The sequence below is a fragment of the Parafrankia discariae genome (genome assembly GCF_000373365.1).
Lineage (GTDB): Bacteria > Actinomycetota > Actinomycetes > Frankiales > Frankiaceae > Parafrankia > Parafrankia discariae.
Genome location: NZ_KB891102.1, coordinates 185476 through 300818 on the forward strand (window position 1 = coordinate 185476; position 115343 = coordinate 300818).

Annotated in this window: 98 protein-coding genes, 1 tRNA gene, 1 other RNA gene and 2 pseudogenes (2 of these 102 only partly in view); 28 read left to right on the forward strand and 74 right to left on the reverse strand. The window is 74.3% G+C overall.

Annotated features, from left to right (window positions below; translation table 11 throughout):
• Positions 1-352, forward strand: the 3' portion of a protein-coding gene (locus tag B056_RS0100720) for a response regulator (protein ID WP_026239179.1). The gene continues 344 nt to the left of window position 1, outside the view; the window shows 352 of its 696 coding nt (coding positions 345-696); its start codon lies beyond the left edge, outside the window; its stop codon occupies positions 350-352.
• A 55-nt stretch (positions 353-407) separates the two neighbouring features.
• On the opposite strand, the gene B056_RS0100725 is transcribed toward B056_RS0100720, so the two are convergent.
• The gene (locus B056_RS0100725; protein WP_018499982.1) at positions 408-2315 is read right to left on the reverse strand and encodes a GAF domain-containing sensor histidine kinase; all 1908 of its coding nucleotides are present in this window, start codon (positions 2313-2315) and stop codon (positions 408-410) included.
• A 653-nt stretch (positions 2316-2968) separates the two neighbouring features.
• Here B056_RS0100725 and B056_RS0100735 point away from each other — a divergent pair.
• From B056_RS0100735 to B056_RS0100750, 4 genes are all read left to right on the forward strand, one after another.
• Complete coding sequence (locus B056_RS0100735) at positions 2969-3700, forward strand: cysteine dioxygenase (RefSeq protein ID WP_154676763.1); 732 nt, start codon at positions 2969-2971, stop codon at positions 3698-3700.
• On the forward strand, positions 3697-4080 hold the full coding sequence (locus tag B056_RS0100740; protein WP_018499984.1) for a rhodanese-like domain-containing protein: 384 nt from the start codon (positions 3697-3699) through the stop codon (positions 4078-4080). Before B056_RS0100735 ends, B056_RS0100740 begins: the two co-directional genes overlap by 4 nt.
• Before the next feature lie 753 nt (positions 4081-4833).
• On the forward strand, positions 4834-5202 hold the full coding sequence (locus B056_RS0100745) for a WhiB family transcriptional regulator (RefSeq protein WP_018499985.1): 369 nt from the start codon (positions 4834-4836) through the stop codon (positions 5200-5202).
• A 353-nt stretch (positions 5203-5555) separates the two neighbouring features.
• Positions 5556-6107, forward strand: coding sequence for a SixA phosphatase family protein (locus B056_RS0100750; RefSeq protein ID WP_018499986.1), 552 nt, complete (start codon positions 5556-5558; stop codon positions 6105-6107).
• 81 nt (positions 6108-6188) lie between these two features.
• On the opposite strand, the gene B056_RS0100755 is transcribed toward B056_RS0100750, so the two are convergent.
• From B056_RS0100755 to B056_RS0100785, 6 genes are all read right to left on the reverse strand, one after another.
• A complete protein-coding gene (locus B056_RS0100755) occupies positions 6189-7295 on the reverse strand; it encodes an ATP-grasp domain-containing protein (RefSeq protein WP_018499987.1) in 1107 nt (368 codons plus the stop codon).
• Positions 7296-7387: 92 nt separating this feature from the next.
• Positions 7388-7612 (reverse strand): hypothetical protein, encoded by a 225-nt coding sequence (locus B056_RS0100760; RefSeq protein WP_051105491.1) that lies wholly within the window; start codon positions 7610-7612, stop codon positions 7388-7390.
• 38 nt (positions 7613-7650) lie between these two features.
• Positions 7651-9171, reverse strand: a complete 1521-nt coding sequence (locus tag B056_RS0100765) for an alpha,alpha-trehalose-phosphate synthase (UDP-forming) (RefSeq protein ID WP_018499989.1) — start codon at positions 9169-9171, stop codon at positions 7651-7653.
• A gap of 394 nt (positions 9172-9565) precedes the next feature.
• Positions 9566-9829 carry a hypothetical protein gene (locus B056_RS0100775; protein ID WP_018499991.1) on the reverse strand — a complete coding sequence of 88 codons (264 nt, stop codon included), beginning with the start codon at positions 9827-9829 and terminating at the stop codon, positions 9566-9568.
• A 114-nt stretch (positions 9830-9943) separates the two neighbouring features.
• Positions 9944-11125: a hypothetical protein gene (locus B056_RS0100780; RefSeq protein ID WP_018499992.1), complete on the reverse strand. Its 1182-nt coding sequence runs from the start codon at positions 11123-11125 to the stop codon at positions 9944-9946.
• 56 nt (positions 11126-11181) lie between these two features.
• Entirely contained in the window at positions 11182-14091 is a 2910-nt protein-coding gene (locus B056_RS0100785; RefSeq protein ID WP_018499993.1) for an FtsK/SpoIIIE domain-containing protein, read from the reverse strand.
• 369 nt (positions 14092-14460) lie between these two features.
• Between B056_RS0100785 and B056_RS0100790 the strand changes: the two genes are divergently transcribed.
• Positions 14461-15018, forward strand: a complete 558-nt coding sequence (locus tag B056_RS0100790) for a phosphatase domain-containing protein (RefSeq protein WP_018499994.1) — start codon at positions 14461-14463, stop codon at positions 15016-15018.
• A gap of 63 nt (positions 15019-15081) precedes the next feature.
• Here the strand turns inward: B056_RS0100790 and B056_RS0100795 are convergent, their stop codons facing one another.
• From B056_RS0100795 to B056_RS0100865, 14 genes are all read right to left on the reverse strand, one after another.
• Positions 15082-15894 carry an ABC transporter permease gene (locus B056_RS0100795; protein ID WP_018499995.1) on the reverse strand — a complete coding sequence of 271 codons (813 nt, stop codon included), beginning with the start codon at positions 15892-15894 and terminating at the stop codon, positions 15082-15084.
• Positions 15891-16928 carry a daunorubicin resistance protein DrrA family ABC transporter ATP-binding protein gene (locus B056_RS0100800; RefSeq protein ID WP_018499996.1) on the reverse strand — a complete coding sequence of 346 codons (1038 nt, stop codon included), beginning with the start codon at positions 16926-16928 and terminating at the stop codon, positions 15891-15893. Before B056_RS0100800 ends, B056_RS0100795 begins: the two co-directional genes overlap by 4 nt.
• Positions 16929-16988: 60 nt before the next feature.
• Positions 16989-17615, reverse strand: a complete 627-nt coding sequence (locus tag B056_RS0100805) for a MerR family transcriptional regulator (protein WP_154676765.1) — start codon at positions 17613-17615, stop codon at positions 16989-16991.
• A gap of 357 nt (positions 17616-17972) precedes the next feature.
• Positions 17973-18458, reverse strand: a complete 486-nt coding sequence (locus B056_RS0100810) for a bifunctional nuclease family protein (RefSeq protein WP_018499998.1) — start codon at positions 18456-18458, stop codon at positions 17973-17975.
• Between the two features lie 159 nt (positions 18459-18617).
• Complete coding sequence (ftsR, locus tag B056_RS0100815; RefSeq protein WP_018499999.1) at positions 18618-19433, reverse strand: transcriptional regulator FtsR; 816 nt, start codon at positions 19431-19433, stop codon at positions 18618-18620.
• A gap of 16 nt (positions 19434-19449) precedes the next feature.
• The gene (locus tag B056_RS0100820; RefSeq protein WP_020572244.1) at positions 19450-19995 is read right to left on the reverse strand and encodes an FHA domain-containing protein; all 546 of its coding nucleotides are present in this window, start codon (positions 19993-19995) and stop codon (positions 19450-19452) included.
• A 407-nt stretch (positions 19996-20402) separates the two neighbouring features.
• Positions 20403-20783, reverse strand: coding sequence for a glycine cleavage system protein GcvH (gene gcvH, locus B056_RS0100825; protein WP_018500001.1), 381 nt, complete (start codon positions 20781-20783; stop codon positions 20403-20405).
• A gap of 114 nt (positions 20784-20897) precedes the next feature.
• A complete protein-coding gene (locus tag B056_RS0100830; RefSeq protein WP_230202772.1) occupies positions 20898-21533 on the reverse strand; it encodes a DUF881 domain-containing protein in 636 nt (211 codons plus the stop codon).
• A gap of 197 nt (positions 21534-21730) precedes the next feature.
• Complete coding sequence (locus tag B056_RS0100835; protein ID WP_018500003.1) at positions 21731-22081, reverse strand: small basic family protein; 351 nt, start codon at positions 22079-22081, stop codon at positions 21731-21733.
• On the reverse strand, positions 22078-22992 hold the full coding sequence (locus B056_RS0100840) for a DUF881 domain-containing protein (RefSeq protein ID WP_018500004.1): 915 nt from the start codon (positions 22990-22992) through the stop codon (positions 22078-22080). The genes B056_RS0100835 and B056_RS0100840 overlap by 4 nt, the downstream gene beginning before the upstream one ends.
• Before the next feature lie 67 nt (positions 22993-23059).
• Complete coding sequence (locus B056_RS0100845) at positions 23060-25576, reverse strand: sugar phosphate nucleotidyltransferase (protein WP_018500005.1); 2517 nt, start codon at positions 25574-25576, stop codon at positions 23060-23062.
• 26 nt (positions 25577-25602) lie between these two features.
• Complete coding sequence (locus B056_RS0100850) at positions 25603-26205, reverse strand: CDP-alcohol phosphatidyltransferase family protein (protein WP_020572245.1); 603 nt, start codon at positions 26203-26205, stop codon at positions 25603-25605.
• A gap of 203 nt (positions 26206-26408) precedes the next feature.
• Positions 26409-27452 (reverse strand): C40 family peptidase, encoded by a 1044-nt coding sequence (locus tag B056_RS0100860; RefSeq protein ID WP_018500008.1) that lies wholly within the window; start codon positions 27450-27452, stop codon positions 26409-26411.
• Between the two features lie 751 nt (positions 27453-28203).
• Entirely contained in the window at positions 28204-29076 is an 873-nt protein-coding gene (locus B056_RS0100865) for a class F sortase (RefSeq protein ID WP_018500009.1), read from the reverse strand.
• A gap of 375 nt (positions 29077-29451) precedes the next feature.
• On the opposite strand from B056_RS0100865, the gene B056_RS0100870 reads away from it, so the two are divergent.
• Positions 29452-29967 carry a hypothetical protein gene (locus B056_RS0100870; protein WP_026239184.1) on the forward strand — a complete coding sequence of 172 codons (516 nt, stop codon included), beginning with the start codon at positions 29452-29454 and terminating at the stop codon, positions 29965-29967.
• Between the two features lie 143 nt (positions 29968-30110).
• Positions 30111-30184, forward strand: a tRNA-Pro gene (locus B056_RS0100875).
• Between the two features lie 234 nt (positions 30185-30418).
• On the opposite strand, the gene der is transcribed toward B056_RS0100875, so the two are convergent.
• From der to B056_RS0100920, 9 genes are all read right to left on the reverse strand, one after another.
• Positions 30419-31822: a ribosome biogenesis GTPase Der gene (der, locus tag B056_RS0100880; RefSeq protein WP_018500011.1), complete on the reverse strand. Its 1404-nt coding sequence runs from the start codon at positions 31820-31822 to the stop codon at positions 30419-30421.
• Between the two features lie 112 nt (positions 31823-31934).
• A complete protein-coding gene (locus B056_RS0100885; protein ID WP_018500012.1) occupies positions 31935-32903 on the reverse strand; it encodes a lysophospholipid acyltransferase family protein in 969 nt (322 codons plus the stop codon).
• Positions 32900-33631, reverse strand: coding sequence for a (d)CMP kinase (cmk, locus tag B056_RS0100890; protein WP_020572247.1), 732 nt, complete (start codon positions 33629-33631; stop codon positions 32900-32902). The genes B056_RS0100885 and cmk overlap by 4 nt, the downstream gene beginning before the upstream one ends.
• 303 nt (positions 33632-33934) lie before the next feature.
• Positions 33935-35134, reverse strand: coding sequence for a prephenate dehydrogenase (locus tag B056_RS0100895; protein ID WP_018500014.1), 1200 nt, complete (start codon positions 35132-35134; stop codon positions 33935-33937).
• Positions 35131-35910 (reverse strand): pseudouridine synthase, encoded by a 780-nt coding sequence (locus tag B056_RS0100900; RefSeq protein WP_018500015.1) that lies wholly within the window; start codon positions 35908-35910, stop codon positions 35131-35133. The genes B056_RS0100895 and B056_RS0100900 overlap by 4 nt, the downstream gene beginning before the upstream one ends.
• Complete coding sequence (gene scpB, locus B056_RS0100905) at positions 35907-36614, reverse strand: SMC-Scp complex subunit ScpB (protein ID WP_018500016.1); 708 nt, start codon at positions 36612-36614, stop codon at positions 35907-35909. Before scpB ends, B056_RS0100900 begins: the two co-directional genes overlap by 4 nt.
• The gene (locus B056_RS0100910; protein WP_018500017.1) at positions 36611-37702 is read right to left on the reverse strand and encodes a segregation and condensation protein A; all 1092 of its coding nucleotides are present in this window, start codon (positions 37700-37702) and stop codon (positions 36611-36613) included. Before B056_RS0100910 ends, scpB begins: the two co-directional genes overlap by 4 nt.
• A gap of 69 nt (positions 37703-37771) precedes the next feature.
• Positions 37772-38461 (reverse strand): M50 family metallopeptidase, encoded by a 690-nt coding sequence (locus tag B056_RS0100915; RefSeq protein WP_018500018.1) that lies wholly within the window; start codon positions 38459-38461, stop codon positions 37772-37774.
• 129 nt (positions 38462-38590) lie between these two features.
• The gene (locus B056_RS0100920; RefSeq protein ID WP_018500019.1) at positions 38591-39580 is read right to left on the reverse strand and encodes a ParA family protein; all 990 of its coding nucleotides are present in this window, start codon (positions 39578-39580) and stop codon (positions 38591-38593) included.
• Between the two features lie 572 nt (positions 39581-40152).
• On the opposite strand from B056_RS0100920, the gene B056_RS0100925 reads away from it, so the two are divergent.
• Positions 40153-41253 carry an S-(hydroxymethyl)mycothiol dehydrogenase gene (locus B056_RS0100925; protein WP_026239185.1) on the forward strand — a complete coding sequence of 367 codons (1101 nt, stop codon included), beginning with the start codon at positions 40153-40155 and terminating at the stop codon, positions 41251-41253.
• Between the two features lie 161 nt (positions 41254-41414).
• Positions 41415-42062, forward strand: coding sequence for an MBL fold metallo-hydrolase (locus B056_RS0100930; protein WP_018500021.1), 648 nt, complete (start codon positions 41415-41417; stop codon positions 42060-42062).
• Between the two features lie 327 nt (positions 42063-42389).
• Here B056_RS0100930 and B056_RS0100935 read toward each other — a convergent pair whose 3' ends face one another.
• Positions 42390-42884 (reverse strand): lipopolysaccharide assembly protein LapA domain-containing protein, encoded by a 495-nt coding sequence (locus tag B056_RS0100935; RefSeq protein ID WP_026239186.1) that lies wholly within the window; start codon positions 42882-42884, stop codon positions 42390-42392.
• Positions 42885-43004: 120 nt separating this feature from the next.
• Here B056_RS0100935 and rnpB point away from each other — a divergent pair.
• Positions 43005-43420: RNase P RNA component class A (gene rnpB, locus B056_RS39190), an RNA gene on the forward strand.
• 29 nt (positions 43421-43449) lie between these two features.
• On the opposite strand, the gene B056_RS45885 is transcribed toward rnpB, so the two are convergent.
• The 9 genes from B056_RS45885 to B056_RS0100980 form a co-directional block, all read right to left on the reverse strand.
• Positions 43450-43644: a site-specific integrase gene (locus tag B056_RS45885; RefSeq protein WP_018500023.1), complete on the reverse strand. Its 195-nt coding sequence runs from the start codon at positions 43642-43644 to the stop codon at positions 43450-43452.
• A 169-nt stretch (positions 43645-43813) separates the two neighbouring features.
• Positions 43814-44116, reverse strand: a complete 303-nt coding sequence (locus B056_RS43835) for a DUF6444 domain-containing protein (RefSeq protein ID WP_326828209.1) — start codon at positions 44114-44116, stop codon at positions 43814-43816.
• Positions 44117-44306: 190 nt separating this feature from the next.
• Positions 44307-45044 carry a class I SAM-dependent methyltransferase gene (locus B056_RS40135; protein WP_230202754.1) on the reverse strand — a complete coding sequence of 246 codons (738 nt, stop codon included), beginning with the start codon at positions 45042-45044 and terminating at the stop codon, positions 44307-44309.
• A gap of 162 nt (positions 45045-45206) precedes the next feature.
• Positions 45207-45731, reverse strand: a complete 525-nt coding sequence (locus B056_RS0100955; RefSeq protein ID WP_018500026.1) for a GNAT family N-acetyltransferase — start codon at positions 45729-45731, stop codon at positions 45207-45209.
• Positions 45732-46162: 431 nt separating this feature from the next.
• Positions 46163-47332, reverse strand: a complete 1170-nt coding sequence (locus B056_RS0100960; protein ID WP_018500027.1) for an ABC transporter substrate-binding protein — start codon at positions 47330-47332, stop codon at positions 46163-46165.
• A 208-nt stretch (positions 47333-47540) separates the two neighbouring features.
• On the reverse strand, positions 47541-48548 hold the full coding sequence (locus B056_RS0100965; RefSeq protein WP_018500028.1) for a hypothetical protein: 1008 nt from the start codon (positions 48546-48548) through the stop codon (positions 47541-47543).
• Positions 48549-48923: 375 nt separating this feature from the next.
• Positions 48924-50060 (reverse strand): bifunctional RNase H/acid phosphatase, encoded by a 1137-nt coding sequence (locus tag B056_RS0100970; protein ID WP_018500029.1) that lies wholly within the window; start codon positions 50058-50060, stop codon positions 48924-48926.
• A gap of 226 nt (positions 50061-50286) precedes the next feature.
• On the reverse strand, positions 50287-51030 hold the full coding sequence (locus tag B056_RS0100975) for a zinc ribbon domain-containing protein (protein ID WP_018500030.1): 744 nt from the start codon (positions 51028-51030) through the stop codon (positions 50287-50289).
• An 11-nt stretch (positions 51031-51041) separates the two neighbouring features.
• Entirely contained in the window at positions 51042-51998 is a 957-nt protein-coding gene (locus B056_RS0100980) for a Nif3-like dinuclear metal center hexameric protein (protein WP_018500031.1), read from the reverse strand.
• Between the two features lie 174 nt (positions 51999-52172).
• On the opposite strand from B056_RS0100980, the gene B056_RS0100985 reads away from it, so the two are divergent.
• Together B056_RS0100985 and B056_RS0100990 are read left to right on the forward strand one after the other, a co-directional pair.
• On the forward strand, positions 52173-52394 hold the full coding sequence (locus B056_RS0100985; RefSeq protein WP_018500032.1) for a hypothetical protein: 222 nt from the start codon (positions 52173-52175) through the stop codon (positions 52392-52394).
• A gap of 206 nt (positions 52395-52600) precedes the next feature.
• Positions 52601-54871: a zinc metalloprotease gene (locus B056_RS0100990; protein WP_020572248.1), complete on the forward strand. Its 2271-nt coding sequence runs from the start codon at positions 52601-52603 to the stop codon at positions 54869-54871.
• 73 nt (positions 54872-54944) lie between these two features.
• Here the strand turns inward: B056_RS0100990 and B056_RS0100995 are convergent, their stop codons facing one another.
• Positions 54945-55313, reverse strand: a complete 369-nt coding sequence (locus tag B056_RS0100995; protein ID WP_018500035.1) for a hypothetical protein — start codon at positions 55311-55313, stop codon at positions 54945-54947.
• 178 nt (positions 55314-55491) lie between these two features.
• On the opposite strand from B056_RS0100995, the gene B056_RS0101000 reads away from it, so the two are divergent.
• The gene (locus tag B056_RS0101000; RefSeq protein WP_018500036.1) at positions 55492-56166 is read left to right on the forward strand and encodes an LON peptidase substrate-binding domain-containing protein; all 675 of its coding nucleotides are present in this window, start codon (positions 55492-55494) and stop codon (positions 56164-56166) included.
• Positions 56167-56185: 19 nt separating this feature from the next.
• Here the strand turns inward: B056_RS0101000 and B056_RS34660 are convergent, their stop codons facing one another.
• From B056_RS34660 to lspA, 7 genes are all read right to left on the reverse strand, one after another.
• Positions 56186-56878 carry a hypothetical protein gene (locus tag B056_RS34660; protein ID WP_018500037.1) on the reverse strand — a complete coding sequence of 231 codons (693 nt, stop codon included), beginning with the start codon at positions 56876-56878 and terminating at the stop codon, positions 56186-56188.
• 408 nt (positions 56879-57286) lie between these two features.
• Positions 57287-58285 carry an ABC transporter permease gene (locus B056_RS0101010; protein ID WP_018500038.1) on the reverse strand — a complete coding sequence of 333 codons (999 nt, stop codon included), beginning with the start codon at positions 58283-58285 and terminating at the stop codon, positions 57287-57289.
• On the reverse strand, positions 58282-59244 hold the full coding sequence (locus B056_RS0101015) for an ABC transporter ATP-binding protein (protein ID WP_018500039.1): 963 nt from the start codon (positions 59242-59244) through the stop codon (positions 58282-58284). The genes B056_RS0101010 and B056_RS0101015 overlap by 4 nt, the downstream gene beginning before the upstream one ends.
• A 145-nt stretch (positions 59245-59389) precedes the next feature.
• Positions 59390-60034 (reverse strand): DUF6308 family protein, encoded by a 645-nt coding sequence (locus B056_RS0101020; protein WP_026239189.1) that lies wholly within the window; start codon positions 60032-60034, stop codon positions 59390-59392.
• 292 nt (positions 60035-60326) lie between these two features.
• A complete protein-coding gene (locus B056_RS0101025; protein WP_230202755.1) occupies positions 60327-61265 on the reverse strand; it encodes a hypothetical protein in 939 nt (312 codons plus the stop codon).
• 395 nt (positions 61266-61660) lie between these two features.
• Positions 61661-62602 carry an RluA family pseudouridine synthase gene (locus B056_RS0101030; protein WP_018500042.1) on the reverse strand — a complete coding sequence of 314 codons (942 nt, stop codon included), beginning with the start codon at positions 62600-62602 and terminating at the stop codon, positions 61661-61663.
• The gene (gene lspA / locus B056_RS0101035) at positions 62599-63366 is read right to left on the reverse strand and encodes a signal peptidase II (RefSeq protein ID WP_018500043.1); all 768 of its coding nucleotides are present in this window, start codon (positions 63364-63366) and stop codon (positions 62599-62601) included. The genes B056_RS0101030 and lspA overlap by 4 nt, the downstream gene beginning before the upstream one ends.
• 406 nt (positions 63367-63772) lie before the next feature.
• Between lspA and ileS the strand changes: the two genes are divergently transcribed.
• Complete coding sequence (gene ileS / locus B056_RS0101040; protein ID WP_018500044.1) at positions 63773-67045, forward strand: isoleucine--tRNA ligase; 3273 nt, start codon at positions 63773-63775, stop codon at positions 67043-67045.
• 103 nt (positions 67046-67148) lie between these two features.
• Here the strand turns inward: ileS and B056_RS43405 are convergent, their stop codons facing one another.
• From B056_RS43405 to ftsZ, 7 genes are all read right to left on the reverse strand, one after another.
• Entirely contained in the window at positions 67149-67304 is a 156-nt protein-coding gene (locus tag B056_RS43405; protein ID WP_018500045.1) for a hypothetical protein, read from the reverse strand.
• 6 nt (positions 67305-67310) lie between these two features.
• Positions 67311-68366 carry a DivIVA domain-containing protein gene (locus B056_RS0101050; protein ID WP_018500046.1) on the reverse strand — a complete coding sequence of 352 codons (1056 nt, stop codon included), beginning with the start codon at positions 68364-68366 and terminating at the stop codon, positions 67311-67313.
• Between the two features lie 94 nt (positions 68367-68460).
• Positions 68461-68715, reverse strand: a complete 255-nt coding sequence (locus B056_RS0101055; protein WP_018500047.1) for a YggT family protein — start codon at positions 68713-68715, stop codon at positions 68461-68463.
• A 106-nt stretch (positions 68716-68821) separates the two neighbouring features.
• Positions 68822-69379: a cell division protein SepF gene (locus B056_RS0101060; RefSeq protein ID WP_018500048.1), complete on the reverse strand. Its 558-nt coding sequence runs from the start codon at positions 69377-69379 to the stop codon at positions 68822-68824.
• 10 nt (positions 69380-69389) lie between these two features.
• Positions 69390-70361 (reverse strand): YggS family pyridoxal phosphate enzyme, encoded by a 972-nt coding sequence (locus B056_RS0101065; protein WP_018500049.1) that lies wholly within the window; start codon positions 70359-70361, stop codon positions 69390-69392.
• The gene (gene pgeF, locus B056_RS0101070) at positions 70358-71032 is read right to left on the reverse strand and encodes a peptidoglycan editing factor PgeF (RefSeq protein WP_018500050.1); all 675 of its coding nucleotides are present in this window, start codon (positions 71030-71032) and stop codon (positions 70358-70360) included. Before pgeF ends, B056_RS0101065 begins: the two co-directional genes overlap by 4 nt.
• A gap of 6 nt (positions 71033-71038) precedes the next feature.
• Entirely contained in the window at positions 71039-72667 is a 1629-nt protein-coding gene (gene ftsZ, locus B056_RS0101075; protein WP_018500051.1) for a cell division protein FtsZ, read from the reverse strand.
• A 306-nt stretch (positions 72668-72973) separates the two neighbouring features.
• Here ftsZ and murC (B056_RS0101080) point away from each other — a divergent pair, with 306 nt between their 5' ends.
• Together murC (B056_RS0101080) and B056_RS0101085 are read left to right on the forward strand one after the other, a co-directional pair.
• Positions 72974-74650 carry a UDP-N-acetylmuramate--L-alanine ligase gene (gene murC / locus B056_RS0101080; RefSeq protein ID WP_018500052.1) on the forward strand — a complete coding sequence of 559 codons (1677 nt, stop codon included), beginning with the start codon at positions 72974-72976 and terminating at the stop codon, positions 74648-74650.
• A gap of 116 nt (positions 74651-74766) precedes the next feature.
• Positions 74767-75255 (forward strand): nitroreductase/quinone reductase family protein, encoded by a 489-nt coding sequence (locus B056_RS0101085; RefSeq protein ID WP_018500053.1) that lies wholly within the window; start codon positions 74767-74769, stop codon positions 75253-75255.
• A 178-nt stretch (positions 75256-75433) separates the two neighbouring features.
• Here the strand turns inward: B056_RS0101085 and murC (B056_RS34665) are convergent, their stop codons facing one another.
• The 11 genes from murC (B056_RS34665) to mraZ all read right to left on the reverse strand — a co-directional run bounded on the left by murC (B056_RS34665) (position 75434) and on the right by mraZ (position 90995).
• Complete coding sequence (murC, locus tag B056_RS34665) at positions 75434-76798, reverse strand: UDP-N-acetylmuramate--L-alanine ligase (protein ID WP_018500054.1); 1365 nt, start codon at positions 76796-76798, stop codon at positions 75434-75436.
• Between the two features lie 13 nt (positions 76799-76811).
• Positions 76812-77942: an undecaprenyldiphospho-muramoylpentapeptide beta-N-acetylglucosaminyltransferase gene (gene murG, locus B056_RS0101095; protein ID WP_026239191.1), complete on the reverse strand. Its 1131-nt coding sequence runs from the start codon at positions 77940-77942 to the stop codon at positions 76812-76814.
• Between the two features lie 78 nt (positions 77943-78020).
• Entirely contained in the window at positions 78021-79490 is a 1470-nt protein-coding gene (gene ftsW, locus B056_RS0101100; protein ID WP_018500056.1) for a putative lipid II flippase FtsW, read from the reverse strand.
• A gap of 56 nt (positions 79491-79546) precedes the next feature.
• The gene (gene murD, locus B056_RS0101105) at positions 79547-81061 is read right to left on the reverse strand and encodes a UDP-N-acetylmuramoyl-L-alanine--D-glutamate ligase (protein ID WP_018500057.1); all 1515 of its coding nucleotides are present in this window, start codon (positions 81059-81061) and stop codon (positions 79547-79549) included.
• A 2-nt stretch (positions 81062-81063) separates the two neighbouring features.
• Positions 81064-82131, reverse strand: coding sequence for a phospho-N-acetylmuramoyl-pentapeptide-transferase (gene mraY / locus B056_RS0101110; protein WP_018500058.1), 1068 nt, complete (start codon positions 82129-82131; stop codon positions 81064-81066).
• A gap of 7 nt (positions 82132-82138) precedes the next feature.
• A complete protein-coding gene (locus B056_RS0101115) occupies positions 82139-83620 on the reverse strand; it encodes a UDP-N-acetylmuramoyl-tripeptide--D-alanyl-D-alanine ligase (RefSeq protein WP_018500059.1) in 1482 nt (493 codons plus the stop codon).
• Entirely contained in the window at positions 83617-85158 is a 1542-nt protein-coding gene (locus B056_RS0101120) for a UDP-N-acetylmuramoyl-L-alanyl-D-glutamate--2,6-diaminopimelate ligase (RefSeq protein WP_018500060.1), read from the reverse strand. The genes B056_RS0101115 and B056_RS0101120 overlap by 4 nt, the downstream gene beginning before the upstream one ends.
• Before the next feature lie 192 nt (positions 85159-85350).
• Positions 85351-87915 carry a peptidoglycan D,D-transpeptidase FtsI family protein gene (locus B056_RS0101125; RefSeq protein ID WP_018500061.1) on the reverse strand — a complete coding sequence of 855 codons (2565 nt, stop codon included), beginning with the start codon at positions 87913-87915 and terminating at the stop codon, positions 85351-85353.
• Complete coding sequence (locus B056_RS0101130; RefSeq protein WP_018500062.1) at positions 87912-89336, reverse strand: hypothetical protein; 1425 nt, start codon at positions 89334-89336, stop codon at positions 87912-87914. Before B056_RS0101130 ends, B056_RS0101125 begins: the two co-directional genes overlap by 4 nt.
• Positions 89333-90316: a 16S rRNA (cytosine(1402)-N(4))-methyltransferase RsmH gene (gene rsmH, locus B056_RS0101135; protein WP_018500063.1), complete on the reverse strand. Its 984-nt coding sequence runs from the start codon at positions 90314-90316 to the stop codon at positions 89333-89335. The genes B056_RS0101130 and rsmH overlap by 4 nt, the downstream gene beginning before the upstream one ends.
• A 247-nt stretch (positions 90317-90563) precedes the next feature.
• On the reverse strand, positions 90564-90995 hold the full coding sequence (mraZ, locus tag B056_RS0101140; RefSeq protein WP_026239192.1) for a division/cell wall cluster transcriptional repressor MraZ: 432 nt from the start codon (positions 90993-90995) through the stop codon (positions 90564-90566).
• A 525-nt stretch (positions 90996-91520) separates the two neighbouring features.
• Here mraZ and B056_RS0101145 point away from each other — a divergent pair.
• From B056_RS0101145 to B056_RS45260, 3 genes are read left to right on the forward strand one after another with little or no spacing between them, the layout of a single operon-like run.
• The gene (locus B056_RS0101145; RefSeq protein WP_026239193.1) at positions 91521-92549 is read left to right on the forward strand and encodes an AAA family ATPase; all 1029 of its coding nucleotides are present in this window, start codon (positions 91521-91523) and stop codon (positions 92547-92549) included.
• 6 nt (positions 92550-92555) lie between these two features.
• Positions 92556-94043, forward strand: coding sequence for a DUF58 domain-containing protein (locus B056_RS0101150; RefSeq protein ID WP_018500066.1), 1488 nt, complete (start codon positions 92556-92558; stop codon positions 94041-94043).
• Positions 94037-96520 carry a DUF3488 and transglutaminase-like domain-containing protein gene (locus B056_RS45260; protein WP_018500067.1) on the forward strand — a complete coding sequence of 828 codons (2484 nt, stop codon included), beginning with the start codon at positions 94037-94039 and terminating at the stop codon, positions 96518-96520. The genes B056_RS0101150 and B056_RS45260 overlap by 7 nt, the downstream gene beginning before the upstream one ends.
• A 130-nt stretch (positions 96521-96650) precedes the next feature.
• Here the strand turns inward: B056_RS45260 and B056_RS0101160 are convergent, their stop codons facing one another.
• The 6 genes and pseudogenes from B056_RS0101160 to B056_RS0101185 all read right to left on the reverse strand — a co-directional run bounded on the left by B056_RS0101160 (position 96651) and on the right by B056_RS0101185 (position 101559).
• Positions 96651-97073, reverse strand: a complete 423-nt coding sequence (locus B056_RS0101160; protein ID WP_018500068.1) for a DUF3040 domain-containing protein — start codon at positions 97071-97073, stop codon at positions 96651-96653.
• A 258-nt stretch (positions 97074-97331) separates the two neighbouring features.
• Positions 97332-98576 (reverse strand): DNA polymerase IV, encoded by a 1245-nt coding sequence (dinB, locus tag B056_RS0101165; RefSeq protein ID WP_018500069.1) that lies wholly within the window; start codon positions 98574-98576, stop codon positions 97332-97334.
• A gap of 21 nt (positions 98577-98597) precedes the next feature.
• A complete protein-coding gene (locus B056_RS42290; RefSeq protein WP_018500070.1) occupies positions 98598-98753 on the reverse strand; it encodes a hypothetical protein in 156 nt (51 codons plus the stop codon).
• Positions 98754-98859: 106 nt separating this feature from the next.
• Positions 98860-100038: pseudogene (locus tag B056_RS0101175) on the reverse strand (hypothetical protein); the annotation flags it as partial.
• A gap of 117 nt (positions 100039-100155) precedes the next feature.
• Entirely contained in the window at positions 100156-100596 is a 441-nt protein-coding gene (locus B056_RS0101180) for an SAV_6107 family HEPN domain-containing protein (protein WP_018500072.1), read from the reverse strand.
• A gap of 216 nt (positions 100597-100812) precedes the next feature.
• Positions 100813-101559, reverse strand: coding sequence for a hypothetical protein (locus B056_RS0101185; RefSeq protein ID WP_035749821.1), 747 nt, complete (start codon positions 101557-101559; stop codon positions 100813-100815).
• Between the two features lie 319 nt (positions 101560-101878).
• Here B056_RS0101185 and B056_RS0101190 point away from each other — a divergent pair, with 319 nt between their 5' ends.
• From B056_RS0101190 to B056_RS0101220, 7 genes and pseudogenes are all read left to right on the forward strand, one after another.
• Entirely contained in the window at positions 101879-105838 is a 3960-nt protein-coding gene (locus tag B056_RS0101190; RefSeq protein ID WP_018500074.1) for a BTAD domain-containing putative transcriptional regulator, read from the forward strand.
• Between the two features lies 1 nt (position 105839).
• The gene (locus tag B056_RS0101195; protein WP_018500075.1) at positions 105840-106643 is read left to right on the forward strand and encodes a spheroidene monooxygenase; all 804 of its coding nucleotides are present in this window, start codon (positions 105840-105842) and stop codon (positions 106641-106643) included.
• Between the two features lie 322 nt (positions 106644-106965).
• Complete coding sequence (locus tag B056_RS0101200) at positions 106966-109395, forward strand: FAD-binding oxidoreductase (protein ID WP_020572249.1); 2430 nt, start codon at positions 106966-106968, stop codon at positions 109393-109395.
• A 91-nt stretch (positions 109396-109486) separates the two neighbouring features.
• The gene (locus tag B056_RS0101205) at positions 109487-110098 is read left to right on the forward strand and encodes a GNAT family N-acetyltransferase (protein WP_020572250.1); all 612 of its coding nucleotides are present in this window, start codon (positions 109487-109489) and stop codon (positions 110096-110098) included.
• An 89-nt stretch (positions 110099-110187) separates the two neighbouring features.
• On the forward strand, positions 110188-111099 hold the full coding sequence (locus B056_RS0101210) for a carotenoid biosynthesis protein (RefSeq protein WP_018500078.1): 912 nt from the start codon (positions 110188-110190) through the stop codon (positions 111097-111099).
• A gap of 179 nt (positions 111100-111278) precedes the next feature.
• Positions 111279-111788: pseudogene (locus B056_RS43845) on the forward strand (glycosyltransferase family 2 protein); the annotation flags it as partial.
• A gap of 497 nt (positions 111789-112285) precedes the next feature.
• Complete coding sequence (locus B056_RS0101220; protein WP_018500080.1) at positions 112286-113857, forward strand: phytoene desaturase family protein; 1572 nt, start codon at positions 112286-112288, stop codon at positions 113855-113857.
• On the opposite strand, the gene B056_RS0101225 is transcribed toward B056_RS0101220, so the two are convergent.
• The gene (locus B056_RS0101225) at positions 113841-114608 is read right to left on the reverse strand and encodes a CDP-alcohol phosphatidyltransferase family protein (RefSeq protein WP_018500081.1); all 768 of its coding nucleotides are present in this window, start codon (positions 114606-114608) and stop codon (positions 113841-113843) included. The genes B056_RS0101220 and B056_RS0101225 overlap by 17 nt on opposite strands.
• Between B056_RS0101225 and B056_RS0101230 the strand changes: the two genes are divergently transcribed.
• A complete protein-coding gene (locus tag B056_RS0101230) occupies positions 114571-114822 on the forward strand; it encodes a hypothetical protein (protein WP_018500082.1) in 252 nt (83 codons plus the stop codon). The two genes, B056_RS0101225 and B056_RS0101230, sit on opposite strands and share 38 nt — an antisense overlap.
• 46 nt (positions 114823-114868) lie before the next feature.
• Here B056_RS0101230 and metF read toward each other — a convergent pair whose 3' ends face one another.
• Positions 114869-115343, reverse strand: the 3' portion of a protein-coding gene (gene metF / locus B056_RS0101235; protein ID WP_035749742.1) for a methylenetetrahydrofolate reductase [NAD(P)H]. It continues 428 nt past the right edge of the window; 475 of the gene's 903 nt are visible here — the last part of the coding sequence; the start codon falls outside the window, past its right edge; it ends in the stop codon at positions 114869-114871.

The window sequence follows — 115343 nt, forward strand, 5'->3', positions numbered from 1 at the left end:
GATCATGGCCGGGGCCGCGGGCTACGTCCTGAAGCAGATCCGCGGTACCGCGCTGGTCGACGCGGTGCGCCAGGTGGCGGCCGGTCAGTCCCTGCTCGACCCGGCGGTCACCTCCCGGGTGCTGTTCCGGCTGCGCGAGGGGCCGGTGGAGGACGAGCGGCTCGCCGGCCTCACCGACCAGGAGCGGCGGATCCTCGCGCTGATCGCCGAGGGGCTGACGAACCGGCAGATCGCCGCCCGTATGTTCCTGGCGGAGAAGACGGTCAAGAACTACGTGTCGAGCATGCTGTCCAAGCTCGGGATGGAGAGTCGCACGCAGGCGGCGGTGTTCGCCACCAAACTGTCGTCCTGACGGCCGGCTCGCGGGCCGAAGCGGCGGAGCCGCCGCGCGGTCGGAGCGGCCCTGGCTACCGGCCGCCGGGTGGGGTCGGCCCGCCGGCCGGCGGCAGCGCGTGTGGTGGCGGGATCGGCTGCACCAGCGGCACGTGCCAGGTGACCGTCGTGCCGATGCCGTCCTCGCCGGGGCCGAACTCCATCCGGCCGCCGAGGTCGAGCGCCCGGCGGCGCAGGTTCGTCAGGCCGCTGCTGCGCGACGCGCCACCCGGGCCGCAGCCGTCGTCGCGCACCTGCACCGAGACATCGGTGTTGGTGACCCGGACCAGCACCTCGATGCGGGTCGCCCGGGCATGCCGCGCGATGTTCGACAGCGCCTCGCGGATGGCGGCCAGCAGGTGCGGATGGATCACCTCCGGGATGCCGCGGTCGACCGGGCCGTCGATGCGGGCCGTGGGCCGGATACCCAGCGCCTGCTCGGCCTGCGCCACGATCGCGGCGATCTCGGCCCGCAGGTCGACGGCGCCGGCGGACGCCGTCAACGAGAAGATCGTCTGACGGATGTCGGCGATCGTCTGATCCAGCTCGCGGACCGCGTCGTTCAGCCGAACCGCGGCGGGCTCGTCGATCACCCGGGCCAGGCCCTGCATCTGCAGGCCGGTGGCGAACAGGCGTTGGATGACGACGTCGTGCAGGTCCCGGGCGATGCGGTCACGTTCCTCGAACACCGCGAGGCGTTCCCTGTCCCGCTGGACGCGGGCGAGTTCCAGGGCGAGCGCGGCCTGGCCGGAGAACGCCGCCGCCATCTCCAGGTCCAGCGGACCGAACGGGACCGCGCCCGGGGCCGTGGTGAGCATGAGCACCCCCAGCGGCCGCCCGGCGGCCAGCAGCGGGACGACCATCACGGTGCCGATCACCAGGCCGTCGACGGCCTCGCCCAGCAGGCTGTGCGCGGCGGGATCCGCCCGTTCGGCGGGGACGAGCATGGCCCGGCCCGCCTTCATGATCGCGAAGAGCCCGACCTGTTCGGGCAGCACCCGCCCGCGCAGCCGCTCGGCGCGGGGACCGTCGACGACGGCCACCTCCAGCGACCTCTCGGGCACGCCGGATCGCACGGTGGGCCGGCCAGCCGGAACGCCGAAGCCGCCGGACGGAACGCCCTGCCGACCCGGCGGAACGCCGGGGCGGCCGGGCCCGGCCGGCTCCGCGTTGTGCACCGGGAGCACGATCGCGGCGAGCAGGGCGGAGGTGATCTGCCTGGCACGCCGGGCGACCAGCCGTAACGCGTCGGCGGGCTCGGCCACCGACAGCAGCGCGGTGGTGATCTCCGCACTCGCGGTGAGCCAGGCCTGGCGCCGCCGGGTGGCCTCGTAGAGGCGGGCGTTCTCGATGGCGAAGCCGACGGCCGCGGCGAGCGCCTCGACCAGGTCCTCGTCCTCCTGGGTGAACTCGGGGCCGCGCTTGCCCACCAGGTACAGATTGCCGAACGCCTCTCCACGGACGGCGATCGGCACGTTGAGGAAGGTGGTGAAACGGGGCCGACCGGGCGGGAAGCCGAGCGTCCCCGGCGCGATGAGGACGGGGCCCACCCGCGTGGCGTGCCCGCCCGGGTGCGGGCCGCCCCCGGGCTCGCCGATCAGGCCGCGGCCGGGCGGCAGCCGGGCGATGTCGCGGGGAACCTCCTCCCCCGGGCCGACCGCGATCAGCTCGGTGACGGCGCCGTCCTGGCCGAGGACCCCCAGCGCGCCGAGCTCGCAGTTCACCAGGGAGCGGGCCGCCTGCGCGATCCGGCGTAGCGTCACGGGCAGGCTCAGCTCGCGCGCGACGTCGACCACGGCGTCGAGCAGGCCGCGCATCCGGCTCTGCACCGCGTAGACCTCCGACCTCGGCCCGGACTCGAGGCGGTGGCCGGCGGCACCGAGCGTCCACGGCTCGGCACCGCCGGCCACCGGCGCATCCGGGCCGGCGCCGGTCTGGACCATCCCGCGCCTCCCCTCCGATCGCCTCCCGTGACGATAACGAGCGGGTGACCCCGCCGGGGGACTCCCCGGCGTATCCGGCGAACTCCTCCCTGCCACGAGCGGGGCGCCGCGATGGCGTAGAGTCCCTGCCATGGCCGTACTGGGCTTCCTGCTGCACAGCGACCGCGTGACCGACCTGAGCAGGGTCGCCACCGCGGCCTGTACGACCCGGGTCTGACCGCCGGCGGGCCGTCCGCCCGCCGCCCGCCAGGCCCGTCCCGCCCGCCCCGCACGGCGTCACGCCGCGGGGCGTCTCGAAGAGGCAACGTCGAGGCCACCAGCCCGCCCCCGAGGGGCTGAGCCCAGCCGCCGCACCCGATGCCCCGGGCCGGGCGCCGGCCGCGGCCCGCCGACGCGGGCGCACCGGCCCGCCGGACGCGTCGCACCGCCGGAGCACCGACGGCCGGCCGGGGAGCCGCCCCGGGCCGCGCCCCACCCCACAGCGTGGGTCGCCGGCGCGGGCAGGCAGCCTCTTCGCCCCGATCACCGATGCATTTGGCTCACCGCCGCGTTCGACCCACCGATGCGTTCGACGTGTCCGCGATGGCGTGGCCCGCGTGACGTTCGCCCGCCAGCACTCGCGTCGCGCGTGGCACTCGTGCAAGGAGGCACCGATGCCGCTGATCCACCCCGCGCTCCTCCGTCCGGCTGTGACGGCCGAGCATGAGACCACGCCGGACGGCGCCGCGCCGTCCGAGGTGCCGCCGTCCCCGGTGTCGCGGGCCGGAGTGGTGCCGCAGGCCGGAGGAGCACCGGCGGACGGAGCGCCGGCGGACGGCGGGGCGCTGCTCGTGCCGGAGCGCTTCCTCGTCGACGAGCCGATGACTCTCGGCCTCGCGGACCTGCGGGAGCTGGTCTCCCGGCTGGCCGGCGCGGACCTCGCGTGGCGGCCGCTCGTCCGGCACGACCCGCACAGCCGCTGGTACACCCGCCTGCTGCTGTCCGGCGCCGTCGAGGTCTGGCTCATCGGGTGGTATCCGGGGCAGCGGACGGAGATCCACGATCACGGCGGCGCGCTGGGGGCGCTGGCCGTCGCCGAGGGGGCCGTGGAGGAGGACGAGTGCGGGCCGGACTGGCGGATCGCCCGGACCCGTCGGCACGGAACGGGGGCGCTGGCCACCTTCCGCCCGGATCACGTCCACCGCATCGTCAACCGTGGGAACGGCCTGGCCACCACGATCCACGCCTATTCGCCGCCCGAGCTGCCGCTGCGGTACGCCCCGGAGCTCGGCCGCCGGGCGGAGCCGGGCACGGCCGCGCGGGCCATGGCGGAGGCGGCGCCGACACCCCGCGAGGCGCCGGCGCTGGAGTCCCGGGGCGTCGCCGCGGCGGCGGTCCCGGCATGAGCGAGAGCAGGGTCGACGCGATGCTCGGCGCGGCCCGGGCCCGGCTGCGCCGGCTCACCCCCGAGCAGGCCGCGGCGGCGCTGACCGACGGCGCGGTCCTGATCGACATCCGGCCGGCGGCCCAGCGGGCCGCGGAGGGCTCGATCCCGGCCGCCGTGGTGATCGAACGCAATGTGCTCGAATGGCGGCTCGACCCGACCTGTGACTCCCGGGCCCCCTTCGCGACCGGCGACGACGTCGTGCCGATCGTGATCTGCTCCGAGGGCTACACCTCCAGCCTGGCCGCCGCCTCGCTGCAGGATCTCGGCCTGCCCGCGGCCACCGACGTGATCGGCGGTTTTCACGCCTGGGCCGCGGCGGGCCTGCCGACCACCGGCTGACCACCGACGGCCGACCACCGGCTGATCACCGCCCGACCGCCGGTCTCCGGCCGACCGCTCGACCGTCGGGACGATTGATACGTTTCAGGTCGGCCGTACCCCCGTGTGGTCCTGAGCACATTTCGGGGCCGATAGCCGGCGGCACCAGAAATCCGGCGGCACTTTGTACCTTTTTTACCTGCCGGCAACCCGACCCGGAGATGGTGCCCGACCGGCCCTCCCGGCACCGACATCTCAATGGCACGGCGCTGTCACACCGATCTTGCTACCTCCACAGAATGCCTGCACAGCAACCGCTTGTATGCCTGGGAGACCTAGCGCACAGCGCGCGCGGAAACGGTGACGTAACCACCGTGGACCTGGGAGGGTGAGGTCCGCCGCCCCGGGAGCACCACCAATCGGGGGGCCCGGAGAGATCCGGACGTCGGCGTTCCGGAACCCTTGCTATCCGGTCGAGAGAAGTCTACGTTCCTCGGTTAACGAGACGAGACGGGATCGTTTCCGAGCGGGGCTCCGAGTACACGCCGGACGCACTGTTGGGAAGCGCCTGGGGGCTTCTCGACTCGTGCTGGTAGGCCCGCCTGTCCGGTGTATGGCGCTACGCCGGACGTGCGTCACCGCAGCGCACCTGTCCGCCTTTGCAACGTCAGCAGGAGACGGTATGCCCAGTCAGCCCGGCATGCTACCGGTCGGTAGCCCCGCCGCACCCATGTCCCTGTCGCCGTCCGAATCCGTCCGCGAGGGAGGCAACCGATGAGTGCCGGCGTACCCGTACTTCCCGGTCGCGACCTCCCGCCGCAGCCGTTCGGCGAGGGCTGGCCCGTCTACTGGCGCCAGGACGCCGCGTGCCGCGACGGCGACCCCGACGCCTTCTTCCCGCCGGACGGTCGTAACACCAAGGCACGCGCCGCTGCGGAGACCCGGGCCCGCAAGATCTGTTCCGACTGCCCGGTGCAGCGGGCCTGCCTGGCCACCGCGATCTTCCGCCAGGAGGAGCACGGGGTCTGGGGCGGGCTGACCTCGGACCAGCGCTCCACCCTCGTCCCGCGAGGCCGGCTCGGCGCGGACGACGCGCTCGCCGCCGCGGACCGCCTCCTGCTCTCCATCGCCGTCGCCAGCTGACCCGGCCACCGGCCGGACGTCCCGCGGCCCGGTCATCGTCCTCCCCCGGCGATGACCGGGCCGTCCGCGTCGGACGGCACAGCGTCGGACGGCGACCCGCCGGGACCAGCCGTCACCCGTGATCCTCGCGCACCGGGCCTCCCCCACGCCGCCACCATGCCTCACACCACCACATCGAGACCACAGACCGGTGAGCGGCGTAACGAAGGCATTGACGGAGACCTCCGGCGATGGGCAGTCTGCGAGTCGTCACGGCGCCTGCGCCGGCGCGTTCGACGGGCGTTCGACAGGCGACAGACGGGGAGGACCATGGTGTCCGGTGGCGACGGGTTCGCGTGGGCCGAGGCCGCGCGGTGAGGCCCACCTCGCGACTGCTGCTGCTGCGGCACGCCAAGTCCGACTGGACGTCCGACCCGGAGGTCCGGGACCAGGACCGTCCGCTCTCCCCGAAGGGGCGCCGCGGCATCGCGCTGGTCGCCGACCACCTGGCGGCGTCCGGTCTCGAGCCCGACCTCGTGCTCTGCTCGTCCGCCGTGCGCACCCGCGAGACGGTGGAGCATCTGGCCAACGCGCTGCCCGGTGACGTCCCCGTGCTGGTGGAGGACCGCCTCTACCTGGCCGAGGCGAACGACCTGCTGGCCCGGCTGCGGGAGATCGACGACGGGGTCCCGACCGTGCTGATGGTCGGCCACAATCCGGGCCTCCACACGCTCACGGTGGGGCTGCTCGCCCCGTCCGAGCGGCACCGCGTGCCCACGTTCCCGACAGCGGCGCTGGCCGTGCACGAACCCTCGGTGCCACGCTGGGCCGAGCTCGGCCCGGCGACGACGCGGCTGCTCGACTTCGTCACCCCACGCTCCCTGCGGGCGGCCGCCGGCACCCCCGGCGAGCCGGGGGACGGCTGAGCCACCGACACTGAGCCACCGGCGGCGGGCCGGGATGCCGGGCGACCCGGACGGTCGGGCCGTCAGACAGGTCGGGCCTCGTCAGGCGGGTCGGGCCCGGTCCGGGTCGGCGCTGCGGCGGTGCACCCGGCCGGCGGCCGAGCCCAGCCGCCGGGCGGCGTCCCGGGCCATGCCGTGACCGCGCGGGCGCGGCGAGAGCCGGTCGAGCGGGCGCATGACCATCGCCTCGTTGTAGGCGATGAGCGTCTGTGGGAGGTCCGGCGAGCCCACTTCGACCGGCTCCCCGAGCAGGAGCGCCAGCGCGAACCAGGGCAGGTTCAGCCCGGTCGCCGCCGACTGGTAGGTGCCGGAGGCGGCCCGCGTGTTGACCTCGAGGAGCACCGGCGTGGCCCCGCGGTAGCGGATCTGGACGTTGTTGAGGTACGCCAGCCCGAACGCCTCGACTACGCGGGTGGCGAGCTCGGTCACGGCCGCGTCCGCCCGCAGGTTGCGGGTCCAGGGCAGGCCGTCCTTGCCCCGCGGCACCGCCGCCAGGACACTGCCGGGCACCGCCACCGGGCCGGCCGCGGCACCTGTCTCGGGAGCCGCGGCGCCTGTTCCGGGAGCGGGGCGGGAGAGCACGTCGACGCTGAACTCCGGCCCGCCGAGGTACTCGCCCACGACCAGGGCGGGGAAGCTGCCGGCCCGGCCGAGGATGCGTTCCAGCGTGGCGGGGCTCACCCGCACCGACGGCGGCTCGAACAGCGCGGTCAGGCGCTCGGCGTCCCCGTCGATGATCCGGAAGCCCTGGCCGCCGTGGTCGACGTCCGGCTTGACGCAGACCGTGCCGCCCGCGGCGGACAGCTCCGCGCAGGCGGCCTCGAACTGCGCGAAGGTGGTGACCGTCCGGGTGCGGGGCACCGGCAGGCCACGGGCCGCCATCGCCGCGTACTGCCCGGACTTGGTGGTGAAGATCCGCGCCGAGGCGGCCGGGGAGCACATGACCCGCACGCCGGCGGCTTCGAACTCGCCGACCCGGGCGGCGACGTCCAGCATGTTGCGGCCGGGGACGAACACGTCGACCCCGTGCCGGCGGCACGCCGCCAGCGCCTGCTCGACGAACTCGTCGCCCTCGCCCGGTGGCTCGTCGATGACGGCGTCGCAGGCCTGCAGGAACGGGGTGCTCGGGATCTGGTGGGAGCCGAGCACCGTCAGCCGGCGGGAACCGGCTCCGTCCCGCAGCAGCCCGATGAGCTGATAGGTGCCGCGCCAGGTCTGGTTGAACCAGAGGCGCGCCCCGCTCAGTACGCCTGCTCCATGATGTTGGAGGCCAGGCCGATGGCGGCACCGGCGACGATCGCCACACCGGCGGCGATCCACAGGGGCACCGAACCGAGGATCAACGCGAGAGTCCCGAAGATGAAAGCGGCGATGATGATGTACACCGCCGCCCAGGAGCCCACGTTGCCCTTCACATGACCGGTCTCCGACACGTCCACTCCTGTCCTGTCGTCCACGGTAACCATGCCCGACCTCCTGCCGAGCCTACCCGCCCGGGAACGTCTCAGGAGAAACCAGCCAGGTGACGCAGATCCGCCAGTTGGTCGTTGAGCCACCGCCGGACATCGTGCGTGCGGACCTGCTCGGCGGCCGCGGCGAGCCGACGGTGCCGCTCCTCCATCGGCATCGTGAGCGCCGTGTAGAGGGCGTCGGCCATCTGCTGGACGTCGAACGGGTGCAGCGTGACGGCGAACTCGCCCAGCTCCTCGTGCGAACCGGCCATCTCGGACAGCGCCAGCACGCCACCGCGCCGGTTGACGACGGCGACCTCCTTGGCCACGAGGTTCATGCCGTCGGCGATCGCGTTGACCATCAGCACGTCACAGATCGAGTAGGCGGCGACCGCCAGCGCGAAGTCCTCCACCATGCGCAGATCGATGGGCTGGCGCCCCTCCTTGGTGTGCCTGGCGTTGATCTCCGCGACGACCGCGCCGATCAGCGCGATGTAGTCGGCGTACTCCGGGACGTCGGTGCGGCTCGGCTGCAGCAGCGCGAGGAAGCTCACCCGCCCGACGAGCTCGGGATGCTGGTCGAGCAGGGTGCCGAAGGCCAGGAAGCCGCGCACCACGTTCTTGCTGGGGTCGGTGCGGTCCACCCGGAGCACGAGCTGGCGGTCCTCGTCGAGGAACACGTAGCGCAGCATCGCCATGTGGGCGGCGACGTCCTCGCTGGCCAGCGTGGCGTCGAGGGCCGCCGGGTCGACGGAGATCGGGTAGTAGCGGGCCCGCACCACCCGGTCGTTCACCGTGACGGTCAGCTCGTCGAGGTTGATCGGCAGGCCGAGCAGCTCGCCGGCGCACAGCACGAAGTTCCGGGCGTAGCGGCGGGTGTGGAAGCCGACGACGTCGCTGCCGAGCAGGCCGCGCAGCAGGCGCTCCCGGATGTTCCCGGGCAGCACGCGCCATTCGTCCGGGCCAGGCCACGGAATGTGCACGAAGTGGGTGAGGACCACGTCCGGGCACTGTTCGCGGACGTGTTCGGCCACCAGGTAGAAGTGGTAGTCCTGCAGCAGTACCAGTGCCTTGCCGCCACGGGACCGAACCTCGTCGGCGACGGCGTCGGCGTAGGCCCGGTTCACCGCGGCGTAGCCGTTCTCGAACGCGTCGTGCTCGGCCCGGGTGAGCACCGGCGCCAGTGACCGGCCGTACAGGCCGTGCTGGACGAACCACAGGATCGGGTTCGACCAGACGCTGTAGAAGTCGGCGTAGGCGTCCGGATCGGTCACCACCAGCCGGACCCGGATCGACGGGCCGTCCGGCTGCCCCTCGACGACGTGCGGGGTCGGCTGGGTCTGCACCAGGATCGCGCCGCCGTCGTTCTCACCGGCGACGGCGGCGTCCTCTGGGGTGGCGGCGCCGCACACCCAGACCGCGTCGTCGAGGTGCTCGGCGAGGCCGGACAGAGCGGACACCAGCCCGCCGGCGCCACGGTTGACGGTCCGGCCGGACGCGTCACGATCGAAGCCGACAGGACCTCGGTTGGACAGCAGAACCAGCGGAAGATCGAGCAGGTCGATGTCCGACACGGCGGAAGAAGCCCTCCTGGTCGTCATGGTGCCCGGCACCGTCGGTCGGCGCACGGCCGGCAATGTGGGCACTGTCGGCCACGGCCCGCCGAAGGGTCGGGCGCACGGGACAATCCGGACTGTAGTGAGCCTTGCTACCGGATGCACCGCGTTGCCGCCCGGCCAGGACGTTGTTACCCGGCCACCCGCCGGGTTACCACCAACGCACAGCGCGTGCGGGCCACGGCCGCACCGGCCCCGACCAGTTCGTCCGCGTACGCGGCGCTACGCGACCGGTGCCCGTACCCGGCCGGTCCGACCGGGCCGCCCGTCGCGGTTCTCCCCCGCCGGCAGCAGCCCCACCAGCAGTGTGTCCGACACCACGCCCGAGCGGGGCCCGACGGTACGCGACCGATCACAGGCCGTCGCGGTAGACCTTGACCTCCTGGACGGCGTTGCCGAGCGCGGCGAGCGCGTTCTCCAGGCTGTCCCGGGTCTCGACCAGGGCGCTGGTGAGCTGTTCGACGGCGAGGTGCTCACTGCCGTCGGTGGCCGCCACGACCATCGCCTGCGCTTCCTCGATCATGTTGAGCGCGCCCTCGAGCTGGCCGGTCACATCCTCCGTGCGCCGGAACGCCTCGTCGAGTTGCGCCTTGACGTCGGCGATCGTCCCTGCCACCGTGCACTCCGTTCCTTGACCGACTGGACCGAGCGGACCGGCTGGACCGACCGGGTAGACCGGGTTCTGGCACCCGACCGGGCCCGCGCACCGGCGCGGGCCGCCGGCCCGGTTTCAACGCCGCCCGGATCCGCCCTGGCCGGCGGGTTTGGACGAACCGGTACCCGAGCCGAAGCCCAGCCCGAACCGCAGCGCGAGCGCGAGCACGGCCAGCGAGGCGATGGCGCCCGGCGGCTCGATGGGCACGAAACCGAGCGTCGCGAAGACCGCCACCGCCGCCGACGCCGCGGCGAGCAGGCCGCTGCGCACCGCGGCCGCGGCCGACGAGGCGGACGAGCCGGTGGCCGCGACCACCGCGACCGCGCCCACTCCCCCGGCCGCGGCCAGGCACGGCAGCGCCGGCGCCGCCACGAACACCCGGGCCGCCACCGTCAGCGCGCCACCGAGCGCGCAGCACAGGGCGGTGACCAGCCCCGCGGACAGCCCCCCGGCTCCCTTCGCCACCGCGCGCAGCTCGGCGGATCGGGTCATCACCTCCAGGCACAGCCGGTAGGCCAGCTTCTTCGCCTGCTCCGGGTCGACCAGACCGTCGGCGCCGATCAGCCGGCCGGCGGGCGGCGCACCGGGCCGCCGCGCGCTGGAACCCGCCCCACCGAGCCGTTTCTCGTCGCGCCGGCCCGCGGCGGGCCGCTCGTCGACACCGCGGGCCCGCGAGCCACGCGACGCGCGGCGGCCGCCCGTCGCGTCGATCGCCAGCGCCGCGGGACGGCCGGCGCGGCCGCGGTCGAGCCCGTCCAGATCACCGGCGTACCGCTGGTAGACGGCCTCGAGGTCGGGCCGCTGGCCCTTGCGTGGGCGCACCTGGTCGAGCTCGCCCAGGCCGTGCTGGGCCAGCGACCCGCCGACCTGCCCCCAGACGGACCCGATGCGGGTACGGATGTCGTCGGCCGCCGAGCGGTGCCGGCGGGCGATCACGTCGTGCCCCTCCTGCCGGGCGGCGAGGCTCTCGGCGAGCCGGGCCCGCACCGCGTCGGAGGCCCCCATCAGTTCTCGGTACCGGTTGGCCGCGACCAGCGGATGGTCGAGCTCCCGCGGCACGAAACCCCCGGGCCGGGCCGGCACGGCCGCGGCGGAGCCGGGCCGCGGCGCGGGCGTGGTGGCGCCGGGGGGCGCCGTCGGCACGAGTTGCCCGTCCGGGATCCCGGCGAGACCACCGCCGCTCACGCCGCCCGGCCCACGGCCGGCACCCGCCCCGGCGGCGCCGGGACCCGTCGAGAGTCCATCCGGATCAGCCATCCTCCGCGCATTCCCCGCCTCGGGCGGATCACTCACCCCACCCCGGCCCGCGCCGATCACAGCGCCGCTCCGCTCTCGGCCGCCGCTCCCGCGCCGAGCGGGGCGAACGGGACGACGGTGCGCGGCTCCGCCTGGGCGTGCCGGTCGAACAGCACCGCCCGGTTCGGCGTTGTACCGGCCGTGACCGGACGGTGCCCCGCGAGGCCGAACAGGTCGCCACCGGGCAGCCCGGTCGCCGCCCAGGCCGCGATGTCGTCCCGATGCCCCGGGCCGAGATCGTCCACCATCCGGGACGGCGCCCGCCACCAGCAGAGCAGGTGCACGCCGGTGGCCGGGCCGCGTCGGGTCAGCGTCCGCAGATCGTCGAGGCCGGACCGGCGTGACGCGTCGTCGCGGCCTTCCAGTCCGGCCCGGCCGGCGTCCATCGCGAACACGACGATCAGCCGCAGGCCCGTGGTGGCCTCGCCGTGCCCGGCGAGCGCGGCCTCCTCCCGGGCCCGGATCTCCGCCGCGGCCGACCCCAGCACCCCGCGCAGACCGGTGACGTCCGTGACATGGGTGGGATGGCCGGAGCGCCGCAGGATGTCCGCCGTGACCTCGGCCGCGGCCACCGTGGCCGGATCGGCGGCCACCACGTCGACGACCAGCCCGCCGCGCGGCGTCTGGGCGCCGACGGACACCGCCGCCGCCTGGACCATGCCGACCGCCTCCCGGCGCAGCGGGCCGAGGATCGCCAGGTGCCGGCCCGGCAGCCGGGCCAGGCGCACCCCCACCGCCGGCGGGGCCAGGTCCAGCGGGACGCCGACGAAGGCCAGCGGATCCCCCGCCGCCGCCTCCCCGGGCAGCGGCGCCGGCCGCCCGGCCAGCGCCTGGAAGGCCGGGTTGTCGGCGAGGACGGCCGGCGCGTGGCCGACGAACACCCGCGGCGCCCGCAGCGGCGGGACGGCCCGGGCCACGAGGGTCTCGATCCGCTCCCGCAGCCCGGCGATCACCTTCGGGTCGGGATAGGCCACCCGGACGTGCTCGTTGCCGATCGGATGGCCGTTGCGCCGGTTCACGATGGCCTCGCCGACCCCGGACAGCGCGCCCGCCGCCTCGTTCGCGGTCGACAGCAGGACCCGCGACTCGGAGATCGACGTCCGCAGCGCGACCCGCAGCGCGAACTGGCCGAAGATCGATCCGCGCTTGCCCGCGGTCGCGTCCAGCGCGTCGATGCCGGACAGCGTCTGGCTGGCCAGCAGCAGGTGGATCCCGTAGGCGCGGCCCTGCCGGGCGATCACCTCCAGCAGCGCGACCGCCTCCCGGGCGACCGCGTCGAGCGGGGTGAGCATGACCTGGAACTCGTCGATCACGATCAGGGTGCGCGGCCAGGGGGAGCTGCGGTCCGCGGCGCGCAGCCCGCGCAGGTCGCGCGCGCCGACGGCCCGCATCGTCACCGAGCGCCGCTGCATCTCGTCCCGGGCGGCGCGCAGCACCGCGACGCCGAACTCCCGGTCGCTCTCGATGCCGACGGTGTCGGCGTGCGGAAGGTAGAAGGGGTCACCCGGGCGCGCCGCGAACTGGGCGAACTCCAGGCCCTCCTTGAAGTCGAGCAGGTGGAAGCGGAGCTGGTCCGGGCCGTAGCGGGCGGCCAGGCCGTAGACCACGTCGAGCAGCAGGGTCGACTTCCCCGCCCCGGCCTGGCCGCCCACGAGGCCGTGCACGGTGTCGTCGTCGAAGGCGAGGGTGACCTCGCCGTCCGGGCCGTGCGCCACCGGGACGGACACCCCGGCCGAGCTCTCGTACTCCCAGAGCCCGGCGGGCAGCAGGCCGCCCAGGTCCGGCGCGCGGGCGGCGGCCCGCTCCACCCCGACGGCGACCCGGGCCGTGACGTCCGCGACGACCGCCGGCGGCGGGGGTTCGTCCAGGACACAGCCGAGCAGGCCGGACAGGGTGGTGCGCCAGCCGCCGGGCATCCCGCCGTCGCTCTCGCCGCGCAGGGCCAGCAGCTCGACCGCGGTGATCGTCTCGGCGTTCGGCAGCCTCCCCGCGGCCCGGCCACCACCGGTGTCCACCCCACCGCCGCCGGGCTCCACCACCGCGATGACGTGCACTCCGCACGACGGCCCCTGGGAGGCCACCGCGTCCAGCGCGCGGGCGGCCTCGTCGGGCAGGGACGGCCAGCCCAGCAGCACCAGCAGCCGCCACGGCTCCGACCGGGGCAGGCCGGCGTCCTCCCGTTCCCGCAGCGAGTCGAACCGGCCGGCGAGGCGTTCGACGGTGATCCGGCCGACCTCGCCGGAGAGCTCGGCGAGGGCGAGCTCCAGGCGCGCGCGGCTGGTCAGCGTCGGGCCGACGACCCCGGCCACCCGCAGCGGGGCGAAGGCGGCGAGCCCGGCCCCGAGCTCGTGCGGGTCGTAGACGGTGATCCGCACCCCGCCGGGGGGGACGCTCGCCAGGATCCGGGTGAGCAGGCCGCGAACCAGGCCGACCGCCTCGCCGCGGCGGGGGCGGGTCGTCTCGATCTGCAGGTTGCCCGCGTCGAGCAGCGGCACCGCCAGCGGCACCTCGACGGTGCGCTCCCCGCGGGCCAGCGGCGGCACGAGGATCCGGCCCAGCCGCCACAGCCCCGGTCGAACCGGTGGCCCGGGCGTGGGGTCGGCACCGCCCGCGGGCGGTGTTCCCCGCCACTCCGTTCCCCGCCACTCCGGCGCGTCCCAGCCGGCGCCGGCGAACGCGGGCGCCTGCCGCCGGGCGAGCGCGCCGGCCTCGCTCAGCGCGAGCGCGACCTGGTCGAGATCACCGGCGAGGTCGGCCGGCACCGCGCCGAGCGTCTCCGGGTCGAGTGGGGCGGCCGACGGGACGGGCACCGCACCGGAGGCCAGCCCGCTCGCCTGCTCGTCGAGCTGGTCGGCGAGCGCGAGTGCCGCCTCCAGGCTCTCGGTGATGCCGGAGACGAGCAGGCGTGCTCGCCGCGTGCCCGACACCGCGACCTCCTCGCGACAGACGACCGGAACGTCTCCTGACCGGGCCGCGTCCGCGACGCCACGACACCTGCCGCCACCTGACCTGGTGCCGGCTGGCGGATCACCGCCAGCGATCAGTCACTGGCACACCACGCTAGCGACCGTCGCGTCACGTCGGGCCGTTTCACCGCATGCGGAACCGTCGACCACCCGGGTGTCTCCGGCCGGTGTCCCCGGTCAGTTCGACCGATAACCGTGGGAAACACCCGACGATGAACTGGACCGTACCGGATGCCCGCCGGGACACCGACGGTTTATCCGCTGTGTCGCGCGTGTTCAATGGCCCGGCGGAGGAGCATCGACGTGGACGCCGTACGGGAGGGCACACAAGTGACTGAAGTCGACGGCGTGGCCGGCGGAGGCGCCCTGGCCGGTACGGGTGCCCCGGCCGGCGCGGGCGAGGCGCCGGCGGACCGGCCGCTGGCCGTCATCGACGTCGACGGGGTGGTCGCCGACGTGCGGCACCGCCTGCGTTTCCTGCGCGCACGCCCCGGCGACTGGGACGCCTTCTTCGCCGCCGCGGACATCGATCCGCCGCTGGTCGAGGGGGTGGAGCTGGTGCGCTCGCTCGCCCGCGACCACGAGGTGCTCTGGTTGACCGGGCGCCCGGAACGCTCCCGGCCCGCGACCGAGCGCTGGCTGCGGGACCAGGGGCTGCCCCTCAACGAGCTGCGGATGCGCCCGGACGCGGACCGCCGCCCGGCGCGGATCTTCAAGCGCTCCGAGCTGCGCCGGCTCGGCGTGCACCGCCGGGTCGCGGTCGTGGTCGACGACGACCCGGCGGTCGTGGAACTGCTGCGCGCCGACGGCTGGCCGGTGCTGCGCGCCGACTGGGTCGCCTACGAGCCCACCCTGGGCAACGCCCAGGACACCGAGGGCCGCACCTGAGGCCCGGGCACCGCCCGACCAGACCGGCCCGGCCCCATCTGGACCGGCCTCGTCAGCCGCCCGTCAGCGGGTGGCGTCCCGGCGGTACGCCCGGACGGCCAGCGGCCCGAACACCAGCAGGATCCCGCCGCACCAGGCGAGTGAGACCAGCAGATCCTCGGCCACCGGGCCACCCAGGAACAGGGCGCGCACGGCGTCCACGGTGACGGTGACCGGCTGGTGGTCGGCGAAGGCCTGCAACCAGCCGGGCATCGTGTCGACCCGGGCGAAGGCGGAGCTGGCGAAGACGAGCGGGAAGACCCAGATCATCCCGCCGGACTGGGCCGCCTCCACGCTGCGCACCGACATGCCGATCACCGCCGACACCCAGGAGAAGGCGTAGGAGAAGATCAGCATGACGCCGAACCCCGCCAGGACGGCCGGGACGGTGGTGTCACCGAAGCGGAAGCCGACCGCCAGGCCGACCAGCAGCATGATCAGGATGATCAGGGCGTTGCGGACCAGATCGGCGAGCGTCCGCCCGGTCAGCAGGGCCGAGCGGCTCATCGGCAGCGACCGGAAGCGGTCGATCAGCCCCTCCTCCTTGTCGTTGGCCAGGCCGATCCCGGTCATCATCGCGCCGAAGATCACCGTCTGCACGAAGACGCCGGGCATCAGGTAGTCGACGTAGTCGAGATCCGGGCCGACGTCGATCGCGCCCCCGAACACGTAGCTGAACAGCAGCACGAACAGCACGGGCTGGATCATGGAGAAGACCAGCAGTTCGGGCACCCGCCAGGTCTTCAGCAGGTTGCGCCGGCACATGACCCAGGCGTCGAGGAGCTCCCAGGACAGCCGGCCGCTCCGCGCGACGGGTGTCAGGTCGAGGGTGGTCATGCCTTCACCAGATCCCGCTCGTCGCCGGTACGCGGGCCGGGGGGCCCGCCGTCACCGCCCGGCCCGCCGGCAGCCGACGCGCCCGCCGGGCCGCCCGCGCCGTGACCGGTCAGGGTCATGAAGACGTCGTCGAGGGACGGGCGGTGCAGCGCGACGTCGACGATCGTGACCCCGATCTCGTCGAGACCGCGCACGACCTCGGCGAGGACACCCGCGCCCGAGACCGGGACGCTCACCCGGCGCTCGTCGGCGTGCACGGTGGCCGCGCCGGTGCCGGACCGGGCCAGCACCGCGGCGGCGCCCCCGAGGTCGCCGCCCTCGGCCACGGTGATGTCGAGCCGGTCGCCACCGATCTGGCGTTTGAGGTCGTCGGTGGTGCCCTGCGCGATCACCCGCCCGCTGTCGACGACGGAGACCCGGTCGGCGAGCTGGTCGGCCTCCTCCAGGTACTGCGTGGTCAGCAGCACGGTGGTGCCGTCGCGCACGAGGTCGGCGATCACCCGCCACATGGCCTGGCGGCTGCGTGGATCCAACCCCGTCGTGGGTTCGTCCAGGAACAGCACGGCGGGCGCCATGATGAGGCTCGCCGCGAGGTCGAGGCGCCGGCGCATGCCGCCCGAGTACGTCTTCGCCTGCCGCCCGGCGGCCTCGGCGAGGTCGAAGCGCTCGAGCAGCTCGACCGCCCGCGCCCGCGCGGTACGGCCGGGCAGCCGGTACAGCCGGCCGAACATCTCCAGGTTCTCCAGGCCGGTCAGCCGCTCGTCGACGGCCGCGTACTGGCCGGTCAGACCGATCCGGGGACGGACCAGCTGCGGTTGGCGCAGCACGTCGACCCCGAGGACCTCGGCCCGCCCGCCGTCGGCGGCGAGCAGGGTGGCCAGGATGCGGACGGCGGTGGTCTTGCCGGCCCCGTTGGGGCCGAGAACGCCGTGGACCGTGCCCTCCGCGACGAGGAGGTCAAGCCCGGCAAGGGCTGTGTGCCGGCCGTAGTTCTTGCGGAGGCCCTCGACGAGGACCGCGGGATGATCCGTCACACGGGGACCGTACGCCAGGGCACCGACAGTTCCCCAACGGTTTTCCCGCGGGCGTGGCGATCAGGCCGAGCTGCGCCGCCGCCGGCGGTTGGCCAGTTCGTCGCCGGGGTGGGTCGCCGCCGGGGTGCCCGGGCGCTCGCAGGGCAGCTCCGCGAGCTGGCCGCGCATGTCCTCCAGCGCCCGCCCCACCGCGATCGCGAAGACGCCTTGACCGCCCCGGACCAGATCGATCACCTCGTCGTCCGAGGTGCACTCGTAGACGGTCGAACCATCGCTGATCAGGGTCAGGTGGGCGAGGTCCGCCACTCCCCTGGTCCGCAGGTGGTCGACGGCGGCCCGGATGTTCTGCAGCGACACCCCGGCCTCGAGCAGTTTGCGGACGACCCGCAGGACCAGCACGTCACGGAACGAGTAGAGGCGCTGGCTGCCGGAACCGCTGGCCCCGCGCACGCTGGGCACGACCAGGCCGGTGCGCGCCCAGTAGTCGAGCTGGCGGTAGGTGATGCCGGCCGCCGAGCAGGCCGTCGGGCCGCGGTAGCCGACGTCGTCACCGGGCGGCTGCGGGATCTCGTCGCCGAAGAGCTGACCCTGCTCGATCATGGTCGCCGGCTCGGCGTCCGCCCAGGGGGGATCAGCCTCGTCCGGCGCCACTCGCGCGGCCGCTCCCATCGAGATGCCACCATTCACCAGTCCCATCCTCCGGACAGTCCGGGAGCCTCACGGCCCGCCCGCTGACGACACCGCCACACCGGCGCCGCGCCACCCGCCCACCGGCCCCGTGTCGCGTCAGCGGCGGGGCGCCGTGGCCGCCCCCGGCGGTGAGCGGCGTCGCGTCCCCGCGTTGGCCGACGCACCGGCTGGACAGCCGGTTCGCCCGACCGTAGGGGCGGGGCATCGTCCCTTCAATGATCCAAGCCAGCGTGTCCGTAGTCCAGCGGACATGCTGGCCGCACCAGGACAAGTGTGCGCCCAACCGGACGAGCCACCCCGCACGGGTTCACATCCGGCGTGTCACCGGGGGCCCCGCGGCCCTCCGAGCCTGGTTCAGGAGCCCGGCGTGTTGAAGTCCTCCGGCGAGATGGTGTCCAGGAACTCCCGGAACTTCTCCAGCTCGCTCTCCTGCTCCTGTTCCTGTTCCTCGGGGACGGTGATCCCGGCCTCGGCCAGCACCGCCTCGACCCCGTACACGGGCACGCCCATCCGCATGGCCAGGGCGATCGCGTCCGAGGGGCGGGCGGAGACCTCCACGCCGTTACCGAAGACCAGCGTGGCGAAGAAGACGCCGTCCTGCAGGTCGGTGATGGTGACCTGGGTCAGTTCCGTCTGAAGCGCCCGCAGCACGTCCCGCATCAGGTCGTGGGTCATGGGCCGGGCCGTGGTGATGCCCTCCTGGGCGAAGGCGATCGCCGTCGCCTCGACCGCGCCGATCCAGATCGGCAAATATCGCTCCCCGCCCACCTCCTTGAGCAGAACGATCGGCTGCTTCGACGGAAGCTCGACACGCACGCCGACGATGTCCAGCCGATGCACCGATCTACCTCCTAGCGCAGGTGGGGTAGGGCGGGACGCTGTGACCGGAGCCAGAAAACCCCACGGGGAGACAGTATCCCCGCTACCGCCCCGCGTCAGCGCGCCCGCCAGTTCTCACTTTCCGTGGAAGATGGCGCCGTTTTGGGTGACCATGCCCCGCTAACCTGGCCGGCTGCCGGCCAATCGGGTCCGCAACAGCGCGGCATGCATGCGCACCAGCAGGGTGGCGAGCTCGTCGGCGGTCTCCACGGCGCGGCCGTCCGACTCCGCCAGGCGACCGGACCGCAGCGGCGCGACCGCCGCCTCGATGAGACCTGCCTCACGATCCGCCGCGGCCCGGGCGGCACGCAGGTGCCGCGCCTGGACGCCGTGCGCCGCGAGCAGGGCCACGGTACGGGCCACCAGCAGGGCGTCGGAGTCGTAGTAGCCGCCGCCCGCGATCGGGCCGACGAGCCCGTTGCCCTCCAGCTCGGCCAGTGAGTCGTCGTCGAGGCCGCTGGCGGCGAGCAGCTCGCGGCGGGACAGACGGACCCGCTCCGCGCCCAGCAGGCCGTCCAGCCCCCGGGCGGTGGGCCGGTCGGGCACGGCACGCGGGCCGGTCCGGGGCAGCGGGGTGTCACCCCGGTCGAGCGCCGCGAGCTCCTCCTTGATCACGCGCAGCGGGAGATAGCGCTCACGTTGCGCGTGCAGCACGTGCCGTAGCCGCATGACGTCGTCAAGCGAGTACTTCCGGTAGTTCGCGCTGGTGCGCGCCGGCTCGACCAGCCCCTCGGACTCCAGGTAACGGATCTTCGAGAGGGTGATGTCCGGATATTCGGTGCGCAGCCTGTCCAGCACCTCGCCGATGTTCAGGGTCTTCGCGACATCCTCGGGCCGCTGCCCCGGGCCGCCCCGCCGCGACGAGCCCAGCCGGGACTCGTCGGCGCGGCCGGACGAACGCATGGGTTCCGCCGCGGCGCTGCTGCCGCCGCTCACCTCGTCGTGGACCTGTTCACCGAACCCCGACCCCCCCGTAGGTCGCGCCCGTCAGGAAGACCAGGCGGAACTTGCCGATCTGGACCTCGTCGCCGCCGGTGAGCTCCGCGGAGTCGATCCGCTCCCGGTTCAGGTAGGTGCCGTTCAGGCTGCCGACGTCACGCACGGAGAATCCCTTGGTGTAGGGCGAGCGGTGGAACTCGGCGTGCCGCCGGGAGACGGTGACATCGTCTAGGAAGATGTCGCTCTCCGGATGGCGCCCGACGGTCGTGAGATCGGCGTCGAGCAGGAACCGGCTGCCCGCGTTGGGGCCGCGCTTGACGACCAGCAGGGCCGAGCCGGGCGGAAGCGCGTCGACGGCGGCGACGGCGTCGCGCTCGGTCGACTCGTCGACGTGGTCGCCCTCGATGCCGGAGAGCGCGGCGGCCAGGTTGAGCGTCGACGTCTGCTCCGCGGGCCGCTCCGGCGCCACGGGCTCGCCCGGACGCACCAGAGGCGACCCGCACCGCGCGCAGTACAGCGCGTCGGACGGGTTCTGCTGGCCGCACCTCGTGCAGAACACAGTCTCGTCCGCTTCCTGCCGGATGCCCGCAGGCGGGAGCCCGGCCGCTCGGTCCGCCGCCCTCACGGCGGCAGGAATGTTCCCCAACAGGGGGTTTGACCCGGTGTGACCAGGCATTCACCCCGCGCGAACGGCAGAACGCGGCAGTGGCCGCGGCCGATGCCGTCACGGCGCACTCCGAGGCTAGTGCATCAGGCGCACCGTCGTGAAAAGGGTGCGTCGGGTGTTTGTTCGGCGTGGCGGCCACCGCACGCGGGCGGTGGTCGCCCTTCACTTGACAACGGACGAGACAGGGCGCAACCGGCCGATGCCCACAGCACCGACCAATGACCGCGCCCGCCCTCGGAAGTGGCCATCCCGCGATGACAGTCCGGCCACGGAACCTCCGCGTGGCTGCTGCTCCGCGGCTACTGCTCCTTGACGTGCTCGCGGTAGGCGGTGGCGTCGAGCAGGTCGTCGAGGACGGCCGGGTCCACCACCGTGACCTCGACCAGCCAGCCCTCCCCATAGGGGTCGGAGTTCACCAGCTCCGGAGCGGCGACGAGCGCCTCGTTACGGGCCGCGATCTCGCCGGAGACGGGCGCGTAGATGTCGGAGACGCTCTTGGTCGACTCGACCTCGCCGCACGGCTCGCCGGCGGAGACGGCCTGCCCGACCTCGGGCAGCGACACGAAGACGATGTCGCCCAGCGCCTCCTGCGCGTACGCGGTGATACCGACCCGCACCGTGTTCCCGTCGGCCCGGGCCCACTCGTGCTCACGGGTGTACTTCAGGTCGTCCGGGTACACCGGAATCGCCTCCTGCGGTCGTGGTGCCGAGCGCCGGCACGGGCGTCGACGGACACATGGGACCGCCCGGACGGCCGGCGCCCACCGCGACCACGTCGTCGCGGGACACGCCCCTCAACCGGCTGGACGGGCAAAACGGGGGGTCGGGGCGGCCCGCAGCGCCCTGATCTCGATCCGATCCGAATTCGTGACCTCAGCATGCGTGCCATCCCGGGTAGCTACCGTATCGAGCACCCCGCCAGGAATCCTCATTGCCTGGGCAAGTGTGTGCGCGTCCCCCACCACGCGCAGCTCGTAGGGCGGCGCGACACTGCCACCGTCCACGGTCATCCCGCCACCGGGAGCGTCGACGATGTAGGTGGAGGCCACAACACGGACACCGGAGAGCTCGATCGCCTCGGCACCGGCGTCCCGCAGCTCCTGCAGCGCGTCGACCAGGATCCACGCCTCGACGGTCCCCCGCGGGTCGTCGATCCTGAGGGTCACCCCGGGCCCGATCGCCGGGCCGGTGCCGGCGAGCACCGCCAGGGCCTCCGCCTCGTGGCGGGCCCGGTCGAGGTCGGCGTCGCCGCGCGCGCCGTCGGCGACCGCGGCGCGGGTCCGTTCGAGGCCGGTGGCCTCCACCTCCAGCCGCCGCCCGGCGACGGCGATGTTCTCCAGCTCGGTGGCGAGCTCGTCGGGCCGGGCCGCAGCCAGGCGCTCGGACGAGTCTGCGATCCGGATCATCACGGCGGCACCGAACCCCAGCACCGCGAGCAACAAGATGGTCGCGTACCGCAGCGGTCGCCCCCGGGAGCCGCGGCCACGCGCCGTCGTCTTCCCGACAGTCGGATGCCCGACCACCGGATCGTCGGCGGCCGGCCCCGTGATGTCCGGTGGCTCATGCGGTGGCGGCTCGCCGGGTGGCGGCACGGGAGGCCGCGGACCGCGGGGCGGCGGATCGCCGATCAAAGCTTCAACAGCGATCGCCGGACCGCGCTCGCATTGGTGAAGATCCTGATGCCCAGGACGACGACCACCGCGGTCGACATCGCGCCGCCGACGCCGAGCGCGTCGCCCAGCGCGACCAGGGCCACCGCCAGCAGCACGTTCGACAGGAAGGACACGACGAAGACACGGTCGGAGAAGACCCGCTCCAGCGCCGCGCGCAGGCCCCCGACCGCCGCGTCCACCGCGGCGACCACCGCCACCGGCAGGTACGGGTCCAGCCAGGTCGGGGGTTTCGGCGCGAGGAGGAGCCCGACGACGACGCCGACAACGAGCGCGAACAGGCCGGTGATCGCACCTTCACGGGTCAAGATCCGCTCCCTCGGGCGTATCGGAGGCTCGGGCTGGGTGCCGCCGGCACGGTGACGTCGTCCAGGCGGGCGACGGTCACGGCGTTCGGTGGCGCGCCCATCCGGGTGCGCAGCCGCACGGTGACCGCCGCGGCGCCCACCCCGGGAACGATCGTGTCAGGGTCCCCGACCACGTCGACCACGTAGGGTGCCTCGACCGGACTCAGACCGACCAGGATCGTGTCGCCCGCGGCGCGCACCGCGCTCAGCGCGGTGAGCCGGATCCCGTTCACGGCGACGGCCTCGGCGCCGGTGGCCCACAGCGCGTTCACCATGTCGGCCAGGTCGTGGTCGGCGAGCCGGCCGTCGGGGCCCTGCGCCGCCGGGCGCGGATTGCCCGCGTCGGCGGGCGGCCCGGCCGACGGGTCGGCGAGGGTCACCCGCGCGCCGGGACCGCGCGCCGGGGCCAGACCGGCCGGCGCCGCGAGCGCGTCGATCTCGGCTTTCGCGGCCGCCCAGAGCCCGTCGGCCGTCCGACGCCGGTTCACCAGGTCCTCGGTGGCGGAGCGGAGCACGGCCACCGAGGCGGCGAGGTCGTCCCGGTGGGTGGAGCGGGTCTCGTACTCGGCGCTCAGCCGCGCCCGCAACCGCTCCCGGGACGGCCCGGCGTCGACCGCCTGGCGCACGCTCAGGGCGATGAGCAGGCCCGCGAGCAGCAGGGTCAGGGGCAGCAGCAACCGCCCGGCCCACCCGCCGCCGCGGGCGCCGGCCGCGCGCGCGTAGCCGGGCTCCAGCGCCTCGGCCGCGATCCGCTCGAACACCGTCGTCGCGGTGCCGCCCGTCGCGGTGCCGCCCGCCGGAGGGCCGCCCGCCGGAGGGCCGCCCCCGCCCGGGCGCGTGGTCAGCCGTGTCCGTCCGTGCACATCCGGCATTCTCGCCGACGGCCGGCCGGCCGCTGTGGCACACCCGTCGCGTTCCGCCGCCAGCAGGCCGTACCGGTCACGGACGGGTGACGGGAGCCTGCTCCGGCGGCACCGTCTCCACTACGGCGCTCCACCGGCGCACCAGCTGCTGCGCGTCGCCCAGATCCGCCGCCTCGGCCCACAGATGGGTCACCGCCTCGGACGGATCAGGCAGCACCAGCACCCAGGATCCGTCCGGGCCGACGACGCGCACCCCGTCGGTGGTGTCGACCTGGTCGCCCGAGTCGACGTCCACCGACTCGACGACGCGGCGCATGACGGTGCCCTTCTCCGCCCACGGCGTGGGCACCGACGCCCGCACCATCGCCACCGGCGGGATCCTCGCGTCGATCGCGCTCAGCGTCAGCCTGGTCCGGGCGACCAGCGCGACCAGCCGGACGAACGCCGCCAGGCCGTCGATCACCGGGGCGAACTCCGGCACGACGAACCCGCCCCGGCCGTCGGCGGCGAAGACGATCGGTTCGGCCTGCACGACCCGGGAGAGCTCGGAGCCGGACATCGACATCCGCCGCACGGTCAGGCCGTGGAAGTCCCCCACCTGGTCGGCGACCCGGGTGGTGGTGACGGGCACCGCCGCCTGGGCGCCGCGGTTCTCCGCCGCGACGAGGTCGAGCATGACCAGCAGCGCCCGCTCGTCGCTGATGAGGTCGCCGCGCTCGTCGACGATGGTGATCCGCTCGCCGATGTGGTCGAAGCGGACCCCGAACGCGGCGCGTGAGCTGGCCACGAGCGCCCCCAGCCGGTCCAGGGCACGGCGTTCCTGCTCGGCGCCGGGCTCGGGGTAGGTCTCGTCGAGCCGGCCGTTGACGGTCAGCACGTCGACGCCGAGCCGGCCGAGCAGGGTGGGCAGCAGCAGCGACGCCGCTCCCCCGGACGGGTCGACGACCACCTTGAGATCCGCCTCGGCGAGCCCGCTGGTGTCCACCCGGTCGAGCAGGTCCTGGGTGTAGACGTCGGCGGTGCGCGCCGGGAAGCGCAGGTCGCCGATCTCGCCGGGGAAGGCCCGGCGGAACTCCTGCCGGGTGAACACCCGGTCGAGCTTGCGCTGCGCGGCCGGGGAGAGATCGTCGCCGTCGGCGTCGAGGAAGACGATGTCGATGCGCTCGGCGTCGCCCGGCTTGGAGCGCAGCATGATCCCGCCGGCCGCGTCCGAGGTGCGCACGTCGAAGCGCGCGACCGGCAGCGGGGCCACCTCCAGGTCACGGACGTTGATCGCGCCCGCGGTGAGCGCGCTGATCACGGCCCGTTTGAGGGCCCGGGCCGCCCGCGAGCCGTCCCGCGCGGTGGTGACGGTCGAGCCCTTCTTCAGCGTGGTCGCGTACGCGCTGGCCAGGCGGACCACCAGCTCCGGGGTGATCTCCACGTTGACCAGCCCGGAGACCCCGCGCGGACCGAACAGCGACCGCTGCCCGCGCGACTCCCAGATGACGCTGGTGTTGACGACCGCCCCGGCCTCGATGGTCTTGAACGGGTAGACCTTGACGTCGTGGGAGACGAACGCCTCCTCCTGGATGACGCACTCGTCCCCGATGACCGCGCCCTCCTCGATGCGCGCGGCCCGCAGCACGTCCGTGCTCTTGCCGATCACGCAGCCGCGCAGGTTCGTCCGCGGGCCGATGAGCGCGTTGTCCTGGACGATCGCCCGGTGCAGGAAGGCCCCCCGCTTCACCACCACGTTGCTGCCGAGCACGGTGAACTCGCGCAGCTCGGCACCGGCCTCGACCTTGCTGTAGTCGCCGACGACCAGCGGGCCCTTGAGGATGGCGTCGGGATGGACGTCGGCGTCCTCGCCGATCCACACCCCCGGGGACACCTCGAACCCGCCGATCGAGACGTCGACCTGCCGGTTCAGCACGTCCGCCTGGGCGCGCTGGAAGCTGGCGATGGTGCCGACGTCCTCCCAGTAGCCGGCGGCGACGTAGCCGAACACCGGGGCGCCGGCGGCGACCAGCCGGGGGAAGACGTCGCCGGACCAGTCGACCGCCTCGCCGGCCGGGACGTGGTCGAGGACCTCCGGCTCCATCACGTAGATGCCGGTGTTGACGGTGTCGGAGAACACCTGGCCCCAGGTCGGCTTCTCCAGGAACCGGGAGATCCGGCCGTCCTCGCCGGTGATCACGATGCCGAACTCGAGCGGGTCGGGCACCGACTTGAGCGCCACGGTGACCAGCGCGCCCTGCGCCCGGTGGTAGGCGACGAGGTCGGTCAGGTCGATGTCGGTCAGGGCGTCCCCGCTGATGACCAGGAACTGCTCGTGGCGCAGGGCGTCCTCGGCGTTCTTCACGCTGCCCGCGGTGCCCAGCGGCGTGGTCTCCGTCGCGTAGGAGAGGTGCATGCCCAGCTCGTCGCCGGAACCGAAGTAGTTGCGGATCATCGCCGCGAGGAACTGGACCGTCACCACGGTCTCGTCGAAACCGTGCCGCTTGAGCAGCCGCAGGACGTGCTCCATGATCGGGCGGTTGACGACCGGCAGCAGGGGCTTCGGCAGGTTCGCGGTCAGCGGCCGCAGCCGGGTGCCCTCGCCGCCCGCCATCACGACGGCTCTCAAGGGTTACCTCCCTATTTTCGCGCCCCGGCCAGGCGGGCGCGTTCCCCGGCCAACCGGCGGGCCTGTTCTGCGTAGAGGAGGCCGGACCACCAGTAGAGGGCGATACCCCAGATGGCGAACGCCCACCCGAGCGGGCGGGCCGCCGTCGCCAGCCAGGAGTCGCCGGCGGACAGCAACAGGAGCGGGAAGGCGTAGAGCAGGTTGAAAGTGGCCGCCTTGCCGAGATAGTGGACGGGCAGCGCGGTGCCCACCCCGAGCCGGCGCAGCACCGGCACCAGGCCCAACAGCGCGACGTCGCGACCGACGAGGGCCAGCGCCAACCAGAGCGGGACGATGTCGCGCAGGGTGAGCGCGACGATGGTCGCGAGGATGTAGAGCCGATCGGCCAGCGGGTCGAGAGCCACCCCGAGGCGGCTGGTCTGGTTCAGCACCCGGGCGAGCTTGCCGTCCAGGTAGTCGCTGACGCCGGCGAAGGCGAGCACGCCCAGCGCGGCACCGTCCGCCTCCGGGCCCAGCGCGAGCCAGAGGAAGAGCGGGACACCCAGCAGGCGCAGACCGGACAGCACGTTGGGAATAGTCCAGATCCGGTCGGAGGCCTGCGTCTGGGCCGTCACGCCGCGTCCCTCCTCCCCGACCCGGCCGCACGAAGACGGACGCCGACGGCTCGCGCGCCGACCACCGGACGTGGGTCGTCGGCTCTGACGCTAGCGGATGCGCGCCGACCGGGTCGCCGAGTGGTCGCCGCCGCCCCGGCCCGGCGTGGTGCGGAGCACCCGCGTCCAGCTGGAGGAGTCGCCGACCCGGGCCACCCCGGGTGTCACATGATCCGGCCGACCTTGTAGGTGGAGCTGTAGATCGGGCGGAGCGACACCACACCGCCGGTCTGCGGCGCGGCCCACATGTAGCCGTTCCCGGCGTAGATGCCCACGTGGTAGATGTTGCCCTCGGTCCCGTAGAAGATCAGGTCACCCGGGCGCTTACCGGACTGCGGCACATGGGTCGACACGTTGTACTGGCCCTGCGCGGTGCGCGGCAGGGAGCGTCCGAGCTGTTTGAAGACGTACTGGACCAGGCCGGAGCAGTCGAACGAGTAAGGGCCCTCCGCCCCCCACACGTACGGCTTGCCCTTCTGCAGCGAGGCCAGGTAGACGGCCTTCTCCCCGATCGAGCTGCCCGGGATCACCGAGGGGATGGCCTGGCTGACCGTCGCGCGGGGAGCGGCCGGCGCCTTGATCGTGATGGTGGCCGCGCCGGCCAGCGAGGGCCGCAGCGCGCTCGTGCCATCGAAGACGGCGGTGATCGTCGTGGTGGTCAGCAGCCGCGCGGTGATCTGGGCCTGGCCGTTGGTGTCGGTCGTCAGTGCCGTCGAGGTCTGCCACTTCGGCCCGTTCACCACGACGATGCGGACCCGCTGGTTGGCCAGCGGAGCGCCGCTGGCCTCATTGGCCCGCACGGTCAGCACCACCGGGGCGTTCGGCGCGACCGTGGTGTTGTCCGCCGTCAGCTGCACCTTGGTGAACATCGGCTCGGAGGACGCGATCGCCCCCGCCAGCGGCACAGCGGCGGCCGCGGCGTCCGGCTCGACCGTCCCGCCCTGGCCCGGCAGCATGGAGGCCGTCTGGGTCGCGCCCGGATCGATGGACGCGGTGCCGTCCGGGGTGGCCGGCACCGTGGCGGCGAAGGCCGCCGTCGAGGCCGCGAGCGTGCCCGTGGTGAACGCGGCGATCGTCGCCGCGCGGCGCGGCGGCTGGGAGGTGCGCCGCCGGGCGCCCGTACCCGATCGGGCGTTCGAGGGGCGCTGCCGCCCCTTGACGAACTGCTCCCAGTCCTCGGGCAGCCAGGCAATTCCACGACGGGGCAACGCGTGTCCTTCTCTCTACTGGCGCCGACGAGGCGCTCTGCCGCGCTCGGCATCGCACACCGACCCGCCGGCCCGGACGGCCGGCGGGACCGATCGGCCGTCCGACGGCCGGACGGATCGCCCGGTCACCGGGACCGCCGAGGTCCCTCGTCCTGCCCCGCCTGTCTCGGGGGGGTCGTCGGGCCGGGGGCAGGACACGGCGCTTCGGCTCGACGCTTTACATACATCGGACGGTGCTCGGCACTCTCGAATAGCTGTGCACGCAGGTGCCGATGTTGAAGATAGTGGACTTCAGCACATGCCCGACAATCACCCCCCTCACAACAATCGCCCACCTTCCCGGAACGCGAGGGTTCGATCACGACCCGGAAATACCCGCTTACTTTCCGTCGGATCAACACCCGGCGGGCGTGGGGCGAACGAGCCGCGCCGGCACCCGGGGAGAGACCCCGGATGCCTTCCTGGTATAGGCATTCGGGCTTCCGGCACCGGCCGGGCGGATGATCGGGACGACCTCCCCCGGAACGGCCCCGGACGGGCCGCCGGACCGCCCCGGACGTGGCCTTATGGCTTCCGACGGCTCCGGGCGAGGCCGGGCGCGGGTCAGCGCAGCCCCACCGGGCAATATGCGTGAAACAGAATGGGCGGGGCCGGCTCGACCTTCGTGGGGGGGCGGGCGTACCCGCGCGGGGCACCCGCAAAGCACATTGGGGCTACCACGAAACTTCCGACGAAAGGTCGCCCGGCCGGCTTAGCCGCCCGGGGCCGGCCCGGGGACGGCCGGGGCCGGAGCGGGCAGCGACAGCGCCGGAGCTGCCGGGGCGGGGACGGCCGGGGCCGGCAGCGCCGGAGCTGCCGGGGCGGGGGCACCGGCGGGCGGCGCCGAGACGCCGGGCGGATGGAGGCCCGCCGGGCCCGTCGCGGGCGCCGCGGGCGCCGCGGGCGGGCTGTTCGCGTGCGCGTAGACGATCAGGTTGCTCAGATAGTGCTTCGTGTCCTCGTCGAACGCCCCGCCGCAGGTGATCAGCCGCAGCTCCGGCCGGTTCACCGGTCCGTAGACGCTGTCGGTCGGGAAGGCCTTCTTCGACGCGTCCTCCGTGCGGTCGACCGTGAACGTCGTGAGCAGCCCGGTCGGCGCGGAGACCTCGATCTGGTCCCCGGCACGCAACGCCCGCAGCCGGTAGAAGACGGCCGGCCCGGAGGTCGAGTCGTAGTGGCCGACCAGCACCGACGGACCGAGCGCGCCGGGCGCCGGGCCCCGGTCGTACCAGCCGACCTCCTGCCACTTCTTCGGCACGGCCAGCGAGCCGTCGGCGTTCAGCCCGAGCCGGACGATCGCCGCGTCCACTCCGATCGCCGGGATCCGTACCCGCGTCGGGTCCGTGACCACGACCGGGGGGAGCGTCGGCACCGGCGTGGCAGCGGCCGAGCCGCCGAGCGCTCCTGGTGTGCCCGGCGCCCCTGACTTGCCCGGCGCGCCGGCCTGACCGATCGCGCCGCCGAGGCCGCCGAGGTCGACCCGCTCGGTGTTCGAGGGCGGGGCGGGGTCGGACTCGGTCAGCCGGAAACCACTTCCGACGATCAGCACCGCGCCCGCGACGAGCAGCAGGCGGGAGAACGTCATACGCACTGGCGACCGCTCCGTCGCTCCGAGCTTCACGACTGTCTCCGTCCAGCGACCTTCCACCGACACCGACCCATCAGTAACTACACAAGGTGATGGTATCGAGCCCAAGAGAGAGCGGAGCGTAGCCGCGCGTCGCGTCGCACAACGCGAACGACCCACGCCGGGACCACATCCAGCAAGGAGGGGCGAGGCGGTCGCGCGGCGCAGCTCAGCCCATGTCCCGCAATGGATGCCGGTCTCGTGCCGGTCGCGGCCGCGGCCCGTTCGGACCCGTCGCACCACGCCGTCTCGCTGCGTCCCATCCCGACCACTCCTCGCTATGGTGTCACTCGCAGTGACGAGGCAATAACCATGCGTGAGAGAGGGGACCAGATGAGGAAGGGAATGGGACGGAGAGCCGCGCTTCTCGCCATGTCGAGCGCGGCAACCGTCATCGTCACCTTCGGACCCGGGCTGACGGCCGCGCACGCCGACATCTTCGATGACAAGGGTCGGTGCGACGACAAGAAGTCCGAGGAGTGGGACATCTTCGGCGACAAGAACGACAGGGACAAGGACGCCGTCAAGGACGACAAGGACCACGAAGGCGACAAGGAAGCCCGTGCCTTCGTCGACGACAGGGACGGGGACAAGGACAGAGACAGGGACAAGGACGACGACTGGTTCGACGACAAGGACAAGGACAGGGACAGGGACTGCCCGGTCGGCGTCGTCGCCGGTGTCGGTGTCGGCGTCGGCGTCGGCGCGGCCCCGGTCGGCGGCGCCGCCGCGGGCGGTGGCGGTACCGCGGACGGCGGCAACTCGCCGCTGCTGCCGATCGCCGGAGCCGGTCTCGGCGCCATCCTGATCGGCGCGGGCATGCGCCGCCGCGGCCACGGATCGATCTGAACCGACCGCTCCCCAGGCGCCTAGGACGGATCGGCCGGCGTGGTCAGCTCACGCCGGCCGATCCTCCGGGACGACCTGAGTCGATGTGCGAGATCGACCCCCGTCACAGCGCCGCATCTCCGGTAGGGTAGCGTTCGTCAGGACGGGACGTGGCGCAGCTTGGTAGCGCACCAGACTGGGGGTCTGGGGGTCGCAGGTTCAAATCCTGTCGTCCCGACACGAGAAATGCCCCCTCCACCGATCTTCGGTGGAGGGGGCATTTCGCATGAGCGGGCCTGTTCCGAAGTGAGTTGACTCAGCGGCCTACGGAGAGGCTGAGCCAACTCACTTCGAGGGTGTCACCGCCCCCGGACCGAAGCGAGTTGCCCCACCAGCGCGTAGAACAGCTCAGACAACTCACTTCGCGCGGCCACGCCGCCGACGCGGCTCCCGGCCGCGGCCGGCGGAGAGGTCAGCGGTGGCGGTCGGGCCGCTCGCGGACCCGGATCGAGATCTCGATGGGGGTGCCGGCGAAGCCGAAGTCCTCACGCAGTTTGCGCTCCAGGAAACGCCGGTAGGCCGGCTCCAGGAAACCGGTGGTGAACACGACGAAGCGCGGTGGGCGCACCCCGGCCTGGGTCGCGAACAGCACCCGCGGCAGCTTCCCGCCCCGGGAGGGCGGCGGCGTGGCCGCCACGACCTCGCCGATCCAGGCGTTGAGGCGCCCGGTCGGGATGCGCGTTCCCCACGAGTCGAGGGAGGTCCGCAGCGCGGGGGCGAGCCGGTCGGTGGCCCGGCCGGTGCGGGCCGAGATGTTCACCCGGGGCGCCCAGGCCACCCGGCCCAGCTCGCGGTCGATCTCCTGCTCCAGGTCGAGGCGGCGCTCGGTGTCGAGCATGTCCCACTTGTTGAAGGCCAGGACGAGGGCCCGACCGGCCTCGGTGACCATGCTGATGATCCGCTGGTCCTGCTCGGTGACCGGCTCGTCCGCGGCGAGCAGGACGATCGCGACCTCGGCGGCCTCCAGCGCGGAGGCGGTGCGCAGCGACGAGTAGTACTCGGCGCCGGAGGCCTCCTTCACCCTCCGCCGCAGGCCGGCGGTGTCGATGAACATCCAGGTCTCGCCGCCGACGGTGACGAGCTCGTCCACCGGGTCGCGGGTCGTGCCGGCGACGTCGTGCACCAGCGAGCGCTCGCTGCCGGCCAGCTTGTTGAGCAGGCTGGACTTCCCGACGTTCGGCCGCCCGATCAGCGCCACCCGCCGGGGGCCGTCCTCCTCGGTGAACCGCTCACGGGGCGCCTCGGGCAGTACCGCGAGGACGGCGTCCAGCAGATCGCCGCTGCCCCGGCCGTGCAGCGCGGACACCGGGTACGGCTCGCCCAGCCCGAGGCTCCACAGCGCGGCGGCGTCGGCCTCGGCGCGGGCGTCGTCGACCTTGTTCGCGGCGAGGATCACCGGCCGGCCCGACCGGTGCAGCACCCGAGCGACGGCCTCGTCGGCGTCGGTCGCGCCGACGGTGGCGTCGATCACGAACAGCACCCCGTCGGCGGTGTCGAGCGCGGCGCGGGCCTGGTCGGAGACCCGAGCGGCGAGGCCGCGGGCGTCGGGCGTCCAGCCGCCGGTGTCGACGAGGGTGAACCGGCGGCCGTTCCACACCGCGTCGTAGGCGACCCGGTCACGGGTGACGCCGGGGACGTCCTCGACGACGGCCGCCCGGCGGCCCAGGATGCGGTTGACCAGCGTCGACTTGCCGACGTTCGGTCGGCCGACCACGGCGAGGACGGGCTGCCCGCCCGCCAGCGGGAGGGCGGCGCCCACAGTCCTGTCGTCGACAGTGCCGTCATCGACGGACGCGGCGAGATCTTCGGTGTTCATGACGGCTGCACTCCGCTTGGGCTGGACATCTCGGTGAACTGGCTGCGAGCTGTCCTTCCGCGGACGGCGGACCCGTCCGGCGCACTCGGAACAAACAGCGATCCGGTAGAACTTACTCCGCCGCGGACGAATCCCGACTCTCGCCGGCACGCACCGTCGCCAGATGATCCGCCAGCCGGACCCGGATGTCCTCCGCCACGGCCGCCAGCGCCCGCCGGGAGCGCGGGTTCGCCGGCACCTCCACCTCGAACGGCTTGCCGAACACCACCCGGACCTTCACCGACCGGCGCGGCCACTTGGCGCCCCGGGGCAGCGCGGCACCGGTGTTGATGCAGGCCACGGGAAGGACACGGCAGCGCCCGTGCACGGCGAGATACGCGATGCCGTGCTGGACGGCGGCCATCTCGCCGCTGCCCCGGGTGCCCTCGGGGAAGACGCCGATGGCGCCGCCGCGGGAGAGCTCGTCCAGCGCGGTGTGCAGGGCGTCGCGGTCCGGGCGGCCGCGGTTGATCGGGATCTGGCCGACGAACAGCAGCAGCCGGCCCAGGATGCCCTTGTACATCTCGGACTTCACCAGGCACCGCACGGTGCGCGGCGCCTCGATGACGACGAGCGGCCCGTCCATCCAGCTGCTGTGGTTCCCCGCGAAGATCAGCGGCTCGCCGTGCGGGACGTTCTCCCAGCCCTCGTGGACGACGTTCATCACCAGGTGGTTGAGGACCTGGCGGACCGGCGGCTTGAGCACGCGGTGGGTGATGTCGTTGAACGGCTTCGACGCGGCGCCGCGGTGCACCGGTGCCCCGGCCGAGGTCGCCGGCCGGACCCGCTCGGCCCGGCCCCCGCCCGTCGCCGGCTCGACGGCCTTCGGAGCCGGCTCGACTTCGCCCGTGGGCGGAGTCACCGGAACCGACTCGACCGGAACCGACTCGACCACGGCCGACTCGACCGGAACCGACTCGACCGCGCCCGGCTCCGCCGCCGGGGGCTCGCTCGCCGCGGGCTCCGCGGGAGCGTCGGTCCCGGCCACCGGATCGGCCACCGGTCCGTCCGGCGTGTCGAGCCGGCCGTCGGCGGCGGTCATGAGGTCGTGGCGAGCACGTGCTCGCCCTGGCGCAGGACCTCGTCCACCACCTCGGGGACCGACAGCGCGCTGGAGTCGAGGACGATCGCGCCCGCCGGGATGGAGAGCGGGTCGACCGTGCGCGAGCTGTCGAGGGCGTCGCGGCGGTCGAGCTCGGCCAGAGTGCGGGCCACGTCGTCGACGCCCTTCTCCCCCAGCTGCCGGGACCGGCGCAGCGCGCGTACCTCGGTGGACGCGGTGAGGAAGACCTTGACCGGGGCGTCCGGCGCGACGACCGAGCCGATGTCGCGGCCCTCGACCACGATGCCGCCGGCGGCGAGGTTCTCGGCGATGATCTCGCGCTGCTGCGCGACCAGCCGAGCCCGCACGGCGGGCACCGCGGCGACCGCGCTCACCGCGTTCGTCACCGCCCGGGTGCGGATCTGCTCGTCGACGTTCACCCCGTCGACGGAGATCGACGGGTGGTCGGGGTCCGTGCCGACCGTCAGGACGGTGCGCTCGACGACCTCGGCCACCGCGGCCGGGTCCTCGATGTCGATGCGGCGCTCCAGGGCGACCTGGGTGACCGCCCGGTACATCGCTCCGGTGTCCAGGTAGCGCAGGCCGAGCCGGCGCGCGATCTCCCGGGAGACAGTGCTCTTCCCGGAGCCGCCGGGGCCGTCCACCGCGACCACGAGGCCGGCGGGGGCGGCCCCGGCGGTCACCGGGCCCGGTACGGAGGGCGCCACCGTCGTCGCGGGCCCCCCCGTCCTGAAAGCATCGTCGTGGCTACCGGTGGCCGAAGCCCCCGGCGAAGCGGACCCGTCGTCGGGGCTCACCCGTCTCCTCCGTCCGGACGCGTGTCTGTGCGACCCGCATGTTCCTTCGTCCACGCCAGGCCGGTGGTGTCTCGGACCCGGGCCGACGGCCCGGTCGCGGCCGGGGCGGCGCGGCGCGCTCACCCCGACTGTCTCCGGGCCGGAAGTCCCGGGCTGATGGTCCCTGGAACACCTGCCGGACGGCCAACCCGGCTCAGGCTACTCGCTGGTCCGTCACGAGCGCCGATATGCCGTCCATCCGGCCCGCGTCAGCCGTTCGACGAGTCCGTCCGCGCCGTCCGGATCGACCGCGATCTCGACGATGCCGGCGGGGGCGTCCAGGCTGTGCTCGAACGGCCCGACGTCCTCGATGTTCACGTCCCACTCGCCGATCACGGCGAACAGCGCCGCGAGCTGGCCGGGCCGGTCGTCGAGCACCACACCGACCCAGCCCCACGGAAGTGCCCGGGCGCCGGCCTTGCGGGGCAGCAGCGACCGGCCGCGCCGCCCGCCGTGGATCGCCGTCGTGACCGCCTCGACCGCCTCGTCGCGGGTGCCCTCGGCGAGCACGTCCGCGAGGTGGGTGAACTCCCGCCCGAGCAGGCGCACGCGCTCGGCGATGGGCCCGCGGTTGCCCTCGATGATCGACGCCCACAGGACGGGGTCGCTGTCGGCGAGGCGGGTCGTGTCCCGGAAGCCCTGGCCGGCGAACGGCAGGTCGTGCGAGTCGAGATCGAGCAGGCTCCCGGCGAGCACGCTCGCCACCAGCTGCGGGACGTGCGAGAGGACGGCCATCGCCGCGTCGTGGCGCTCGGGGGTGGTGCGCACCGGCGTCGCGCCGCAGGCGAGGGCGAGGGCGGCCGTGGCCGCGATGGCGGCCGCGCCGGTGTGGGCCACCGGGCAGACCGCCCACACCCGTTCGGCGAACAGGTCCGCGCGGGCGGACACCGCTCCATGTCGCTCCCGCCCGGCGATCGGATGGGCCGGACACCAGGCCCCGAGATCACAGCCGAGCTGGACGGCCTCGACCAGCGGACGGGCCTTCACGCTGCCGGCGTCACTGACCGTCGTCGCCAGGCCACCGCGCTGCAGGTCCCGCAGCTCGGCGGCGACGGTGGGCAGCGGCGTCGCGATCACCGCGTGGTCGACCCGCTCGCCCTGCCACGGCCGGCCGGCGCCCATCGCCTCGGCGAGCTTCACCTGGGCGTCGTCGCAGTCGCGCAGGAACACCTGCACGCCGCGCCCGGACAGCGCCAGCCCGATGCTCGTGCCGATCAGCCCGGACCCGACGACGGCCACCCGGCGCAGCTCGGGCAGGTGCGCGGGATCCCACGCCGGCGGATCGGCCGCGGCCGCCTCGACCCCCGGGCGGACGTAGGGCGGCGAGAACCGCCCGGCCGCCGCGGGGGGCTCGGAGGGCTCGCCGCGACTCACAGCCCGGTCGCCTTGTAGAGCGCCCCCACCTCATGCCGGGTGAGATGGCGGGCCCGGCCGGCCCGCAGCGTGCCGAGCGTCACCGGGCCGAACGAGACCCGGACGAGGCGGTGCACCGGGTGCCCCACGGCCTCCATCATGCGGCGCACCACGTGCTTGCGGCCCTCGTGCAGGGTCAGTTCCATCATGACCCGGGACGCGGCGATGTCGACGATCCGGGCGGCGTCGACCGACACGGGGCCGTCCTCCAGGGTGACCCCCGAGCGCAGCCGGCGTGGGACGTCGCGGCGGACCGGGCCGCTGATCTCGACCAGGTAGGTCTTCGGCACGCCGAAGGACGGGTGGGTGAGCCGGTGGGCGAGATCGCCGTCGTTGGTGACGAGCAGCAGGCCCTCGCTGTCGCCGTCCAGCCGGCCGACGTGGAACAGGCCGACGGAGCCGAACTCGGTGAGGAAGTCGGCGATGGTCGGCCGGCCGCGGTCGTCGGACATCGCCGACAGCACACCGCGCGGCTTGTTCAGCGCCAGGTGCACCAGCCCGGTGCGGGTGACGACCCGCTCGCCGTCGACCTCGATCACCGCCGTCTCCGGGTCGACCCGGCGGCCCTGCTCGCGGACCACCTCGCCGTCGACCCGGACGCGACCGGAGTCGATCAGTTCCTCGTTGTGCCGGCGGGAGCCGATGCCGGCGGAGGCCAGCACCTTCTGCAGGCGGATGCCCTCGGACGCCGGGTCCCGGTGGCGGGCGCCGGGGGACTCGGATTCGGTGCCGTTCATGACGCCACGATGTCATCGACATCGTCCACACCCGGCAGCAGGGGTGCCAGCGGGGGCAGTTCGTCCAGGTCGCGCAGGCCCATGCGTTCCAGGAAGTAGTCGGTGGTGCGGTACAGGATGGCTCCCGACTCGTGGTCGTGGCCGCATTCCTCGACGAGGTTGCGGGCGGTGAGGGTGCGGATGACGCCGTCGGCCGAGACCCCGCGCACCGCGGAGATCCGGCCACGGCTGACCGGCTGCTGGTAGGCGACGATCGCCAGCGTCTCCAGCGCGGCCTGGGAGAGACGGGCGGACTGGCCGGCCAGCACGAAGCGCTCGACCCACGGCGCGCACTCGTCGGCCGTGTACAGCCGCCAGCCCCGGCCGACGTGGCGCAGCCGGAAGCCGCGCCCGTCCCGCTCGTACTGCGCGGCGAGCTCGGCGAGCAGCGCCTCGACCCGCCGGGCCGGGATGTCGAGCGCGGTGGCGAACTCGGCCACGCCGACCGGGTGCTCCGCCACGGTCAGGACGGCCTCGACGAGCGCGCTGTCGGACGGCCGGTCGCCCGCGGGCGGAGCCGACGATACCCGCGGGCCCGGCGACCGGGGCGCGGGAACCGCCCCCGCCGATCCGTTCGGGCCGGCGGACGTGCCCGTGCCGGTGGGCCCGTCGGTGCCGGCCGAGCCGGCGGCGCCGACCGGCCCGTTGGTGGAATCAGCACTCACGTGGTCGGCCTCCTCGGTCGCCTCGGCCGGCGGCGGCCGTCGAGCGGATCGTCCTCGACTCCGGTGCCCTCGCCCGCTCCGGCACCCGTTCCCGCACCGGCGCTCCCCGCGGAGGCGGTGCCCGCCGGAGGCGCGAAGGGCTCGTCCGGCTCGTCCTCGCCGGAGTAGAGCGAGGCACCGACCGGACGGTCGTCGTCCTCCGGGCGGGCGACCCAGCGGACGATGAGCTCACCGAGCGGGCGCTCCTGCTCGAAGACGATCCGGCCCTCCCGGAACAGCTCCAGCAGGGCCAGGAAGCGCGCGACGACCTCGATCGTCTCGGCCAGGCCCGCGCACAGCGCGGTGAACGACGCGGCACCCAGCTCCCGCAGCATCCCGATCACCGCGATCATGTGCTCGCGGACGCTGACCCGGGGCAGGTGGACGTGGTCGGTGGCGACCTGCGGGGGCAGCGGCGGCTCACGCAGCCGGGCGGCGAGCGCGGCGAGCTCGGACGGCCCGATGCTGATCTGCACCTCGGGCAGCGCGGCGGCGTAGCGCGGCTCCAGCGGCACCGCCCGGGGGACGAACCTCGACTCCAGCGCCATCATCGCGGTGAAGATCGCGGCGGCCTCCTTGTACGCCCGGTACTGGAGCAGCCGGGCGAACAGCAGGTCACGGGCCTCCAGCAGAGCGAGGTCCTCGGCCTCGTCGGCGGAGATCGCGCCGGGCAGCAGGCGGGCGGCCTTCAGGTCGAGCAGCGTCGCCGCGATCACCAGGAACTCGGTGGCCTGACCGAGGTCGAAGTGCTTGCCCAGCCGTCTGATGTGCGCGACGAACTCGTCGGTCACCTGGGACAGCGCCACCTCGGTGACGTCCAGCCGATGCTTGGCGATCAGCGAGAGCAGCAGGTCGAAGGGGCCGGAGAAGTTCTCCAGTTCGACGACGAACGGCTCGGTGCGCCCACCGCGCGCGGTCGGCACGGCCTTCGCGGAGGGCTCCCCGCGCCCGGTCGACCCGGAAGCCGCCGGTTCAGCCACCGCCGGGTCGGCCACCGCCGGGCCGAGCACGCCCACGCCGGTGGCCGTGTCTGTCCCGGACGAGCTCATACGGACACGTTACGCCCTGTGACGTATCGTCCCGACGTGCGCACCGGACGCATCCACCAGGGCGTCCGGCTACGGCAGCTCCATCCCGATCAGGGAGCCCAGGCCGCGGGTGAGCGGCCAGATCAACTGGCCGATCACCGACGGGAACCCGGGGAACAGCACCGGAAGAATGATCACCGCAAGGATGATCACCACCCCGAGGTTGCCCTCGGTGAGCTTGTAGTTCGCCTTGCGCCAGCCCTCGGACTGCGGGCCGAGCAGGAACAGGATGCGCCCGCCGTCCGTCGGCGGCACCGGGACCAGGCTGAGGATGCACAGCGACCCGAAGGTGATCGCCATCCACAGCAGCAGCTCCACCGAGAAGGTGCCGCCGACGATCTCGGCCGCCCGGTCACCGGTGTCGATCACCGCGCGCCGGGTGAGCGCGCGGGCGCCGGCGAGCGACGCGAGCGCGAGCAGCGCGTAGGAGAGCGGACCCGCGAGCAGGGCGGCGGCCACGTGGAAACGGCGCTTGCGCCAGACGTCGTTCATCCGGATCGGCTCCGCCCACCCGACCCCGCCGATGAGCACGCCGACCCAGCTGAACGGGCTGATCCGCTGAGTGCCCACCCCGGCGGTCAGCCGCCCGGAGCGCCTCGGGATCGGGTCGCGGGCCAGCCGGGCCGCGAGGATCTGCGCGCCGTCGTGGACGACGATGCCGATGACGAAGGCGAGCACGATCCCGAGCAGCGCCGCGGGCTCGGCAAGGTGAAACAGCACGGCTTGTCGTCCGTCCCCGATCCGTCGTCCTACCCGAGACCCGCCGACCGGGTCCCGCTGCGCCTGCCGGCCCGCCGGCTGGCCGGCCCGCCGGCTGGCCGAGAGGTCAGCCGGGCGGGCCGGCCCGGGTCACCCGACCGCGGGCGGCGTCGCGTAGCGCGCCATGAGCTCCCGGGCCAGCCGACGGTATCCGGCCGCACCGACGGAGGTCGGCGCGTAGGTCGTGATCGGTTCCCCGGCCACGGTGGTCTCCGGGAACCGTACCGTCCGGTTGATCACCGTGTGGAAGACCTCGTCGGGAAACCGCTCGACGACCCGGGCGAGCACCTCGCGGGCGTGCAGGGTACGGGCGTCGTACATGGTCGCCAGGATGCCCGCGAGTTCCAGGCGGGAGTTCAGCCGCTCGCGCACCTTGTCGATGGTCTGCAGGAGCAGCGCCACCCCGCGCAGCGCGAAGTACTCGCACTCCAGCGGGACCATGACGGCGTCGGCGGCCGTGAGGGCGTTGACCGTGAGCAGGCCCAGCGACGGCTGGCAGTCGATGAGGATGACGTCGTAGACGTCCATCACCGGGGCGAGGGTGCGGGCCAGGCTGTGCTCGCGGCCGACCTCGGTGACCAGCAGCACCTCGGCGGCCGAGAGGTCGATGTTGCTGGGCAGCAGATCGAGGTTCTCGACCTGGGTCTCGACGATGGTGTCCTGGATGTCCGCGTCGCCGCCGAGCAGCAGATCGTGCACGGTGACGTCGAACTGCATCGGGTTGATGCCCAGGCCCACCGAGAGCGCGCCCTGGGGGTCGAAGTCGACGAGCAGCACCCGCCGGCCGTACTCGGCGAGCGCGGCGCCCAGATTGATCGTGCTCGTGGTCTTGCCTACGCCACCCTTCTGGTTGCACATGGCGACGACCCACGCGGGGCCGTGTGTGGTCAGCGGAGCCGGGACGGGGAACACCGGCATCGGGCGGCCGGTCGGACCGGGCTTGCCGACGCCCTCGTCGGGTTCCTCGCCCCCGACCTCAAGCCGGCCGTCCTCGGACAGGCGGGGCTCGCCGACCGTCACCTCACCGTAGTAGCGGCGGCCCGGCGGACCGGAAACCGCGGCGGAGTCGGAACGGACCACGGTGTACCTGCTCCTCACGACTGCTCGGACAGTCCCTGCGCGAATGTCTCTGGTTCGGGTGCCTCTGCTCCGGGTGCCTCAGCGTCGGGTGCGTCCGCATCGGCTGATACCGCGTCAGCTGTTACTGCGTCGGCTGTTACTGCTTCCCGGCGGAGGTCTCCTCCTGTGACGAGCAGAAACGGACCGGTTGGAGCGTACCGACTTGGACCCGGTATCGGTGGCCTCGGGGCCCGCCAGTCGGCGTGTCGCGTTCCTCGCCTCATGTGTGACTCGAACTTCGGTGCCCACCCGGCGCGTTTCGCGGTGATATCTGCGGTACTTCATCCTGCGCTCCAGGTACCCGTCATGCACGCCGACGCGCGGCCGAACACAGATTCGACCCGCGCGCAGCCGCCGGGCCGACGCCGCGGGCACAGCGCCGCTCCCCCGTCACCCGGCGGGACCCGGTTACCGCCGGGACCCGGTTACCCGCCGACATTGCGGTGAGATGACGGTCGGGTGTTGGCTGACGTCCAGATGAGCCGGTGGTGACACGGCGATGTGGTTACCCGGCGACGGTGAAAGGGAGTGCCATGACGGATGGCCCGCAGGCAGTGACGGTGGAGGCGGTCGTCGCGGTCGAGAAGGGCGCGCCGGTGGCGCTGACGCGGATCGTCGTGCCCCCGCCGGGCCCCGGGGAGGCCCGGGTCCGGGTGCAGGCGTGCGGGGTGTGCCACACCGACCTGCACTACCGCGAGGGCGCGATCAACGACGACTACCCCTTCCTGCTCGGCCACGAGGCGGCCGGGACGGTCGAGGCCGTCGGCGAGGGGGTCACCTCGGTCGCCCCGGGTGACTACGTGGTGCTGGCCTGGCGGGCGCCGTGCGGGACGTGCCGGTCGTGCCTGCGCGGAGCGCCCTGGTACTGCTTCGACTCCCGCAACGCCGTCAACCCGATGACCCTGCAGGACGGCACCCCGCTCGCCCCCGCGCTGGGCATCGGCGCCTTCACGCCGCTGACGCTGGTGGCCGCCGGGCAGTGCGTCAAGGTCGACCCGGCCGTCCCGCCGCAGGCCGCGGGCCTGATCGGCTGCGGGGTCATGGCCGGCTTCGGCGCCGCGGTGAACACCGGACGGGTCACCCGCGGGGAGACGGTCGCGGTCTTCGGCTGCGGCGGGGTCGGCGACGCGGCCATCGCCGGCGCGTCGGTCGCCGGCGCGCGCCGGATAATCGCCGTGGACGTGGACGACCGCAAACTCGAGTGGGCCCGCGGGTTCGGCGCGACCGACGTGGTGAACTCCCGGAGCGTGGACCCGGTGGAGGCCGTGCGGGCGCTGACCGGCGGCAACGGGGCGGACGTCGTGATCGAGGCGGTCGGCCGGCCCGAGACCTACCGGCAGGCCTTCTTCTCCCGCGACCTGGCCGGGCGGCTGGTGCTCGTCGGCGTGCCCGACCCGTCGATGACCGTCGAGCTGCCGCTCATCGAGGTGTTCAGCCGTGGCGGTTCGCTGGCGTCGTCCTGGTACGGCGACTGCCTCCCGACCAGGGATTTCCCGATCATCATCGACCTGCACCGCGGCGGCCGGCTCGACCTGGCCGCGTTCGTCACCGAGACGGTCGGCATCGGCGACGTCGAGCGGGCGTTCGAGCGGATGCGGCGCGGTGACGTGCTGCGCAGCGTCGTCCTGATCTGAGCGTGGCCCTGATCCGCGCGTCGTCCTGATCCTGGGCGCCCTCCCGTTCCGGTGAATCCGGACGGGTACGGCGGGCCGACGAGGTGCCTCGGGGGCAGGCCGGACGGGTACGGTCGTGCCGGGTCGGCCGGTGCACGAACCGGCGCGGAGAGGAGTTCCCTGTGGCGGTCAGCGGCGGTCAACGGATCGATCGGGTGATCACCCGCGGCGACTTCACCCTCGACGGCCAGTCGTTCACCGTCGACAACAACGTGTGGCTCGTCGGCGACGAGCGGTCGGTGGTCGTCGTCGACGCGGCGCACGACCCGTCCGTCATCGAGGCGGCGGTGGACGGCCGGCGGGTGTCGCTGATCATCGCGACGCACGGCCACAACGACCACATCAACGCGGCCGCCGAGCTGGCCGACCGGGTGCGCGCCCCGATCGCGCTGCACCCGGCCGACGCGGCGCTGTGGCGGCAGGTCTACCCCGAGCGAGGGCCGGACGAGGCGCTGCGTGACGGCCAGGTGATCCCGATCCCGGGCGGTTCCCTGCGCGTGCTGCACACCCCCGGCCACTCCCCGGGCGGCGTCAGCCTGTTCGGGGAGATCAACGGCGACCCCGTGCTCTTCAGCGGGGACACCCTGTTCCGCGGCGGCCCGGGGGCGACCGGCCGGTCGTTCTCCGACTTCCCGACCATCCTGGCGTCCATCCGGGCGAAGCTGCTCACCCTGCCCTCCGGAACGGTCGTGCACACCGGCCACGGCGACGACACGACCGTCGGCGAGGAAGCCGTGGACTACGACGACTGGGTACGCCGCGGCCACTGACCGCCACTGGTCGGCCGGCAGTCCCGGGCGACCCGTTTCCGGAGCTATTCCGGTGCCGTCGATCACCGTGCGGGGACTGTTCCCGCGCGATTTCCCGCCGGGACTCGCGACAGATCAGAGTCGGGATCAGAGTCTCGATGAGAGTCGGGACGAGAGTCGATCAAAGCCGGGATCAGATCAGCGTTCAGGTGCCTTCAGGCGCCGTATCCGCCGGGCTGAGCGCCTTCGTATTCATCCGGGCATCACCGGTGACGAAACGCCGGTCGGCGCGAACCCGAAGCCCACTGAAACCGGGCAGATCACGATGGCCGGCGAAAGCCGGGCGGCTCAGGCGGCGCGGTCCTCCCGACGGAACTGGCGCAGCTGCCGGCGCAGCCTGATCTGCGGGATCACGCCGATCAGGAGCCCGACCAGCAACCCCGCCGCGGCGGAGGCGGCCAGCGCGGCGGCCACCGACATCACCTGTGTCGACCCGAACAGCCAGATACTCACCCGCTGGTCGTTCTTCACCACGAACACGATGACCGCGATCGCGATCAGCAGCACCAGCACGGTGATCGCGTAGGTCGAGTAGGCGACGCCCCGGCGGCCGGGCCGGCCGGGCCCACCGCCGGTGGGCCCGGTACCGGGCCCGGGCGCGCCGGGAACCGTTCCGGGCGCGGCCGGCGCGACTGCGCCGGGCGCCACCGGAACCACACCGGCTGGTGGATACGCCCCCGGGGCGGAGCTCGGCGGGCCACCGACCGGAACGCCCGCGGCCGGTCCGGCGGTCACCGGTCGCGGCTGCTCGCCTCCGCCACCTGGCTGCTGTGGTGCCGTCATCGCCCGCCCCCTGCCCGTCCCCGATATCTGTGGGCCGCGCGGCCCCGGAGTCGCCCCCGGGCCGCCGCGCCCCGTGCCCGAAGTCTAGGACGGCCGGTGCCATATGCTGAACAGCGCGGACGAGTTGGCCGGACGGTCGCGTCGGTACCGGGGCGCGAGCCCGGGTGCCGCCGAGGAACGTCCGGGCTCCACAGGGCGGGGTGGTGGGTAACACCCACCCGGGGTGACCCGCGGGACAGTGCCACAGAGAACAGACCGCCGGCGCCGTCATGACGCCGGTAAGGGTGAAACGGTGCGGTAAGAGCGCACCAGCGCCCGGGGTGACCCGGGCGGCTAGGTAAACCCCACCCGGAGCAAGGCCAAGAGGCCCCGGCCGGTCACGGTCGCGGGCTGCGCAGGCGTCTGAGGGCTGCTCGCCCGAGCCTGCGGGTAGGCCGCTGGAGGCCGTCGGCAACGGCGGCCCTAGATAGATGACCGTCACCGGCGAGCCGCAAGGCGACCCGGAACAGAACCCGGCGTACAGGCCAGCTCGTCCGCCCCACCCCCGCCGACCCGCAGCGGGGGTTCAGCCGCCCACCCCGGGCCGTTCCTGGCCCATCTCAGCCAGAAGGGCCGTCCCCAGCACCGCGGCCACGGCGGTCCGGGTGGCGTCCGCCGCGTCGGGCCAGAGATGACCGTACGTATCCAGCGTCTCCATCGCGCTCTTGTGGCCAAGCCGGGCCTGGCCGACCCTCACGTTCTCGCCCGCGAAGATCAGCAAGCGCGCGTAGTAGTGCCGGAGCTCGTGGAAGTCGACGCCGGTCGCACGCTCGGTGTACTCGCCGTAACCGGTCAGGCGCTTTTCTGATCTTGGATTAGCTGGTTGCGGGTGTCCATCACGCGCGGGCGTAGCTCGAGCAGGTCGGACACCGGCCGGTGTTCGGTCCGGGTCACCGGCTGGCCCGCCAGCGACGTCCCGCCCCCTGCGCACGGCCCCGGCTCATACCGCACACGCACGTCAGGATCGGTGACCATCCGCAGCGTCGATCCCGGATGCCCGCCTGCCCACCGGGCCGCCGGCCGGTCTTCTTCCGCAGCGACTTCGGCGCGGGTTTCGCCAGCCCGTCCGACCTCGGTGGCTTCGCCGAGTTCCGCGACGTCTTCGCGACCCGCGGCTCCAACTCGGCGATCCGCGCCCGAGCCTGTTCCAACTCGGCCCGCGACCGCGCGATCAGGCCCGCCCGCTCCACCACCAGCGCCGCGAGCTCGTCCTACGACGGCACCGGCGACGCGGGCGACGCGGGCGGATCATCGGACGCACCCGGACCCTGCGATCCGATCAACCGTGCCACACCAACGCCCCAGGACCATCAAGCCATCAAAGAGTCCCCGCCAGCCGGGGAACCAAAAACAAACGACCTACGAGAGCTGACCGGTACCACGTCACCAGGTACGCGCCTGGATGTTGAGCCGTACAAATTCGAGTTGAGGATCGGGTAACCGAGCGACAATTTTTCTCGCGAGTCGCAGCCGATCATCCGATGAGAATTCGCCGACGTAAGGCGCGATCACCCCGTTCAGGACATACGAGATGAGATCGCTCGTGTCGTCGAAACGCACGATTTCATTGGTCGACCAGCAGCTGATGCCCTCGTAGCCCGCGGCAACGAGTCGCCGTTCGGATTCTTCTGGGCTCGCGTAACAGTTATACGGTCGCCAATCCACCCCTAGGTCGAGGAGGACATCACGAACCGCCCGAACACTCCCCCGGCCACCTGACTGGCAGGCGAGAATTCCACCACTTTTTAAGATCTGATGTAGGTCTCGAAAAATGGCCTCATGGTCGCGGACCCAATGCAAGGCGCCAGTAGACACTGCAGCATCGAACATACCGAGGTTCCGCACCGCGTTTCCATCCTCAAGATCGACCTCACGGAGCGTGCACCTTTCGCCATACGCAGACAACCTTTTGTCCGCGGCCGCGAGCATGCTGTCGGAGCTGTCGACGGCGACTACCTCGGCATCCGGAAATCGTTCGAGAAGAGCCTCGGTTACTCGACCAGAACCGCATCCCGCGTCGAGCACCCGCGTGATCGGCGTACCGGAGATCCTGTCGAGAACATCTAGGCCCCACCGATGCTGGGGGCTCGCAACCTTGTCATAATTCTCGCCTTTCCACACGTCAGCGACACTCCCCATCCCGGATCATCCGCTTCACGCTCGGCGGCACCGACCATCGCAACCACCGCGCCCAGGCCAGCATGATCTGCCGCTACATCGTCCGGCGGAACGACCATACTCAAAAGCGGGTCGTCGACCGGGCCGACGCAGCCTGATGCGGCACTAGCCGCGGGCGACCCAAGCAGCGCGGCTGATCATGTAGATGCCCTTGTCGCCGCCGTGGAGGTGCTCGCTCCGGTCGTAGCGCATTCCGAGCCGCTGCGCGACCTTGATCGAGGCCGTATTCTCCGGGCGGATCACTGAGACAACCTCGGGTAGCTCCGGCCGCTGGGTAAACACCCAGGCGGCAGCGATGTTCGCGGCCTCGGTGGCGTACCCGCGGCCCCACCAGGATCGACCGACAAACCAGACTGCCTCGATGCCCGGCCAGCCGGGTTCCACCCACAGTCCGGCGCGGCCGACTAGGTGCCCGGTCTCGTTCTCGATGACGGACCAGGGGCCGACGCCTTCCAGAGCCCAGCAGCCGAGATTTCCGGCGAGATTGTGCCACATGCTGTGCCCGTCGAGCGGGCCGCCGATGTGCCGGGCGAACTCCTCGTCGACCCAGATCTCGGTGTAGGTGTCGAGGTCGTCGCGGGCGACTGGCCGGAGCGTCAGCCGGCCGGTGGTGAGAGTCGGGATGTTCACCGCGGCCTCCGCCGGACGGCAGAGCCGGGAGAGATCGGTATACGTCCGTGAACGCGGCGACTTCGGGGATACACCGATAGTCGTCAGCGAACAGGATGCCAATCCGATGAATCTTGCCTGTGATCGTGTGCGTGGGTACTGCGACGCCGTCCAGCGCGGACGTCGCGAGGCGCGCCGCTTCTTCGGGTTCCGGCCGCGTTCCCAGCGGGTGCGTCACCGCGAGCGAAGGTCCAGACCAGAGGCATGATCGGGCCGTTTCCGCAGGTCTCCGGACCCCCTGCCACAGAACCCGGCATACAGGCCGACTCGCCCGCCTCGCCCCACCCGGCGATCGCCTCACGGCGATCGCGCCGAAGTGAGCCGCCTCAGCGGTGTCGCGTGGCTGAGGCGGCTCACTTCGGCGCGGTGGCGGACCACCGCCACGACACCGGTCAGCCGGCGGTGCCGTCGGCGCAGAGGTGGGCGTTGGTGATCTGGAACGCGGTCCCGGTCGGATTGATCTGGACGAAGGCGTAGCAGGTGAGCGGCTGTGTGCTGTTGGCGGCCAGGTTGACGGGTTCGATCAGGCCGCCCGCGTCGTAGCTGGTGACCTTCCGCAGCGCGCCGATGAAGCCCTCGCGGGTGGGGCAGTCGCCGGCCAGGTCGAGCCCGCGCAGGAACATGTCGGTGTAGACGTACGCGTGCAGGGCGAACTGCTGGTCGGGCTTGACGGTCTCCGGCGCGTAACGGGTCATCGCCGTGCGGTAGCGGTCGAGGGCGGCGCCACCGGTCTCGAAGGGCCGGAAGTACACGGGGAAGGAGACACCCGCGAGCTCACGTCCGAGCACGGGCAGCACCTCGCTGTCGTAGCCGGTGAACGAGACGACGGTGGCGAGTCTGAGGTTCGCCTCGCGGGCCGCCCGCACGACGTCGGCGATGTCCTCGGGGGTGGTGAAACCGATCAGCGAGTCGGCGCCGGCGGCGGTCAGCTCTCGGACCACCCGGGCCGGGCTGTCACCGCCGCGGGCGTAGGAGATGGCGTCGGTCGAGGCCAGCCCGATCGACTGGAACGCGCTCCGGTACCACGTGACGGCGCCGACCGTGGACGCCGGAGTTCCCGTGGTCAGGATGCCGACCTTCCGGCCGCCGTTGGCCTGGACGTAACGCCCGACGGTCTCCGGGGAGGCCTCGTACATGTCGGCGAACAGGTTCGGGTATTCGGCCCAGGACTGCAGCCCGAAGCCGACGACGGGAACCTTCTGCGCCGCAAGGCTTTCCAGCGAGTTACCGAGGGCGGTGGTGACCGTCACGAGACCGAAGACGCCCTCCTCCCGGAGGAGTTCCTCGGTCACGGTGGCGCTCTGGGCGGGGATATTCGTGTCGTCACGCCACTCATAGACGACTTTGCGGCCATGTATCCCACCCTCGGCATTGACCAGGCCGATTCTGGCGTCCACTCCGGACCGGGCCGAGGCGATCGCGCTGCTTCCCATGCCCGACTCCGAGTAGACCAGACCGAGCTTGACCTGGTCGGACGTCACCCCGGGGCTGACACAGGCGGCCCGCGGGCTCTCGGCACTCGAACCCGGGGAGCAGCTCGCCAGCCCGGCGGCGACGATCACGGCCGCAAATCCCGACAGCGTCCTGACGCGACCTAAGCCCACACTTTCCTCCACGGAAGACAAACCGAGGGATGGCATTCACGGCGCGACCAGCCGCACCGACCATTCCTCAAAAAATTGTACTCCGTCTAAATTATCGACCCGATTCGGCCGACAAGGAGGCACCGCTGGAACACGCTTAGGAAGGCCCTGGATACGGAACGCAGGCTCAGATAGCAAGACGGGGTGAGCGCCAGGTCCGGAGACGCTCGTCGAGGTCGTCGAGGGAGGAGTGCCAGCCGGTGTAGCCGCGGGCCTCCCCGACGAAACGCTGGGCGCGCCCGGCGATGACGGTGCTCGGGCGGTGCCGGGAGATGTTCAGCGCCTCGTCGACCAGTGCGACGGCATGGTCGAGGTCGCGCCGCTTGGCCGCCGCGGTGGCCGCGGCGATCCGGGTCATCGAGCGGAGCCCGGTGGCGCCGACGGCGTCCAGGTGGTGGATCGCCGCGTCGGTGTAGACGCTCGCCGCGCCCGGCATGCCGAGCTCGACATACGCGGCCGCCGACAGCTCGGACAGCGTCAGCACATGGAGCGTGTCGATCGAGAACCCGGGGCGGCCGAGCTGTTCGGCGCTCAGTGCTCCCGCGATGCTCCAGGCCCGGCCGACCGCCTCGTGCACCGCCCACCGGTCGCCGAGAGTGCCGTGCGCGCGGGCCTCGATGGCGGCGGCACGGCCGGCGGCCGGGCTCCCGCGGCCGACCAGGGCGGCACCCGACGCCGCGAGCGCGACCGCGTCCACCGGCCGGCCGGCCTTGCGTGCCAGCGACGACTGCCACAGCCGCACCCAGCACATCAGCTCCTGGTCGCGGGCCTCGGCGGCGTGCGCGAAGGCCTCCTCGAAGGCGAGGACGGCGCCGGGCAGGTCACCGAGGTCGTGCCGGGTGGTCGCCCAGAGGGCGACGAGCCGGCCGGCGGCCCGGTGCAGCCGCAGCCGCGTCGCCTGCGGGACGACATCCCGCTGCAGCAGCGAGCGGACCGCAGGGAGGTGACGGCGCAGGTGGACGGCGGTCGCCCCGATCGGGGCCCGCTCGTAGCCCGCGGTGAGCTGGGCGACCCGGTCGTCGAGGTGGTCGAGCACATCGCTGGACGGACTCATCCCGCCGCCTCGCGGGATGAGCAGGTCGAGCGGGAACAGGAAGCCGACCGCGATGAGTCGACGCCGCGAGCTGGCGCCCATCGTTTGCGTCCTCTACTTCGTCCACCAGCTCCGCTGGATCCGACGGGTGGGATGATCCAAGACCCCCGTGCTTGGCACATGTCCCGAATCCTGGGAGATCGCAGGCGTCCCGTCACCCTCAGGTACCACACAGGGACACAGTTCGGCCCTGCCAGCATGTGTATGCGTGTCCGACCGCCCCGTCCCGGCAGGTCCCGTCCCCAGCGGTTCAGCCCGAGCGGTCCGGGAACGCAGTCGGGCTCCGGGTGGAACACCCGAGGGTGTTCCACCCGGAGCCCGAGCAGGTGGCGAAGGCGGGTGGCGAACCGGAACCACCCGTGTGCGACTCGCCGGGAAGGACCCGGCCGTGCCTGTGAAGGAAACCTGCCCGGCGGCCTACTCTCCGGGGATGACCAGGTGGGCGACGTGGTGGGTGTCGTTGAAGCCCCGCAGCACCGCGGGCCCGTCCGAGTACCAGTCGACAGTGGTGATCGACACCAGGTCCAGGTGCAGCCGGTAGAGCACGGCCGGCTCGGCGGCGAGCGCGAGCTGGGTGAGCCCCTTGATCGGGGTGACGTGTGAGACCACGAGGACCCGCCCGCCGGGATACTGGGCCATGATCCGGTCCCGGGCCGTCGCGACGCGGGCCACCGTGCTCAGCAGGCTCTCCCCGCCCGGCGGCGGCACCGCGGGGTCGGCGAGCCAGGCGTTCAGCTCGTCCGGGAAACGCTCGCGGACCTCGGCGAACGTCATCCCCTCCCACGCGCCGAAGTCGGTCTCGCGCAGGTCCTCGTCGATCAGGTAGTCGCGGCCCAGGGCGTCCGCGGTCTGCCGGGCGCGCTTGAGCGGCGAGCTGATCACGGCGTCGAACGGCTCGCCGCGCAGCCGGTCCGCGGCGGCGGCGGCCTGCTCGAGCCCCAGGTCGGTGAGCGAGGCCTCCACGGTTCCGCTGAACCGCTTCTCCACCGACAGCGGCGTCTGACCGTGGCGGAGCAGCACGGTCGTGATCGGCGGGGCGGGCGGCGCCATCCAGCCGGAGAGCCGGTTCGTGGTGGGCGCCTGGTGCGGCAGCGGGTCGGGCGACTGCGGGACGGCGGGCTCCCAGGTCCGGCCGGCGGCGGCGGCGTCCATCGCCTCGTTCGCCAGCCGGTCGGCGTCGCCGTTGCGGGCCCTGGGCACCCAGACGAACCGGACCCGGCCGAGCCGCGCGGCGATCTCGGTGGCCTGGGCCGCCAGGGGGCGCATCGACGGGTGCTTGATCTTCCACCGGCCGCTCATCTGCTCGACGACGAGCTTGGAGTCCATCCGGACCTCGACGTCGGCGCCCGGGTCGAGCTCCGCGGCGGCCCGCAGGCCGGCGAGCAGGCCCTCGTACTCGGCGACGTTGTTGGTGGCCGTCCCGATCGAGGCGGCCCGCTCGGCCAGCACCTCGCCGGTGCCGGCGTCCCGGACGAGCGCGCCGTACCCGGCGGGTCCGGGGTTTCCGCGGGATCCTCCGTCGGCCTCGACGACCAGTCTGCGCCCAGCGCTCATGCCGCCACTCCCTCTGCTCGTCCGGCCGCCACTCGCCCGGCCGCTGCTCGTCCGGCTCCCGCGAGTCCGCTCGGCCGGCTCCCGCGAGGGGCTCCGTCCACCCCTCGGGGGGGATAGGAGACTTTACCGGCCGCCCGGCCGGGTGGACAGCGGGCGGCCAGGCGCACGACGCCAGCGGGCGGTGAGCACCCGACGAGCGGACGGTGAACGCGAGGTCACCGGATGCTCACAACCCCGCCTCGGCCGTTCGGACCAGGATGCGGCGGCACTCCTCGCACCGCACGACCTCGTCGGCCGGGGCGGCGGCCACGGCCCGCAGGTCCCCGCCGGAGAGCTCCAGGTGGCAGCCCTCGCAGCGGCGGCGGACCAGCGCGGCGGCACCCACCCCACCGGAGGAGCCGCGGACCCGCTCGTACAGGACGACCAGCGGCTCGGGCAGGGCCGGCGCGAGGGCGTCACGTTCGGCGCGCCGCTTCGCGGCCTCGGCGTCGATCTCGCCGAACTGCTCGTCGCGCCGCTCCTCGGCGGCCCGGCGCTCGTCGGCGACCCGCTCCTGTTCGGCGACCAGGCCGGCCAGCCGGCTCTCCAGCGCGTCGACGGCCTCCATCCGCTCGAGGGCCTCGTCCTCGAGGACGCCCTGCCGGCGGGCCAGCGAGGCGAGTTCGGCCTGCAGGTTCTCCAGCTCGCGCGGATTGGCGACCTGACCGGACTCGAGCCGGGAACGGTCCCGGTCGGCGCGGCCGCGGACGAGCTCGATCTCGTTCTCGAGCTTCTGTTGGGCGCGGCCGATGTCGGCGATCTCCGTCCGTACCCGGACGATGTCCGAGTCGAGCCGGTCGAGAGCCTCGGAACGCTCGGCGATGGTCGCGAGCTCGGGCAGGCCGCGACGGCGCACGGCGAGCCGGTCGAGCGCGGTGTCCAGCGCCTGCAGGTCGAGGAGGCGAAGCTGGGTTGCGGGATCGGCCTTCATGGACTCCTCGCCTAGAGCCTTTCTTCCCGGCGAGCGCCGGGCGCATGGGATGGGACTGGCAGACCGGTGACGGGCTCGCGCCACGCGGGCGCGGCGCTCACATGCAGCTGCCAGGGATCGGTGACAAGGGTGGACACCGAAGTGCTCACCGTACGTCCCCGGGCCGCGAGGCCGGCGTGCAGCCGGTCGGCGGCCCCGGCGAGCCAGGGCCACTCGCTGGCCCAGTGCGCCACGTCGACGACGGCGAGCGGGTGGGCGCCGACCGCGTCGAGCGTGTGATGGTGCCGGCCGTCCGCGGTCACCAGGACGTCCGCCCCGGCCGCCGCGGCGGCGGCGGCGAGTTCGCCACCCGCGCCCCCGCAGACGGCCACCCGGTGGACCCGCCGGTCCGCCGGACCGGTCGCCCGCACGCCGCCGGCGGTCGCCGGCAGGGCCCGAGCCACCCGTTCGCAGAAGGCGCCGAGCGGCTCGGGGGCCGGCAGGACGCCGACCCGGCCCAGGCCTCGGCACTCGGTGCCGGCGTCGGTCCGCCCGCGGGCCCGCGCGTCGGCGCGGGCGCCCGCGCCGGTCGACCCGGCCGCCAGCGGGTGGACCTCGCGCAGGCCGAGCGCGGCGGCCAGCGCGTCGCTGACCCCCGGGTCGGCCACATCGGCGTTGGTGTGCGCGGTGAACAGCGCGACTCCGGCCCGGACCAGGGTCGCCACCACGCGCCCACCGGCGGTCGACTCGGCGACGGTGTGCGCGCCGCGCAGGAACAGGGGGTGGTGGGTGACCAGCAGCTGGGCCCCGCCCGCCGCCTCGGCCGCCACGGCGGGCGTCGGATCGACCGCGAACAGGACGTCGGTCACCGGGGCGTCCAGGTCACCGACCGAGAGGCCCACCGCGTCCCACGACTCCGCCCATGCCGGCGGGAAGCATGCTTCGAGAACGGAGACGCAGTCACGGACCGTCGCACCAACGGAGGTCATCCCCGCGACCCTACTCGGATGGTCAGCGGACGGTCAGCCGGCCGGGTCGACCGGTAGCCGTCGCGCCGGTTCCGGACCGGGTGCCGTCACTTCGTCCTGGCATGACCCGTAACGTCACCCCTGGCGTAGGACGTCCGCACGGGGTTACCACGCCGTGGAGAAGGAGCTCTAGCAATGGCTGACGTGTCGGTACGGTTCCAGATCGCCGGGGATTCGGAGATCGTCCTGAACCTGGCGACCCCGCAGGCCGTACGGCTGGTGGAGGCGCTGATGGGCAAGGTCGCCGACGCCATGGCGGCGCCGGAGCGGCTCGCCGTCGGCAGCTCCTGGCAGCAGGGCCCGCCGGCGCCCCCGGCGCCGCCGGCGTTCAACCCCGGGCAGCGGCTGCCCCAGTAACCCCCGGCGTCGGGTCGCCCTCGACGGCGCCCGGACGTCCACGGCGGGACCCACAGCGCGGCGGGACACACGAAGCGGACAACGGTGCGAGCACGCCTGCTCGCGCCGCGGGCGGTCACTGCCATCACCAGGAATCCGGCAACAACGTCGACGCAACGCGATACAACTCCGCAGAGCATTCTCTACGAAAGGACACCCGATTAGCCATGGCGGGGGACGTACCGGCCGACGAGCGGATCCTCATCACGCTGGATGACCCCGGCCCCGAGGCGGACGCGCGGCGCGGCCTGGTCGGTCCGGTGGAAGACGCCGCCGGCGACGCCGTGGGTGAGCTCCCGGGAGGTTCCGGCGCCGGAACCGGCCCGGCCGGGGACGCCGGACAGCGCGACCCGGACGGCCCCGGCACCCAGGACGTGACCGAGGACCCCCGGCACCGGGAGCGCGCGATCCACCACTACGGCCGCGTCCGGGTCGTCGGCCGGCCGCTGGCGACCGCGGCCGTGGCGACCGCCCGCGGCGTGTCCGCGGGTGTCGCCCCGGTGGACGGGACCGTCGTGTCGACGCTGAGCCTGCCCGGCGGGCTGAACCGCACCGAGGCGCTCGGGGTCGAGGCGTTCCGCCTGCGCGCGGGCGACGACTACCGCCGGCGCAAGCGCTCCCGGCCACGCGACGCCGCCCCCTGGGACATGAACCGGCCGTGCACGGACATCGCGCCGCCGCGCGGCTCGGCGGGCCCGGACACGGCCCCGCTCGCCCCCACCGTGCGCTCCCTGCTCAACGGGCTCGGAGCGGACGCCTCGGGGCCGGACGCGACCGGGCCCGGCCCGGCGGGGGCGGCCGACGCGGCGGACACCGCCGGGACGAGCCCGGCCGGCGCGCCGTCCACCGGCCCGCTGAGCAGCTACCTGGAGGGCTCGGTCGCGGTCGGGCTCATCCTCGTCGAGGGGCCGACCCCGGCCCTGCAGCTCTCCGCCGCGGAACGCACGAAGATCGTGGCCGAGGTGCAGAACGGCCTGTCCTGGTACGCGACGCAGAACCCGGCCGCCGAGCTGACGTTCAGCTACGACATCCAGATCGTCCGGCTGCCCACCCCCGCCAACCCGGGCGTGACCGACCTCGAGGCCCTCTGGCGCGACCCCACGATGAGCCGGCTCGGCTACTCGGCGAACTTCGACGGCGTCTACGACTACGTCGAGGCGCTGCGGGCCCGGCTGGGCACCCGGTGGGCCTACTGCGCGTTCGTCACGAAGTACCCGCTCGGCCACTTCGCCTACGCGTCGATCGGCGGCCCGCGCATGGTGCTCGCCGCCGACGCCGACGGCTGGGGCCCGGACAACATCGACCGGGTCTTCGCGCACGAGACCGGCCACATCTTCGGGGCGCCGGACGAGTACGGCGGCGCCGGCTGCGACTGCGGCGGAAGCTGGGGCCGGTACGGGGTGCCCAACGGCAACTGCGACTCCTGCGCGCCCGCGCCGGTCGACTGCCTGATGCGGGCCAACACGTTCGCCCTGTGCCGGTACACGCCCGCGCACCTCGGCTGGGGCCACGGTGTGAGCGGCAACCCGGTGCTCGTCCAGGTGAAGGGCCTGGGCGGTCGGGGCAACTTCGACGTCGTCGCGCCGTCGGCCTACGCCGGCCTCACCCACGTCTGGCGGGAGAACGACGCCGCCGGCTCACCGTGGCGGGACCCGTGGCAGACCGCGCAGGCGCTCGGCCGGGTGGATGCCGTGACGATGGTGCAGAGCACGCTGGCGAACCCGGGCCCGCTGGAGGTCGTCGTCCGCTCGGGCTCGCGGCTGTTCTTCCTGTGGCGGGACAGCACCGGGGCGTTCCAGTGGCGCGCCCCCGTCCAGCTCGCCCAGGGCGTCGGCGGGGTCCCGTCCCTGGTGCAGAGCCGACTGGGCGGCAAGGGCAACTTCGAGCTGCTGGCCCCGGCCGCCGATGTCGGCATCATGCACCTGTGGCGCAACCACGACGTCTACGGCTACCCGTGGAGCGCGCCGAAGCTGTTCGCCGCCAACCTGGGACGGGTCGACGCGATCAGCCTGATCCACGGGACGCTCGGCGGCGGGGCCGGACTGTTGGAGGCCGTCGCCCTGGTGGGCACCCGGCTCGTCCACCTGACCCGCGACCAGGCGGCCGTCTGGCGCACCGGGGGCGTGTTCGCCGAGGGCGTGTCCGGCAACCCGGCACTGATCCAGAGCGTGTTCCCGGGCGCGCGCAACTTCGAGGTCGTGGTGCCGTCCGCGGGGACCGGGCTGATCCACTTCTTCCGCGACAACAACCGCGCCGAACCGGTGTGGAGCGGGCCCCGCCCGTTCGCGGCGGAACTGGGGCATGTGGACGCCGTCTCGATGATCCAGAGCAACTACGACGGAAACCTCGAGGTGCTGGCCCGGGTCGCGAACCGGCTGTATCTGCTGTACCGCTCGGGCGCCGCGGCCGTGTGGTCCGCGCCGCGGCGCGTCTTCTGACGGGACGTACCGGGTCGCCGCGGGACCGGCTCGGTGTCGGTGGCCGCCGGCGGCCCGGGTCGGCGGGCACCGGTCAGCGGGGTGGCCCGCCGGGAGCCGCCGGATCGTCCCACCGCCGGCCCTCCCCCGGGCGGGCCGGCTTGCGCCGGGCGCGGGCGAGCCAGCCGTCGACGAACAGCCCCTCGTCGGGGGCGAGCGTCTCGCGCAGCGCCGGCGGGACGTCCGCCGTAAGCACCCCGGCGACCCCGGCGAGCCCGCCGGTCGGGCCGATCCGCTCCGAGGGCAGCACGACGAGCGCGAGCCGCGGCGGGAGACGCGCGGTCACCCGGCCCCAGTCGGCGATCAGCTCGAGCGCGGCCCGGGCCGCCTCCGGATCGGGGCCCAGGACGAGGAGCAGCTCGCGCTCGGTCCCCCAGGTGTCGTCGCGCTCCTGATCGGTCACCCACGTCCTCCGTCCCGCGGGCTCCCGCCCACCGCACCGCTCCCCACCGCTGCCGGCCGTGGCCGCTGCCCACCGTGACCGCCGTGGATGGACGCGGCGGCCGGTACAGGACAGGCTGGGAGCATACGGGCCCGTACAACGGGTCGGTTACGCTCCGGCGAAGGGGGGAGGGAGACGGATGGGTGAACGCCTGCCACTGTTTCCACTCGGCACCGTCCTGCTTCCAGGTCTGCTCATGCCACTGGAGATCTTCGAGGAACGCTACCGCGCGCTGATCCGCGAGCTGCTCGAGATCCCCGACACCGACACCCGTCAGTTCGGGGTCGTCGCCATCCGCCGAGGTCGGGAGGTCGGCCCGGCGGTCCCGCTGATCCACGAGGTCGGCTGCGCGGCGCAGCTGCGCCGCGTCGAGGCGCACCCGGACGGGCGCTTCTCCGTCGTGACCGTCGGCGGCCCCCGCTTCCGCGTGCGCTCCGTCGACGAGAGCGACCGCCCCTACCTGGTCGGGGACGTCGACTTCATCGCGGACCCGGTCGGTGACGAGGCCGACGCGGCCACCAACACCGCGGTGGTGGCCCGGCTGCTGCGCGAGTACACCGACCGGCTCACCGCGAGCGGCACGGTCGAGATCAAGCTCCCCGACCTGCCGACGGACCCGACCTCGCTGTCCTACCTGGTGGCCGCCGCCGTGGTCACCGACATCACCGAGCGGCAGGGGCTGCTGGCCGCGCCCGACACCGCGACCAGGCTGCGGGCCGAGCGGGCGCTGCTGCGCCGTGAGCTCGGCCTGCTCGAACGGATCACCACGGTGGGCTCGAACGAGCTGGGGCGCATCAAGCCGAGCTCCAACTGACCGCGCTGACCGCGCGCGGTCAGCGCCGCCGCCGGGGCCAGCCGGGCGCGGTCCCACCCGCCCACAGCGCCACCGACAGCACGAGCAGCGCGGCACCGGGCAGGATGAGGTACAGCCCGGTGGCCCGCACCTGGAAGTCGACCAGATCGCGCAGCAGTGGGGTCGCGTTCGCCGGTAGCGCGTCCAGCACCTGCCCCGAGCGGCGCAGATGCCCGACCCAACCGGCGAGCAGCGAGCCGCCGATCCCGCCCACGGCGAGGCCGATCGGCACCGGCCAGCCCGCGTCCGCGGCGCGCAGGTAGGCGACCAGGCCGCCCAGGAGCCCCGCGACCGCGCAGATCATGGCGAAGTAGGCGTCGACCGTGCTCTGCACCCCGAACACCGACATGGCGCCGGAGAGCACCGCCTGGACGTCGAGCCGGGGTGCGCTGACCGACCAGAGCAGGCCCAGCAGTGGGCCGACCAGCACCATCGCCAGCGCGCAGACCAGCCCGGCGAGCAGCCCCGCCCGGGTGGTGAGCGGCTCCGCCGACCGCTCCGGCGCGGACCCGGCCGCCGCGGGTTCGGCCACCACGGGCTCGGCCGGCGCCGCCGGTGCCGCGGTGGCCCACGGTTCGGCGGCCGCCCAGGGCTCAGCCACCCCGTCGGTACGGGTGGCCCCGCCGCCCCCGGCAGTGCCGCCGGCTCCGTGCGTGCCGCCGGCTCCGTTCATGCTGGCTTCCCTCATGCCGGGTCCGGTCACACCAGATCCGGTCACGCCGGATTCACTCGCACCGGCTTCGCCCACGCCTGGTCCGGTCCTGCCGGCTTCGGCGATGCCGCCGGTCTCGGGCTCCGCTTCGGGGCGGGAGCACGCCCGCGCGCCCCGGCTGTCGCCCGGCCACTCTGCCACGACCCGTCCGTCTCCTCGCCTGCCATACCGGTCCACCGACCCGGATCCCCGGGGCGGGTCGACCGCCGTCGACGCCGAGCCCGGGGGTCGACCGTACCCGCCTTCTCCATGGCAGCGCCTGCCGCGCCGCCGAAGCCCTGCCGCCACGGCCCCGCCATCCGGTTCCCGGGGGAACCGCCACCCGGCCCCGGGAACCGTCACCCGGGGCCGTTACCCGCGGACGGCCACTCAGGACCGGCCGGCGTACCGCAGCGAGCGCACGGCGACGACGAGCGCCGCCGCCGCGACCGCCGCGCAGACCGCGAGGTCGACCGTCACGTGCGCCCAGTCCACCGCCGGGGCGAACCCCTCGGCGAGGGCGTCCACCGCGTAGCTGCTGGGCAGCAGGTCACGGGCCAGCCGGCCGATGCCGGGCAGCCGGTCGGCGGGGATCACGCCGAGGAAGAGCACCACGCTCATGCCGAGCTGCCCGGCGACCGTGGCCAGCTCCGGCTTCGGCGCGAGCAGGCCGATCGCCGCACCGATCCCGGCCAGGCTGGCCCCGGCGAGCACCGTCACCGGGACGAGCAGCCACAGGCCGCCCAGGGGCAGCCCGTAGAGGAGCGCGCCCACCACCACGGTCACGATCGTGCCCGGTACCGCGAACGTCGCGTACGAGGCGGCCGTGCCGAGCACCACCGCGGCGCCGGGGATGGGCAGGGTCAGGTAGTAGTCGAGCGCCCCGGCCGCACGCAGGGCCCCGAAGCGCTGCGCGAGCAGGTTGAGCGCGACGAACGCCACGACGAGCACCGTCGATCCGGCCACGACGGAGGCCGCCGCGGAGTTGTCATCGATGTCGACGATGCCCCGCAGCAGGATCATGATCCCCAGGGACTGGAACGCGGCGACGAAGAGCAGCGGTACCCGGGCCACCCGGGCACGGGCCAGCTGCCCCCGGTAGACAGCCGACACCGCCGCCGGGAAGGCGGTCGCCGGGGGAAGCGGCACGGGCACATCCGCCGCGGCGACCCCATCGGCCTCGACCGCGGCCCCGCCAACGTCGGCGGCGGCCCCGCCGGCCTCGACCGCGGCCCCGCCGGCGGCCCGGCCCTTCCTGCCGCTCCTCTTCCGGTCCGCACGACCGGATGAACGGTTCTCAGGCGGCACGGCGGCCACCCCGACACCCGTCGCGGGCGGCCGGCCGGCCGGACCCGCCGGGGTGGCGGGGTGAGGTGTCGTCAGGGTCATGTCCGCTCCAGATCACGGCAGGTTCCGCCGAGAGTGAGATACACGTCCTCCAACGACGGAGTCGCGAGACTGAAGTCGTCCAGGGCGGCGAACGCCGGCCCCGTGGTGAGGCGGCCGAGGGCGTCCCGAGCCTCGGCGTGGGCCAGCCGGGTCGTCCACCGGCGGCCGGTCACCCGCGCCGTGGCGGCGAGCCGGGCCACGGTCGGGTCGTCGACCGGCGGGTCGTGCCGCCAGACCAGGTCCAGCCGGACGTCGTCGGAGACCGACGCCTTGAGCCGGCCCGGCGAGTCACAGGCGATCACCCGGCCCGCGTCGAGTACGGCGACCCGGTCCAGCACGGTCTCGGCCTCCAGGACGTTGTGCGTGATCAGCACGACCGTGGTGCCGCGCGCGGAGCGGCGGCGTTCGAGCGCCGTCCACACCGAGCGGCGGGCCACCGGGTCGAGGCCGGTCGTCGGCTCGTCCAGCACGAGCACCGGGCGCTCGCCGACCAGGGTGGCCGCGACGCAGGCGAGCCGGCGCTGCCCGCCCGAGAGGCGTCCGAGCGGCCGGTTCACGACCTCGCCCAGGGCGAGCTCCTCGATCACCTCGTCGCGCTCCCGGCGGGCGCCCGCCCGGGACAGCCCGCGCAGCCGCGCGGTCGTCTCCACCGCGACACCCACCGGCAGCTCGGCCAGCGCGAGGTCGTCCTGGCCCAGGTAGGCCGCCATCCGGGCGGCGGTTCCGGGCCGGCTGACGACGTCGTGCCCGAACATCGTGATCGAGCCGGTGTCGGGGCGGAGCAGGCCCATGAGCTGGCGGACGAGAGTCGTCTTGCCGGCGCCGTTCGGACCGAGCACGCCGAAGACCTCGGCCGGACGGACGTCGAGGTCGATCTGGTCGTTCGCGAGGACGGCGCACTCCCCGGCGCCGTGCCGCCGGGTGAGGCCACGCACGGCGTAGCTCAGCACGGCTGTCATTCTCGCAGCCGACACGCCGAGCGGAGGCCCGGGGCCGATGCCGCCGACGTCACACCGGCGACACCTACCACCGGCGTGACAGCCGGGTCACGTACCCGGAGCACCCCCACCACCGCCTCGCACCATGTCATCGGACCGGACGGGATCAGACCGCGCTGCTCATCCAGACGACGATGTCGAGGATGCGCAACGGGGTCACCGCCGGGCCGCCCGGCGGCACGAGGCCGGTGAGCCGGCGGAACTCGTCGGCGTTCTCCCGCAGGTCGTACTGCATGGCGCGGACGAGCAGCTGCATGTACTCCCGCCACGACCGCCCGTCGCGCGGCGACGGGGGGACGCACTCCTCGTGCTGGTAGAAGATCCGCACCTTTGAGTCGAACAGCGGCACCAGCGCCGGGCGCTTGCGGTGCAGCACCTTGGCGATCAGCGATCCCTTGACGTCGCGGTCGGCGACGTCGGGGTCGTCCAGCGGGTCGTAGAGCGCCGCGACCAGGTCGAGGGTCACCTCGTCCGCCTCGATCAGCTCGATACCCGGAGGCAGCCGGTCCAGCGCCCGCTGCAGCAGCGGGGTCAGCGCGGTCAGCGTGTGCATCCGGTCGAGGTCCACGTTCACGCCGAGCAGGCAGGGCGCCAGCAGGTCGCCGGTGCACAGCAGATCCGGGTCGCCGTTGGTGACGAGCCCGTCGTAGTAGGGGTACGCGTACCGCAGTCCCCGTTTGCGTGGCCCCAGGTACTCCTCGAGCAGGCTTTCCGCGTCGAAGACCTCCCGGGTGCCCCTGGCCAACCTCACCCGAGTGCCCCCTTCGTCGTCAGGCGGACCGTCCGTAGCACGGCCGCCGGTCAGGTCCCGCCACCCGGCCGTGCCGGTGGACGTCCCCCCTGGACCTGGTGCAATCCTGCCCTGTCCCGGTCGGACGATGGAAGACGACCCTCCTGACGGCCGTCGCGCTAGGCCGATCGCGGCGCCCGGCGCCCTCCCGCGCGCGGCGCGGGGGGCCTCGCTCCGCCCAGCCGTGCCCGCCCCCAACGTGCCGGGTGGGCACCTCGGGGGGTGGAACGCCGCCAGGCTCGCGGGCGGTCGCTCAGCGCTGGCCGGGCTGCAGCGGGACGAAGTGCACGGCCGCCGGTGAGATGCCGGGCGGGGCCGGGTCGACGACCCGCACCCCCGAGAGACGCCCGAGATCGACCAGCCGGGCCGCCGGCGCCCGCACGACCGCGGCGAACAGGCAGCCGCACCGGGCGCGCAGCGCGGTGGCCTCCTGCCGCGCGCGCTCGGCCGCGGCGGGGTCCGTGCTGTCGTGCGCGCGGGTGTCGGCGGCGGCGGCCTCGCTGTCGAAGGCGGCCGTGAGGTCCGCGACCGGGTCGCGGACGGTGGCGGCCGTCACCATCCCGTCCGGCGGGACGCCGAAGAACACCTCGAGCGTCCGGTAGGCGGTGAAGATCCGCAGCATCTCGTCCGGCGTGCGGTAGCCGGCCAGACTGACGACGGCGTAGAGGTCGGCGTCCGGAGCCGCCCGGGTCAGGCCGTCCAGCTTCGCCGCCGCCTCGGCGGTGTACGCGGCGGGCGACTCACCGGCGGCCGGGCCGACGATGACCGTGGGCTCGACGGGCCCGGCCGGCGCGTCGCCGGGACCTGGGCCGGGTGGATGGCTGCCGTCGGGATCGGCGCCACGCAGCATCGTGGTGACGGCACCGACGACGATGAGCACGACCAGCCCGAGCACCAGCAGCCGGCCGACGGCTTCCAGGACCCGCCCGGTGACGACACCGGCGCGTCCCGGCGGCGGCGGGCCGTCGCCGTCGGAGTACGGGCCCTCGCCCGCCGCCCGGCCGCGGCGCAGGCGGGCCCGGGGACGGTCGCGCGCGCCGGCGAGGCCGCCCGCGACCGCCGCGAGCGTCCGCCCGGCCGACGGGAGGGCGGCGTCGTCGACCCGGTCGAGCAGCCGGATCACGAAGCGTCCCGGCCCACCGGCCGCGCGGCCGTCGCCACCGGACGCGTCACCCGTGGGCGACGCGGACACGGCGGGCGACGCGGACATGCTGGACGCGGCGGGCGACGCGGGAGCATCTCCCGGACGGCTCCCGGTCAGGGGGGCCGCCCCGGAGGGACCGCCCGCCGAGGGCGCGTTCCCCGCAGGAGCGTCGACGGTCGGCTGATCGACCGCGGGCGGGTGCCCGGCTGCCGGGTGCCGCCCGGCGGGCGGATGCCCGGCGGTCAGGTGCTGTTCGGCGGGCGGCTCGTCGGCAGGTTGGTCACCGGACTGTGGATGACCGAAAGACGGGTCGCTGGCAGCGGAAGCGGACGCGGAGTCGACGGAGGCGGCAGGCGCGGGTTCGGCGGGCACACGGGCCGCCTCGGGATCGCCCCCCGCGGACGGCGCGGAGGGCGGGCCGGGGTCCGCGGGCACCGGTGTCCTCACGTCTGGTCGCGCAGCCGCTTCACCGCCTCGGCCAGGTCGTCGGGATCGGGGCTGGTGAACTCGACCCAGGTACCGTCCGCCGGGTGCGCGAAGGCCAGCCGGGCGGCGTGCAGCCACTGCCTGGTCAGCCCGAGCCGCTGGGCCAGCGTCGGATCCGCCCCGTAGGCGAGGTCGCCCACGCAGGGATGGCGCAGCGCCGACATGTGCACCCGGATCTGGTGGGTGCGGCCCGTCTCCAGCCGCACCGACAGCAGCGAGGCGGCGCGGAACGCCTCCTCGGTGTCGTAGTGGGTCACGCTGGGCTTGCCGTCCGCGACGACGGCGAACAGGCCGGGCCGGCGGGGATGGCGGTCGATGGGGGCGTCGACCGTGCCGCGCAGCGGGTCGGGGTGCCCCTGGACGACAGCCCGGTACTCCTTCTCGACCTCGCGCTCCCGGAAGGCCCGCTTGAGGAGGGTGTAGGCGCGTTCGCTCTTCGCGACCGCCATCGCCCCGGTCGTGCCGACGTCGAGGCGGTGCACCACGCCCTGACGCTCGGCCGGGCCCGAGGTGGAGACCCGGTAGCCGGCGGCGGCGAGTGCGCCGATGACCGTCGGACCGGTGAACCCGGGGGCCGGGTGGGCCGCGACACCGACCGGCTTGTCGACGACCACGATGTCGTCGTCGTCGTGCAGGATGCGCAGGCCCTCGACCGGGGTGGGCTCCATCGTGACGGGGCGGGGTGGGGCGGGCAGGGCGACGTCGAGCCAGGCGCCGCCGCTCACCCGGTCGGAGCGCCCGCGGACCTGGCCGTCGACGCTCACCTGGCCGTCGTCGACGAGCGTGGCCGCGGCCGTGCGACTCAGGCCGAACATGCGCGCGATGGCGGCGTCCAGGCGGATACCGTCGAGGCCGTCGGGCACCGGCAGCGAGCGCCGGTCGGTCTCGGCCGTGCTCACGCGCCACCTGCCCCGGCGCCACCGGTGTTACCCGGCCCGGTCGAGTCGGCTGGCCCGGGTTCGGGTTCGGGTGGCGGGGCGGTGGAGAGGCGCGTGCCGTCCAGGCCGATGCCGCGTAGAGAAAGAATGACCGCGAGCACTCCTCCGCAGACGATCGCCGAGTCGGCGACGTTGAAGATGGGCCAGTGGTGGATGTGGACGAAGTCCACGACGTGCCCGCGCAGCGGCCCGGGGGCGCGGAACAGCCGGTCGATCAGGTTGCCCAGCGCGCCGCCGACCATGGCACCGAAGACGAACGCCCACCCGACGGAGGCCAGCCGCCGCGCGGTCACCACGACCACCGCGACGACCGCCAGCGCGATCAGGCTGAGGATGACCGTGGCTCCGCCGGCCAGGCTGAACGCCGCCCCCGAGTTCCGGGTCAGGCGCAGGTCGAGCACGCCGGGGATGATCTCGATCGGCGCGCGCCCGGAGAGCCGGGCGACGGCGAGCAGCTTCGTGCCGATGTCCAGGGCGATCAGGCACAGCGCGGTCAGCGCCACGACGAGCACCGCACGGTGTGAGGCGACCAGGCGGTCCCGCCCGGGTCGGGCCGGGGCGCCACCTGTCGGGGCGCCGTCTCCCGCGCCGGCGACACCCGGGGCGCCCGCGCCGGCCGCACCGATGTTCGCGGTGCTCCCGTTCACGGCGCTCCCGTTCACGGTGCTCCCGTGTCCGGTGCTCCCGTACGGGACGCCCTTGTCCATCCCCGGCTCGGCCACCACACACACCACTGTACGGGTGCGATCTCACGGGTCGACCGCCGGCGATCCGCGGCCCGGGGCGCCGTTCGCCGTCGGCTACGCTGAAGGAGCGGAAAGGCTTTGACGGGACGAGTAGCGGCGGGCGCAGTCGCAGCGAGCCGGGGGTGGTGCGAGCCCGGTGGCCAGCGCGCCGCGAAGATCACCCTGAGCTGTCGGGAGAACAGGGCCCCGGGCCCCCAGTAGATCCGGCCGCCGCGGCAGGACAAGAGTGGCCGCTCGGCCGCCGTCCACGAGAGATCGTGGAACGCGCCGGGCGCGCAAGGAGGGTGGTACCGCGGTACCTCGCGCCACCACCGGCCCGCGCCGGTGTGCGGCGGGGTGTCGTCCCTCCGCCGGAGTGCCCCACCGCCGACGGAGACCAGCCACGATGAGTACCCCCGACGCCCCGACGCCCGCGTTCCGCCCACTGCCCGCGCGGGTCGACCTGCCCGCCTTCGAGCGCGAGACGCTGGAGCGCTGGAAGGATTCCAAGGTCTTCCACCGCTCGCTGCAGGCCGGCACCGACCGGCCGCTGTGGGTGTTCTACGAGGGCCCGCCGACCGCGAACGGCAAGCCGGGCGCCCACCACGTCGAGGCCCGGGTCTTCAAGGACCTCTTCCCGCGCTACCGGACGATGAAGGGCTACCACGTGCCCCGCCGGGCGGGCTGGGACTGCCACGGCCTGCCCGTCGAGCTCGCCGTCGAGAAGGAACTCGGCTTCACCAGCAAGAGTGACATCGAGGACTACGGCATCGCCGAGTTCAACGAGAAGTGCCGCGAGTCGGTGCTGCGCCACGTCGCCGACTTCTCCGCGATGACGGAGCGGATGGGCTACTGGGTCGACCTCGACGACGCCTACCGGACGATGGACACCTCGTACATCGAGAGCGTCTGGTGGTCTCTCAAGCAGATCTTCGACAAGGGCCTGCTGGTCGAGGACTTCCGGGTCACCCCGTACTGCCCGCGCGACGAGACACCGCTGTCCGACCACGAGGTCTCCCAGGGCTACAGCGACACCGACGACCCGTCGGTCTACGTGCGGTTCCCGATCGTCGAGGGCCCGCGCGGTCTGGCCGAGCGGGGCGCGCACCTGCTGGTGTGGACGACCACCCCGTGGACGCTGGTCTCCAACACGGCGGTCGCCGTCCATCCCGAGGTCGACTACGTGCTGGCCCGGGCCGCCGGCGGTGAGCTGCTCGTCGTCGCCGAACCGCTGCTGACCGCGGCCCTGGGCGAGGGCGCCGAGGTCGTCGAGCGCTTCACCGGCACCGAGCTGGCCGGCACCCGCTACGCCCGGCCGTTCGAGCTGGTCGCGCTGGAGCGCTTCGAGGAGGCCGCGGCGAAGACCGCCGTCGGCAGAGGTGCGGGGACGTCCGCCCGCCCGCACTCGGTGGTGCTCGCGGACTACGTGACGACCACGGACGGCACCGGCCTCGTCCACCAGGCGCCCGCCTTCGGCGCCGAGGACCTCGCGGTCTGCCGCGCCAACGGCCTCGGCGTCGTCAACCCGGTCGGGACGGACGGGCGTTTCCTGCCCGAGGTCCCGCTGGTCGGCGGGCTGTTCTTCAAGGACGCCGACGCGCCGCTGTCCGCGGACCTCACCGCCCGCGGTCTGATGTGGCGGGCGGCGACCTACACGCACAGCTACCCGCACTGCTGGCGCTGCCACACGCCGCTGATCTACTACCCGCTGCCGTCCTGGTACATCCGCACGACCGCCGTCCGCGAGCGGCTGCTCGCCGAGAACGCGCGGACGGACTGGCACCCCGAGCGCATCCGCGAGGGCCGCTACGGCGAATGGCTGCGCAACAACGTCGACTGGGCGCTGTCCCGCAACCGGTACTGGGGCACCCCGCTGCCGGTCTGGCGTTGCGAGGCCGATCCGGCCCACCTGACCTGCGTCGGCTCGCTGGCCGAGCTCTCCGAGCTGACCGGCACGGACCACTCGGCGCTCGACCCGCACCGCCCGTTCGTCGACGACGTGACCCTGCCGTGCCCGACCTGCGCGGCGACCGCCCGGCGGGTGCCCGAGGTCATCGACGTCTGGTACGACAGCGGCGCGATGCCGTTCGCCCAGTGGGGTGCCCCGCACCGCAACGCCGACGAGTTCGCGAAGCAGTACCCGGCGCAGTACATCTGCGAGGCGATCGACCAGACCCGGGGCTGGTTCTACACGCTCATGGCCGTGGGCACGCTGGTCTTCGACCGGTCGTCCTACGAGACCGTGCTGTGCCTGGGCCTGCTGCTCGACGCCGAGGGCCGCAAGATGAGCAAGCACGTCGGCAACGTGCTGGACCCGTTCGACCTGTTCGACCGGCACGGGGCGGACGCCGTCCGGTGGCTGATGCTGGCCGGTGGCTCACCGTGGTCGGACCGCCGGGTCAGCCACGAGTCGATCGAGGACATCGTCCGCAAGATCCTGCTCACCTACTGGAACACCGCGTCGTTCTTCGCGCTCTACGCGGGCGCGGCGGACTGGCGCCCGACCGGCGCCGACGGGTCAGGCGCGGGGGCCGCGGCCCCGGCCGACCGCCCGGTGCTGGACCGGTGGGCGCTCTCCGAGCTCGCCGACACCGTGGCCGAGGTGGACGCCGCCCTCGACGGCTTCGACTCGCTGCGCGCCGGGCGCCGCATCGCCCGCTTCGTCGACGACCTGTCGAACTGGTACGTCCGGCGCTCGCGGCGCCGATTCTGGGCGGGTGACCCGGACGCGCTGGCCACCCTCTACACCTGCCTGGACGGCCTGACCCGGGTGATGTCGCCGTTCACCCCGTTCCTGACCGACTGGCTGTGGTCCCGGCTGTTCGCGGGCATCCTGCCCGGCGCCCCGGACTCGGTGCACCTCGCCTCGTGGCCGCAGCTGCCGGCGGACCTCGTCGAGCCGGGCCTGGCCGAGCGGATGGACCTGGTGCGCAGAGTCGTCGAGCTCGGCCGCGCGGCCCGCGCCGCCAGCGGGGTGCGCACCCGCCAGCCGCTGCCGCGCGCGGTGGTCGGCTCCTCTGCGTTCGACGACCTCTCGGCGGAGCTGCGCGCGCAGATCGCCGAGGAGCTCAACGTCGTCGCCGTCGAGGCCGCGACCTCGGATCTCGTCGACATCAGCGTGAAGCCGAACTTCCGGGCGCTGGGACGGCGCTTCGGCAGTCGCACGAAGGCGGTCGCCGCCGCCGTCGCCACCGCCGGGGCCCCGGTGGACGGCCGACTGACCGTCACCGTGGACGGCGAGGCCATCGAGCTCGGCGGGGCGGATCTGATCGTCACCGAGACGCCGCGTGAGGGCTGGTCGGTGACAAGCGAGTCGGGTCTGTCGGTCGCCCTCGACCTGACCGTCACCCCGGAGCTGGCCCGCGCCGGGCTCGCCCGCGACGTGGTGCGCGTCCTGCAGGACGCGCGGCGGGCCGCGGGGCTGGAGATCACCGACCGGGTCGAGCTGCGCTGGGCGGCCAGCAAGCAGGACACGGTGGCAGCGCTGCGCGAACACGCGGCGACCGTCGCCGACGAGATCCTGGCGACGGTCTTCCAGGAGGCACCGGTCGAGGAGCCGGCTGACGCCGCGGGGGCCACCGCCCCGGCGGAGCCGGCCTGGCACCGGGGATCAGCCGCGGAACTCGGGCTGACCTTCGCCCTGACCAGGACGACAGCCGCGCCGCCGGTGGTTGGCTGACCGCTGCCCGCCCGCCCGCGCCGGTGGAACGCCCGTCGGCGCGGGCCTGGGCGGAGACAGCCGTGGTTTCCCGGCCCCGGCCGCGCGGCCGGGCGGGGTGTCGTCAGCCGCCGGCGCGCCGGACGGCCGCGACAGGCAGCAGGGCCGCGGCGAGGCAGCCGACGATCAGTGAGGTGTACGACCAGGTGGCCGCGCCGAACAGGCCGACCACGGCCAGCACCGCGGCGATGACCACCAGGGCACCGCTGACCATCACCATGGTGGCCTAGAACTCCTGCATGCCCGGGGCCTCGCGACGACCCGGGTCGAGGTCCGGACGACCGCCGTGACCGTTGCTCTCCCGCGCGAGCGTCGCGGCGCCCATCTGCGGGCCGCCCTGGAACGCCTGCGCCCCCACGTGCTGGGGCTGGGGTGGCTGGCCGCCACCGGTCTGCGCCATCCCGACGCTCGCGGGGGCCGGGGTGGGCGTCGGCGCGCCGGGGTTGAGCCCGGGGCGCGCCGGCATGCCCGGCCCGACGGCCGGCTGGGTGGGCATGCCGTCCAGGTCGCGCAGCTGCATCTCCAGGTAGGCACGCAACCGCGTGCGGTACTCGCGCTCGAAGGCGCGCAGCTGCTCGACCTGGCCCTCGAGGCGACGCTTGTCGTCCTCGAGCCCACCGAGCTGCTCGGCGACGTGCGCCCGGGCCTCACCGAGGATCCGGTCGGCGTCGGCGCGCGCGTCGCGGCGAGCCCGTTCCGACTCGGCACGGGCTTCCCGCAGCGCCTCGTCGGCGGTCCGCTGGGCGAGCACGAGCGTCCGCGCGACCCGCTGCTCGATGTCGGCGTCGTTCTGGCCACCGGCTCCCGGACCCGTGCGGGCCGGGACCTGACCGCCCCCGCCCACCAGCGCGGGCATGACCGCCGTCGGACCACCGGACACCGGCGGACCACCAGGCACGCCGGGGGCACCGAGACCGGGTCCACCCGGACCGCCCGGACCCGCGCCAGGCGGGCCGGCGGGCATCGGGGGCCGCTCGCGGGCGGCCTGGGCCGCCTGCGCGGCCTGGGCCTGCGCCTGGGCCAGCTGCCGGCGGGACTCCTCGAGCTGACGGCGCAGCTGCTGGTTCTCGTCGAGGATCTGTGCCGGGACACCGGGACCGCCACCGCCGGAGCGACGGGCCTCGTCGAGCTGCCTGCGCAGGTCGCTGCTCTCGTCGAGCAGTCGCGTCAGCTCGGCCTCGACCTCATCAAGGAAGGTGTCGACCTCGTCCTCGTTGTAGCCCGTGCGGAATCTCGTCGGGCTGAAGACCTTGTTCTGAACATCCTGCGGTGTCAGCGCCACGTTGCCTCCTCGTGCGGCATCGCCGCTCCCCGAAGAGAGGGCGGTCTGCGGGCAGTCTGCCTTGCCCGCACTCGCGGTGTGCACACGACCTCAGTCACAGCCTCTGCGCATAGCTCTGCAAAACGACGATCACTATGAAGAGAAGCAGGAAACCGAGGTCAAGCGCAACGCTACCTACCCTCAACGGCGGGATGAACCGCCGGATGAATCGCAACGGAGGGTCAGTCGCCGTGTACACGATCTCGAAGAGCAGGACCAGGGGACCGGTCGGCCGGAAGGAACCACTCAGCGCGAGCACCAGGTCGATGACCCACCGAGCGATCAGGAGCAGCAGGTAGGCCGTCAGCACCCAAAAGAGCAGAGTTCCAAGTGCGCTGATGGTGCTCTCTCCCGGGAGGACGAGGGGAAGTGGTGACGACCCTACTGGACGATCTTGCCCTGGCTACGACTGGTTGCTACGACTGGTTGTAGAACCCACCCTCGCGGATGCGTCGCTTGTCTGTCTCGGTGACCTCGACGTTGTGCGGCGAGAGCAGGAAGACCTTGTTGGTCACCTTCTCGATGTCGCCGCGGAGCCCGAAGATCAGCCCTGCGGCGAAGTCGACCAGCCGCTTGGCGTCGACGTCGTCCATCTCGGTGAGGTTCATGATAACGGGAGTCCCGTCACGGAACTCCTCACCGATCTGACGGGCCTCATTGTAGCTACGCGGCTGGAGCGTCGTGATCCGGTATGGCCGGGGCTCCTCCACCGGCGCCACCCGGCGCATCGGCGTCGGCACGGGCGGTCGCAGATGCTCCACCGGTGGGCGTCGCGGCATGGCGACATGCTCCTCACGTGCATCGATCCGGCGGACCGACCGGTCTATCGGTACCGGGTCGAGCGTGGCCCGCCGATCCTCCCGGACAGCGCCTCGGACGGCGTCGTGATCGCCGTCGTCATAGTCGTCGTCGAGATAGTCCTCGTCCTCCTCGGCGAGCCCGAGGTAGACCATCGCCCTGCGACCGAGCCCCATGGGCGCGACTCTAAGGGACACCGTGCCGTTCACCGAACAAAGCGGTGCCGATCCGAAGGTGTGTCGCGCCCTCCGCAACCGCGTCCTCGAGATCACCGGACATCCCGGCGCTGACTAGCGTCGCGGCGGGATGTTCGGAACGAAGTCGTTCGGCTACCTCACGGAGTCGCGCAAAGGCCGGCCTGGCGGGTGCTCCGCGTGGCGCGACAGCCATCACACCCGCCAGAACAAGCCCTTCGGAGCCGGCGACGAGCTCGGCGAGCGCCGGTACCTCCGCGGGCAGGGCGCCGCCGCGAGCGCCGTCCGCGGCCCCGGCGGGGGACTCGTTCTCCCTGGTAGACAGGGCGTTTCGCGCCCCGGGTGCACCCGGGGCGGCGGCCGGCCCCGCGAGGTCCAGACTGACCTGTATGCACACGGATATCTGACGACCACGTGCCGTTGCCGCCCGGGAAAGGGCCTCGACCAGTCGCGCTCGGTCCACCGACTGCACGCAGTGCGCCCAGCCCGCCACGGCCCGGGCCTTGTTGCGCTGGAGCTGGCCGACGAAATGCCAGACCGGCACATCGGGCCCGGTGGCCGACCCGAGGGTCGGAGCATGATCCACACGTGATGGACGCCATGCCCCCGACGTGTCGGCCAGCGGACTCGACTCCCGGGAACGATCACCATCGGACCACATCGTGTGCTCCTCCGGGCCGCCCGCGGCGGCGCCGGCCAGCGCCAGCCGGACGGCCTCGGCCTTCGGGCCGGCCTCCTGCTCGCGGTTCTCGGCGAAGTGCCGGACACCCAGCGCGACCAGCGCGAGGACGTCCTCGGCGGGCCGGGTCTTGCTGACGGCGATCAGGGTCAGCTCCGCCGGGTCACGGCCCGTGTCCCGGGCGGCCACGCCGATCCGGTCACGGACGATTGTCAGCCGCTCGCGCAGCTCCGCGAACCGGCGCGGGTCCGTCTCGCGGCCGGGGCCGGGTACGGGCCCGGTCACGGCAGCCAGGCGACGCCGGCGAACCGCCCGGTCCGCCCGTCGCGGCGGTAGGAGTAGAGATCACCGGACTCGGCACTGCAACGATCAGAGACCACAACACGGCCCACACCCGCCGCCGCCAGCTGGGCGCGCAGCCCGGCCCGGAGATCCAGCGCCGGGGTGCCCGAGCGGGTCCACGACCCGCTGCCCGGAACCTGCCGCTGGACGTCGGCGCGCATCTGGGCGGGCACCTCGTAGCACCGCCCACAGATCGCCGGGCCCAGCGTGACGTCGATCGACGCGCGGTCGGCCCCGAGCTCGTCGAAGATCTCCAACGTGGCCGTCAGCACACCCGCCGCCATGCCCTGGCGGCCGGCGTGCGCGACGCCCACCGCCGCCGGCGACTCGAAGATCACCGGCACGCAGTCGGCCACCAGCACCGCGAGCGCGACGCCGGTCGTGTCGGTGACCATGGCGTCGGCCTCGGGCTGCGGCCCGGGTGCCCGCACCAGGCTCACCCGGGCCCCGTGCACCTGCCGCATGAACTGGACCGGCCGGCCGACCCGGGACACGAGCAGCCGCCGGTTCGCCTCGACCGCCTCCGGGTCATCACCCACGTGGTCACCGAGGTTGAGCCCCGCGTACGGCGGCGCGCTCGTGCCGCCGTCACGCGAGGTCACCAGGAGGGGCACCGCCGCCTACTTGAGGAAGTCGGGGACGTCCAGCTCGTCGTCGTCGGCCACCGGGCGGACGGGGCGGCGCGGCGGGTAGGTCGGACGCGGGCCGGGACGGGCCGGGTCCGGGCCGCGGCCGGCCTGCGGCGGGGCGCCGCCGACCGGAGCGGCTCCGGGCCCGCCCGGGACCCCGTTGGGAGCGGCCCCGCCGGGCCCGAGCCCGGTGCGGGGCAGGCCCTGCGCCGAGGCCGCGTGGGCCGGAGCGCCGTGCCCGGGAGCCTGGTGGCTGGGAGCCGGATGGCCGCCGCCCTGGATGCCGGCAGCCGGCGCGGAACGGGCGTAGCCGCCCTCCCCGGCCTGGTCCGGGTGCTCCCGACGGGGCGGCCCACCCATGGGCCGCTGGTCGCCGGCGGAGCTCACCGCCGGCGCGCCGGCCTGGCTCGGGGCGCGGTCGTCGGGCAGCGGATCCGGCACGTAGTGGCCGACCTGCTGGCTCGTCGGCGGCAGGTAGGTCGAGTGGGTCGGCGCGGGCCGCGGCGGTGCCGGCACGTTCGGGATCGGCGGCAGCGCCGTGGTGCTCGGTGCGCCGCCCGGGCCCGGCTGGGCCGCCGGCTGGCCGGGGGCCCCCGGCTGGGGCGGGCCACCGGCCGCACCACCCGGCCCCGGTGGCCGGCGCTGGGTGGCGAGCGTGCGGGTCCGCCGGTCCTGCACGGTGTCGAACCCGGCGGCGATCACGGTGACCCGCACCTCGTCGCCGAGGGCGTCGTCGATGACCGCACCGAAGATGATGTTCGCCTCGGGATGGGCCGCGTCGGCGACCAGCTCGGCCGCGGCGTTGATCTCGAACAGCCCGAGATCGGACCCGCCGGAGATGTTCAGCAGGACGCCCTGTGCGCCGTCCATGCTGGCCTCCAGCAGGGGGGAGGCGATGGCCTGCTCGGCGGCGACCGTGGCCCGGTCGTCGCCCCGCGCCCGGCCGATGCCCATCAGGGCACTGCCGGCGTGCGACATGACCGTCTTGACGTCGGCGAAGTCGAGGTTGATCAGACCAGGGGTGGTGATCAGGTCGGTGATGCCCTGGACACCGGAGAGCAGCACCTGGTCTGCGCTGCGGAAGGCGTCCAGGACGCTGATGTCGCGATCGGTCATCGCGAGAAGGCGGTCGTTCGGGATGACGATGAGGGTGTCGACCTCATTGCGGAGGGTGTCGATGCCCGTGTCGGCCTGGGTCGCGCGGCGGCGGCCCTCGAAGGTGAACGGACGCGTCACCACGCCGATCGTCAGCGCGCCGAGTGAGCGGGCCACGTTGGCGACGACGGGAGCACCACCGGTGCCGGTGCCACCGCCCTCACCCGCGGTCACGAAGACCATGTCGGCCCCCTTGAGGACCTCCTCGATCTCCTCGCGGTGATCCTCGGCGGCCTGGCGGCCGACCTCCGGGTCGGCACCGGCCCCCAGGCCACGGGTGAGTTCACGGCCGACGTCGAGCTTGACGTCGGCGTCGCTCATCAACAGCGCCTGGGCGTCGGTGTTGATGGCGATGAACTCGACACCCTTCAGCCCGACTTCGATCATCCGGTTGACGGCGTTTACGCCGCCTCCGCCTATCCCGACGACCTTGATGACCGCGAGATAGTTCTGGGGGGCTGCCATGCGGTGTCGGTCCTCCAGCGGCGTCGGTGGGCGAGCAGGGGGGCTCCCCGGCTCCGTTAGCCCGCGGCCTTACGACCGATTGGAGCGGGGAAGCAGCCGAGCAGCCTCAACCTTCACCGTCAGCTAGACGGTTACAGTTATGTCAACTTCCGACTGTGGATCGGACAGTAGGCACGGCTTCGTCGGTGGTCAAGGACGCTGGCGGCGCGTCACACGGATGGGATTCGCGTCCCGTTCGTCACACCGGTCCCGGCTCGCCCGGGGCAGCTCCGCAAAGGCCCTGCCCGGTGGTGTGTACTGCGTGGCGTGACCGGTCCGCACTCCGACGACGCTCCGGCCGCTCCGGCCGCTCCGACCGCCCGCGCCGCCGCGTCGCCGCCCGTCGTCCCCGACCCCCGCGACCGCCCCAGGCAGCCCCGGCGGGTCCACTTCCTCGGCATCGGCGGCGCCGGACTGTCACCGCTCGCCCAGATCCACCTGGCCGCCGGCGGCCAGGTCTCCGGCAGCGACCAGGAGGACTCACCGCGGGTCGCCATGCTGCGTGAGCTGGGGGTCCCCGTCCGGGTCGGCCCCGCGGCCGACGCGGCGGCGCTGGCCGCGGAGCTGTCCGCGGCGGACGTCGTCGTGGCCTCCAGCGCGCTGCGTGACGACCACCCGGAGATCGTCGCCGCCCGCGAGCTCGGCGTCCCCGTCCGGCGGCGCTCGGACTGGCTGCCGGAGCTGACCGCGCCCTACCGCCTGGTGGCGGTCGCCGGCTCGCACGGCAAGACCACCACCGCGGCGATGCTGACCCTGGTGCTGGCGGCCGGCGGTGCCGACCCGACCGCGGTCATCGGTGCCGATGTGGCCCAGTTGGGCGGCAGCGCCGTGGCCGGCCGGGGCGAGGTGTTCGTCCTGGAGGCGGACGAGTACGGCGGCGCGTTCGCCGGGCTGGACCCGGAGCTCGCGATCATCACCAACGTCGAGTGGGAGCATCCGGACCTCTTCCCGGACGAGGCCTCGGTGCGCGCGGTGTTCGCCGACTTCGCCGCCCGGGTCCGTCCGGGCGGGCGACTGGTCGTCTGTGGCGACCATCCCGGCGTCACCGCGGTGCTCGCCGAGCTCGACCGGCGGCCCGCGCCCGGCGAGCGGGCCGGCGCGGCGCGGGCCCGGGTGGTCGACTACGGCTTCGCTCCCGGCCGGACCTGGCGGGCGGTCGACTACGTCCCCCTGCCCGGCGGCGGCTCCACCTCGACCGTGCTGCGCGACGGGAAGCGGGTCGGCGAGCTCACCCTGGCGCTGCCCGGCCCCCACATCGCCCTGGACGCCCTCGCCGCCCTCGCCACCGCCACCGAGCTGGGGGTGCCGCCGGCGGACGCCCTGCGGACGCTGGGGACGTACGCGGGCGCGTCCCGGCGCTTCGACGTCGTGGGCCGGGCGAGTGCGCCCGGCGGCACCCGGGTGGAGATCGTCGACGACTACGCGCACCACCCGACCGAGATCCGCGCCACCCTGCGCGCGGCCCGTGACCGCGCCGCCGGCCGGCAGGTCTGGGCGGTCGCGCAGCCGCACACCTTCAGCCGCCTCGCCGCGTTGCTCGACGACTTCGCGACGGCCTTCGGCGACGCCGACCGGGTCTACGTGACCGACGTGTACGCCGCGCGTGAGACCGACGACCTGGGCCTGCACGCCTCCGACCTCGCCGGGCGGATCAGCCGGCCGGCCGTCGCCGGCTACGTGGCCTGGCCCGACCTGCCGGGCCGGCTCGTCGCCGACCTCACCGAGATCGGCGACCTCGCCGCCGGTGCCAGTGCCGGCGGCGGCGGCGACCCCGGCGGCCCGGCGGCCGACGGCACGCACGGCGTCATGCTGCTCACCCTGGGCGCCGGGACGATCACCACGCTCGGCCCACGCCTGCTGGACCTGCTCACCGCCGGCGGCACCGAAGCACTTTCCGGGAGCAATCGGGCGGGTGACCAGGACGCGACGGGCCTGCCGGCCTGACCCTGCACGGCGGTGCGCGGAGTCGATGGTTGACTGCGCCGCGTGACATTCTCCGGTGAACGCGCACTCCCCCGTCCCGGCGGGTGCCCCGGCGGAAAGGGTGAGGAGGGACGACGATGACCGAGACTCGAGCCGCGGACAGCCGCGGGTTCGACTTCCGGGTGGTCAACCAGGCGGTGATCGCCGAGTACCGCGCCAACGGCGGCAGGCTGGAGAAGACGCTGTCCGGCTCCCGGCTCCTGCTGCTGACGACCGTCGGCGAGCGCACCGGACGCCCGCACACCACGCCGCTGGGCTACGTGACGGACGATTCCCCGGCGCACGACACCGCCGACCCCCGGGACGCCCCGGCCCGGCGCCTCGTCGTCTACGCCTCGAACATGGCCGCCGCGGCGCACCCCCAGTGGTACCGGAACCTGCTGGCGCACCCGAAGGTCACCGTGGAGCTCGACGCCGACCGGTTCGACGCGGAGGCGTCCACCGCCGCGGGGCCCGAGCGCGAGCGGCTCCACACGGCCCTGGTGGACAGCATGCCCGGCCTGCGCACCCACCAGGACCAGGCGACCCGCGAGATCCCGGTCGTCATCCTCGCCGCGGTGCACTGACCCACCGCCCCGACACGCTTCGAACCGAAACGGGGCGGCTGAGTGAACCCCTGGGGCTCACTCAGCCGCCCCACTTCCGCGTCGGCCCGCGGCCTGGGCTAGCTCGGCAGGGCCGAGCGTTCGGCCAGCAGGCGCAGCAGCTCCGGGCCCACCTGCGTCACGTCCCCGGCACCCAGGGTCATGACCAGGTCGCCGGGCCGGGCCGGGCCGCCTCGGCCCGCGCCGCGCCGGCCCGGGTGGCCGCGGCCACCCGGGCTCCGCCGGCGCCCGGCTCGGGCTGCTCCCCGGCCCCGTAGACATCCATCACCACGACCGCGTCGGCCGAGCCGAGCGCGGCGCCGAACCGGTCGGCGAGCAGGGCCGTCCGGCTGTACAGGTGCGGCTGGAACGCGACGACGACCCGGCCACCGCCGGCCGCCGCCCGCGCCGCCTCGACCGCGGCGGCCACCCGGTCCGGATGGTTGGCGTAGTCGTCGACCACCCGCACCCCACCCGCCGACCCGAGCGACTCGAAGCGGCGGCGGACCCCGGCGAACTCGGCCAGCCCGGCCAGCAGGGCGCCCAGGGCGATCCCGGCGGCCAGGGCGGCCGCGGCGTCCAGCAGATGGTGCCGGCCGGGGACCCGCAACGACAGCCGGCCCAGCCGGACGCCGTGAACGACGACCTCCGCGCTGGTGCCCGCGATCGAGATCTGCTCGGCGACGAGCCGGACATCGGCGGACGGCCCGAACCCGTACCCCGTCAGCCACGGCCGGCCGCCGTCCGGGCCGACGCCTCCACCTCCGGGGCCGACGCCGCCGGCGCGGCGCCAACGGTCGGCGTGCTCGGCCGCCGCCGTGGCGAGCGCCCACCCGGCCGCGTCGTCCACGCAGGCGACCAGGAAGCCGTCCGGGTCGACCCGGCGCAGGAACGTCGCGAACGACGCGGCGAGGGCGGGCATCGTCCGGTAGTGGTCGAGATGCTCGGCGGCCACCCCCGTCAGCACCACGCCGTGCGGCTGGAGCTGCCAGAACGCGCCGGCGTCCTCGTCGGCCTCGACGACCATCAGCTCGGATCCGCCCGCGTGGGTGTGCGAACCGGCCTCGCCCGGATCGCCGCCGACCGCGAACGTGGGGTCCTCACCGCAGGCCTGCAGGGCGGCGGTGAGCATCATCGCCACCGTGGTCTTGCCGTGCGAGCCCGCGACCGCGACGCCCCGGTGGCCGGCCATCAGCCCGGCGAGCGCGGCGGAGCGGGTCAGCACCCGCAGCTCGCGCCGGCGCGCCTCGACGAGCTCCGGGTCGTCGCCCGGCACCGCGGGCGCCACGACGACGAGCTCGACCCCGTCGAGCCGGGCGGCGTCGAAGCCGCGCGGGCCGGTGCCCACCGTGACCGGAACACCGAGCGCGCGCAGCGACGCCAGCCGCCGGGACTCGACCGCGTCGCTGCCGGAGACCGTCGCGCCCCGCGCCACCAGCAGTCGTGCCAGGCCGCTCATCGCGATCCCGCCGATGCCGACGAGGTGGACCCGCCGCCAGCCCGCGGGAAGATCTCGCGCCGTCACGTCGCCAGCCCGCTCAGTTCGCCGCGTGCCTCGGCCGGGCCCGCCTGCGGGTCGGCTCGGCCAGCCGGATCATCGCGACGATCGCGCGGGCGGCGTCCGGATGGCCGGTGCCGGCGCAGGCAGCGGACATCTTCCCCAGCCGCTCGGCCGAGGTCAGCACCGGGAGCAGGTTGGCCGTCAGCCAGTCGGGGCTCAGCTCGGCGTCATCCACCAGCAGCCCGCCGCCGGCCTCCACCGTCGGCAGCGCGTTACGGCGCTGCTCGCCGTTGCCGTGCGGCAGCGGGACGTACACCGCCGGCAGGCCGACCGCCGCGAGCTCGGCGCACGTCATCGCGCCGGAGCGGCACAGGCTCATGTCGGCCGCCGCGTACGCGGAGGGGATATGGTCGAGATAGGGCACCGCCCGGTAGGGCGCGGCCAGCCCGGCGGGCAGCGCGGCGGCGACCTCGTCGTAGTTCTTCGGCCCGGTGGCGTGCAGCACCTGCACACCCGCGCCGGTCAGCTCCCGCGCCGCGCCGACCAGCGCCGTGTTCAGCGAGCGGGCGCCCTGCGACCCGCCGAAGACGAGCAGGGTGGGACGGTGGGCGTCCAGGCCGTAGCGGGCCCGCGCCGCACGCGCCGCCGGCGCCGAACGGTCCAGGGTGAGGATCTCCGCGCGCAGCGGGATCCCGGTCAGCCTGGACCCGCGCAGCGGGGTGCTGGGGTAGGAGGTGGCCACGAACGGCGTGAGCCGCGCACCCAGCCGGTTGGCGAGGCCGGGCAGCGGGTTGGCCTCGTGCACGACGATCGGCACCCCCAGCCGGCGCGCGGCCACGTAGGCGGGCACGGCGACGTAGCCGCCGAAGCCCACCACGACGTCCGCCCGCACCTCGCGCAGCGTCGCGCGGGCCGCGCCGACGGCGGCCGCCAGCCGCTTCGGCACCGTGAGCAGCGCCGGCGAGGGACGCCGGGGCATCGGCACCTTCGGCACGGTCGCCAGCTCGTAACCGCGGGCCGGGACGAGTTTCGCCTCCAGCCCGGTCTCGGTGCCGAGCAGGGTCACCCGGATCCTGGGGTCGTCCGCGCGCAGCGCGTCGGCGACCGCGAGGGCCGGTTCCACGTGGCCGGCAGTTCCGCCGCCGGCGAGCAGCACACTTCGCAACATCGGGCCTGACGATTCCACATCGGGGCGCCGTCCACGCAACATGGTCGGCCGAACACGCGGGTGCCCTGGCGCGGCCGCTCAGACCGCCGCTCCGGGGGTCTCCACCCGGGCGGCGCGGCGGCGGCGCAGCCACCGCCGCCCGGCCCGCCCCGCCCGGCGTGCCTCGGCCCGTTCCGCCAGGTAGACGACGGCGTCCGGCTCCCGGCGGGCGAAGGCCAGCAGCATCCCCAGCGCGCCCATCGTCGGCAGCAGCGCCGATCCGCCGAAGGACACCAGCGGCAGGGTCACCCCGGTGATCGGCAGCAGTCCGACGACCGCGCCCATGTTCACCACCGCCTGGGCGATGATCCAGGCGGTGACCGCCGTGGCGGCCAGCCGGATGAACAGGTCGTCGCTGCGGTGCGCGATGCGCAGGCCCGCGTAGCCCAGCACGCCGAACAGCGTGACGGTCACCAGGCTCCCGAGCAGGCCGAGCTCCTCACCGATGATCGCGAGGATGAAGTCGGTGTGCACGGCGGGCAGCAGGTCCGGCCACTTCTCCCGGGAGGCGCCCAGGCCCTCCCCCCACCAGCCGCCGGACGACAGCGCGTAGATGCCGTGGACGGCCTGGAAGCCGGTGTTGTTCGGGTCGGCGAAGGGATCCCGGAAGGACATCAGCCGTTCCAGCCGGTACGGCGCGCTGATCGCCAGGACGCTGGCGGCGCCGACCATGCCGCCGAGCAGCCCGGCGTAGATCCGCAGCGGGGTGCCGATCACCCAGAGCACCGCCAGCGGGACCACGGTGACGCAGATCGAGCCGCCCAGGTCGGGCTCGAGCATGAGCAGCAGGTCGATGAACAGGAAGCCGGGTACCACCGGGATGATCAGGTGCTTCCAGTTGACCAGCAGGCGACGCTTGCGGACCAGGACGTCCGAGCACCACAGCACCAGGGTGATCTTGGCGAACTCGCTCGGCTGCAGCGTGTACGGACCGAGCGGGATCCACTGCCGGGAGCCGTTCTCGACATGCCCGATCCCCGGGACGAGCACCGCCATCAGCAGCAGGACGGTCACGCCCAGCAACGGGTAGGCGGCGGCCCGGAAGACCCGGATCGGCAGGCGGCTCGCCACCAGCAGCAGCGGGACGCCGATGCCGGCCCAGGTCGCCTGGCGCAGGAACAGCGTGTAGGCCGAGCCGAAGTCCTGGAAGGACCGCGGGCCGGACGCCGAGAGCACCATGACCAGGCCGAGCAGCAGCAGCAGGCCGGCGGAGGAGAGCAGCAGGTAGTACGAGGCCAGCGGGCGGTCGAGGACGGGTGTGCGGGGATCGCCGGCCCAGCCCCGCCGGGCCCCGGTGGCCTCCGGCCCGCCGGCGCCGGGACTCGGCCCGCCGGCTCCGCCCGGGTCGGTGACCGCCGGGGCGCCCACGGCGCCGCTCGCGCCCGCGCCGGCTGTACCGGCCGCGCCTTTGCCGGTGCGGCCCGCGCCGGTGCCACCCTTGCCGTTGCCGCCCGCGGGCCTCGACCCGGCGACGGCCGTCCCCGGCCCGGTGGTTCGCGCACCCGTCATGCGCTCACTCACGCTCCTCCTCTCCGGTGTCGCGCTGGGAGGGAGAGCGCCGGCGGTCAGCCTCCCCGCGCTCGCACGGCCGCGGCGAACAGGTCGCCGCGCTCCGCGTAGTCACGGAACATGTCCATCGACGCCGCCGCGGGCGCGAGCAGCACCGTGTCGCCCGGTGCCGCGAGCTTCGCGGCGGCCTCCACCGCATCGTCCATGCCCGCGGCCCGTTCCACGGGGACATCGGGGGCGTGTCGGGCGAGAGCCGCGGCCACCTCGTCGGCGCACTGGCCGATCAGGACCACCGCGCGTAGCCCGCGACGGGCCGAGACCACGAGATCGTCGAACTCGAGCCCCTTGTTCAGGCCGCCCGCGATCCACACCACCGACGGGTAGGCGCGCAGCGACGCCGCGGCGGCGTGCGGGTTGGTGGCCTTGCTGTCGTCGACGTAGCGGACCCCGCCGCGCCGGCCGACGGTGACGTTGCGGTGCGCGCCGGGCCGGAACGAGGCGAGCGCCGCGCCGATGGCCGCCGGGTCCACCCCGTCGGCGCGGGCCAGCGCGGCGGCGGCCAGCGCGTTGGCGATGTTGTGCGGTCCCAGCTCCGCGCCGGTGGCGAAGGCGGGGAAACGGTCGTCCCGGAACTGGCCGCCGCCGAACGGGCCGGGCCCGTCGCCGGACCCGGCACCGTCGGTGGACGGCGGGCGACGCCCGGGTGAGCGGCCGGCCGCGCCGAGATCGGCCACCGCGATCAGCCGGCCGCCGGAGAAGGCCCGGTCGACCAGGTAGCCCTGTACGACGGTCAGGTCGGGCCGCGGGGTGGCGTTCGGGTCCAGCCCGAAGGTGACCCGCCGGCCCGGTGCCCGCGACAGCAGCTCCAGGCTCGCCGGGTCGTCCACGTTGCCGACGGCGACGGTGTGCGGGGCGGCCCAGATCCGCGCCTTCGCCGCCGCGTAGGCGGCGGCTCCGCCGTGCCAGTCGAGATGGTCCGGCGCGACGTTGAGGATCACCGCCGCCCGTGGGGCGACGGTGGACGTGTAGTGCAGCTGGAAGCTGGACAGTTCGACGGCCAGCGCGTCGTAGGGCGGCCGGGTCTCGACGGCCGTCACGATGGGCGTGCCGATGTTCCCGGCGGTGGTGGCGCGCCGCCCCCCGGCGACGAGCATCGCGCCGAGCATCTCGGTCGTGGTGGTCTTGCCGTTCGTGCCGGTGACCGCGAGCCAGCGGGACAGGCCCCGCCACCGCCAGGCGAGCTCCACCTCGCCCCACACCGGGACCCCGGCCGCCTCGGCCGCCCGCAGCAGCGGGGTGCCCGGCGGGACACCCGGCGAGGTCACGACGAGCGACGCCGCCCCGACCTCGGCCGGCAGAGCGCCGAGCCGGACCTCGATCCCCGCCGCCCGCAGCCGCTCGGCGGCGGCCCGCTGGGCCGGGCCGTCGGCGGCGTCCACCACGACCACCCGGGCGCCGCGGGCGGCCAGCGCCCCGGCCGCCGCCGCGCCGGAGACGCCCACTCCGACGACCGTGACCTGAGCGCCGGCCAGCCCCGTGCCCGCGAGCTCCGGTGTGGCGGGAGTACTCATGGTCAACCGCCCCCGTGGGAAAGGTACTCGGCGTAGAACAGGCCCAGACCGAACGCCACGGCCAGACCGGAGACGATCCAGAACCGGATGATCACCGTCGTCTCCGGCCACTCAGCGAGCTCGAAGTGATGGTGGATGGGCGCCATGTTGAACACCCGTTTCTTCGTCGCCTTGAAGAACGCTACCTGGATCATGACCGACAGCGTCTCGATGACGAACAGGCCCCCCAGCACGAACAGCAGCAGCTCGGTGCGGCTGACGATCGCGATGCTGGCGAACGCCCCGCCGAGCGCGAGCGAACCGGTGTCCCCCATGAAGATCTTCGCCGGGCTGGCGTTCCACCACAGGAAGCCGAAACAGGCCCCCATCGCGGCGGCCGAGACCAGGGCGACGTCGAGCGGGTCACGCACGTAGTAGCAGCCCTCGGTCAGCGCCCCGGACTCGCAGACGTTGCCGAACTGCCAGAAGGAAATCACCACGTAGGCGCCGAAGACCATCGCGGACGTGCCGGCGGCCAGACCGTCCAGGCCGTCGGTGAGGTTCACCGCGTTCGAGGTGGCGGCGATGATGATCCAGGCGAGCAGCGGGAACCCGATCAGGCCGATCGAGAACCCGGTGTCGCGCACCACCGAGATGAACGTCGAGCCCGGCAGCAGCCCGCCGTCGTTCTTGAACCGGACGGCCAGCAGCCCGAACGCCAGCGCGACCGCGGCCTGGCCGGCGAACTTCGTCCGGGCCGTCAGCCCCAGGCTGCGCTGCTTGCGGATCTTGATGTAGTCGTCCAGGAAGCCCACCAGGCCCAGGCCCGTCATCACCATCAGGACCAGCAGGCCCGAGGCGGTGAAGCCGATGCCGGTGACCAGGTGCGAGACGAAGTACCCGGCGAGGGTGGCGAGGATGATGACGGTGCCGCCCATGGTGGGCGTGCCGCGCTTGGTCAGGTGGCTCGACGGCCCGTCCTCACGGATCTCCTGCCCGTAGCCCTGCCGCCGGAAGAAGCGGATCACCGACGGGGTGCCGAGCAGGGAGATGACCAGCGCGACCAGTGCCGCGAAGAGAACTCCTCTCACGCGAGCGTCACCCGCGCACGCCTGGTTCGCCGGAGTGTCCCACCGTGTTCCACGTGTTCTCGATCCCCTCGATCGCGGCGCCGGCGGCGCCGTCCCGCCGGCCCGCTGGGCCGGCCACACCATCCGCGGTCAGCCCCGTGGCCACCCGCTCGAGCCCGAACGACCGGCTCGCCTTCACCAGAACCACATCACCCGGGCGGACCTGCGCGGCCAGCAGCGCGACCGCCTCGTCCACCCCGGGCACCCAGGTCGACTCGCCGGCCCAGGCACCCTCCCGCGCCGCCGCCTGGTGCACCCGGCGCGCCCCGGCGCCGACCGCGACCAGCCGCGACACGCCCAGCTCGGCGGCGAGCCGCCCCAGGGTGTCGTGCGCGTCGTCCGCGGCGGCGCCGAGCTCGCCCATCGGGCCCAGCACCGCCCACGCCCGCCCGGCGCCCCGCAGGTCCATCAGCGCGGCCAGGGCCGCGCCCATCGACTCGGGGTTCGCGTTGTAGGCGTCGTTGAGCACGACCACGCCGGACGGCGTGGTCGTCACCTCCATCCGCCACCGGCTGCGCGGGCGGGCCTCCTCCAGCGCCGCCGCGGCCTCGGCCGGCGCGAGGCCGAGCGAGATCGCCACCGCCGCGGCGGCCAGCGCGTTGGCCACCTGGTGCCCGCCGACCAGACCGAGGCGCAGCCGGTGCCGCTCACCGCCGGCCAGCAGGTCGAACGCGGCCCGGCCGTCGCCGCCCACCTCGACGCGCTCGGCGCGGACATCCGCCGCCGCGGCGCGGCCGAAGGTGACCACCCGCGCGCCGGCGCGGCCGGCCATCGCCGCCACCAGCGGGTCGTCGGCGTTCAGCACGACCAGGTCGGTGGCCGCCTCGGCCAGCTCGCCCTTCGCCGCGGCGATGCCGTCGCGCCCGTCGGCGTACTCCCCGACGTGCGCCGACCCGACGTTGAGCACCAGACCGACCCGCGGGCGGGCGACCGCGCACAGCGTCGCGATGTGCCCGAGGCCGCGGGCGCCCATCTCCAGCACCACGAACGCGGTGTCGGGCTCGGTGCGCAGCAGGGTCAGCGGCAGCCCGATCTCGTTGTTGAACGAGCCCGGCGCGGCGACCGTCGGGCCGAGCCGGCCCAGCAGGTCGGCCAGCAGGTCCTTGGTGGTCGTCTTGCCGGCCGAGCCGGTCACCCCGACCACGGTCGCCGGGGCGAGGTCGCGCAGGTGCGCGGCGAGCGCGGCGAGCGCCGCCACCGGGTCGGCGACGACGACGGTGGGCACGCCCGTCTCCCGGGCGCCGAGGGCGGCCACCGCGCCGGCCGCGACCGCGCCGGCGGCGAAGTCGTGGCCGTCCACCCGCTCACCGGGCAGGGCGACGAACAGCGCCCCCGGGCCGGCCTGACGGGAGTCGATCACCACTGAGGTGACCGGGGCCAACCGGTCCGCGCCGGCGGTGAGCCGGCCACCGGTGGCGGCGGCGACCTCGGCGAGCGTCAGCGCGATCATCGGCTCACCGCCCCCGACAGCGCGGCGCGCAGCACCTCGCGGTCGTCGAACGGCGTGACGACACCGGCGACGTCCTGCCCGCTCTCGTGCCCCTTGCCGGCCACGATCACCGCGTCGGCGGGCCCGGCGGCGCCGACCGCCCGCGCGATCGCGCGCGCCCGGTCGGGCTCCACGGCGATCTCGCCCGCGCCCGGGGCGTCGCGGGCACCGGCCAGCATCTGCTCGAGGATGCGCGCCGGGTCCTCGGACCGGGGGTTGTCACTGGTGAACACCGCCAGGTCGGCCAGCCGCGCCGCCGCCGCGCCCATCAGCGGGCGCTTGGCGCGGTCCCGGTCCCCACCGCAGCCGAGGACGACGATCACCCGCCCGGTCACGATCGGGCGCACGGTGGCGAGCAGCGTCTCGACCGCGTCGGGGGTGTGGGCGTAGTCGACGAGGGCGAGGAACGGCTGGCCGGCGTCGATCCGCTCCATCCGGCCCGGGACCCCCGGCAGAGCCGAGATGCCCTCGGCCGCCGCCTCCAGCGGGACGCCGACGGCGGCCAGCAGCGCGAGGGCGCCCAGCGCGTTGGCGACGTTGAACCGACCCGGCAGGGCGAGGGAGAGGTCCGCCTTCGCGCCGTCCGGGCCGAGCGCGCGGAACACGCTGCCGCCCGGCCCGGCGACGACGTCCTCCGGCCACCAGTCGGCCGGGCGCCCGGTCACCGAGTAGGTGCGCGCGTCCGGGCGCAGCGCCGCGAGCCGGCGGCCCCAGTCGTCGTCGACGCAGACCACGGCGGCCGCGCTGCGGGCCGGCTCGAACAGCGCCGCCTTCGCCGCGAAGTAGTCCTCCATCGTCGGATGGAAGTCGAGATGGTCCTGGCTGAGGTTGGTGAAGGCGGCGCCGGCGAAGCGCAGCGCGTCCACCCGGTGCTGGGCCAGCGCGTGGCTCGACACCTCCATCGACGCCGCCCCGGCCCCGCGCTCCACCATCGTCGCGAGCAGCGCCTGCAGGTCGCCGGACTCGGGCGTCGTGCGCACCGAGGGCACCACCGTTCCGGCCACCCGGGTCTGCACCGTGCCGAGCAGGCCCGTGGTGTACCCGGCGGCGCGCAGACCGGCGTCCAGCAGGAAGGCGGTGGTGGTCTTGCCGTTCGTGCCGGTGACCCCGAGCAGGGTCAGCGCGCCCGACGGGTCGCCGTAGATCCAGGCGGCGGCCGGCGCCAGGTCGCGGCGCGGGTCGTCGGTGACGAGCACGGGCACCGCGAGCCGGCCGGCCAGCGCCGCGGCGCCGCCCGGGTCGGTGAGGACGGCGACGGCGCCGGCGGCGACGGCGCCCGCCGCGAAGTCGGCGCCGTGCGCGTGCGCGCCGGGCAGCGCCGCGTAGAGGTCACCCGGCAGCACCGCGCGCGAGTCGTGGGTCACGCCGGTGAGGACGACACCGGCGAGGGCCGCCCCACCCGACGGACCGGGCGCGACGGTGACGGATCTGAGGACGTCGGGCAGCGCGGTGAGCGACCGCGGTGACGGCGCTGCCGGACGTAGTGCCGGGGTGGTCACGGGGACGACCTTAGTGGGCGGACAGGCGGGGGATCCGCACGGGCGCCGTGGACGGCGGTGGTCCACCGGGCTGGCGCGGAGGTGTCGGGACAGCCCGGACCAAACCGACGGTGGCCACCGGCCCCGGCCGGGCGGTTCGGACGGCCCGGCCCGGCGGCCCGTCTCCCCGTTCGGGGCGCGCCCGGGGCGTCCTCAGCGGTCGAGGTCCAGTACCAGCGGTTCGGGCCTGGTCCCCGGCGGTGGCACGCCCAGCGTGGTGAGGGCGAAGCTCATCACCCGCTGGAACACGGGCGCGGCGACCTCGCCGCCGTAGAAGCTCTTGCGCGGGTGGTCGAGCACGACCTCCACGACGACCTGGGGGTCGTCGGCCGGGGCGAAGCCGATGAACGTCGAGACGTAGCCGTCGTAGCCGCCGTTGACCGGGTCGTACCGCTTGGCCGTGCCCGTCTTGCCCGCGACCCGGTACCCGGCGACCTCGGCCGCCGGAGCGGTGCCCTCCGTCGACGCGACGGCCTCCAGCATGCGGGTGAGCGTGGCGGCGGTCTCCGGGGAGACCACCCGGCGCTCGGGAGCCGGTGCGGTGGGCCGGGTGACGCCGTCCGGGCCGGTGACCGCGTCCACCAGCCGCGGCGCGACCCGCATGCCGCCGTTGGCCACCGTCGCGTAGACCGACGCCATCTGCAGGGCCGTGGCCGAGGTGCCCTGGCCGTAGGCGATGGTCGCCGCCTGGCTGCCCGACCAGTCGGCGGCCGGCGGCAGGATGCCGGCGGCCTCACCGGGGAAGTCGACCTCGGTCGTCCGGCCCAGCCCGAACGCGCGCATCATCTGCTCGAGGTTGTCGTTGCCGACCTTCTCGGCGACCAGCACCGTCCCGATGTTGCTGGAGCGGGCGAGCACCCCGGCCGCGGTGAGGTGCTCGGTGCCGTGCGGCTCCGAATCGTTGATCGTCACCCCGCCCCGTTCGAGGGACGGCGGCACGGTGATCGGGGTCGTCGTCTCGATCAGGTTCCGGTCGAGCGCGGCGGCCATGGTGATGACCTTGTTGACGCTGCCGGGCTCGAAGGCCTGGCCGGTGGAACGGTTCCCGATCGCGTCGAGGTCCCGGTCGGTGATGTTGTTCGGGTCGAACTGGGGGGCGTCGGCCATCGCGAGCAGGTCACCGGTCTTCGGGTTCATCACGACGATGGTGCCGCCGTCGGCCTCCGAGCTCCGCACCGCCTCGGCGATCTCGCCCTGGGCGTTCCACTGGATGTCCTTGTCGATGGTCAGGCGCACCGTGGAGCCGCTGACCGGGTCCTTCTCCACGCTCTGCGCCGAGGGGATCTCCCGCCCGGACGGGTCGGCCTCGATCTGGCGGCGCCCGTCCGTCCCGCGCAGCACGCTGTCGTAGGCCAGTTCCAGGCCGCCGGCACCCACGATCGTGTCGTTCTCACCGAGTTTGGTGAAGCCGACGAAGTTGGCGCCCAGAGTCTGCGCGGGGTACCAGCGCCCCCGCTCGGGCAGGACGCCGATGCCGCGCAGGCCCAGCTTCTCGACCTCGTCCCCGACCGCCTGGTCGAGGCGACGGCCCAGGTACACGAAGCGCACCTTGGGATTGTTGGACGTCATGTCCTTGCGCAGCGCGTTCTCGGACTTGCCGAGCAGGGGGGCCAACTTGCGCGCCGCGTCGACGACCTCGGCCCCGCGTATCAGGAACGGGTCGGCGTACACGGCCCGGCGCTCGACGTCCTGCGCCAGCGGGTAGCCATGCCGGTCGGTGATCATGCCACGGTCGGCGTGCAGGACGGACTTGCGCAGCCGCTCCTGCTCGGCCTGCTCCGCGTAGTTCGACGAGGCGAAGCCCTGCAGCTGCGCGAGCCGGCCGGCGATCACGACCAGCACCGCGATCATCAGCACCACCGACACCCGGACCCGGCGGCGGGGGCTGGCGAGGACGAACGGGCGCGGCGGCCGCGGCGGCGCGCCCCCGAGCCCGCGGCGGATCGGGGTGGCCCGGTTGCGGCCCGCCCCGCCACCTGTCGAACGCGGTCGCCGGACGGGACGGACCTGCCCGGACGCCGTCCTGGTGGCCGCCCCCCGCGTCGGGTTACGCCGGGTGGTGGCCCCGCGGGTCGCCGCCTCGCGTGGGGCCCGCTCCCGGCCGGCCGGGTCACGACCGGTCTGGTCGCGGCGGAGCTGCTCACGACGGAGCTGCTCACGCGGTGTCGCCGAACCGGTGGCCGCGCTGCGCAGCGGCGACACCCGTGGGGACGACCGACCCGACCGCGACGTCGCGGACCGGGACGCCGCCGCCCGGGCCGTGGCCGACCGGCGCTCCCGTCCGGCCGTCGCGGGCCGGGGACGGCGCGCCGTCCGTTCCGCGGCCGCGGTGGCGGCGTCGTCCCAGGCCTGGTCGTCGAGGTCGTCGTAGTGGCCATGATCGCCGCGGCGATCATGGCCGGCATGGTCGGCGCGGCGGGTGTCCTGGCGCCGGTCGTCACGTGACCGGTCGGCTTCGTAGCCGCGTCGGCCGGCACCGTCGCGGTCGCTGCCGGGCCGGGCCCCGCCGTACCGGTCGCCGCCGCGGGGGCTCGGGGTCACCCGGCCGCGACCGCCGTCCGGGTCACGGCCGGAGAACCGGCGCACGGACGGATCGAGCAGGTCGTCACCTTCCTGGCGCGCGGACCGCGCGTCCGGGCTCCCCGGGTTCGGGTTCGTGACGAGGCGGAGTCGGCTCCGACCGCGGCCGGAGGACGAACCGCGGGTCGTCGGGCTCACTGACCGGCTCCCGCCTCTCCGTCGGTCCGGGTACCGGCCTGCGGATCGGCGGCGGACGCGGCCGCCCCGTCGCCGCCGGCGCCCGACTGCGCGGCCGCGTCGGGCTGGGTGGAACCGCCGGGCTGAGCGGAGGTGTCGGGCTGGGTCGCCGCGGGAGCCGCCGCCGTGGGGTCGGCCGCCGGAGCCGGAGCCGGCGTCGGGGCCGGGACCACGACGAGCAGCATGCCGCTGCCCGCGCCCTGGCTCAGGACGTGCGCCCCGGGCGGCAGCGGCGCGTTCGCCGGCAGGTACTCGCGAACGCCGCCGGGCACCGGCACCATCCCGAGCTGGTTCGCGCGGGCGGCGAGCTGCCCCGGATCGGACTGCTCGTCGAGCTGGAGCGAGAGCTGCTGTTCCTGCCGGGTCAGCTCGGCGGACTGCCGCTCGAGCTCGTCGGCATGGAAGGAGTTCTCCATCAGCGCCGTGTTGAGCAGGAGCAGCGACAGCAGCCCCGCCCCCATCAGCACCAGCAGCAGCACCACGAACGGCCCGCGCGGCGCCGTCGAGCGCGCCGGCACCCGCAGCCCCGGCAGCCGCGGGCGGGCTCCCCGCCGCAGTGGTGAGTCGAGCAGGGGAACCGTGGTCGCGCCGACCGCCATCGCGGACGGCAGCCGACCCGCTCCGGATCGGCCCGTCGCCGGTCGAGCGGTGGACGTCCGGGCGGTGGCCGCCCGTCCCGCACCCGAGCGCGCGCCGGCGGGTCGGGCCGGGACGGTGTGCCCCGCGGTCGTGCGCGCGCCGGTCGCACGGGTGGCGGCTGTGCGGGTGGCGGTCGCCCGGGCGGTGCTGACCGAACCGGCGGTGCTGACCGAACCGGCGGTGGTGGCCGAACGGGCGGCCGGCACGGCGCCGGCGTACGCGTCCTCCCCGACGGGCGGCTCACCCTGCGGGCGGCGACCCGCCGACGCGCGGTCGTCGGCCGTGGCGTCGACGGACGCCGGCCCGCCGACCGCGGTCCCGCCGAGCGTGTGGTCGCCGGCCACCGGCCCGGCAGGGGCCGCCCCGCCGTATCCGAGGTCGCCGTAGGCGCCGTAGGCGGAGTCGTCCTGGCCGGGGCGGCCGTAGCCGGTCTCGCCGTACGGCGCGTCCTCGTAGGGCACGTTCTCGTCGGGCACGCCGCCGTAGAACGCACTGTCGTAGGCGACGCCGTCATAGGCCGCACTGCCATCGGGCACGGTGCCGTAGGGCGCGTTCTCGTAGGGCGTGTCGTCGTAGCCGGTGCTCTCGAACGCGGCGACGTCGTAGGCGTACGCGGTGCCGTCGGGCGCGGCGCCCGGGTAGGCGGCCGCGTCGTGGTCTGTCGCCTGGTACTCGGGGCCGGACGCGCGATGACCCGGACGGGCGCGACCGCTGCGGGGCAGCGGGTTCGCGGGAGCGGTCATCGGACACCTCCGGTCGGGTTGTGCGCGCGGCCCGGTTCGGCCGCCGTGCGTTCCGCCGCGCGCAGCCGGACCGACCCGGCGCGCGCGTTCTGTTCGATCTCGGTGTCGGAGGCCGGCTCCGCGCCGCGGGTCAGCCAGCGCAGCGTCGGCTGGGCGTCCGGTGGGATGACCGGCATGTCCGGCGGGACGGAGGGCACCGAGCGCGGTGTCAGTGCCCGCTTCACCAGCCGGTCCTCCAGGGAGTGATAGGAGAGGACGACCAGGCGGCCCCCCACGGCCAGCGCGTCGAAGGCGGCGGGCACCGCGCGCTCGAGCACCTCGAGCTCGGAGTTCACCTCGATGCGCAGCGCCTGGAAGGTGCGCTTGGCCGGGTTGCCGCCGGTGCGGCGCGCCGCCGCCGGGATGGCGTCGCGGACCAGGTCCACCAGCCGGGCGGAGGTGGTGAACGGCGCCGACTGGCGCTGGGTCACCACCGCCCGGGCGATCCGGCGCGCGAACCGCTCCTCGCCGTACTCCCGCAGTATCCGGGTCAGCGCGTCGACGTCGTACTCGTTGAGGACGTCGGCCGCGGTGGGGCCGCGTTCCTGGTCCATCCGCATGTCCAGCGGGGCGTCCCGGGAGTAGGCGAAGCCGCGTTCGTCCAGGTCCAGCTGCATGGAGGAGACACCGAGGTCGAACAGGACGCCGTCCACCGCCGGCACGCCGAGCCGCTCGAGCACGTCGGGCAGCTGGTCGTAGACGGCGTGCTCGAGGTCGACGCGGTCACCCAGGCCGCACAGCCGGCGCCGGCTGTGCTCGAGGGCGGTGGTGTCCCGGTCGAGGCCGATGAGGCGGGCCTGCGGGAACGCCTCGAGCAGCGCGTGCGAGTGCCCGCCCAGCCCGACCGTGGCGTCGACGACGACCGCTCCGGGGCGGCGCAGTGCGGGGGCGAGCAGGTCGATCACGCGCTCGGTCAGCACCGGCGTGTGCGTGACGTCCACTGCCAACCCCTCGGCCGCTCGTCGGATCTGGTGTTTCGGATATACGGGCGGACACGCCGACGCGGTGCCGAGAGCTGCGGTGGCGGGAGTGCGGTCCCCGGCGGCCATCGGGAAGGGGACGGCCGGAGGAGTCGTACACCCAGGTCCCGCCCCGCTCGGTCCGCCGGACGCCGGGGAAGTGGTGTCCGGTGGGAGCGGGGGGAGACCTCGACAGACGACCGGATGGAGACGCGACGCCTTCGACGACTCAGATGACTCCGGGCAGGACCTCCTCCGACAGCTCGGCGAAGGTCTCCTCCTGGTCGGCGAGGTAGGTGTCCCAACGCTGGGAGTCCCAGATCTCGACCCGGGTGTTGGCGCCGTTGACCACGCACTCGCGGACCAGCCCCGCGTACGCCCGCAGTGGCGGCGGGATGGTGATCCGCCCCTGGCGGTCGGGCACGTCGTCGGAGGCTGACGAGAAGAAGACGCGGCTGTAGTCGCGAAGCGCCTTCGCGGTGACCGGAGCGGTACGGAGGGACTCACTGATGCGGGTGAACTCCGCCAAGGGGAACACGTAGAGACAACGTTCCTGCCCCTTCGTGATCACTAGCCCCCCCTCCAGCTCTTCGCGGAACTTCGCAGGCAGGGTTAGCCGCCCCTTGTCGTCCAGCCGCGGAGTGTGGCTGCCGAGAAACACCGGAGCCTCCCCGCCGGGCTCGGAGAGACGGGCCGCGACCACCAGACGACGGCTGGTTCACCAGACGACGGCTACCCGCGAGCTCCCCACCCCCACTGCGCGCCACTCTACCCCACTCCCCCCCACCCGACACCCCCACGACACCCCGCTCTGCCCCACTGCTCCCACTCCGGGCTCAGGGGTCGGATGCGTTCCGTAGGGAGGCTGGTATAAATCGCCGCAAACCAGGTTGATACACGACAGTCAGGCAGCGAAAAAGGGAACAAATGACCCCTCGCCCGGGTGCGGACGACCGGGCCGCACTTCACGGCCACGGGCACGCCGACGGTCAGCATCGACCAGTCCCCCCGGGACCCCCCTCTTGGATGTCACACTTGTGGGGGAGTGCTCCGCGCCAGGATCATGTCCGGGCTGTTCCGGGGTCGATTCCGAGGCGGTATCCAGGGCGGCGGCGGTGCCCTCGCGCATGACGTCCCCGCACCGGGGGCGACGACCGGGACACGTGATCCGAAGGAGGCCCGCACCGTGGTGACGGAGCCGGGAGTACTGCGCTGGCGCGACCCGGCGGGCGCCATCGATCATCTGGCCGAGGTCGCCGACCGGATCGGCCACTCGGTGGAGACCGTCATCGACGGCAAGTCCGATGTGGTCCGGACGGCGCTGGTGGTCCTGTTCGCCGAGGGCCACCTGCTCATCGAGGACGTGCCGGGCGTCGGCAAGACGATGCTCGCCAAGGCCCTCGCCCGCTCGATCGACGCCCGGGTGCGGCGGATCCAGTTCACCCCGGACCTGCTCCCCAGTGACGTGACCGGGGTCAGCGTCTACAACCAGGGCACCCGCGACTTCGAGTTCCGGCCGGGCCCGGTGTTCGCGAACATCGTGGTCGGCGACGAGATCAACCGGGCCGAGCCCAAGGCCCAGTCCGCCCTCCTGGAGTGCATGGAGGAGCAGCAGGTGACCGTGGACGGTGTCACCTACCGTCTCGAGGCCCCCTTCATGGTCGTGGCCACCCAGAACCCGATCGAGATGGACGGCACCCGGGCGCTGCCCGAGGCCCAGCGCGACCGTTTCACCGCCCGGATCTCGATGGGCTATCCCTCGCCCACCGCCGAGCTGGCGATGCTCGACAACCACGGCCAGAGCGACCCGCTGGTCAACGTCGTCCCGGTCACCACCGCGGCCGAGGTCGCCAAACTGGCGAACGCGGCGCGCTCGGTGCACGTCTCCGGCGAGGTCCGCCAGTACATCGTCGATCTGGTCGGGGCCACCCGAAGACACCCGGAGATCACACTGGGCGCGTCACCGCGGGCCGCGCTGCACCTGATCCGCACCGCGCGGGCGCACGCCGCGATCAACCGGCGCGGTTACGTGCTCCCCGACGACGTCCAGGCGGTCGCCGGCCCGGTGCTGGCGCACAGGCTGCTGCTGCATCCCGAGATCATGCTGTCGGGCGAGCCGACGAACGACGTCGCGGCCCGGATCGTGACCGACCTGATCGCCCGGATCCCGATCGCCCGGCAGGACCCGGCACGTCCCTCGCGACGTGGCCGTTAGGGACACGTGCGCGACTTCCTCGCCGCGGTACGCGGGCTGACGGTCCGCGGCCGCTCGTTCCTCGCGGCCGGCGGGGCGTGCGTGGCCTCGGCGGCGGTCATCGGTGAGCAGGACCTCCTCGCGGTCGGTGCCCTGCTCGCCGCGCTGCCGCTGTTCGCGGCCGGGTTCGTCGCGCGGACCCGCTACCGGCTGGCCTGCACCCGCCGGCTCGAGCCGCCGCGGGTCACCGCGGGCGACACCGTCTCGGTGCGGATCCGGCTGGACAACGTCTCCCGGCTGCCGTCCTCGGTCCTGCTCGTCGAGGACGCGTCCCCCAACCTCGGCCACCGCGCGCGCTTCGTGGTGGACCAGATCGAGCCGGGCGGCTCCCGCGACCTCTCCTACCCGCTGAGCGCCCAGGTCCGCGGCCGGTACCAGGTCGGCCCGCTCACGATCCGGCTGACCGACCCCTTCGGCCTGTGCGAGCTGGAACGCAGCTTCCGGGGGCGGGATGAGCTGATCGTCGCCCCCGCCCTGGAACGCCTGCCGCTGACGCCGCTGGTCGGTTCCTCCTCGCTCAACAACGAGGTGCGCCGTTCGTCGGCGCGGGCGGGTGAGGACGATTCCACCACCCGGCCGTACCGCTCCGGCGACGATCTGCGCAAGGTGCACTGGAAGACCACGGCCCGGCTGGGTGAGCTGATGGTGCGCCGCGACGAGCGGCCGCTGACCGGCGCCGCCACCGTGCTGCTCGACACCCGGCAGGCAGCCTGGCCCGAGCCGGCCCGGGACGATCCCTTCTCCTGGGCGGTCGGCGCCGCGGGCTCCATCGCGGTCAACCTCGCCCGCAGCGGCTACGGGGTCCGGCTGATCGCCGACACCGGGGTCGCCGCGACCGGCCCCGGCAACGCCGTCGGCGCCCTGCTCGACGAGCTGGCCGTCATCGCACCGACACCGGCGGCCACCCTGGGCCCGGCGTTGACCAGCCTGCGCTCGGCCGAGCACTCCGGCATGGCCGTCGTCGTGCTCGGGCGCACCGACCAGGCGACGGCTTCGATGATCGCGGGTGCCCGGCCGCGCAACGCCCCGGCCATCGCGGTGCTGGTGGACCTCGCCGGCTGGGGCGCGACGCCGGCGGCCGGGGGCGATCTGGAGGTCACCCGGCACACCCTGACCAGGCACGGCTGGACCGTTCTGGTCGCCGGTGCCGGGACCCGTCTCACCGACACCTGGCCGCAGGTCTTCCAGCCGGGCGTCTCGGCCGGGCGCCGGTTCGCGGTCGGCAACGCCAGGGGCGGCATGGCCCGGGTGTCGTACGGGTCCGCGTCGGGCACCGGTGCGGCCGGCCCCGCGGGGCCACCCACCCACGCCGGACCACCCACCCGCGCGGAGAACAGCGCCCCCGCCGGCCGGACGCCACCCCCGCCCGCGACCGGCCCGCTGTACCGGCCTGGCTCCCCCCACGAGCCCGCCACCACAGGTGGCCGTCCCGCGTCGAATGGTCACGGATGGTGACTCCACGGCCCTTCTCCGCCCTGCTGGGCGGGCTGGCCTGCCTGCTCGCCAGTGCCGCGCTGGCCCCGCTGTTCGACGGGTTCGGCTGGTGGTTCGGGCCCGTCCTGATCGCGACGGCGGTCGCCGTGAGCACCGCGGTGCTGGGCCGGCTGCTCGGCGCCCTGTTCCGGCTGCCGGCGTCCACGGGCATCTGCCTCAGCCTGATCGGCCTGCTCACCACCCTGACCGGGGTGAGCGCGCGGGACACCGCCCTGCTCGGAGTGATTCCGACCCCGTCGACCGTGACGGCGCTGCGCGAACTGGCACTGGCCGGCAAGCACGACATCGGCGAGCTCGCGGTGCCGGTACCGGAACGGCCCGGCCTGGTGGTTCTGGTGTTCGTCGCCGTGTACCTCGTCGTCATGGCGGTCGACCTGATCGTGGTGGTCGTGGACCGGCCCCCCCTGGCCGGCCTGCCGCTGCTCGGCCTGTTCGTCGTGCCGGCCGCCGTCCTGCCCACCGGGGTCGGCACAGTTCCCTTCGTCCTCGCCTCGGTCGGCTTCGTCGCGCTGATGCTGCTGGACGGCAACCGGATGGTCACCAGGTGGGGCCGCCCGGTCGGGGACCGGCCGCCCCGGGTCATCCGCAACGGTCTGGGATCACTCGGCGCCCGGGTGGCCGCCGGGTCGCTGGTGATCGCGGCGGTGGTGCCGCTGCTGGTGCCGTCCCTGGACGGGCACGGAGTGATCGACAGCGGTGGCGGCGGGCGTGCGGGGGACGGCCCGAGCTCGGCGAGCGTCGTGCAGCCGATCGTCTCGCTCTCCCAGCAGCTCCACGACGACCGCGAGATCCCGCTGCTGCGCGTCGTCACGGAGAACCCCCAGTACCTGCGGCTCACCGCCCTGGAGAACTTCGACGGCCAGCGCTTCACCCTGCGGGCCCTGAACGCCACGAAGGAAGCCCGGGTGAGTGAGGGCCTGCCCGGTCCGGGTCGGGACATCCGCACGATCCCGACCACCGCCTCGGTGACGGTCTCGCGCGCGATGGCCGAGCGCTACCTGCCCGTGCCGGGCATTCCCACCGACTTCGACGGGCTCGTCGGCGACTGGCGCCTCGCCGAACCGACGGGCACCGTCTTCTCCACCCGCACCTCGACCTCGGGGCTGCGGTACACCGTCAGCGCGGCGGTCCCCGACCCCACCCCGCAGCAGATCGCCGCCGCGACCGGCCCCGTGCCCGAGTCGATGAACGTCGTCACCCAGCTGCCGCCGGCCACCGACACCGACCCGCGGCTGCGCACGCTGCTCAGCCAGATCACCGCCGGCGCGAACACCGACTACGCCCGGGTCGTCGCCATCCAGAACTTCCTGCGCGGCCCGGAGTTCACCTACGACCTCACCGGCGCGCCCACCATTCAGGACGGCGCGCTCAGCGAGTTCCTCTTCGAGAGCCGGCGCGGGTACTGCGAGCAGTTCGCGTCCGCGATGACCGTCCTGGTACGGATGCTGGGGCTGCCCGCCCGGGTGGCCATCGGCTTCACCCACGGCACCCGCGGGGCCGACGGCACCTGGGTGATCACCAACAAGCAGGCGCACGCCTGGCCCGAGGTCTGGTTCCCGACCCTGGGCTGGCTCCCGTTCGAGCCGACCCAGCGCTCGGACGGGGCGACCCCGGCCCCCGACTACGCCCCGTCGACGACCGACCAGCCCACGGACCCGGACCAGGCCGAAGTCCCGCAGGCGGACGGCGAGGTCGCCGTCGAGCCGACACCGAGCGCGGTGCCCGTCCCCGACGACCAGGGCGGCGCGACCGAGGAGCTGACCGCCGGGACCGGCGACAAGGCTGTGGGCGCCCACAAGGACACCTTCCCCCCCGCCTGGCTGCCCTGGGTCGGGCTGGGCGTCGTGATCCTGGTCCTGCTCAGCGTTCCGGCCCTGGCCCGGGTGGTGCTGCGCCGGCGCCGGATGGGCTCGGGCGGCCCCGACCGAGCGGAGGCCGAGGCCGTCGCCCGCGTGCACGCGGCCTGGGCCGAGCTGGTCGATGTGGCCGCCGACCTCGGCATCCACCTGCGGACGAGTGACTCGCCGCGTTCGGGCGCGCAGCGGCTGATCGGCTACCTCGAGGCCGGTCCCGAAGCCGGGTCGGCGGAGGTCGACGCCGCCCGGCAGGCCCTGATCCGGCTGGCGATGGCCCAGGAACGGGCCCGCTACGCCCCCGCCGGAATGGCCGCCCCCGACCCCGGCGTGAACGTCTTCGCCGATCTGGCCCTGGCCCGCCGGGTGCTGTGGTCGGTGGCGCCCCGCAGCCGCCGGGCGATGGCCACGGTGGCCCCGCCGTCGATGATGCAGCGGGCGCGACAGCTGCCGGTGCGCGATGTTCTCGGGCGCCTCGGGCGCCGGGCCGACGACCGGGCGGACATCGACGCCGTGGACGACCAGGAAGCCGGGGTCGGGGCCTCCGCCGACGGACGGACACACCCGCCGCGACCGCCCGGCTGAGAGCCGGAGTCGCCCGCCCGAGGCGTGCCCGGCGCCGGGCACGCAGAACCGGGCCCCGCGGGCTGGTCCTGATCAGGGCGGGCACCACCCCGATCAGGCAGGCGCCCCACTCAGGCGGGAACCGGCCTGGTCAGGGACGGTCCTCCCAGCGGCGGCGCCACCGCTCCTCCACCCGTTCCATGAACGACGCCCGGGCCGGACGCGACCTGCCACCCGAACCGGGCCTGGATTTCGACCCGTGCGGGCGACGACCGACGTCGTTGCCCCGGCCGCTGATCCGACGCAGGTCGGCCGCCCCCCGCAGCGCCGCGAAGAGCATCATCAGGAACCCCAGGATCCCCAGGATCACGGTGAGGGGAACCTGGTTGAGGACCACGCCCACGACCAGGACGACGAGCCCGAGCGCGAACAGGACCCCGCTGCGCCGCACGCGCCGCAGCAGGTAGGTCCTGGGGTTCGTCGACCGGACCGTGCTCGCGAACTTGGGATCGTCCTCGACGAGAGCGCGCTCGATCTGCTCCAGTAGGCGCTGCTCGTTCTCCGAGAGCGGCATCGACGCTCCTCCCACGACCTTCAGGCCCGCCGGACGGAACCTGACACCCAAGAATAGGCATGTGCGGGGCCGAGGCGGTAGGCAACAGGTCATGCTGTGTCCAAGCCGGTTCGAACCCACTCCGACCAGAGCTATTCGGCGTACTGGGCTCCTGCCCGGGCCGGCGGGGTTCATGCCATGCTCATCGTACGATCATGGCGTTCGGTGATCGTGACCGCGGCCGTTCCGGGACCGTTCGAGCCTTCCGGGGCAACGGGTTCACACTCGGTCGGGCCCCCACTCACGGGGAGGAGCCGGGCGCCGCGAGCGGCCGGGCAGCAGCGACGCGGGCCGGACGGCCTCCTCCCCGAACCGCCGGCGGGCGCCGTCGGCGGCACGGTCGACCTCGGCCCAGCCTGACGGCCGCTCGTCGAACGCCAGCTGGTGGCTCGTCCGCCCTGCGGCGGACAGCCGGGCCGCGCGCACCCCGAGCAGGCGCACCAGCGGGCGGGAGATGGCCCGGAGCTCGTCGAACAGCTCGCCCGCGGTGCGATGGACCACCCAGGTGACGTCAGTCGGCTCGGCGAGGGTACGGGCCCGTGTGACGGTCGTGAAGTCGGCGTACCGGACCTTGATCGAGATGTTGCGCGCGGCCTGGCCGCGGGCCCGCAGCCGGGCCGCGACACGCCCGCTGAGGCGGAGCAGCTCCCGGGCGAGCCGCTCGGGGTCGGCCAGGTCGACGGGGAAGGTCTCCTCGGCGCCGACGGACACGTCGGCGCCGTCGGGCTCGACACGGCGATCGTCCCGCCCGTGCGCGAGCGCGTGCAGATGGCCGGCCGCACCCGCGCCGAGGGCGCGCCGCAGTGTGTCGGCGGGCGTACGGGCGAGGTCGCCGACCGTGCGTATCCCGAGCCGGGTCAGCGCCTGCTCCGTGCGCGGCCCGACCCCCCACAACGCCGCGGTCGGCAGCGGGTGCAGAAAGGCGATGACCTCACCGGGGGGAACCACCAGCAGGCCGTCCGGCTTGCACCGGGCGGACGCGATCTTCGCGACGAACATCGACGGCGCCACCCCCACCGAGCAGGTCAGGCCCTGCTCGGTGGCGATCCGGCCGCGGATGGCCCGCGCGATGTCGACCGGGGTACCGAACAGCCGCCGCCCGCCGCCCACGTCGAGGAAGGCCTCGTCAAGGGAGATCGGCGCGACCAGCGGCGTCACGTCCCGGAAGACGACCATGATCGCGCGGGAGGCCTCGCGGTAGCGGCCGTGATCGGCGGGGACGACGACCGCCGTGGGGCACAGCCCGCGGGCCCGGGCCATCGGCATGGCACTGCGCACCCCGAAGTCCCGCGCCTCGTAGGTCGCGGAGAGCACCACCCCACGACTTCCCCCGCCGACAATCACCGGTCGGCCACGTAGCTCGGGTGCGTCCCGCACCGCGACGGAGGCGTAGAAGGCGTCCATGTCGACGTGCAGGATCCGGCTGCCCGCCGACTCCGGCGCGGGCTCCGGCGGGGGCTTCACCGCGGCCCTCCCATGGTGCCGTCAGCGTGGCAGCAGGAGACCGATGACCAGGCCGACGGCGAGGCTGCCCGCCGAGAGCCCGGCGACCCGCACCAGCCAGGTGTTCCGCCGCCGCGCCAAGGGCCGCCTCGGCACCGCCCGGCTGCCGTGCCGCTCGTCCACACCAGCGACCACCACCGGAAACCACCACCCTCGGTAATCATCGAACCCCAAGATGTAACCGATGGTGACCGAACGTGTGCCTCGACGCAAGGCTGTGCCGTCATCAAAAGTCCCCGGGGCGCCCACCCGCCGCCAGCGGCAACGGGCGCGGGCGGCTCGGCACCGGCATGGCCGTCCCCGGCGGGGACGGCCATGCCCGGGGTGCGGCGGCCGTTCCGGGGGGCGGTGACCACCGGTCGGTCCGGCGCGACCAGGCGTCCTGCCGGCCGGGCGAGAACCCCACGGCCCGGGCGACATCCCGCATCACGGACCGGGGCCGGTAGGTGATCACATCCGCCACCCGCGCCGCGCTGTCCCGGCCGTAGCGGCCGTGGACGTACTGGATGACCTCCTCCCGGCGCCCCGACTCGATGTCCAGGTCGATGCCGGGTGGCCCATCCCGCCCGGGGGCGAGGAAACACTCGAACAGCGGCCCGAAGGACACCGCGTCGGCATTGGTGATGCCCAGCGCGTAGCAGACCGCCGAGTTCGCCGCCGATCCCCGCCCCTGGCAGAGGATGTCGCCGCGCCGGCAGAACTCGACGATGTCGTGAACGATCAGGAAGTAGCCGGAGAACCCCAGGCTCTCAATCAGCTTCAGCTCGTGGACGAGCTGGTCGTAGGCACCCGCCACCCGTTCGGCCCGGGCCGGGCCGTACCGGCGGGCCGCGCCCTGCGTGGTGAGCAGCCGCAGCCAGCTCGCCTCGTCGTGCCCGGCCGGTACGGGGAAGTCCGGCAGGCTCGGCGCGACCAGGTCGAGCCCGAACGCGCACTCCGCGCCGATGCGGGCCGCGGCCCGGACGGCCTCCGGAAAGCGGGCGAACCGGGCCGCCATCTCCGCGCCGGAACGCAGGTGGGCCGTGCCGGCGGGGGGCAGCCAGCCGTCCCTCTCGTCGAGGGAGCGGCGCGCCCGCGCGGCGGCCATCGTCGCCGCCAGCCGCGCCGACGCCGGGGTGGCGTAGCGGACGTCGCCGGAGGCGACGACCGGCAGCCCGGCGTCCCGCGCGAGCCCGGTGAGGACGTCGTTGCGGGCCGAGTCCAGCGGGGCGGCGTGATCCCACAGCTCGACCGCGACGTTCTCCCGGCCGAACAGGGCGACCAGCTCGTCCAGGGCGGCGCGGCCGGCGGCCGCGCCCGGGAAGCCCTCGGGAGCCGGCGCCGGCCCTGAGGGGCTGGTGCCGCCGGCGACCAGCGCCCGGGGAACCGCGCCCTCGCGGCACCCGGTGAGCACCTGCCAGTGGCCGCCGGCGGCGGCCGCGACCAGGTCCTCGGGCTGGCTGGCGCCGTCGAGGAAACTGAAGGCCGAATGGCAGTGCAGCTCCGCGTAGGGGACCACCGGCCCCTCAGCCACGGGTGGCCTCAGTCAGGTGCGGCGTGGTCAGCGCCACGTCCACCCCTCGGGGGACGCGGCCTGCGCCAACGGGGGCTGGGAGGGGACGCCGAGCGCCGCCTCGACGAGCCCGAGGAAGATCTCCACCTGGCGGACGAGGTCGTCGGCGTCCCTGGTCGTCACGACGGCGAGCCCGGCCTCGGCCGCGGCCCGCCGCCCGGCACCCGCGGCGAAGAACGCCGACCACTCCTCGAGCTCGGGGGCCACCAGCGCGAGCAGCCGCCACGCGCTCGCCGGGCGGCCCCGATGACCCGGGCGGGGCTGCGCGCGGGCGGCGAGAACGGCGGCCGCGGCCCGCAGCGCGGCGAGATGCGCCAGCGCGTAACGCTCACCCGCCGGGCGGGTGAAGGCCGCCTCGGCCAGCCCGCGCCGGGCCGAGGTGAGGAGCTCGTCCCGGGAGCGCCGCGGGAGCCCCGAGGCGGGGAGCATCGTCCGGCCCGGGGCCTGCCCGGGGACCGGCCTGGGGGGGCCGGGACCGTCGTGACGGCTCGCCCCGCCCCGACGGCCCGCCGCGCCCTGGTCGCCGGCCGCTCCGAACCCACTGGCAGTGCTTCGCCGAACCGCACCCACTGGGATCACCTCTCCGATGCCGAGCCAGCCCGATATCGAACGCATGTTCGAAGATAATACCGGGCCGGCCGGCCGTCAACCCGCCGGCGCGGCGCGCCACCCGGACGGGTCGAGATCGGGGTAGGCGGGCGCCGGCGGCACCGACTCGTCCTCCAGCAGCAGGAGGAACCAGCCGAGCGGCACGAGCACCGCGACCTCGGGCACCCAGCCCCGACGCGGGTCGGCCACCGTCGCGGCGCCGAAGTCCGGGCGGGCCACGGGCGGGCGGTGGCGCGTCAGGTCGGACGGGTCCACCAGCACGATCGCGACCCCGTCGTGCGCGAACCGGACGACGTTGGCGTTCCGCCAGCCGACGAATCCCCGCTCGAAGACGTATCCGGCGGCCCGGCGGCGCGGGCGCAGCCAGCGCAGCGTGGAGCCGTCCGCGAGGTCGACCAGGCCGCCCCGCGAGCGGGGCCGGAACACGGCGAGCGGCAGCCGCGTCACCGGGTCGACCACCCGCACCCCCGCACCGTCGAGGTCCGGCTCCAGCCGGAGCGGGCGGCCGGCGGCCATGAGCTCCACCCCGCCGTCCCGGTGCCACCGTTCGAGGACGGCCGCCCGGTCACCGCGCACCCGCACCTGGTTGCGGGAGCCCGGCACGAAGGCGTAGCCGATCTCCAGCGGCAGCAGACCGTCGAACCGCGCGGGGCGGCCCCCGGTCGCCCCGGCCGCGCCACGACCGAGGACCACCCCGCGGCGGCGGTGACCCGGCGTCTCGTCCGTTCCACCGCGGGACGCGCCCGGCACCGCCGCGAGGCCCGAGAACTCGAAGATCGACATGATCGACACCCTCCCTCCGCCATCGCGGGACCCCGAACACCCCCCGTCGAAATGCGCGGCGGCCCGGTATGGCTCTCCACAACGAGTGCACCCCGGACCGATCAACAACCGGTACACACCGGATCACGGCCGCCGTTGACCCGGAGTTGAAAGCGCCGAATCGCACGGACGACGCTCGCGCGGCGATTCCAGGGTTGTCCCGGTGTCCGCCACGGCCGGCCGCGGAAAAGGCAGAATCAGAAGGACGAGCACCGCCGACGCACCGCGCCACACCACACCGGCGGCGGCGGCGGCGGCCACATTCGCCCGAGAGGACCAGATGCCCGATCCGGACCGGCTCCAGTTCGCCGTCCTGGGCCCGTTGGAGGTCACCGCTGGCGGTGTTCCCGTCGTACTCGGCGGCACCCAGCGAAAGGTGCTGCTCGCGGCGCTGCTGCTCGAGGCCGGGCAGGTGCTGTCCACCCAGCGCCTGATCGAGGTGATCTGGAGCGATCCGGCCCCGGAACGGGCGCTCGCCACGTTGCGGACGCACGTCAGCGAGCTGCGCCGCCGGCTGGAGAGCCCCAGCGCGGCCCAGGTGCTCATCCGTCGGGGAGCCGGTTATCTGCTCGACGTGGGACCGGCGCAGATCGACGCCGAACGCGCCCGGCGGCTGTTGGAGCAGGGCCGGCGTGCCATTGAGGACGGCGACCCGGTCAGCGCCATCGCGCCGTTGCAGGAGGCGCAGGCGCTCTGGCGCGGCCAGCCTTTGGTCGATCTCGCCGACTATCCCTTCACAACGGGGTACGTCGAAAAACTGACAGAGCTTCACCTTGACATCCAGAAGACGCGAATCTCAGCTGATCTGTCGCTGGGCCGACACCGCGAGGTCATCGGTGATCTGCGGATGCTCGTCACGAGACATCCGCACGACGACGGGCTGCGCCGGGAGCTCGTTCTCGCCTTCTACCGCGACGGCCGCACCGAGGACGCCGCCCGGGCCTGCCGGGAAGGCCTCGAGGCGCTCCACGATCTCGGTCTGGAATCCCCGCTGCTGCAACGGCTGCAGGAGGACGTCCTGCGCGCCGATCCGGGACTGGCCTGGACGCCACCGCGTGCGCTGGGCCGGCCGGTGTCGGCCCCGCCCACCGGGCAGGGCGTCTACCAGCTCCCGCCCGACATCGAGGAGTTCACCGGCCGCGACACGATCCGCGGCCAGATCCTGGCCACCCTCGCCGATCCGGTGGCGGGCGCGAAGGGGACGGTCGTCGCCGCGATCGCCGGCAAGGCCGGGGCGGGGAAGACCGCGCTCGCGGTCTACGTGGCCCACCGGGTCCGCGACCGGTTCGCCGACGCTCTGTACGTGGATCTGCGCGGCACCAGCGAACCGCTCGACCCGCACCGCGTCCTGGGCCGGTTCGTCCAGGCGATGGGGGTCAGCCGGGCCGCGGTCCCCGCCGACCCCGACCATCTGGTCGAGGTGTACCGGTCGCTGCTGGTCAACCGCCGGGTGCTGATCCTGCTGGACAACGCGGCGAACGAGGCCCAGATCCGCCCGCTGCTCCCGACCAGCCCCGGCAGCGTGGTGATCGTCACCAGCCGCTCGCGGATGCACGGGCTGACCCCCGCCTACTGGATGGTCGACGTCCTGCACCCCGGCGACGCCGTGGAGCTGCTCGCCAAGGTGGTCGACGAGCGGCGGGTGAGCGCGGAGCCGGAGGCGGCCCGCGACATCGTGGGGCTGTGCGGGTACCTGCCGCTCGCCATCCAGATCGCGGGACGCAAGCTGGCCGCCCACCCGCACTGGCGGCTCACCCGGCTGGCCTCCCGGCTGGCCAACGAGCGGGACCGGCTGTCCTGGCTGGAGGCGGGCGACCTGGAGGTCCGCGCCAGCTTCGGGCTCAGCTACGAGGGCCGCCCCGCCGACGAGCAGCGCGCGTTCCGGCTGCTGGCGCTGCCCGAGCTGGCCGACTTCGCCCCGTGGGCCGCCGCCGCCGTCCTCGACGTCGGGCTTGACGAGGCCGAGGATGTCGTGGACCGCCTCGTCGACGCCCAGCTGCTCGAACGCCGCGGGGTCGACCGGGCCGGCACCGAGCGGTACCGGTTCCACGACCTGCTCCGGGTCTTCGCCCGGGAGAAGAACGAGGCGTCCGCCGGCGCCACGCCCGGAACCCCGGCCGGCCCCGAGACCGGCCCCACGGCCGGGACCGGAGCGGCACCGGTACCGCGGCTGGCTCCCGAGCACGCGCAGGCCCTCGGCCGGCTGTTGTACGCCTATCTGGCCGTGCTGCGCGGCGCGGTCGACGAGTTCGCGCCGGGCACCGCGCGCACCGTCGAGCCCACCGCGCGCACCCCCGCCGCGCAGACCTCCACCGTGCACACCCCCACCGCGCAGACCTCCGCCGCGGGCGGCTCCGGCGACCGGGCCCACGCCGTCGACCCGGAGGTGGTCGCGGCGCTCACCGCCCAGCCCCTGCTGTGGTTCGGCGGCGAGCGGGTCAACCTGCTGGCCCTCGTCGACCAGGCGCACCGGCACGGCCTCGACGAGCCGACCTGGCTGCTCGCGATCGAGGCCGCCGAGTTCTGCGCCTTCGGCGCGCACTGGTCGGACTGGGAGCGGATCCACTCCCTCGCGCTCGCGGCGGCGCGGCGGCGCGGCAACCGGCTGGCCGAGGCGGTTCTGCTCTGCGGCCTGGGCGAACGCGACATCACCCTCGCCTTCGAGCACGCCTTCTGGCGACTGGACGCGCCCGGCGCCGACAACGACGGGGAACCGGCGGTCGTCCTCGGTGCCCGCGCCGCCGACCACCTCGACCTCGCGACCGAGCGGCTGGAACGCGCCCGGTCGATCTTCGTCGAGTACGGCGACACGCTCGGCGAGGCCCGCACCCTGCACGGGCTGGCCGACGCCGCGCGCGGGCGCGGCGACGCCGAGGGCGCGGTGGAGCACTTCGAGCAGTGCCTGGCGCTGACCCGCCGCGGTGGCGCGCGGCGGGCGGAGGCCGAGGCGCTGATCTGCCTGGCGATGGCGCACGGCGACCGCGACGAGCTGAGCGAGGGCATCACCTGCCTGTCGATCAGCCTGTCGATCGCGCGAGAGCTGACCAGCCGGTCGCTGGAGGCGCTCGCGCTGCGCCGGCTCGGTGACCTGCACCGGCACCGGCCGGAGCGGGCCCTGGCCCACTACAACGAGAGCCTGCCGCTGCTGAGCGCGCTGCCCGACATCCTGTGGGAGCCGCGGATCCTGGTCCGCCGCGGCGACATCCTCGCCCGTCTCGACGACCATCTCGCCGCGCGCCGGTCCTGGCAGCAGGCGGTCACCCTGCTGCGCCAGCACGGTTCCACCGAGCTGGCCGCGGCCGAGGCGCGGCTGGCCCGCCCGGCGAGCACCGCGCCGACCCAGTTCGCCAGCGGCCGGCTGCTCGGCGACTTCGACCCGGCCTACTTCATCGGACGGGTCACCACCAGCCGGCGCAGCGTCCGCCTGCTCAACACGTGGACGGACCTGCTGGCCCCGGCGCACGTCGAGGCCTTCGCCGCGGCGCTGCTCACCGCGGTCGACGCGGGGGCGATGGTGCAGATCCTGCTGCTGGACCCCGACTCCCCGCCCGCGGCCGGCCGGGCCGAGGACCTGCTGCACAGCATCGACGTCCCGAACGTGATCAGGGCGAACCTGCGGGTGCTCGACACCGTGCGGGCGCGGCTGGTCCCCGCGCTGCGCCCCCGGCTCTCCGTGCGGATCTACGGTGACCAGCCGCTGACCACCTACCACCGGTGGGACAGCGGGGCGCTGATCTCGACCTTCCCGTTCGGGCACTCGTCGGCCGCCACCACCCAGCACGAGGCGACGATCTCCTCGACCCTGGTCCAGTTCGTCGAGCAGCACTTCGAGAAGATCTGGCACCCCGACCGCAGCGTCAGCCTCGACGACTACCTCCGGGTGCCGCTGCGCATCCTGCGCGCCGACGGCCCCGACCGGGACGCCCGCACGATCCAGGCGCGGTACGCGCGGCTGGGCGCCACGGTCTACCTGGCCGACGAGGAGCTGACCCGGCTCGTCCACGACGGCGGCGCCGACGGTCTCGTCACCGAGATCGGCGGCACCGGCCGCCATCCGCTCGCCGAGCTGCACCGATGCCGGGTCGTGCCGGCCTGGGAGGGGCGGGCCGGCGCCGCGGACGCCTTCGCGCAGAAGTACGGCCCGCAGGCCACGGCCCCGACGCCGGACGGCCCGCCGCTGCGGCTCGCGCCGATGCGCCCGCCGCCGGCCGGCCAGCCGCCATCCCGACCGGTCCTGTGACGTGCTCGTCACCGTCGACTTCTGGCACGTCCCGCGGCGGCGGGTGGGGCACGCCGCCGCGCGCATGGCCCTCGACCGCCCCGCGCTGCGGCGGACGTCCGGGCTGACGTTCGGCAAGCTGCTGGGCACCGGCTCGGGCCACCGGTTCACCCCGCTCGACGCCGACCCGCTGCGCTGGGCGCTGCTGGCGGTCTGGGACACGCCCTCGGCCGCCCGGGACTTCGAGCGTTCCACGACAATCCGGTCATGGGCTGGCATCGCGGACGAGCGCTGGCGGGTGGAGCTGCGTCCGGTGGCCTCCCGGGGGCGGTGGTCGGGCCGGGCGCCGTTCGGGGGCGGTCCCGACGGGGAGCGTCGGGAGAGACACAGTCGTGAGAGCCACAGTCCCAGGAGCCACAGTCCCGAGGGACACAGCGGAGAACACGACGGGGAGCCCGTGGCGGTTGTCACCCGGGCCCGGCTCGCGCCGCGGCACGCCGCGGCCTTCTGGCGGGCCGTCCCGCCGGTCGCGACGGAGCTGCGCGGCGCCGGCGGGCTGCTGTTCGCCGCCGGCGTCGGCGAGGCCCCGATCGGCCTGCAGGGCACCTTCAGCCTGTGGCGGGACGTCACGGCGCTGCGCGCGTTCGCCTACCGGGGGCCGGCGCACGCCGCGGCGGTGCGGCGCACCCCCGCGGCCGGATGGTACACCGAGGAGCTGTTCGCCCGTTTTGTCGTTCTGGGCTCACGCGGGACGATCGGTGGTGTGAACCCGCTCGACATCCCGCCGTCCGTCGGGAAGGCCGATCATCCTTTGACAACCCGTTGAAGATCGTGCGCGAAGGTGGGTCCCGCCGGGCCCCGGGCCGACTCCTCCGCTCGCGGACGCCGGCCACCACCCCGTGCCCCGACGTTCCCCGCTCTGCTCCCGCTCCGGGCCCGCACTGTCCGTTTCCCGCTCCGTTCCCGCCGACCACGCGCCGTCTCCGACCACGACGGTCGCGGCCGGCCGCGTTCGATCCAACCCGGGTGGCGTAACTCGCATGCCAAGGTCCCTCGACCCCTCCGCCCCGTCCGCCGTACGCGGGAGACCGGCCGGGAGCACCGCCGACGCCGCCCCGGCCGGGCGGCGGACCCTTATCGCGACGCCGGTGACCGACCGGGTCGCCGGGCTGGCCACCCGGGCCGGCGCGGTGCTGCTCCCGGAGCTCGCCGGACGGCCCGCGGACCTGGCCGCCGCGCTGGTCGAACACCGGCCGCACACGCTCGTCGTCGGGGCCAACCACGTTCCGGGCGACGCGCTGCGCCGGTGGGCGCGGGCCATGCGGCGCGCACCGGACCGGCGCGCACTGGCGGTGCTCCGCCGCGGGACGTCACTGGCCGAGATCGACACCGGCACGGCCGCGGAACTGGGCGTGACCGTGCGCAACACCCCGGAGGTCAACGCCCGGCACGTCGCCCGGTTCATGGCGGACGAACTCCTCGCGCCCCGCCGCACCGCCGCCGACCCGGCCCGGCCGGGGACCGTCGGGTTGATCGGCAGCGGTGACATCAACAGCCGTGTCACGCGCGAGGCGGTCGCCCGCGGCCACGACGTGATCGTGTACAGCCCGTCGCTGGCCGCCGAGGCCGGCGTCGCGACCGAGACCGGCGCCGGCGCCCTCGACCGCTGGCTGGCGGCCAGGCGGCTGCCCGCGGGACGCATCCGCGCGGCCCGGGACGTCGAGTCCGTGCTCGACGCGGCCGACCTGCTCGGGCTCGCCGTCCCGCTGACCACGGACGGGGAGCACCCCACCGCCGGCCTCATCGGGGCCGAGCGGCTCAAGCGGTTCGGCGGCCACCGGATCGTCTCGGTGTGCGAGCCCGACGTGTTCACCGGGCCGGCGCTGACAGCGGCCTTCGACCAGCTCGATCTCGAGATCGTCCTGGACAACGCCCCACGGCTGCTCGACCCGGTGCGGGCGCTGCTGGCCGGCCGGTACGACCCGGACGACCCGCGGCGGGCCCGGCCCGGCTTCACCCTCGTGTCGGCCGCGATGCGCGCCCCGGAGTGCGCGGCCGATCTCGACCAGGCCGTCCTGACCGCCCTCGCCCGCCTCGATCTCGACGACCGGCGGGAGCGTCCGCGCCCACCCGCCCGGCCGGGCGGGGACGCCGCCGAGGCCGTCGTGGTGGTGGGCGGCGGAATCGTGGGCCTGACCGTCGCGCTGCGGCTGCACGAGGCCGGGCGGCGGGTGGTGGTGCTCGACGCGGCGCCGGCCGACCGCCGCCGGGTCGACGAGCAGGGCACCACCTTCGCCGGCACCAACGGACGTCACCTGTCCACGACCGAGACCCTGCCGCACGCCGATGCCACCCGCGCCGGCGTCCTCGCCCGGACCCCGGCCGACGGTGGCTGGCGGCTGCGCCCGCCGGAGTCGCTCTCGGCGCCCGAGGCCGCCTGGGCCGAGGCGTTCGAGCGGTTCACCGACCGGCCCGGGCTGCGCGCCCTCGCCACCGAGGCGGTGATCTCGCTCAACCGGCTGGGGCTGCGGCGCTGGGAGGAGATCTTCCGGGACCGGCCCGACGACCTCGGCGCGTGCCTGCGGGGGAACCGCCCGGCCCGGTTGTACCTCGACGACACCGGGCTCGCCGCCGGCCGCGCGCTGCAGGCCCGGGCGAACGACGAGATCACCGACCTGGACGTCGCGGCGACCCGCCGGCACTGGCCCGCGCTCGCCACCGCCGGCTCCGGCTCCGGCGGCGGCGGCGGGGTCGTCGAGGTCGACGGGTGCGCCGTGGCCATCCACGACCTGGCCGGTGCGCTGGCCGACCTGCTGCGCCGCCGGGGGGTGCCGGTGGTCCCCTCGGCCGCGGTCCGCGCGTTGCGGCCCACCCGCGCGGCGGTCGAGGTGGAGCTCGCCGACGGCACGGTCATGCCGGCCGGCCGGGTCGTCCTCACCGTCGGCGGCCGTGACCTGTACCGGCTGCTCGGGGCGCGCTGGCCCGACGCCGGCTGCGTCGCCAACGTGCTCGGGGTGTCGCTGACCCTGCCGAACCCGGGGGTGACCCGTCCGTTGAAGATCCACGCGGGCGACCCGCTCGGGGTGATCAACCTGACACCCGCCGCCGACCGGTCGATGATCCACGTCAGCGGCGGCTTCGGCTACCTCGGTCTGGCCTCCTGGCGGGGCGAACGTCTCGTCCCGGCCGACACCGGCGGCACGACGGACGGCGGCACGACGGACGGCGGCACGACGGGTGACGGCGCGGCGGCGGCCGTCGAGGAGCTGGTCACGGCGCTCATCGCGGCCGTCGGTGGGCTCTTCCCCACGCTGCGCGGGCCCGACGGGCGGCTGGACGTCCGCGAGGTGCGCACCTGCGAGCGGCCGATGACCGCGGACGGCCTGCCGGTGGTCGACGCCCCGGCGGAGCTCGGCGGGCGGATCGTCGTCGCGGCCGGGACCAACGCCGGCGGGGCGGTCCAGGCGCCGGCCCTCGCCGACCTCGTGTCCGACCTGCTCGACGGCCACCCGCGGTGGGCGCAGCTGGCCATGGCCGGTGACCGGACCGGCCGGCCCGTCAGCGGGGGGCGGCAATAGCACCGTTTGCCGCCCCCGTCCCGGCCGACAGGCGGTGGGTTCACGCCGCGCGTTATCGTCGGATGGCCCGGTGCGACAGGAGGCGAGGTTGTTGACCGACGTCCGAATCGTGCGGTGGTCACCGGCCCGGATGCGGGCCCGGCTCGACGATGTCATCGCCGTCTACAAGGCCGCGTTCCTCGACCACCACGAGGACGACCCGGTGCGCGCCGCCCGGGACAGGGCGACGCACGCCCGCCGCCACTTCGACCGCCGTGACCTGCGCGCCGTCGCCGCGGTCACCCCGGACGACGAGCTGGTCGGCATGACGTACGGCCTGCCCGGCAAGAACGGCCAGTGGTGGCACGACGTCGTCGCCGGCGCGCTCGCGGAGAGCACCGCGGCGCACTGGCTCGCCGACTGTCTCGAGGTCGTCGAGCTGCACGTGCTGCCCGGCTACCAGGGCCACGGCATCGGCCGTGACCTGCTGCGGGAGCTGCTGCGGGACGCACCGCACCGCACCGCGGCGCTCTCCGCGCTCGAGCTGCCCGGCAGCCGGGCGCGCCGGCTGTACGCCAGCGAGGGTTTCGTGCCCCTGCTGTCGCACTTCCAGTTCCCCGGCAGCGGCACCGAGTACGCCGTGCTCGGCAAGGAACTGCCCGGGCGGGATGACGGCGACCCGCCGCGGCCCGCTCCGGCGAGCCGGCCCGCCCGGGTGCCGTGAGCCGGTCGGGACCAGCCGGTTCCGCTCCCGGTTCCGTTCCGCCTCCGGCCGCTCCCCCTCCGGCCGCCCCGCCGCGGCGGGGCGCGGCCATGCTGCCCTGGCTGGCCACGGCGGTGGCCGTCACGCTCCAGATCGCCTATCCGCTGACCTCCGGGGACGGCCGGGCGGCCGTGACGGTGCTGTCGGTCCTGGCCTTCCTCGCGGCGGCGGTGAGCCACGCGGCCGCCGTCCACGGGCCCGCGTGGGCCGCGGGGGCGACCGCCCTGGCCGCCGGCACCGGCCTGCTGGCCGAGTCGGTCGGGCTGCGCACCGGCTGGCCGTTCGGCCACTACGCGTACGGCTCCGCGCTCGGCCCCGACCTGGCCGGTGTCCCGGTCGTCGTGCCGCTGGCCTGGGCGATGATGGGCCTGCCGGCGCTGATGCTCGGCCGCCGCTGCGCCCGCTCGCCGGCGTGGGCACCGTCCGGGCGGGCACCGGCCGCGCGCTGGGCCGTGACCGCGCTGGTCGGCGGTGCCGCCCTCACCGCCTGGGATCTCTTCCTCGATCCGCAGATGGTCGCCGAGGGCTACTGGACGTGGTCCGCCGGCGGTCCCGCGCTCAACGGCATCCCACTCAGCAACGCGGCCGGCTGGCTGCTCGTCGGCACGCTGCTCACCGGCGCGCTGGCCGCCCTGCCGATCCCGTCGGCCACGCCCACGCCCACGCCCACGCCGTCGGCGACGGCGACGGCGACGGCGACGGCGACGGCGCCGCTGACCGACGTCGCGCCCACCGACGTCGCGCCCACCGACGACCGGGTGCCGATGGCCCTGCTCTGCTGGACCTGCGCCTCCTCGGTGCTGGCCAATCTGGCCTTCTTCGGCCGTCCTGGGGTGGCGCTCGCCGGCGGGGCCGCGATGGGCCCGCTGCTCGGCCTCGCCGTCCTGCTCAGCCGCCGCGACGCGGCCCGCGGGTGGGCCGGCACCGCACGGAAACGAGGCCTGGCACGCTCTCAGGTGTGAGCGGGCGCGGACTGGCGACGGCACTGGTGCGCTCCGGCGCGGCCGGAGCCGTCGCCGTCGCCGCGCACACGGCGGTGAACGCGGCGCTGTTGCGCGTCCCGGTGCCGGCCGTCCCGGTGTGGGAGCGGGTCAGCGTGATCCTGCCCGTGCGGGACGAGGCGGCGCGGGTACGCACCTGTGTGACGGCCCTGCTCGGCTCCCGGGACGTCGCCGACCTCGAGGTGATCGCCTACGACGACGGCTCGACGGACGGCACGGGTCGGATCCTGCGCCGGCTCGCCGAGCGGGACGGACGCCTGCGGGTCCTGACCGGGCCGGAGCCGCCGGCCGGCTGGCTGGGCAAGCCGCACGCCTGCGCCCGGGCGGCGGGCCAGGCCACCGGCACCGTGCTGGTCTTCGTCGACGCCGACGTCACGCTCGCCCCGGACGGCCTCGCCCGGGCCGTGGGCCTGCTGCGCGGATCGGGCCTGGACCTCGTCTCGCCCTACCCGCGGCAGGTCGCCGTCGGGGCGGTCGAACGGCTCGTGCAGCCGCTGTTGCAGTGGTCGTGGCTGGCGCTGCTCCCGCTGCGGGCCGCGGAGCGTTCCGCCCGCCCGTCGCTGGCCGCGGCCAACGGCCAGTTCCTCTGCGTGGACGCCGCGGCCTACCGCCGGGCCGGCGGGCACGACGCGGTCCGCGGGGCCGTCCTGGACGACATCGAGCTGCTGCGCGCGGTGAAGCGTTCCGGCGGGCGCGGTGTGGTCGCCGACGGCACCGAGCTGGCCGTCACCTGGATGTACGACGGCTGGCAGCCGCTGCGTGACGGCTACGCGAAGTCGCTGTGGGCCGCGGGCGGCACCCCGGCGGCGAGCCTCGGGCAGCTGGGGGTACTCGGCTGGCTCTTCGTCGGCCCGGCGGTCGCCGCGGCGCGCGGGTCACGCGCCGGGCTCGTCGGCCTGCTGGCCGGCACGGCGAGCCGGCTGATCGCGGCCCGGCGCACCGGCGGCCGCGCCTGGCCGGACGCGGCGGCCCACCCGGTCTCCGTCTGCCTGCTCGGCTACCTGACGGCGCTGTCGTGGTGGCGGCACCGGCACGGCACCATCCGCTGGAAGGGCCGCGCGCTGACCGGACCACCGGCCGGGAACGGACCATCGGGCTGGAACGGGCCACCGGCCGGGAACGGACGACCGCGCATAGGCTCGCAACCGTGGCGACGGTCGTCGTGGTCGGGGCGGGCGTCGGCGGGCTGGCGGCCGCCGCTCGGCTCGCCGCCGCCGGGCACCGGGTCACCGTCTGCGAGGCGGCGGAGCGGATCGGCGGGAAGCTCGGCTGGTATGAACGCGACGGCTACGGGTTCGACACCGGCCCGTCCCTGCTGACGATGCCCGAGGTGTTCGAGGAACTGTTCGCCGCCACCGGCGGGCCGCTCGGCGGGCAGCTCACGCTGCGCCGTCTCGACCCGATCGCCGCCTACCGGTTCGCCGACGGCACGACGGTGAACGCGCACGCCGACGACACCGCGTTCCACGCCGAGCTGGACGCGAAGCTGGGCGCCGGGGCCGGCGCCCAGTGGCGGCGCCTCGACGAGCGCGCCCGCCGGGTCTGGGCGGTGTCCGAACAGCCCTTCCTGCGCAGCCCGGTCTCGGCCGCGGCGTTGGCGCGGACCGCCGCGCGCCGCCCGCTGGGGCTGGCCACCGTCGCGCCCGGCACCACCCTGCGTGGCCTCGGGCGGCGTCACCTCACCGATCCGCGGCTGCGCGTGATGCTGGACCGGTACGCGACCTACACCGGCTCGGATCCGCGCCGGGCTCCGGCCGCGCTGGTCACGGTCCCGCACGCGGAGCGCCGGTTCGGCGGCTGGTACGTCCCGGGCGGGCTGCGGCTGCTCGGGCAGGCGATCGCCGGGCGGGCGACCGAACACGGCGCGGTGATCCGCACCGGCGCGCCGGTCGCGCGGATCACCCGCGCGCCCGGCGGGCGGGTGGACGGCGTCCGGCTGGCCGACGGGACACTGCTGGCGGCCGACCTGGTCGTGTCCGACGTCGACGCGGCCCGGCTCTACGACGGCGCGCCGCCCGCGGCGCCCGGGCGGGCCGGGCCGCGGCCGCTCGTCGACCACCCGGCCAGCCGGCGGCGGATCCGGCGGCTGGCGCCGTCGCTGTCCGGCTTCGTCCTGCTGCTGGCGCTGTGCGGGCGGACACCGGGCCTGGCCCACCACACCGTGCTGTTCCCCGCCGACTACGACGCCGAGTTCGACGCGGTCTTCGGCGGCCGGCTGGCCTGGGATCCGACCGTCTACATCGCCGCGCCGGACGACCCGGCGACCGCCCCGCCGGGCGACGAGGCGTGGTTCGTCCTGGTGAACGCCAGCCCGCACACCGCCGCCGCCGGTCCCGGGTCCGGGACCGGCGGCTCCGATTCCGGTGGCTCCGATTCCGGGCCGCGTGGTCCCGGTGTGGACTGGGACCGGCCCGGGCTCGCCGACGCCTACGCCCACCGCGTCCTCGAGGTGCTCGCCGCGCGGGGGCTCGACGTCCGCGCCCGGGTGCGCTGGTACCGGACGATCTCGCCGGCCGACCTCGCCCGCGCGACCGGCTCCGTGGGCGGCTCGATCTACGGCGTGTCCTCCAACGGGCCGCGGTCGGCGTTCCTGCGCCCGCGCAACCGCTCGCCGGTACCCGGGTTGTTCCTGGTCGGCGGCTCGGCCCACCCGGGCGGCGGGCTGCCGCTGGTCACGCTCTCCGCGAAGATCGTCGCCGAGCTCATCGGCCCGGCCTGACCCCGCCGTCCGCCGACAACGCCGCCCGGACCGAGGCGAGGTACTGGACGAGCCCGACGGCGCACACCGCCAGCGTGGCCGCCGCGGTGACCGTGGCCACCGCGGCCGCGTGCGCCGGGACGGTCCCGGCCAGCGCGAGGCCCACGGCCGCCAGAATGATCCTGGTCGGCCGCTCCCCCACCGTCACGGTGCCGATCTCGCCGTGCCCGGCGCCGGCCGCGCGGGCCCGCACGTACTCGAGCATCATCATCGCGCCGCCCGCCGACACGACGAGCGCGACCGGGGCCCCGACCAGCCACAGCGCGAGCAGGTAACCGGCGTCGCAGACCCGGTCGGCGGCCGAGTCGAGCACGTAGCCCCAGCTCGTCACCCGCGCGCGCAGCACGGCGACCGCGCCGTCGAGGTTGTCCAGCAGGCCGCCGGCCACGACGACGAGTGGGCAGACCAGCACCCAACGGCCTCCCGCCCAGGCGGCGGGAATCACAGGTGCGGTGGCGGCCACCGTCGCCGCCGTCACCGCGCCCGGGCTGACGCCGGCCACGGCCAACGGCCTGGCCAGGCGATACACCAGATCAAGCCAGATCCGGATCAGGCGCGCGCCGCTTCGAGGGTCGTAGCCGCCGTGTAGCGCGGCCCATTCGACCAGGTAGGTGTCTCGATCGGGTATCGGGGTGCGCACGCCGTCCATCGTGCCCGCGCCGTAGAGTTCCGTCGTGGTATCCGACCAGCCGACCGGTGTCGTCGAGTCCATCGAGGACCTTGACCCCGATCACGTTTTCAGCGCGCACCGTGACCAGGTGATACTGGCCGTGCGCATAACCCCGGTCTTCAACACTCTCGATCTCGGTCTGGTGACCGCCGTGATCGACGCGGCGAACCACGCGGGATTCGCGCTGGTGCGGGAACAGACTTTCCGCGACGAATGGCTACTCTGCGTCTTCGATGCCTACGAGGAACAGGACTGAACCGCCACCGGCCGCGGCGGGATCGCCGACGGCCGCGGGCGGACCGTCAGCGACCGAGGGACTGGTAGATCTCGCGGGTCGCGCTGGAACGGTTCAGCGTGATGAAGTGCAGCCCCGGCGCGCCGCCGGCGAGCAGCCGTTCGGAGAGCTCGGTGGCGACCTCGATGCCTATCGCCCGGACCGCGGCGGGATCGTCCGCGACCTCGTGCAGCCGGGCCGCGAGATCGGCCGGGAAATCCGCGCCGGAAAGCTGCGCCATGCGCTCGATCTGGGCGACGTTGGTAACCGGCATCACACCCGGAATGATCGGTGCGTCACAGCCGAGCCGCCGTACGCGTTCGACCAGCCGGAAATAGTCGTCGGCGCCGAAGAAGAACTGGGTGATGGCGAAGTCGGCGCCCGCGTCCAGCTTTCGCACCAGGAACCGCGCGTCGGTCTCCAGGTCCGGCGACCGCGGGTGTTTGTCCGGGAAGGCGGCGACGCCGACACAGAAATCCCCCAGGGAGCGGACCAGGCTCACC

What these genes read in the sequence shown, in the direction of transcription:
- B056_RS0100725 (WP_018499982.1), bottom strand. Translation starts at nt 2,315, where the DNA reads ATGGTCCAGACCGGCGCCGGCCCGGATGCGCCGGTGGCCGGCGGTGCC.
- B056_RS0100735 (WP_154676763.1), top strand. Translation starts at nt 2,969, where the DNA reads ATGCCGCTGATCCACCCCGCGCTCCTCCGTCCGGCTGTGACGGCCGAG.
- B056_RS0100740 (WP_018499984.1), top strand. Translation starts at nt 3,697, where the DNA reads ATGAGCGAGAGCAGGGTCGACGCGATGCTCGGCGCGGCCCGGGCCCGG.
- B056_RS0100745 (WP_018499985.1), top strand. Translation starts at nt 4,834, where the DNA reads ATGAGTGCCGGCGTACCCGTACTTCCCGGTCGCGACCTCCCGCCGCAG.
- B056_RS0100760 (WP_051105491.1), bottom strand. Translation starts at nt 7,612, where the DNA reads ATGGTTACCGTGGACGACAGGACAGGAGTGGACGTGTCGGAGACCGGT.
- B056_RS0100780 (WP_018499992.1), bottom strand. Translation starts at nt 11,125, where the DNA reads ATGGCTGATCCGGATGGACTCTCGACGGGTCCCGGCGCCGCCGGGGCG.
- B056_RS0100795 (WP_018499995.1), bottom strand. Translation starts at nt 15,894, where the DNA reads ATGACCACCCTCGACCTGACACCCGTCGCGCGGAGCGGCCGGCTGTCC.
- B056_RS0100840 (WP_018500004.1), bottom strand. Translation starts at nt 22,992, where the DNA reads ATGCCGGATGTGCACGGACGGACACGGCTGACCACGCGCCCGGGCGGG.
- B056_RS0100845 (WP_018500005.1), bottom strand. Translation starts at nt 25,576, where the DNA reads ATGGCGGGCGGCGAGGGCACCCGGCTGCGGCCGCTGACCGCGAACCTG.
- B056_RS0100865 (WP_018500009.1), bottom strand. Translation starts at nt 29,076, where the DNA reads ATGACGTTCTCCCGCCTGCTGCTCGTCGCGGGCGCGGTGCTGATCGTC.
- B056_RS0100870 (WP_026239184.1), top strand. Translation starts at nt 29,452, where the DNA reads ATGAGGAAGGGAATGGGACGGAGAGCCGCGCTTCTCGCCATGTCGAGC.
- der (WP_018500011.1), bottom strand. Translation starts at nt 31,822, where the DNA reads ATGAACACCGAAGATCTCGCCGCGTCCGTCGATGACGGCACTGTCGAC.
- B056_RS0100885 (WP_018500012.1), bottom strand. Translation starts at nt 32,903, where the DNA reads ATGACCGCCGCCGACGGCCGGCTCGACACGCCGGACGGACCGGTGGCC.
- B056_RS0100900 (WP_018500015.1), bottom strand. Translation starts at nt 35,910, where the DNA reads ATGAACGGCACCGAATCCGAGTCCCCCGGCGCCCGCCACCGGGACCCG.
- B056_RS0100910 (WP_018500017.1), bottom strand. Translation starts at nt 37,702, where the DNA reads ATGAGCTCGTCCGGGACAGACACGGCCACCGGCGTGGGCGTGCTCGGC.
- B056_RS0100925 (WP_026239185.1), top strand. Translation starts at nt 40,153, where the DNA reads ATGACGGATGGCCCGCAGGCAGTGACGGTGGAGGCGGTCGTCGCGGTC.
- B056_RS0100935 (WP_026239186.1), bottom strand. Translation starts at nt 42,884, where the DNA reads ATGACGGCACCACAGCAGCCAGGTGGCGGAGGCGAGCAGCCGCGACCG.
- B056_RS0100965 (WP_018500028.1), bottom strand. Translation starts at nt 48,548, where the DNA reads ATGGGCGCCAGCTCGCGGCGTCGACTCATCGCGGTCGGCTTCCTGTTC.
- B056_RS0100970 (WP_018500029.1), bottom strand. Translation starts at nt 50,060, where the DNA reads ATGAGCGCTGGGCGCAGACTGGTCGTCGAGGCCGACGGAGGATCCCGC.
- B056_RS0100975 (WP_018500030.1), bottom strand. Translation starts at nt 51,030, where the DNA reads ATGAAGGCCGATCCCGCAACCCAGCTTCGCCTCCTCGACCTGCAGGCG.
- B056_RS0100980 (WP_018500031.1), bottom strand. Translation starts at nt 51,998, where the DNA reads ATGACCTCCGTTGGTGCGACGGTCCGTGACTGCGTCTCCGTTCTCGAA.
- B056_RS0100985 (WP_018500032.1), top strand. Translation starts at nt 52,173, where the DNA reads ATGGCTGACGTGTCGGTACGGTTCCAGATCGCCGGGGATTCGGAGATC.
- B056_RS0100990 (WP_020572248.1), top strand. Translation starts at nt 52,601, where the DNA reads ATGGCGGGGGACGTACCGGCCGACGAGCGGATCCTCATCACGCTGGAT.
- B056_RS0101000 (WP_018500036.1), top strand. Translation starts at nt 55,492, where the DNA reads ATGGGTGAACGCCTGCCACTGTTTCCACTCGGCACCGTCCTGCTTCCA.
- B056_RS34660 (WP_018500037.1), bottom strand. Translation starts at nt 56,878, where the DNA reads ATGAACGGAGCCGGCGGCACGCACGGAGCCGGCGGCACTGCCGGGGGC.
- B056_RS0101010 (WP_018500038.1), bottom strand. Translation starts at nt 58,285, where the DNA reads ATGACCCTGACGACACCTCACCCCGCCACCCCGGCGGGTCCGGCCGGC.
- B056_RS0101015 (WP_018500039.1), bottom strand. Translation starts at nt 59,244, where the DNA reads ATGACAGCCGTGCTGAGCTACGCCGTGCGTGGCCTCACCCGGCGGCAC.
- ileS (WP_018500044.1), top strand. Translation starts at nt 63,773, where the DNA reads ATGAGTACCCCCGACGCCCCGACGCCCGCGTTCCGCCCACTGCCCGCG.
- B056_RS43405 (WP_018500045.1), bottom strand. Translation starts at nt 67,304, where the DNA reads ATGGTGATGGTCAGCGGTGCCCTGGTGGTCATCGCCGCGGTGCTGGCC.
- B056_RS0101060 (WP_018500048.1), bottom strand. Translation starts at nt 69,379, where the DNA reads ATGGGGCTCGGTCGCAGGGCGATGGTCTACCTCGGGCTCGCCGAGGAG.
- ftsZ (WP_018500051.1), bottom strand. Translation starts at nt 72,667, where the DNA reads ATGGCAGCCCCCCAGAACTATCTCGCGGTCATCAAGGTCGTCGGGATA.
- B056_RS0101085 (WP_018500053.1), top strand. Translation starts at nt 74,767, where the DNA reads ATGACCGAGACTCGAGCCGCGGACAGCCGCGGGTTCGACTTCCGGGTG.
- murG (WP_026239191.1), bottom strand. Translation starts at nt 77,942, where the DNA reads ATGTTGCGAAGTGTGCTGCTCGCCGGCGGCGGAACTGCCGGCCACGTG.
- ftsW (WP_018500056.1), bottom strand. Translation starts at nt 79,490, where the DNA reads ATGACGGGTGCGCGAACCACCGGGCCGGGGACGGCCGTCGCCGGGTCG.
- murD (WP_018500057.1), bottom strand. Translation starts at nt 81,061, where the DNA reads ATGAGTACTCCCGCCACACCGGAGCTCGCGGGCACGGGGCTGGCCGGC.
- B056_RS0101115 (WP_018500059.1), bottom strand. Translation starts at nt 83,620, where the DNA reads ATGATCGCGCTGACGCTCGCCGAGGTCGCCGCCGCCACCGGTGGCCGG.
- B056_RS0101130 (WP_018500062.1), bottom strand. Translation starts at nt 89,336, where the DNA reads ATGACCGCTCCCGCGAACCCGCTGCCCCGCAGCGGTCGCGCCCGTCCG.
- B056_RS45260 (WP_018500067.1), top strand. Translation starts at nt 94,037, where the DNA reads ATGGTGACTCCACGGCCCTTCTCCGCCCTGCTGGGCGGGCTGGCCTGC.
- B056_RS0101160 (WP_018500068.1), bottom strand. Translation starts at nt 97,073, where the DNA reads ATGCCGCTCTCGGAGAACGAGCAGCGCCTACTGGAGCAGATCGAGCGC.
- B056_RS0101180 (WP_018500072.1), bottom strand. Translation starts at nt 100,596, where the DNA reads ATGCTCCCCGCCTCGGGGCTCCCGCGGCGCTCCCGGGACGAGCTCCTC.
- B056_RS0101185 (WP_035749821.1), bottom strand. Translation starts at nt 101,559, where the DNA reads ATGTCGATCTTCGAGTTCTCGGGCCTCGCGGCGGTGCCGGGCGCGTCC.
- B056_RS0101190 (WP_018500074.1), top strand. Translation starts at nt 101,879, where the DNA reads ATGCCCGATCCGGACCGGCTCCAGTTCGCCGTCCTGGGCCCGTTGGAG.
- B056_RS0101210 (WP_018500078.1), top strand. Translation starts at nt 110,188, where the DNA reads ATGCTGCCCTGGCTGGCCACGGCGGTGGCCGTCACGCTCCAGATCGCC.
- B056_RS0101225 (WP_018500081.1), bottom strand. Translation starts at nt 114,608, where the DNA reads ATGGACTCGACGACACCGGTCGGCTGGTCGGATACCACGACGGAACTC.